100 protein-coding genes, 5 tRNA genes and 30 pseudogenes are annotated in these 112,989 nt (G+C 72.5%); 66 read left to right on the forward strand and 69 right to left on the reverse strand.

Annotated features, from left to right (window positions below):
* Positions 1–42: 42 nt before the first annotated feature.
* The 3 genes and pseudogenes from DEJ15_RS10060 to dxs all read left to right on the forward strand — a co-directional run.
* Positions 43–621, forward strand: a pseudogene (locus DEJ15_RS10060) (DUF3159 domain-containing protein); the annotation flags it as partial.
* A gap of 129 nt (positions 622–750) precedes the next feature.
* The gene (locus DEJ15_RS10065; protein ID WP_110825455.1) at positions 751–3,588 is read left to right on the forward strand and encodes an aconitate hydratase; all 2,838 of its coding nucleotides are present in this window, start codon (positions 751–753) and stop codon (positions 3,586–3,588) included.
* Positions 3,589–3,716: 128 nt separating this feature from the next.
* A pseudogene (dxs, locus tag DEJ15_RS10070) lies at positions 3,717–5,652 on the forward strand (1-deoxy-D-xylulose-5-phosphate synthase).
* A 150-nt stretch (positions 5,653–5,802) separates the two neighbouring features.
* Here the strand turns inward: dxs and DEJ15_RS19525 are convergent.
* The 6 genes and pseudogenes from DEJ15_RS19525 to DEJ15_RS10090 form a co-directional block, all read right to left on the reverse strand.
* On the reverse strand, positions 5,803–6,264 hold the full coding sequence (locus tag DEJ15_RS19525; protein ID WP_502866090.1) for a hypothetical protein: 462 nt from the start codon (positions 6,262–6,264) through the stop codon (positions 5,803–5,805).
* The gene (locus DEJ15_RS19530) at positions 6,156–6,899 is read right to left on the reverse strand and encodes a hypothetical protein (RefSeq protein WP_502866091.1); all 744 of its coding nucleotides are present in this window, start codon (positions 6,897–6,899) and stop codon (positions 6,156–6,158) included. Before DEJ15_RS19530 ends, DEJ15_RS19525 begins: the two co-directional genes overlap by 109 nt.
* Complete coding sequence (locus DEJ15_RS19535) at positions 6,790–7,944, reverse strand: enoyl-CoA hydratase/isomerase family protein (RefSeq protein WP_502866092.1); 1,155 nt, start codon at positions 7,942–7,944, stop codon at positions 6,790–6,792. Before DEJ15_RS19535 ends, DEJ15_RS19530 begins: the two co-directional genes overlap by 110 nt.
* Positions 7,945–7,946: 2 nt before the next feature.
* Positions 7,947–9,159 (reverse strand): annotated as a pseudogene (locus DEJ15_RS10080) (thiolase family protein).
* Positions 9,160–9,432: 273 nt separating this feature from the next.
* Positions 9,433–10,597, reverse strand: a pseudogene (locus DEJ15_RS10085) (HRDC domain-containing protein); the annotation flags it as partial.
* 40 nt (positions 10,598–10,637) lie between these two features.
* Complete coding sequence (locus DEJ15_RS10090; protein ID WP_110825460.1) at positions 10,638–11,234, reverse strand: DUF3000 domain-containing protein; 597 nt, start codon at positions 11,232–11,234, stop codon at positions 10,638–10,640.
* A gap of 98 nt (positions 11,235–11,332) precedes the next feature.
* Between DEJ15_RS10090 and DEJ15_RS19540 the strand changes: the two are divergent.
* From DEJ15_RS19540 to DEJ15_RS10100, 3 genes and pseudogenes are all read left to right on the forward strand, one after another.
* Positions 11,333–11,731: pseudogene (locus DEJ15_RS19540) on the forward strand (DUF8805 domain-containing protein); the annotation flags it as partial.
* Between the two features lie 167 nt (positions 11,732–11,898).
* Entirely contained in the window at positions 11,899–12,579 is a 681-nt protein-coding gene (locus tag DEJ15_RS10095) for an alpha/beta hydrolase family protein (protein WP_284174932.1), read from the forward strand.
* Between the two features lie 296 nt (positions 12,580–12,875).
* Positions 12,876–13,265, forward strand: a complete 390-nt coding sequence (locus DEJ15_RS10100; protein ID WP_284174934.1) for a hypothetical protein — start codon at positions 12,876–12,878, stop codon at positions 13,263–13,265.
* 252 nt (positions 13,266–13,517) lie between these two features.
* Here the strand turns inward: DEJ15_RS10100 and DEJ15_RS10105 are convergent, their stop codons facing one another.
* From DEJ15_RS10105 to DEJ15_RS10145, 9 genes are all read right to left on the reverse strand, one after another.
* On the reverse strand, positions 13,518–13,913 hold the full coding sequence (locus tag DEJ15_RS10105; protein WP_110825463.1) for a DUF6188 family protein: 396 nt from the start codon (positions 13,911–13,913) through the stop codon (positions 13,518–13,520).
* On the reverse strand, positions 13,910–14,284 hold the full coding sequence (locus tag DEJ15_RS10110; protein ID WP_110825464.1) for a hypothetical protein: 375 nt from the start codon (positions 14,282–14,284) through the stop codon (positions 13,910–13,912). The genes DEJ15_RS10105 and DEJ15_RS10110 overlap by 4 nt, the downstream gene beginning before the upstream one ends.
* Positions 14,281–15,468: a DUF6188 family protein gene (locus DEJ15_RS10115; protein ID WP_284174937.1), complete on the reverse strand. Its 1,188-nt coding sequence runs from the start codon at positions 15,466–15,468 to the stop codon at positions 14,281–14,283. The genes DEJ15_RS10110 and DEJ15_RS10115 overlap by 4 nt, the downstream gene beginning before the upstream one ends.
* A gap of 213 nt (positions 15,469–15,681) precedes the next feature.
* Entirely contained in the window at positions 15,682–16,050 is a 369-nt protein-coding gene (locus DEJ15_RS10120) for a hypothetical protein (RefSeq protein ID WP_110825467.1), read from the reverse strand.
* 1 nt (position 16,051) lies between these two features.
* Positions 16,052–16,342 carry a hypothetical protein gene (locus DEJ15_RS10125; RefSeq protein ID WP_146232874.1) on the reverse strand — a complete coding sequence of 97 codons (291 nt, stop codon included), beginning with the start codon at positions 16,340–16,342 and terminating at the stop codon, positions 16,052–16,054.
* A 132-nt stretch (positions 16,343–16,474) separates the two neighbouring features.
* On the reverse strand, positions 16,475–16,783 hold the full coding sequence (locus DEJ15_RS10130; RefSeq protein ID WP_110825469.1) for a hypothetical protein: 309 nt from the start codon (positions 16,781–16,783) through the stop codon (positions 16,475–16,477).
* On the reverse strand, positions 16,780–17,454 hold the full coding sequence (locus DEJ15_RS10135; protein ID WP_110825470.1) for an EndoU domain-containing protein: 675 nt from the start codon (positions 17,452–17,454) through the stop codon (positions 16,780–16,782). The genes DEJ15_RS10130 and DEJ15_RS10135 overlap by 4 nt, the downstream gene beginning before the upstream one ends.
* Before the next feature lie 268 nt (positions 17,455–17,722).
* Complete coding sequence (locus tag DEJ15_RS10140) at positions 17,723–18,136, reverse strand: SufE family protein (protein ID WP_284176191.1); 414 nt, start codon at positions 18,134–18,136, stop codon at positions 17,723–17,725.
* A gap of 33 nt (positions 18,137–18,169) precedes the next feature.
* The gene (locus DEJ15_RS10145; protein WP_110825472.1) at positions 18,170–19,081 is read right to left on the reverse strand and encodes a sulfurtransferase; all 912 of its coding nucleotides are present in this window, start codon (positions 19,079–19,081) and stop codon (positions 18,170–18,172) included.
* Between the two features lie 136 nt (positions 19,082–19,217).
* On the opposite strand from DEJ15_RS10145, the gene zapE reads away from it, so the two are divergent.
* Positions 19,218–20,288, forward strand: a complete 1,071-nt coding sequence (gene zapE / locus DEJ15_RS10150; protein WP_258365956.1) for a cell division protein ZapE — start codon at positions 19,218–19,220, stop codon at positions 20,286–20,288.
* Between the two features lie 176 nt (positions 20,289–20,464).
* A complete protein-coding gene (locus tag DEJ15_RS10155) occupies positions 20,465–21,739 on the forward strand; it encodes an ammonium transporter (RefSeq protein WP_110825473.1) in 1,275 nt (424 codons plus the stop codon).
* 70 nt (positions 21,740–21,809) lie between these two features.
* Here the strand turns inward: DEJ15_RS10155 and DEJ15_RS10160 are convergent, their stop codons facing one another.
* Positions 21,810–22,133 (reverse strand): hypothetical protein, encoded by a 324-nt coding sequence (locus DEJ15_RS10160; protein WP_146232873.1) that lies wholly within the window; start codon positions 22,131–22,133, stop codon positions 21,810–21,812.
* Positions 22,134–22,201: 68 nt separating this feature from the next.
* Positions 22,202–23,173 (reverse strand): aldo/keto reductase, encoded by a 972-nt coding sequence (locus DEJ15_RS10165; protein ID WP_110825475.1) that lies wholly within the window; start codon positions 23,171–23,173, stop codon positions 22,202–22,204.
* An 89-nt stretch (positions 23,174–23,262) separates the two neighbouring features.
* On the opposite strand from DEJ15_RS10165, the gene DEJ15_RS10170 reads away from it, so the two are divergent.
* The 3 genes and pseudogenes from DEJ15_RS10170 to DEJ15_RS18375 form a co-directional block, all read left to right on the forward strand.
* Positions 23,263–23,652: a ChaB family protein gene (locus DEJ15_RS10170; RefSeq protein ID WP_110825476.1), complete on the forward strand. Its 390-nt coding sequence runs from the start codon at positions 23,263–23,265 to the stop codon at positions 23,650–23,652.
* 241 nt (positions 23,653–23,893) lie between these two features.
* Positions 23,894–24,217: pseudogene (locus tag DEJ15_RS18370) on the forward strand (thiolase family protein); the annotation flags it as partial.
* Positions 24,218–24,434: 217 nt separating this feature from the next.
* Positions 24,435–24,575: pseudogene (locus DEJ15_RS18375) on the forward strand (3-oxoacyl-[acyl-carrier-protein] synthase III C-terminal domain-containing protein); the annotation flags it as partial.
* Between the two features lie 191 nt (positions 24,576–24,766).
* Here DEJ15_RS18375 and DEJ15_RS10180 read toward each other — a convergent pair.
* Genes DEJ15_RS10180 through DEJ15_RS10205 form a run of 6 tightly spaced genes read right to left on the reverse strand, consistent with a single transcriptional unit; the run spans position 24,767 to position 28,866 of the window.
* Complete coding sequence (locus DEJ15_RS10180) at positions 24,767–25,603, reverse strand: hypothetical protein (RefSeq protein WP_181419577.1); 837 nt, start codon at positions 25,601–25,603, stop codon at positions 24,767–24,769.
* A gap of 60 nt (positions 25,604–25,663) precedes the next feature.
* Positions 25,664–26,056: a flagellar assembly protein FliW gene (fliW, locus tag DEJ15_RS10185; RefSeq protein ID WP_110825478.1), complete on the reverse strand. Its 393-nt coding sequence runs from the start codon at positions 26,054–26,056 to the stop codon at positions 25,664–25,666.
* The gene (locus DEJ15_RS10190; RefSeq protein WP_502866093.1) at positions 26,053–26,253 is read right to left on the reverse strand and encodes a hypothetical protein; all 201 of its coding nucleotides are present in this window, start codon (positions 26,251–26,253) and stop codon (positions 26,053–26,055) included. Before DEJ15_RS10190 ends, fliW begins: the two co-directional genes overlap by 4 nt.
* 53 nt (positions 26,254–26,306) lie before the next feature.
* Positions 26,307–26,939, reverse strand: a complete 633-nt coding sequence (locus tag DEJ15_RS10195; protein WP_284174945.1) for a flagellin N-terminal helical domain-containing protein — start codon at positions 26,937–26,939, stop codon at positions 26,307–26,309.
* Between the two features lie 2 nt (positions 26,940–26,941).
* Positions 26,942–28,378: a flagellar hook-associated protein FlgK gene (gene flgK / locus DEJ15_RS10200; protein ID WP_181419576.1), complete on the reverse strand. Its 1,437-nt coding sequence runs from the start codon at positions 28,376–28,378 to the stop codon at positions 26,942–26,944.
* A 2-nt stretch (positions 28,379–28,380) separates the two neighbouring features.
* Positions 28,381–28,866: a flagellar protein FlgN gene (locus tag DEJ15_RS10205; RefSeq protein ID WP_110825480.1), complete on the reverse strand. Its 486-nt coding sequence runs from the start codon at positions 28,864–28,866 to the stop codon at positions 28,381–28,383.
* Between the two features lie 375 nt (positions 28,867–29,241).
* On the opposite strand from DEJ15_RS10205, the gene DEJ15_RS10210 reads away from it, so the two are divergent.
* The 18 genes and pseudogenes from DEJ15_RS10210 to DEJ15_RS10285 all read left to right on the forward strand — a co-directional run bounded on the left by DEJ15_RS10210 (position 29,242) and on the right by DEJ15_RS10285 (position 44,003).
* Positions 29,242–30,060, forward strand: a complete 819-nt coding sequence (locus tag DEJ15_RS10210; RefSeq protein WP_110825534.1) for a sigma-70 family RNA polymerase sigma factor — start codon at positions 29,242–29,244, stop codon at positions 30,058–30,060.
* Positions 30,061–30,192: 132 nt separating this feature from the next.
* Positions 30,193–31,353: a flagellin N-terminal helical domain-containing protein gene (locus DEJ15_RS10215; protein ID WP_110825481.1), complete on the forward strand. Its 1,161-nt coding sequence runs from the start codon at positions 30,193–30,195 to the stop codon at positions 31,351–31,353.
* A gap of 123 nt (positions 31,354–31,476) precedes the next feature.
* Positions 31,477–32,145, forward strand: a complete 669-nt coding sequence (locus DEJ15_RS10220) for a flagellar cap protein FliD N-terminal domain-containing protein (RefSeq protein WP_284174947.1) — start codon at positions 31,477–31,479, stop codon at positions 32,143–32,145.
* Entirely contained in the window at positions 32,115–32,882 is a 768-nt protein-coding gene (gene fliD, locus DEJ15_RS10225; RefSeq protein WP_284174948.1) for a flagellar filament capping protein FliD, read from the forward strand. Before DEJ15_RS10220 ends, fliD begins: the two co-directional genes overlap by 31 nt.
* Before the next feature lie 17 nt (positions 32,883–32,899).
* Positions 32,900–33,268, forward strand: coding sequence for a flagellar export chaperone FliS (locus tag DEJ15_RS10230; protein ID WP_349814687.1), 369 nt, complete (start codon positions 32,900–32,902; stop codon positions 33,266–33,268).
* Complete coding sequence (locus DEJ15_RS18380) at positions 33,171–33,383, forward strand: flagellar export chaperone FliS (protein ID WP_349814688.1); 213 nt, start codon at positions 33,171–33,173, stop codon at positions 33,381–33,383. The genes DEJ15_RS10230 and DEJ15_RS18380 overlap by 98 nt, the downstream gene beginning before the upstream one ends.
* A complete protein-coding gene (locus DEJ15_RS10235; protein WP_110825484.1) occupies positions 33,373–33,699 on the forward strand; it encodes a P-loop NTPase family protein in 327 nt (108 codons plus the stop codon). Before DEJ15_RS18380 ends, DEJ15_RS10235 begins: the two co-directional genes overlap by 11 nt.
* A 160-nt stretch (positions 33,700–33,859) precedes the next feature.
* Positions 33,860–34,204: a flagellar basal body rod protein FlgB gene (locus tag DEJ15_RS10240; protein WP_110825485.1), complete on the forward strand. Its 345-nt coding sequence runs from the start codon at positions 33,860–33,862 to the stop codon at positions 34,202–34,204.
* On the forward strand, positions 34,201–34,596 hold the full coding sequence (locus tag DEJ15_RS10245; RefSeq protein ID WP_258365955.1) for a flagellar basal body rod protein FlgC: 396 nt from the start codon (positions 34,201–34,203) through the stop codon (positions 34,594–34,596). The genes DEJ15_RS10240 and DEJ15_RS10245 overlap by 4 nt, the downstream gene beginning before the upstream one ends.
* The gene (fliE, locus tag DEJ15_RS10250) at positions 34,596–34,901 is read left to right on the forward strand and encodes a flagellar hook-basal body complex protein FliE (protein WP_110825486.1); all 306 of its coding nucleotides are present in this window, start codon (positions 34,596–34,598) and stop codon (positions 34,899–34,901) included. Before DEJ15_RS10245 ends, fliE begins: the two co-directional genes overlap by 1 nt.
* Positions 34,901–36,565, forward strand: coding sequence for a flagellar basal-body MS-ring/collar protein FliF (gene fliF, locus DEJ15_RS10255; RefSeq protein WP_110825487.1), 1,665 nt, complete (start codon positions 34,901–34,903; stop codon positions 36,563–36,565). Before fliE ends, fliF begins: the two co-directional genes overlap by 1 nt.
* Complete coding sequence (fliG, locus tag DEJ15_RS10260; RefSeq protein WP_110825488.1) at positions 36,562–37,599, forward strand: flagellar motor switch protein FliG; 1,038 nt, start codon at positions 36,562–36,564, stop codon at positions 37,597–37,599. Before fliF ends, fliG begins: the two co-directional genes overlap by 4 nt.
* A complete protein-coding gene (locus DEJ15_RS10265; RefSeq protein ID WP_110825489.1) occupies positions 37,592–38,221 on the forward strand; it encodes a FliH/SctL family protein in 630 nt (209 codons plus the stop codon). The genes fliG and DEJ15_RS10265 overlap by 8 nt, the downstream gene beginning before the upstream one ends.
* Positions 38,218–39,539 (forward strand): annotated as a pseudogene (locus DEJ15_RS10270) (FliI/YscN family ATPase); the annotation flags it as partial. The gene DEJ15_RS10265 and the pseudogene DEJ15_RS10270, both read left to right, overlap by 4 nt.
* Before the next feature lie 779 nt (positions 39,540–40,318).
* Entirely contained in the window at positions 40,319–40,720 is a 402-nt protein-coding gene (locus tag DEJ15_RS19545) for a C40 family peptidase (protein ID WP_502866094.1), read from the forward strand.
* Between the two features lie 1,189 nt (positions 40,721–41,909).
* Positions 41,910–42,083: pseudogene (locus tag DEJ15_RS18385) on the forward strand (flagellar hook-length control protein FliK); the annotation flags it as partial.
* Positions 42,084–42,144: 61 nt separating this feature from the next.
* Positions 42,145–42,780 carry a flagellar hook assembly protein FlgD gene (locus DEJ15_RS10280; RefSeq protein ID WP_284174950.1) on the forward strand — a complete coding sequence of 212 codons (636 nt, stop codon included), beginning with the start codon at positions 42,145–42,147 and terminating at the stop codon, positions 42,778–42,780.
* Between the two features lie 46 nt (positions 42,781–42,826).
* Positions 42,827–44,003: pseudogene (locus tag DEJ15_RS10285) on the forward strand (flagellar hook protein FlgE).
* A 79-nt stretch (positions 44,004–44,082) separates the two neighbouring features.
* Here the strand turns inward: DEJ15_RS10285 and DEJ15_RS10290 are convergent.
* From DEJ15_RS10290 to DEJ15_RS18395, 6 genes and pseudogenes are all read right to left on the reverse strand, one after another.
* The gene (locus DEJ15_RS10290) at positions 44,083–45,300 is read right to left on the reverse strand and encodes an MFS transporter (RefSeq protein ID WP_110825496.1); all 1,218 of its coding nucleotides are present in this window, start codon (positions 45,298–45,300) and stop codon (positions 44,083–44,085) included.
* Positions 45,301–45,364: 64 nt separating this feature from the next.
* Positions 45,365–45,679: a carboxymuconolactone decarboxylase family protein gene (locus DEJ15_RS10295; RefSeq protein ID WP_258365954.1), complete on the reverse strand. Its 315-nt coding sequence runs from the start codon at positions 45,677–45,679 to the stop codon at positions 45,365–45,367.
* Positions 45,676–45,924: a cupin domain-containing protein gene (locus DEJ15_RS10300; protein WP_284174951.1), complete on the reverse strand. Its 249-nt coding sequence runs from the start codon at positions 45,922–45,924 to the stop codon at positions 45,676–45,678. The genes DEJ15_RS10295 and DEJ15_RS10300 overlap by 4 nt, the downstream gene beginning before the upstream one ends.
* Positions 45,925–46,128: 204 nt before the next feature.
* Positions 46,129–47,148 carry a zinc-dependent alcohol dehydrogenase family protein gene (locus DEJ15_RS10305; RefSeq protein ID WP_110825498.1) on the reverse strand — a complete coding sequence of 340 codons (1,020 nt, stop codon included), beginning with the start codon at positions 47,146–47,148 and terminating at the stop codon, positions 46,129–46,131.
* Positions 47,149–47,296: 148 nt separating this feature from the next.
* Entirely contained in the window at positions 47,297–47,800 is a 504-nt protein-coding gene (locus tag DEJ15_RS18390; protein WP_349814879.1) for an MmyB family transcriptional regulator, read from the reverse strand.
* A pseudogene (locus DEJ15_RS18395) lies at positions 47,754–48,581 on the reverse strand (helix-turn-helix domain-containing protein); the annotation flags it as partial. The pseudogene DEJ15_RS18395 and the gene DEJ15_RS18390, both read right to left, overlap by 47 nt.
* Between DEJ15_RS18395 and DEJ15_RS10315 the strand changes: the two are divergent.
* The 5 genes and pseudogenes from DEJ15_RS10315 (at position 48,466) to DEJ15_RS10335 (ending at position 51,853) form a co-directional block, all read left to right on the forward strand.
* A complete protein-coding gene (locus DEJ15_RS10315) occupies positions 48,466–49,245 on the forward strand; it encodes an MFS transporter (RefSeq protein WP_284174952.1) in 780 nt (259 codons plus the stop codon). The pseudogene DEJ15_RS18395 and the gene DEJ15_RS10315 sit on opposite strands and share 116 nt — an antisense overlap.
* A gap of 432 nt (positions 49,246–49,677) precedes the next feature.
* Complete coding sequence (locus tag DEJ15_RS10320) at positions 49,678–50,088, forward strand: hypothetical protein (protein WP_284174953.1); 411 nt, start codon at positions 49,678–49,680, stop codon at positions 50,086–50,088.
* Entirely contained in the window at positions 50,081–50,629 is a 549-nt protein-coding gene (locus DEJ15_RS10325) for an alpha/beta hydrolase family protein (RefSeq protein ID WP_284174954.1), read from the forward strand. The genes DEJ15_RS10320 and DEJ15_RS10325 overlap by 8 nt, the downstream gene beginning before the upstream one ends.
* A pseudogene (locus tag DEJ15_RS10330) lies at positions 50,526–51,062 on the forward strand (alpha/beta hydrolase fold domain-containing protein); the annotation flags it as partial. The gene DEJ15_RS10325 and the pseudogene DEJ15_RS10330, both read left to right, overlap by 104 nt.
* A gap of 281 nt (positions 51,063–51,343) precedes the next feature.
* Positions 51,344–51,853, forward strand: coding sequence for a hypothetical protein (locus DEJ15_RS10335; RefSeq protein ID WP_110824869.1), 510 nt, complete (start codon positions 51,344–51,346; stop codon positions 51,851–51,853).
* A gap of 29 nt (positions 51,854–51,882) precedes the next feature.
* Here the strand turns inward: DEJ15_RS10335 and DEJ15_RS10340 are convergent, their stop codons facing one another.
* The 10 genes and pseudogenes from DEJ15_RS10340 to DEJ15_RS18410 form a co-directional block, all read right to left on the reverse strand.
* Complete coding sequence (locus DEJ15_RS10340; RefSeq protein WP_284174955.1) at positions 51,883–52,311, reverse strand: hypothetical protein; 429 nt, start codon at positions 52,309–52,311, stop codon at positions 51,883–51,885.
* A 79-nt stretch (positions 52,312–52,390) separates the two neighbouring features.
* Positions 52,391–52,765 (reverse strand): annotated as a pseudogene (locus DEJ15_RS18400) (hypothetical protein); the annotation flags it as partial.
* 51 nt (positions 52,766–52,816) lie between these two features.
* Positions 52,817–54,010, reverse strand: coding sequence for a cytochrome P450 (locus tag DEJ15_RS10350; protein WP_110824871.1), 1,194 nt, complete (start codon positions 54,008–54,010; stop codon positions 52,817–52,819).
* A complete protein-coding gene (locus DEJ15_RS10355; protein WP_110824872.1) occupies positions 54,007–54,816 on the reverse strand; it encodes a glycosyltransferase family A protein in 810 nt (269 codons plus the stop codon). Before DEJ15_RS10355 ends, DEJ15_RS10350 begins: the two co-directional genes overlap by 4 nt.
* 70 nt (positions 54,817–54,886) lie before the next feature.
* Entirely contained in the window at positions 54,887–55,123 is a 237-nt protein-coding gene (locus DEJ15_RS10360; RefSeq protein ID WP_110824873.1) for a hypothetical protein, read from the reverse strand.
* A 145-nt stretch (positions 55,124–55,268) separates the two neighbouring features.
* Positions 55,269–55,583 carry an SMP-30/gluconolactonase/LRE family protein gene (locus DEJ15_RS10365; protein ID WP_284174957.1) on the reverse strand — a complete coding sequence of 105 codons (315 nt, stop codon included), beginning with the start codon at positions 55,581–55,583 and terminating at the stop codon, positions 55,269–55,271.
* Positions 55,583–56,062 (reverse strand): annotated as a pseudogene (locus tag DEJ15_RS18405) (SMP-30/gluconolactonase/LRE family protein); the annotation flags it as partial. The gene DEJ15_RS10365 and the pseudogene DEJ15_RS18405, both read right to left, overlap by 1 nt.
* Before the next feature lie 160 nt (positions 56,063–56,222).
* Positions 56,223–56,771 (reverse strand): alternate-type signal peptide domain-containing protein, encoded by a 549-nt coding sequence (locus DEJ15_RS10370; RefSeq protein ID WP_110824875.1) that lies wholly within the window; start codon positions 56,769–56,771, stop codon positions 56,223–56,225.
* A gap of 117 nt (positions 56,772–56,888) precedes the next feature.
* A complete protein-coding gene (locus tag DEJ15_RS10375) occupies positions 56,889–58,124 on the reverse strand; it encodes a GTP-binding protein (protein ID WP_349814689.1) in 1,236 nt (411 codons plus the stop codon).
* A gap of 121 nt (positions 58,125–58,245) precedes the next feature.
* Positions 58,246–58,632 (reverse strand): annotated as a pseudogene (locus DEJ15_RS18410) (GTP-binding protein); the annotation flags it as partial.
* On the opposite strand from DEJ15_RS18410, the gene DEJ15_RS10385 reads away from it, so the two are divergent.
* The 5 genes and pseudogenes from DEJ15_RS10385 to DEJ15_RS10405 all read left to right on the forward strand — a co-directional run bounded on the left by DEJ15_RS10385 (position 58,601) and on the right by DEJ15_RS10405 (position 61,937).
* Positions 58,601–59,011, forward strand: a complete 411-nt coding sequence (locus DEJ15_RS10385; RefSeq protein WP_110824877.1) for a type II toxin-antitoxin system PemK/MazF family toxin — start codon at positions 58,601–58,603, stop codon at positions 59,009–59,011. The pseudogene DEJ15_RS18410 and the gene DEJ15_RS10385 sit on opposite strands and share 32 nt — an antisense overlap.
* A gap of 49 nt (positions 59,012–59,060) precedes the next feature.
* Entirely contained in the window at positions 59,061–59,759 is a 699-nt protein-coding gene (locus DEJ15_RS10390; RefSeq protein WP_110825192.1) for an SDR family oxidoreductase, read from the forward strand.
* A gap of 514 nt (positions 59,760–60,273) precedes the next feature.
* Positions 60,274–60,771, forward strand: a pseudogene (locus DEJ15_RS10395) (cation:proton antiporter domain-containing protein); the annotation flags it as partial.
* 40 nt (positions 60,772–60,811) lie between these two features.
* Positions 60,812–61,306 (forward strand): annotated as a pseudogene (locus tag DEJ15_RS10400) (cation:proton antiporter domain-containing protein); the annotation flags it as partial.
* A 64-nt stretch (positions 61,307–61,370) separates the two neighbouring features.
* Positions 61,371–61,937: a cation:proton antiporter family protein gene (locus tag DEJ15_RS10405; protein ID WP_284174959.1), complete on the forward strand. Its 567-nt coding sequence runs from the start codon at positions 61,371–61,373 to the stop codon at positions 61,935–61,937.
* Here the strand turns inward: DEJ15_RS10405 and DEJ15_RS10410 are convergent.
* Together DEJ15_RS10410 and DEJ15_RS18415 are read right to left on the reverse strand one after the other, a co-directional pair.
* Positions 61,930–62,301: an ABC transporter ATP-binding protein gene (locus DEJ15_RS10410; protein WP_284174960.1), complete on the reverse strand. Its 372-nt coding sequence runs from the start codon at positions 62,299–62,301 to the stop codon at positions 61,930–61,932. The genes DEJ15_RS10405 and DEJ15_RS10410 overlap by 8 nt on opposite strands.
* Positions 62,302–62,431: 130 nt before the next feature.
* Positions 62,432–62,560: pseudogene (locus DEJ15_RS18415) on the reverse strand (ABC transporter ATP-binding protein); the annotation flags it as partial.
* A gap of 166 nt (positions 62,561–62,726) precedes the next feature.
* Here DEJ15_RS18415 and aztB point away from each other — a divergent pair.
* The 17 genes and pseudogenes from aztB (at position 62,727) to csrA (ending at position 77,776) form a co-directional block, all read left to right on the forward strand.
* Entirely contained in the window at positions 62,727–63,527 is an 801-nt protein-coding gene (gene aztB / locus DEJ15_RS10415; protein WP_349814690.1) for a zinc ABC transporter permease AztB, read from the forward strand.
* Entirely contained in the window at positions 63,452–64,675 is a 1,224-nt protein-coding gene (locus DEJ15_RS10420; protein WP_284174961.1) for a hypothetical protein, read from the forward strand. The genes aztB and DEJ15_RS10420 overlap by 76 nt, the downstream gene beginning before the upstream one ends.
* Positions 64,676–64,812: 137 nt before the next feature.
* Positions 64,813–64,953 (forward strand): annotated as a pseudogene (locus DEJ15_RS18420) (metal ABC transporter solute-binding protein, Zn/Mn family); the annotation flags it as partial.
* 70 nt (positions 64,954–65,023) lie between these two features.
* Positions 65,024–65,596: a metal ABC transporter solute-binding protein, Zn/Mn family gene (locus DEJ15_RS10425; protein ID WP_349814691.1), complete on the forward strand. Its 573-nt coding sequence runs from the start codon at positions 65,024–65,026 to the stop codon at positions 65,594–65,596.
* A 26-nt stretch (positions 65,597–65,622) separates the two neighbouring features.
* Positions 65,623–66,834, forward strand: coding sequence for a hypothetical protein (locus DEJ15_RS10430; RefSeq protein ID WP_110824881.1), 1,212 nt, complete (start codon positions 65,623–65,625; stop codon positions 66,832–66,834).
* A gap of 215 nt (positions 66,835–67,049) precedes the next feature.
* A pseudogene (locus tag DEJ15_RS10435) lies at positions 67,050–67,163 on the forward strand (flagellar FlbD family protein); the annotation flags it as partial.
* Between the two features lie 176 nt (positions 67,164–67,339).
* Complete coding sequence (locus tag DEJ15_RS18425; RefSeq protein ID WP_349814692.1) at positions 67,340–69,217, forward strand: MotA/TolQ/ExbB proton channel family protein; 1,878 nt, start codon at positions 67,340–67,342, stop codon at positions 69,215–69,217.
* On the forward strand, positions 69,153–70,034 hold the full coding sequence (locus DEJ15_RS10450) for a flagellar motor switch protein FliM (RefSeq protein ID WP_110825195.1): 882 nt from the start codon (positions 69,153–69,155) through the stop codon (positions 70,032–70,034). The genes DEJ15_RS18425 and DEJ15_RS10450 overlap by 65 nt, the downstream gene beginning before the upstream one ends.
* Positions 70,031–70,744, forward strand: a complete 714-nt coding sequence (gene fliN / locus DEJ15_RS10455; protein WP_110824885.1) for a flagellar motor switch protein FliN — start codon at positions 70,031–70,033, stop codon at positions 70,742–70,744. The genes DEJ15_RS10450 and fliN overlap by 4 nt, the downstream gene beginning before the upstream one ends.
* A gap of 5 nt (positions 70,745–70,749) precedes the next feature.
* Positions 70,750–71,319 (forward strand): FliO/MopB family protein, encoded by a 570-nt coding sequence (locus DEJ15_RS10460; RefSeq protein ID WP_110824886.1) that lies wholly within the window; start codon positions 70,750–70,752, stop codon positions 71,317–71,319.
* Entirely contained in the window at positions 71,316–72,143 is an 828-nt protein-coding gene (gene fliP, locus DEJ15_RS10465) for a flagellar type III secretion system pore protein FliP (RefSeq protein ID WP_110824887.1), read from the forward strand. The genes DEJ15_RS10460 and fliP overlap by 4 nt, the downstream gene beginning before the upstream one ends.
* Positions 72,144–72,167: 24 nt before the next feature.
* A pseudogene (locus DEJ15_RS10470) lies at positions 72,168–72,444 on the forward strand (flagellar biosynthetic protein FliQ).
* Positions 72,444–73,207, forward strand: a pseudogene (locus tag DEJ15_RS10475) (flagellar biosynthetic protein FliR). The pseudogenes DEJ15_RS10470 and DEJ15_RS10475 overlap by 1 nt, the downstream one beginning before the upstream one ends.
* A 79-nt stretch (positions 73,208–73,286) precedes the next feature.
* Positions 73,287–74,171, forward strand: a pseudogene (locus DEJ15_RS10480) (EscU/YscU/HrcU family type III secretion system export apparatus switch protein); the annotation flags it as partial.
* A gap of 237 nt (positions 74,172–74,408) precedes the next feature.
* Positions 74,409–76,464, forward strand: a pseudogene (locus tag DEJ15_RS10485) (flagellar biosynthesis protein FlhA).
* An 89-nt stretch (positions 76,465–76,553) separates the two neighbouring features.
* Positions 76,554–77,447, forward strand: coding sequence for a hypothetical protein (locus DEJ15_RS10490; protein ID WP_284174962.1), 894 nt, complete (start codon positions 76,554–76,556; stop codon positions 77,445–77,447).
* Positions 77,448–77,527: 80 nt separating this feature from the next.
* Positions 77,528–77,776 carry a carbon storage regulator CsrA gene (csrA, locus tag DEJ15_RS10495; protein ID WP_110824893.1) on the forward strand — a complete coding sequence of 83 codons (249 nt, stop codon included), beginning with the start codon at positions 77,528–77,530 and terminating at the stop codon, positions 77,774–77,776.
* A 104-nt stretch (positions 77,777–77,880) separates the two neighbouring features.
* On the opposite strand, the pseudogene DEJ15_RS10500 reads toward csrA, so the two are convergent.
* The 7 genes and pseudogenes from DEJ15_RS10500 to DEJ15_RS10530 form a co-directional block, all read right to left on the reverse strand.
* Positions 77,881–80,021: pseudogene (locus tag DEJ15_RS10500) on the reverse strand (acyl-CoA dehydrogenase family protein).
* 345 nt (positions 80,022–80,366) lie between these two features.
* Positions 80,367–80,705, reverse strand: a complete 339-nt coding sequence (locus DEJ15_RS10505) for a hypothetical protein (RefSeq protein WP_146232858.1) — start codon at positions 80,703–80,705, stop codon at positions 80,367–80,369.
* A gap of 68 nt (positions 80,706–80,773) precedes the next feature.
* On the reverse strand, positions 80,774–81,268 hold the full coding sequence (locus DEJ15_RS10510; protein ID WP_284174963.1) for an SbcC/MukB-like Walker B domain-containing protein: 495 nt from the start codon (positions 81,266–81,268) through the stop codon (positions 80,774–80,776).
* Positions 81,213–82,946, reverse strand: a complete 1,734-nt coding sequence (locus tag DEJ15_RS10515) for a hypothetical protein (protein WP_284174964.1) — start codon at positions 82,944–82,946, stop codon at positions 81,213–81,215. Before DEJ15_RS10515 ends, DEJ15_RS10510 begins: the two co-directional genes overlap by 56 nt.
* The gene (locus DEJ15_RS10520; protein ID WP_284174965.1) at positions 82,834–84,954 is read right to left on the reverse strand and encodes a DUF4194 domain-containing protein; all 2,121 of its coding nucleotides are present in this window, start codon (positions 84,952–84,954) and stop codon (positions 82,834–82,836) included. The genes DEJ15_RS10515 and DEJ15_RS10520 overlap by 113 nt, the downstream gene beginning before the upstream one ends.
* Positions 84,951–86,237 (reverse strand): DUF3375 family protein, encoded by a 1,287-nt coding sequence (locus DEJ15_RS10525; RefSeq protein WP_284174966.1) that lies wholly within the window; start codon positions 86,235–86,237, stop codon positions 84,951–84,953. Before DEJ15_RS10525 ends, DEJ15_RS10520 begins: the two co-directional genes overlap by 4 nt.
* A gap of 348 nt (positions 86,238–86,585) precedes the next feature.
* Positions 86,586–86,658: transfer RNA gene (locus DEJ15_RS10530), tRNA-Val, on the reverse strand.
* 250 nt (positions 86,659–86,908) lie between these two features.
* Between DEJ15_RS10530 and DEJ15_RS10535 the strand changes: the two genes are divergently transcribed.
* The 3 genes from DEJ15_RS10535 to DEJ15_RS10545 all read left to right on the forward strand — a co-directional run bounded on the left by DEJ15_RS10535 (position 86,909) and on the right by DEJ15_RS10545 (position 87,238).
* Positions 86,909–86,980: transfer RNA gene (locus DEJ15_RS10535), tRNA-Gly, on the forward strand.
* Between the two features lie 86 nt (positions 86,981–87,066).
* Positions 87,067–87,140 (forward strand) — tRNA-Cys (locus tag DEJ15_RS10540).
* A 23-nt stretch (positions 87,141–87,163) separates the two neighbouring features.
* Positions 87,164–87,238: transfer RNA gene (locus DEJ15_RS10545), tRNA-Val, on the forward strand.
* Between the two features lie 185 nt (positions 87,239–87,423).
* On the opposite strand, the gene DEJ15_RS10550 is transcribed toward DEJ15_RS10545, so the two are convergent.
* From DEJ15_RS10550 to DEJ15_RS10560, 3 genes and pseudogenes are all read right to left on the reverse strand, one after another.
* Complete coding sequence (locus tag DEJ15_RS10550) at positions 87,424–88,275, reverse strand: hypothetical protein (protein ID WP_284174967.1); 852 nt, start codon at positions 88,273–88,275, stop codon at positions 87,424–87,426.
* Positions 88,276–88,379: 104 nt separating this feature from the next.
* On the reverse strand, positions 88,380–88,679 hold the full coding sequence (locus DEJ15_RS10555) for a hypothetical protein (protein WP_284174968.1): 300 nt from the start codon (positions 88,677–88,679) through the stop codon (positions 88,380–88,382).
* Between the two features lie 954 nt (positions 88,680–89,633).
* A pseudogene (locus DEJ15_RS10560) lies at positions 89,634–90,672 on the reverse strand (LLM class flavin-dependent oxidoreductase).
* A gap of 148 nt (positions 90,673–90,820) precedes the next feature.
* On the opposite strand from DEJ15_RS10560, the gene DEJ15_RS10565 reads away from it, so the two are divergent.
* Positions 90,821–91,513, forward strand: coding sequence for an SGNH/GDSL hydrolase family protein (locus DEJ15_RS10565; RefSeq protein WP_181419541.1), 693 nt, complete (start codon positions 90,821–90,823; stop codon positions 91,511–91,513).
* Positions 91,514–91,535: 22 nt separating this feature from the next.
* Here the strand turns inward: DEJ15_RS10565 and DEJ15_RS10570 are convergent, their stop codons facing one another.
* Together DEJ15_RS10570 and DEJ15_RS10575 are read right to left on the reverse strand one after the other, a co-directional pair.
* Positions 91,536–92,975 (reverse strand): phytoene desaturase family protein, encoded by a 1,440-nt coding sequence (locus DEJ15_RS10570; protein ID WP_284174969.1) that lies wholly within the window; start codon positions 92,973–92,975, stop codon positions 91,536–91,538.
* Positions 92,972–93,856, reverse strand: coding sequence for a UbiA family prenyltransferase (locus DEJ15_RS10575; protein ID WP_349814693.1), 885 nt, complete (start codon positions 93,854–93,856; stop codon positions 92,972–92,974). Before DEJ15_RS10575 ends, DEJ15_RS10570 begins: the two co-directional genes overlap by 4 nt.
* A gap of 879 nt (positions 93,857–94,735) precedes the next feature.
* Between DEJ15_RS10575 and DEJ15_RS10580 the strand changes: the two genes are divergently transcribed.
* From DEJ15_RS10580 to DEJ15_RS10590, 3 genes are all read left to right on the forward strand, one after another.
* Positions 94,736–95,131: a glycosyltransferase gene (locus DEJ15_RS10580; protein WP_284174970.1), complete on the forward strand. Its 396-nt coding sequence runs from the start codon at positions 94,736–94,738 to the stop codon at positions 95,129–95,131.
* 123 nt (positions 95,132–95,254) lie between these two features.
* Positions 95,255–96,289, forward strand: a complete 1,035-nt coding sequence (locus DEJ15_RS10585; protein ID WP_284174971.1) for a cellulose binding domain-containing protein — start codon at positions 95,255–95,257, stop codon at positions 96,287–96,289.
* A gap of 563 nt (positions 96,290–96,852) precedes the next feature.
* Positions 96,853–97,209: a glycoside hydrolase family 18 protein gene (locus DEJ15_RS10590; RefSeq protein ID WP_284174972.1), complete on the forward strand. Its 357-nt coding sequence runs from the start codon at positions 96,853–96,855 to the stop codon at positions 97,207–97,209.
* 568 nt (positions 97,210–97,777) lie between these two features.
* Here the strand turns inward: DEJ15_RS10590 and DEJ15_RS18430 are convergent.
* Complete coding sequence (locus tag DEJ15_RS18430) at positions 97,778–98,428, reverse strand: serine hydrolase domain-containing protein (protein WP_349814694.1); 651 nt, start codon at positions 98,426–98,428, stop codon at positions 97,778–97,780.
* Between the two features lie 301 nt (positions 98,429–98,729).
* Here DEJ15_RS18430 and DEJ15_RS10600 point away from each other — a divergent pair.
* Positions 98,730–98,801 (forward strand) — tRNA-Gly (locus DEJ15_RS10600).
* Between the two features lie 46 nt (positions 98,802–98,847).
* On the opposite strand, the gene DEJ15_RS10605 is transcribed toward DEJ15_RS10600, so the two are convergent.
* From DEJ15_RS10605 to DEJ15_RS10635, 7 genes and pseudogenes are all read right to left on the reverse strand, one after another.
* Complete coding sequence (locus DEJ15_RS10605; RefSeq protein WP_110824908.1) at positions 98,848–99,099, reverse strand: DUF6510 family protein; 252 nt, start codon at positions 99,097–99,099, stop codon at positions 98,848–98,850.
* A complete protein-coding gene (locus DEJ15_RS10610) occupies positions 99,099–99,770 on the reverse strand; it encodes an FAD-binding oxidoreductase (protein ID WP_284174973.1) in 672 nt (223 codons plus the stop codon). Before DEJ15_RS10610 ends, DEJ15_RS10605 begins: the two co-directional genes overlap by 1 nt.
* 142 nt (positions 99,771–99,912) lie before the next feature.
* A pseudogene (locus DEJ15_RS10615) lies at positions 99,913–100,508 on the reverse strand (molybdopterin-dependent oxidoreductase).
* Between the two features lie 116 nt (positions 100,509–100,624).
* Positions 100,625–101,485 carry a glycosyltransferase family 2 protein gene (locus DEJ15_RS10620; protein WP_258365890.1) on the reverse strand — a complete coding sequence of 287 codons (861 nt, stop codon included), beginning with the start codon at positions 101,483–101,485 and terminating at the stop codon, positions 100,625–100,627.
* A gap of 150 nt (positions 101,486–101,635) precedes the next feature.
* On the reverse strand, positions 101,636–102,787 hold the full coding sequence (locus tag DEJ15_RS10625; protein WP_284174974.1) for a PfkB family carbohydrate kinase: 1,152 nt from the start codon (positions 102,785–102,787) through the stop codon (positions 101,636–101,638).
* A 10-nt stretch (positions 102,788–102,797) separates the two neighbouring features.
* Positions 102,798–103,151 (reverse strand): annotated as a pseudogene (locus DEJ15_RS10630) (PfkB family carbohydrate kinase); the annotation flags it as partial.
* Complete coding sequence (locus DEJ15_RS10635) at positions 103,148–104,647, reverse strand: aldehyde dehydrogenase family protein (protein ID WP_284174975.1); 1,500 nt, start codon at positions 104,645–104,647, stop codon at positions 103,148–103,150. The gene DEJ15_RS10635 and the pseudogene DEJ15_RS10630, both read right to left, overlap by 4 nt.
* 227 nt (positions 104,648–104,874) lie before the next feature.
* Here DEJ15_RS10635 and DEJ15_RS10640 point away from each other — a divergent pair, with 227 nt between their 5' ends.
* A complete protein-coding gene (locus DEJ15_RS10640; protein WP_284174976.1) occupies positions 104,875–105,978 on the forward strand; it encodes a glycosyltransferase family 9 protein in 1,104 nt (367 codons plus the stop codon).
* A gap of 91 nt (positions 105,979–106,069) precedes the next feature.
* Here DEJ15_RS10640 and DEJ15_RS10645 read toward each other — a convergent pair whose 3' ends face one another.
* The 5 genes and pseudogenes from DEJ15_RS10645 to DEJ15_RS18435 form a co-directional block, all read right to left on the reverse strand.
* A complete protein-coding gene (locus DEJ15_RS10645; RefSeq protein WP_110824913.1) occupies positions 106,070–106,774 on the reverse strand; it encodes an SDR family oxidoreductase in 705 nt (234 codons plus the stop codon).
* Between the two features lie 49 nt (positions 106,775–106,823).
* Positions 106,824–108,218: pseudogene (locus DEJ15_RS10650) on the reverse strand (PfkB family carbohydrate kinase).
* Positions 108,215–108,856, reverse strand: coding sequence for a D-sedoheptulose-7-phosphate isomerase (locus DEJ15_RS10655; RefSeq protein WP_110824915.1), 642 nt, complete (start codon positions 108,854–108,856; stop codon positions 108,215–108,217). Before DEJ15_RS10655 ends, DEJ15_RS10650 begins: the two are co-directional and overlap by 4 nt.
* Complete coding sequence (locus DEJ15_RS10660) at positions 108,853–110,121, reverse strand: glycosyltransferase (protein ID WP_110824916.1); 1,269 nt, start codon at positions 110,119–110,121, stop codon at positions 108,853–108,855. Before DEJ15_RS10660 ends, DEJ15_RS10655 begins: the two co-directional genes overlap by 4 nt.
* Entirely contained in the window at positions 110,122–110,610 is a 489-nt protein-coding gene (locus DEJ15_RS18435; protein ID WP_349814695.1) for a glycosyltransferase, read from the reverse strand. It lies immediately after the preceding gene.
* On the opposite strand from DEJ15_RS18435, the gene DEJ15_RS18440 reads away from it, so the two are divergent.
* Complete coding sequence (locus tag DEJ15_RS18440; RefSeq protein ID WP_349814696.1) at positions 110,609–111,091, forward strand: hypothetical protein; 483 nt, start codon at positions 110,609–110,611, stop codon at positions 111,089–111,091. The two genes, DEJ15_RS18435 and DEJ15_RS18440, sit on opposite strands and share 2 nt — an antisense overlap.
* A gap of 143 nt (positions 111,092–111,234) precedes the next feature.
* Here DEJ15_RS18440 and DEJ15_RS10670 read toward each other — a convergent pair whose 3' ends face one another.
* The 3 genes and pseudogenes from DEJ15_RS10670 to DEJ15_RS10680 all read right to left on the reverse strand — a co-directional run bounded on the left by DEJ15_RS10670 (position 111,235) and on the right by DEJ15_RS10680 (position 112,924).
* On the reverse strand, positions 111,235–111,450 hold the full coding sequence (locus DEJ15_RS10670; protein WP_284174977.1) for a hypothetical protein: 216 nt from the start codon (positions 111,448–111,450) through the stop codon (positions 111,235–111,237).
* A gap of 61 nt (positions 111,451–111,511) precedes the next feature.
* Positions 111,512–111,970 (reverse strand): annotated as a pseudogene (locus DEJ15_RS18445) (glycosyltransferase family 9 protein); the annotation flags it as partial.
* 405 nt (positions 111,971–112,375) lie between these two features.
* The gene (locus DEJ15_RS10680) at positions 112,376–112,924 is read right to left on the reverse strand and encodes an HAD-IIIA family hydrolase (RefSeq protein ID WP_110824918.1); all 549 of its coding nucleotides are present in this window, start codon (positions 112,922–112,924) and stop codon (positions 112,376–112,378) included.
* Between the last annotated feature and the right edge of the window lie 65 nt (positions 112,925–112,989).

The raw sequence follows: 112,989 nt of genomic DNA on the forward strand, positions 1-112,989 counted from the left end.
GCGCCGTCGGGCAGGGCCCTGCTGACCGCGGTCGGCGGGGTGCGCGGGCTCGCCGAGTCGGTGCTGCCCGGCTTCGCGTTCCTCATCGTCTACGCGGTGACGAAGGAGGTCGTGCCGAGCGTCGTCGTCCCGGTCGCGATCGGGCTCGTCTTCGTGGTGCTCCGTCTGGTGCAGCGGCAGTCGATCATGATGTCCTTCGCGGGCATCTTCGGTGTCGCGATCTCGGCGGGCCTCGCGCTGCTGACCGGCCGGGCGGAGAGCAACTTCATCCCGGGCATCGTCATCAACGCGGTGTTCCTCGCGGTGATCCTCGTGACCCTGGCGATCCGGCGACCGCTCATCGGCCTGGTCGTCGGTCTCCTCGTCCCGGGCGACGAGGACGGGCACGACTGGCGGGACGACCCGGCGAAGCGTCGGGTGCTCACGGTCGCGACGTGGATGTGGGCCGGACTGTTCGCCTTCCGCCTCGCCTTCGAGATCCCGCTCTGGCTGACCGCGCAGGTCGAGTTGCTCGCGGGCATCAAGCTCATCGCCGGCGTGCCCTTGTACGCCGCGCTGCTCTGGGTGACGTGGCTGCTCGTCCGGACCGTCTTCGTCCGGGACGAACCGGCCGCGGTGTAGAGTTGTCTCGACGTCAAGACACTTCCGCCCGGGCACGACGGCGTCCTCGGGTTTAGGTTCACCTTGCTGGTGGGACGTCCCGCGGCCCGCGAGGATGAGGGCACACCGATCAACTCAGGAGGCGGCACAGTGGCTGCAGTCAACAGCTTCGGATCGAAGGACACGCTCTCGGTTGGGGGTGTCGACTACGCGATCCACCGGATCGACCGGGTGCCCGGGCACGAGAAGCTGCCCTACAGCCTGAAGGTGCTGCTCGAGAACCTGCTCCGCACCGAGGACGGCGCGAACGTCACCGAGGGCCAGATCCGCGCGCTGGGCTCCTGGCGCCCCGAGGCCGAACCGGACACCGAGATCCAGTTCTCCCCGGCCCGCGTGGTCATGCAGGACTTCACCGGCGTCCCGTGCATCGTCGACCTCGCCACCATGCGCGAGGCGATGGCCGAGATCGGCGGCGACCCGAACAAGATCAACCCGCTCTCGCCGGCCGAGATGGTCATCGACCACTCCGTCATCGCGGACCTGTTCGGCAGCACCGACGCCCTCCAGCGCAACACCGACCTGGAGTACGAGCGCAACGGGGAGCGCTACCAGTTCCTCCGCTGGGGTCAGACGGCGTTCGAGGACTTCAAGGTCGTCCCGCCGGGCACCGGCATCGTCCACCAGGTGAACATCGAGTACCTGGCGAAGGTCACCTACACGCGCGACTTCGACGGCGAGACCTACGCCTACCCGGACACCCTCGTCGGCACCGACTCGCACACCACGATGGTCAACGGCCTCGGCGTGCTCGGCTGGGGCGTCGGCGGCATCGAGGCCGAGGCGGCGATGCTCGGCCAGCCCGTGTCGATGCTCATCCCGAAGGTCGTCGGCTTCAAGCTGTCCGGCGAGATCCCCGCCGGTGTGACCGCGACGGACGTGGTGCTCACGATCACCGAGCAGCTCCGGAAGCACGGCGTGGTCGGCAAGTTCGTCGAGTTCTACGGCGAGGGCGTCGGTGCGGTCCCGCTCGCGAACCGCGCGACCATCGGCAACATGAGCCCCGAGTTCGGTTCCACGGCGGCGATCTTCCCGGTCGACGACGTCACGCTCGACTACCTGCGCCTGACCGGTCGTGACGAGGCGCAGATCGCCCTCGTCGAGGCGTACTCGAAGACGCAGGGCCTCTGGCACGACCCCTCGGTCGAGCCCGTCTACTCCGAGTACATGGAGCTGGACCTCTCCACGGTCGTCCCGTCGATCTCCGGGCCGAAGCGCCCGCAGGACCGGATCGTCCTCACCGAGGCGAAGGACCAGTTCGAGGTCGACCTCGCCAACTACGCGAGCATCGACCACACCGAAGAGGACAAGGCCGTCGCGGACACGTTCCCGGCGTCCGACCCGGTCGCCGCGGCCCCGGGTGACGAGCACGCCGTCGACGACCTGCAGGACGCCCCGGCGTCCGAGGTGCCGGTGCACGCCTCCAGCGCTCCCGGCTCGGTCTCGAAGCCGACGTCCGTCGCGATCGCCGATGGCGACCCGTTCACGATCGACCACGGCGCCGTCGCCATCGCCGCGATCACGTCCTGCACGAACACGTCGAACCCGTCGGTGATGATGGCCGCGGGCATCCTCGCGCGCAACGCATCTCGGAAGGGCCTCAAGGCCAAGCCGTGGGTCAAGACGACCCTCGCGCCCGGCTCCAAGGTCGTCACCGACTACTACGAGAAGGCCGGCCTCACGACCTACCTCGAGGACCTCGGCTTCTACACGGTCGGCTACGGCTGCACCACCTGCATCGGCAACTCGGGCCCGCTTCCCGAGGAGATCTCGCAGGCCGTGCAGGACAACGACCTGGCCGTCACCGCCGTGCTCTCCGGCAACCGCAACTTCGAGGGGCGCATCAACCCCGACGTGAAGATGAACTACCTGGCTTCCCCGCCGCTGGTCATCGCGTACGCCCTCGCCGGGTCGATGCACTTCGACTTCGACACCGACGCGCTCGGTACCGACACCGAGGGCAACGACGTCTTCCTCAAGGACATCTGGCCCGACACGGCCGAGGTCCAGCAGGTCATCGACGCGTCGATCGACACCGACATGTTCACGCACGAGTACGGCTCCGTGTTCGAGGGCGACGACCGGTGGAAGAACCTGCCGACCCCGACGGGCGACACCTTCGAGTGGGACAGCGAGTCGACCTACGTGCGGAAGCCCCCGTACTTCGACGGCATGACGATGCAGCCGGACCCGGTCTCCGACATCTCGGGCGCCCGCGTGCTCGCGAAGCTCGGCGACTCCGTCACGACCGACCACATCTCGCCGGCCGGCTCCATCAAGGCCGACAGCCCGGCGGGGCGGTACCTCGCCGAGCACGACGTCGACCGCAAGGACTTCAACTCCTACGGCTCGCGTCGCGGCAACCACGAGGTGATGATCCGCGGCACCTTCGCGAACATCCGCCTCCGCAACCAGCTCCTCGACGGCGTGGAGGGCGGCTACACCCGCGACTTCACCACGCCCGACGGCGCGCAGTCGTTCATCTACGACGCGTCCGAGCACTACCAGGCGCAGGGCATCCCGCTCGTCGTCCTCGGTGGCAAGGAGTACGGCTCCGGGTCGTCCCGCGACTGGGCGGCGAAGGGGACGAGCCTCCTCGGCGTCAAGGCGGTCATCACCGAGAGCTTCGAGCGCATCCACCGCTCGAACCTCATCGGCATGGGCGTCGTCCCGCTGCAGTTCCCCGCTGGTGAGTCGATCGAGTCCCTCGGGCTCGACGGCACCGAGGTCATCTCGATCTCGGGGCTCACCGCGCTGAACGAGGGCACCACGCCGAAGACGGTGCACGTCACCGCCGAGCCGAGCGAGCACTCGCCCGCCGGCAAGCAGACGGTCGAGTTCGACGCGGTCGTCCGCATCGACACCCCGGGCGAGGCCGACTACTACCGCAACGGCGGCATCCTGCAGTACGTCCTCCGGTCGCTCGTCTGACATCCCGACGCGGTCGTCGACGCGAGCACGACACCTCCGGGAGGCCCGTCACCAGCTGGTGGCGGGCCGCCCGTCTGCTGTCGGGTCACGCGCATAGAGTGGGCCGACACCGCACGAAAGGATCGCCCGTGAGCCTGCTCGCCAGCATCACGTCGCCGCGCGACCTGAAGCGTCTCTCCGACGCGCAGATGACCGGCCTCGCAGCGGAGATCCGCAGCTTCCTGGTCGCCGAGGTCGCGAAGACCGGCGGGCACCTCGGGCCGAACCTCGGCGTCGTCGAGCTCACGCTCGCGATGCACCGCGTGTTCGACTCGCCGCACGACCCGATCGTGTTCGACACCGGGCACCAGTCCTACGTGCACAAGCTCGTCACCGGACGGCAGGACTTCTCGCACCTCCGCGAGCGTGGCGGGATCGCCGGGTACCCGCAGCGGAGCGAGTCGGAGCACGACATCGTGGAGTCCTCGCATGCGTCGTCGTCGCTGTCCTGGGCGGACGGGATCTCCCGCGCGTTCCAGCAGACGGGGCAGAGCGACCGCACGGTCGTCGCCGTCGTCGGCGACGGTGCCCTCACCGGCGGGATGACCTGGGAGGCGCTCAACAACATCTCCGACCAGAACGACCGTCGACTGGTCATCGTCGTCAACGACAACGGCCGGTCCTACGCGCCGACGATCGGCGGCATGGCCCGCTTCCTCAGCTCGGTGCGGACCCGTCGTGAGTACCGCACGCTGTACGAGAAGAGCCGTGCGGCGGCCGACCTCTTCGGGGCGCCCGGCCGAGCGGTGTACCGGGGACTCCGGGGTGGCCTGCACGGGTTCCTGTCCCGGTTCACGAACAACGAGGCGTTGTACTCGAACCTCGACATCAAGTACGTCGGCCCCGTCGACGGGCACGACCAGCAGGCGATGGAGGCGGCGCTCCGGCAGGCGAAGGGCTACGGGTCCCCGGTCATCGTGCACGCCATCACGGAGAAGGGCCACGGCTTCGCGCCGGCGCTCCGCGACCAGGCGGACCAGTTCCACGCCGTCGGGCACATCGACCCCGAGACCGGGGAGTCGCTCGACGTGTCGTCGGGTCCGTCGTGGACCTCGGTCTTCGCGACCACCCTCGCCGAGGTCGGGCACGAGGACCCCCCGCATCGTCGCGATCACGGCCGCGATGCTCCGGCCGACCGGCCTGCACCTCTTCGAGCAGGCGCACCCCGACCGTGTCTACGACGTCGGCATCGCCGAGCAGCACGCCGTGACGACCGCTGCAGGGCTCGCCTACGGCGGTCTGCACCCCGTCGTCGCCCTCTACGCGACGTTCCTCAACCGCGCGTTCGACCAGGTGCTCATGGACGTCGCCCTGCACCGGGCCGGCGTCACGTTCGTGCTCGACCGCGCGGGCATCACCGGCCCCGACGGTCCGTCGCACCACGGCATGTGGGACCTCGCGCTCCTGCAGGTCGTGCCCGGCATCCGGATCGCCGCCCCGCGCGACGCTGCGACCCTCCGCGAGGAGTTCCGGGAGGCCGTGGCCGTCGACGACGCCCCGACCGTGCTCCGGTGGTCGAAGGGCCAGGTCGGACCGGACATCCCCGCGGTCGAACGGCTGGCGGACGGGGTGGACGTGCTCCGGAGGCCCGCCGACGACCAGGAACCGGACGTCCTCGTCGTGGCCGTCGGGTCGATGGTGCCGACCGCGATCGAGGCGGCGGCGCTCCTCGAGGCGCAGGGCATCGGCGTGACCGTCGTCGACCCGCGTTGGGTCGTCCCGATCCCGGTGTCGCTCATCGACCTGTCCCGCGACCACCGACTCGTCATCACCATCGAGGACGGCGTCCGGGTCGGCGGTGTGGGCACCCGGCTGCGGCAGGACCTCCGCGCTGCCGGGGTCGACACCGGTGTGAACGAGCTCGGACTCCCGGACGAGTTCATCGACCACGCCAGCCGGACCCAGATCCTCGCTGACGCCGGGCTGACGGCGCAGGCCATCGCCCGCGACGTCATCGACCAGGTCGTCGGCACGAAGGTGCCCCAGGCGAAGCCGGCCCGCTCGCGGGAGTCCGCCGAGCGCTGAACGCCGGGCGCTGCCCGGGCGGACCCCGCCGACCCGCGCCCGCAGCCGCAGCCGTGGCGCACTTCGGCCGCGCACAACAGGAACCGCCTCGAACCACGGACGTCCGTGGTTCGAGGCGGTTCCTGTTGTGCGGGTCCGGCTGGCGCCGGGCTAGCGGCTCGCGGGGCCGACGATCCGCGGCTCGTGGAACGTGCCGCCGAAGACGCGCTCCGAGGCTCCGCTGCGGTCGAGGTACGGGCTGATGCCGCCGGCCTGGAACGGGTAGCCCGCGCCGAGGATGAGCCCGAGGTCGATCTCCTCGACGTGCTCGACCACGTGGTCCTCGAGCATGCGGTGCACCTCGTCGGCCAGGGCGTCCTCGAACCGGCGCTGCATCTCGGCAGCGTCGACCGGCTTCGCGTCCTTCTTCGACGGCGCGACGAGCTTCACGGCGGCGGGGTCGTACCCGGTCGCGTTGCCCTTCTTGTCGCGGGTCAGGATCGTGCCGTGCTCGGCGATCCGCTTCAGTCCGTCGCCCGGGTAGAAGCGCTCCGGCCACGCAGCGTGGTGCGAGTCGAGCACGTGCGCGCCCACGGGCAGGCCGACGAGCTCGAGCAGCTCGAACGGCGACATCGGCAGGCCCAGGGGAGCGGCCCCCCTCGGCGACGGTCTCGAAGGAGGTGCCCTCCTCGACGCCGCGCATGGCCTCGCCGAGCACCCGGGCGAGCACCCGGTTGACGACGAAGCCCGGCTGGTCGGCGGTGACGATCGCCGTCTTCTTCAGGGCCTTCGCGACCGCGAGCGCGGTGGCGAGTGCCTCGTCGGAGGTCTTCGCCGCCCGCACCACCTCGAGCAGCGGCATCACCGCGACCGGGTTGAAGAAGTGGAAGCCGACCAGACGCTCGGGGTTCGTCAGGACCGAGGCCATCTCGTCGACGGACAGCGACGACGTGTTCGTCGCGAGGATCGCGTCCGGCGCGATGACCTGCTCGATCTTGCGGAACACCTCCTGCTTGACGCTCATCTCCTCGAAGACCGCCTCGATGACCCAATCGGCGTCGGCGAACGCGTCGTAGGACACCGACCCGGAGACGAGCCCGGTGATGCGGTTCGCGTCGTCGGGGGGAGATGCGGCCCTTCTCGAGGAGCTTCGCGACCTCACCGGCGATCCGCGCCACGCCCGCGTCGACCCGCTCCTGCGACACGTCGGTGATGACGACGGGCACACCGAGACGGCGGGCGAAGAGCAGGGCGAACTGCGACGCCATGAGCCCGGCACCGAGGACGCCGACCTTCGTGGTCTTCTTCGCGTCGACGCCCTCGGGGGCACCGACGGGACGCTTGGCCCGCTTCTGCACGAGGTCGAACGCGTACATCGACGCGGCGAACTGGTCGCCGGCCAGGAGGTCGGCGAGGGCGTCGTCCTCGCCCGCGAACCGCTCGTCGAGCGATCCCGACTTCGCCGCTGCGACGAGGTCGAGCGCACGGAACGGGGACTTCGGGACCGTGCCGATCTTCGACGCGACCTGGCTGCGTGCGACCTTGACGACCGTGCCCCAGGCTGCCTTCTCGAGCATCCCGGGTTCGTTCTTCCGCGTGACCTTGGTCCGGCCCGCCACGACGCCGTCGGCCCAGGCGACCGCGGACGGCAGGAACGTCACCGACGGGATGAGCGCGTCGCCGATGCCGAGCTCGACCGCGGCCTTGCCGTCCATCAGGCGGTTGTTCTTCAGCGGGTTCTCCACGATGACCCGGAGGGCCTTCTCGGGACCGATGAGCCGGGGGGAGCAGCGTCGCGCCGCCCCAGCCGGGGATGATGCCGAGGAACACCTCGGGCAGCCCGATGCCCTGCGCGGCGGACGAGAACACGCGGTACGTGCAGTGCAGCGCGACCTCGAGCCCGCCGCCGAGCGCGATGCCGTTGACGAACGCGAACGACGGGACCCCGAGCTCGCTGAACTTGCGGAGGGTGGCGTGCCCGAGGACGCCGAGCTCGTGCGCGACCTCGCGCGAGGGCAGTGCGGCAGCCTGCGAGAGGTCGGCGCCCGCGGCGAAGCAGTACTCCTTGCCGGTGACGGCGACGGCCTGGATGTCGCCCGCCGCCGCCGAAGCGCGGAGCCCGTCGAGCACGTCGGACAGCTCACGCATCGTGCGCGGCCCGAGCGTCGAGGGTCGCTTGTAGTCCTTGCCGTTGTCGAGCGTGATGAGCGCGAGGGTGCCGCCGGAGGGCAGCGCGACGTGCTTGACGTACGAGTGGGTGACGACCTCGTCCTCGCTCAGGGCCGTCAACTGGTCGGTCGGTGCGATGGTCATGGTCAGGCCGCCTTCCGTGCCGCGCTCTTGCTGAAGTTCGGGTTCTCCCAGATGACCGTGCCGCCCTGGCCGAGCCCGATGCACATCGTCGTGATGCCGTACTTGACGTCCGGGCGCTCGGCGAACTGCGCTGCGAGCTGGGTCATCAGGCGGACGCCACTCGACGCGAGGGGGTGCCCGACGGCGATGGCGCCGCCCCAGGCGTTCACGTTCGGGGGAGTCCTGTGGGATGCCGTAGTTGTCGAGGAACGCGAGCACCTGCACGGCGAACGCCTCGTTGATCTCGAACAGACCGATGTCGTCGATCGACAGCCCGGCCTTCCGCAGCGCCTTGTCGGTCGCGGGCACTGGACCGACGCCCATGACCTCGGGCTCGACGCCGGCGAAGGCGAAGGACACCATGCGCATCTTGGTCGGCAGGCCGTGCTGCTTCGCGCCGTCCTCGGACGCGAGCAGGCTCATCGTCGCGCCGTCGTTCAGGCCCGCGGCGTTGCCGGCGGTGACCCGTCCATGCGGGCGGAACGGCGTCTTCAACGCAGCCAGGGCCTCCAGGGTGGTGCCCGGACGGGGCGGCTCGTCCTTCGAGACGATGTCCCAGCCCTGGCCGGTGTTCACCTCGACGGGGACGACGTCGGGCTGCAGCTTGCCGGCGCCCCAGGCGGCGGCGTAGCGCTGCTGGGACTGCACGGCGAAGGCGTCGGTGCGGTCCTTCGTGATCGCGGGGAAGCGGTCGTGCAGGCGCTCGGCGGTGTTGCCCATCACGAGCGCGTCCGGGGCGACCATGCGCTCCGCGACGAAGCGGGGGTTGGGGTCGGCGTTGAAGCCCATCGGGTGGCGGCCCATGTGCTCGACGCCGCCCGCGATGGCGACGTCGGCGGCGCCGAACGCGATCGCGCCGGCCAGGGTCGTGACGCTCGTCATCGCGCCGGCGCACATCCGGTCGATGGCGTAGCCGGGGACGGACTTCGGCAGACCGGCCAGCATGCCGACGGTGCGCCCGAGGGTCAGACCCTGGTCGCCCTGCTGGGTCGTCGCGGCGACCGCGACGTCGTCCACGGCGGCACCGTCCAGCGAGCTGTTCCGGTCGAGCAGGCCGCGCATCGCGTGCACCGCCAGGTCGTCGGCACGGGTGCGCCAGAAGACGCCCTTCTCACCGGCGCGGCCGAACGGTGTGCGGACACCGTCCACGAACACGACGTCTGATGTCTTCGGCAATGCGAGCCTCCAGATCCACAACGATCGGGCCGGGGGTCCTGTCGCCCCGACCTGGCCGGGCCTCGCCCGGCGACGCTCCGACGCTAGTACCCCCGGCTGAGCGGCGGCACGTCGGTTGGGCGGTTCCTACGAGCCGGTCGTCCCGGTGGCGGCGTCGGGCTGTCCGTCTGCGACAAGAGCGGCGTCACCCTGCTGAGCGGCGTCGAGCGCCGCGTCGTCCGGCTCGCCGTCCGGCCGGGAAACCGTGGTCGCGGTGACCACTGCCGCCGGGTCCGCGACGGACCGGTCCGCTGCCACCTCGAACGCGTGTGCGATGACCGACGCGGTCTCCTCGACCTGCCACGGCCGGGCGTCGTGCGACGCGAGCGTGGCACCGACGGTCTCCGTCGCGACGGTCGCCGGCGGGTTCCACGACACGAGACGGAGCGTCTCCGGGGTGAGCAGGTTCTCGACGGGCAGGTCGAGCTCGGCGGCCCGGGCCGTGACGGCGGCCCGCGCGGCGCGGTACCGACGGTCCGCGTCCGGGTTGCGGTCGGCCCAGGCGCGGGGCGGCGGGAGGCTCGGCTCACCCCCGCCACGCAGGCGCGGCAGGTCCTCGGTGGTCCGGCCTTCCTCGACCGCGGCCCACCAACGGTCGAGCTCCGACCGGCTGGCGCGGCCCGTGAAGGTCTTCAGTGCGCCGAGTTCCGCCCGCGAGGACGGAGCGGCGGCGGCAGCGGCGACGATGGCGGAGTCCGGGATGGTCCGGCCCGGCGCGATGTCGGTCTCCTGCGCGTAGGCGTCGCGTGCCTGCCACAGCGACCGTGCGATCGCGAGGGCACGGGCACCGCGGAGCACGTTCATCCCGGAGAGACGCCGCCACGGCTCGGCACGCGGGGGGCTTCGGGGCACGGGCGAGGACGGCGGCGAACTCCTCCTCCGCGATCCGGGTCTTGCCGGCCGCCTCCAGCACCTCGGCGAGGGAGTCGCGCAGGTCCGGGAGCAGTTCGACGTCGAGGGCGGCGTAGACGAGCCAAGCCTGCGGGAGCGGACGGGTCGACCAGTCCGCGGCGGAGTGGGCCTTCGCGAGCGTGATGCCGAGGAGCTGCTCGACGACCGCGCCGAGTCCGACACGCGGGAAGCCGGCGATCCGGGCACCGAGCTCGGTGTCGAAGATGCGGGTCGGGACGAGGCCGACCTCGCGGAGGCACGGCAGGTCCTGCGACGCGGCGTGGAACACCCACTCCTCGTCGACGATCGCGGCCTGCAGGTCGCTGAAGTCACCGATCGCGATGGGGTCGAACAGGAACGAGCCGGAGCCGCGGCGGAACACCTGGATCAGGTAGGCCCGCTGCGAGTAGCGGTAGCCGCTGGCACGCTCGGCGTCGACGGCGACCGGACCGGTGCCGGCGGCGATGCGCGCCACGGCGTCGAGGTACTCCTCGCGGCGCTCGATCACGTGGACGGTGGCGTGCGCGTCTTCGTAGGCGGGGTCGGCATCAGTCACGGGCGAGCCTCCGAGGGGCCAGGAGCGAGACGCCGTCCGAGGCCGGGGGGAGTCCGGCGAGCATCGCCACGATCTCCTCCCAGGCCTGCACGTGCGGCGTCAGGTCGTCGTCGAGGGGCGTCCACGACGCCCGGAGTTCCAGTTGAGCACCGTCGCCCTGGGTCGCGAGCTCGCCGTACCCGCGGGAGATGATCTTCGTCGCCGTGCCGGAGGCGTTGGCGTACCGGGCGCCGTGCGCGTCGAGGGCGTCGACGAGCCAGCTCCACGTCACGTCGGCCACGAACTCGTCGACGCCGATCTCCGGCTCGAGCGGGGCCTGCGCGAAGGTGACGATGCGGTACGCACCGCCCCACCCCTCCGGCTCGTCCGGGTCGTGCAGGGCGATGAAGCGTCCGGTGCCGAGGTCGGAGTCGACGCCGTGCACGACCCCGGACACGTCCGCCGCGAGGGCGATCGAGTACGGCGCGATGCGGCTCGGCGAGGGGATCTCGGTGACCGTGGTCTCGGTGCGGGTCCTGCCCGTCGACACGAACGCACGGAGACGCGCGAACGCCTCCGGTTCGGCGTCGGGGACTCGGGGTTCAGGCACGGATGCAGACTAGGCTCCGGATCGAGCACCGGTGCGGGCGGCACGCCGTCCGTCGCGCAGTCGTGCTGCCCGCAGTCGTCCTCTGCCTGGAGGCCCGCATGCTCCGCCGCCCCGCAGCCGTCCGTCCCACACGTCGGTCGCGGCCGGGCCTCGCTGGACGCACGGCGCGCTCGGCCGGCGTCGTCGCGCTCGGCACCGGTGTGGCCGCCGCCGCCGCCGGCGTGGCGGTCATCGCCGGCTCCGTCGTGGCCGTCGCCCGCGCCGTCGTCACCCCGGACCGCAAGCGCACCGAGCGGGTCCCGATCACCGCGGTCGACCCGGAGGCCCGGACCGTCACCCTGCGCCGCAGTCCCGACACGGAGCTGCAGGGCCGGTACAGCCTGTGGTTCGGCGCCGCCACCGGGCACATGCGGGTCGGCGAGGTCCTGGCCGTGACCGACACCACCGTCACCCGGCGGATCATCGCCGTGGACGCCGGCGACCCGACCGCAGCACGCCGCGGACGCTGGGGCGGCTGGTTCTACCTGACTCCGGGGGGAGCTCGGCGTCCCCGTCGAGGACGTCGACGTGCTCACCCCGAACGGTCCCGCGCCCGCCTGGGTCGTCCGCGCCGAGGACCCGGCCGCGCCCTGGGCGGTCCTCGTCCACGGTCGCGGCGTCACCCGTGCCGAGACGATCCGCGCCGTCCCGGTGTTCCGCGCGGCCGGGTACTCGGTGCTGCTGGTGTCGTGGCGCAACGACGGCGTCGCGCCCCCCGAGTGCGGACGGGCGCTACGGTCTCGGCTCGACCGAGTGGGAGGACGTCGACGCCGCGCTCGACTGGGTCGCGCAGCAGGGCGCCACGAGCGTCGTCCTCATGGGCTGGTCGATGGGCGGCGCCGTGGTCCTGCAGACCCTGGTCCGCTCCGGGCTCGCAGGACTGGTCACCGGCGTCGTCCTGGACTCGGCGGTCGTCGACTGGAACGCCGTCCTCAAGTCGCAGAGCCGCGCGCTCCGGCTGCCCCGGCCGGTCCGCAAGGTGGCGCAGTGGGTCCTCCGCACCGCGGTCGTGCACCGGATCGCCGGGCTCGAGCGGCCGATCGACCTGCGGGAACTCGACATGGTCGCCCGCGCCGACGAACTCCACGTCCCGATCCTGCTGCTGCACAGCGACGACGACGGCTTCGTCCCCTCGTCGGCGGCACGCGCCCTCGCCGCTGCACGACCGGACCTGGTGCAGCTCGAGGTCGCGCACGTCGCCCGGCACACGAAGCTCTGGAACCACGATGCCGACTGGTTCGACGCGCGGATCCTGGCGTGGCTCACCGACGTGGTCGAGCCGCGGCCGGCGGCGGACGTGCGGTGACCAGGGTCGGACGGGAGGCGCGGGACCAGCGGTGACGCGCCTCCCGTCCGACGGGTGGTCACCACCCCACCCGGGGTGGCCGCCCGCGCCCGCTTCAGCGCGCGGGGGAAGAGGTCGACGGAGCGCGGGGTGGAGCGGTAGCGGAGATGCTCGAAGTCCGGGTGCCAGTCGACGAGGCCGACCACGGCGCGGACGGCGATGTCGATGAAGTACGGCGAGACGAGCACGCGGCGGGGGACCGTCGTCGCCTCGATCTCGGTCGCGGGTCGGGAGCGGGACCCGTCGAAGTCCGTGACGTGCACGCCGTCGACGTCGGTGCCCCAGGTGTACGCGGGCAACAGACGGTCGGTGTCCGGGGCGACGGTGCCGACGACCTCCCACATGCCCGGCTGGAACCGTGCCGGCAGGGTGAGCCCGGCCACCACCGGCTGCGTGGCGAGCACGACGAGCGGGTCGGCCGGGCGGGGGAGGTCCTCGGGGCGCTGGAAGACCGCGACGTACACGGCATCGTGCAGCGTCGCGAGGACGTGCCCGAGCAGCACCCTGCCGCCACCGTCCGGGATGAGGAAGACGTCACCGGTCTCGGCCGTGAAGGGCTCGCGGCTGAGCGGGACCAGCTCGTCGGCGGAGGCATCGGCGCGTCCGGACGCGCGGTCTGCTGCTGCTTCCGTGGCCGGCGGACGTGACGCCGTCACACCGGAGCGTCGGAGTCGTTCGACCTGTTCGTCGAGGTCACGGCCGGGTCTGCCGCGGCCGACGATCTCGATGGTGAAGACCTTCTCCGGGTCAGCCCTGGTCTCGGCCAGGAGTTGCGCGAAGAGCTGCTGATCGCCGTCAGCATGGTGGAACTCGGAGCCCGATGGCTGGTCCCTCTTGCGCTTGCCGAACACGTCGTCCGTTCCCCTCGTCCGATGGCGCCCTCATCGTGGCACGGCTGGTCAGTCGGAGGTCGCTGGTGGTCCGAAGACCGCCAGGCCACCACCGGGCAGGGCGACGATCATCCGGCGCTCCGGTCCGCCGCCGTCGTACTGCCACGACTCGTACGAGTCGTCGGGCCAGGCCTCGAGGACCGTTCCGGATGCGAAGTGGAGCCGGAGGTCGGGGCCGTCGAGTGTCGCGTCCGTGACCGTGTCGCCGTGCAGGGCCAGGACGGGTGCGAGCGACGTCGGGTCCGTCGGGTCCACGATCCGGCGTTCCCCGTCCGGACCGGTGATCGCGAACTCGGCCTCGAACTGCATCGTCGTGCCGTTCGAGAACCCCAGGCTCGTCTCGAAGGTGAATCTGAGGACGTCCACCCGGGCGTCGGTGAACTCGAGTCGGTGGTCTTCGGTCACGGTGTCTCCTTCCTCGGCCGGTCGGGCGATCTGGTGATCGCCGATCGGTCGTACGCCGTGGCGGAGAGGAAGACCCGGTCAGCAGCACGGAGGAGGACGGTGACGATCTCCGACCCGGACTCGACCTGGCACACGAGGACGAGTGCGTCCCCGAGCGGCCCGAGTGGTTCGACCAGTGGCAGCAGGTTGGGTTCGTCCTGTGCGTAGCTGCGCCGGACGACCTCGGTGAAGGAGCGTGCCGGCACGTCGTAGGTGAGGACCTCGGCATCGTCGGCGACAGCGGACAACACCTCGTGCACCCGGCCCGGGACGAGCGGGTCGGACGCCGGTAGGCGTCGGCGCAGGTCGTCGACCGACAGGTCGTCCGTCATGACGCCGTTCCTCCCGGCAGTGTTCGAGCGACGACCTCGCCGCCGGTCAGGACGTCGATGTCCAGGCGCGCTCGTCCTGGTTCCGACCAGTGCCACGAGGGCCGGTCGCGGTGGGACCACCCCTCCAGCAACGCACCCGATGCGAAGCGGACGGCGATGCGGGCGCCGGTGACGGTACCGCGTTCCACCACCGTCGTGTGCAGGGCGAGGAGCGGCAGGAGCGAGGGTGGGTCGCCGGGCTCCATGAAGGTGTGCGTGCCGTCCGTCTCGGTGAGCGAGAAGGCGGTCTCGAACCGGAGGGTCGCCCCGCTCGAGAAGCGGACGGTGACGGCGGTGTCGATCGTGACGGCGTCGACCGTGTCGCCAGCGAGGTGCAACTGGATGGGAACCGACGTGGTGTTCGTCACGGTGTCCTCTCGCCGTCGCCGGCGTCTCGCCCTGCGGGGAAGACGAGCTGATCGAGACGCGGCAGTTCGGTCGGCATCGCGTCGGTGCACCACGGGAGCTCGACCATCTGCATCCTGCCGTCGTGCACCCAGATGAGCAACTCGCCCCCGGCTGCCTCGGCGTCGGTCTGGTACCTGGCGGCTTGCGGCAGTGGTCCGTCGGGGGAGGTCGACGCGGGGCGCGTCGTCGCGTTCGAGCGCGAGCGACCACGCGCGCGGCCCGGACGGCGTGACGTCGACCACTGCGTCGAGCTGGGTGAGGAGCGCCGGCGCCTCGTCGATCCGAGCGTTCTGGAGGCACGCCCGGACGAGTGCGCGGATCTGCTGACCGTCCCGTGCCTCCTGTGCGCGGCGCTGCTCGTCCGCGATCTCCTCGTCGCGGCTCCCGATGCCGGACGCGGGAACGCCGGGTCCGAGGAACAGGTCGAACTCCCAGGAGGTCCCGATCACCGAACGATCCAGGGTGACAGTGACCGTCGTGCTGTCGAAGAAGTCGATGCGGACCATGGCCTGCGACGCGTCATCGGCGGTGCTGTCGATCGGAGAGCCGAAGAACTCGCCATCGATCATCTGGTGGTTGTACCGGACGAAGCGCCGCATGTCGTCGTCGGTGATCCACAGTCCGGCGCCGCTGCTGTCGCGAACCTTCTGCTCCCACTCGAGGACGTTGATGTCCGAGTCCGGCAGCACCACCATGTTCAGGTCGGTGACGAGCCAGCGCAGCGGAGGGATGGTCATCCCGTTGACGATGTTGCGGAACGTCAGAACGCCGATCGGTTGCGAGCCGATCAGACAGTGGTAGGTGACGAATTCCGTCTCCGACCGCCGGGTGGCCGGGCGGCCTGATCTCCTGCGGAACGACATGATCTTCACTCACTCACTCGCACGGATCGCTCCTTACCGCCTCGTAGAGCGGTTCGCGAGTCTGCGGGAGCTTGTCAGACAACTCAATCACTTCGTCGAGGAGCGCGGGCGAGCGTTCATCTCGTGGGCGTGCGCGTCGGCCTCGGTCTTGTAGATCTCGCCCCATGCGATGCTCGGAGGCATGGCATGGACAGGCAGATCGACGTCAGGGAGACAGATCTGCACGAAGTGCGGGAAGGCGGGGAAGGTCCAGGGGTCTTCGTCTTCGAAGCGACTCCAGAGCAACAGCTCTCCGATGCCGGGTGGGTGGCCGAGTTCCTGTCCGTTCAGCGGCGGATCGCAGCTGACCATCAGTGCATGGTGACCGTTCGGGAGCTCGATCGGTCGTTCCACTTCGCACCGGAAGACAGACGAGAACCACTTGCTGTCCATGGACGAGAAGAAGACTTCTTGCATGTCACAACTCCGGGTTGATGCCGCTGACGCGATCGAGCTGGATCGCGCATGCTCCGTCCACCACATCAATGACGATGACGGCTTTGTCGAGCTGACCCACATCTGCTTCCTCGAAGCCGATGAACTCGCCCTGGATGAACTGCACCGTCGCTGCGACGAGACGAGTGAACGTGGCGTGGTCGAGCACCGGATCCGGAAGACCCGGCGTGCCGGACACTTGTTCGAGTTCACGAATCTCCAATCCGGAACCAGGGAGGACGTTGACGTCTGAGATCGACTCATTGCCGAGCAAGGTTCTCAGCAGGCATCAGTTCAAGACCCCGTGTCCAGGAGGGGCGGCGACCACAGACGTGAGTCAACGCAGCAGCACATTCCCCTACCTTCGCGGCCACGCTGGTCGCGCGAATCTGAACGGAACCCTCGATCAGGTGCTCGGCCCTTCGGGTGGCACATCGCCGCGGAGGAGAACAAAGCCATGCGTCTCGAAATGTTCGGGAAGCTCAGCCAGTTCCTCTGGCCACGCTTGCAAGAGACGTTTGATGTCCTCGACGATCCACATGGGAACAGTGAGGTTGCGCTCCGCGATGATCCCTGCTGCGATGCTCAGACCGAGAGGGGCTTCGTCGCATTCAACGAGATCGCGCGCATCTTCCAGCGCCTGAATTCCGAGCCGATCCTCGAGTTCGCTGATGATGCGGAGTGCCTGATTTCGGTAATTGCCAAGGTCGTTCATTGTGAGTTCTTCGATGTGTTGGTAAGGAATCCGGAAATGATCTCATCGTTTCTGATGACTACTCGAATCGCGACGCCGACTCGCATGCCATTCGCGATGAAGGTCGTCCCGGCCTCACCCTGCGGCACCCACTCGAGATCTGGGTCAGTCGCGACGTCAGAGATGTCGTGGATGATCCTGCCATCGCTCCAAGACGCAGGGAATTCCGACTTGCACGGGAACCCGGTGCCGTGCCGATGCCGGCCGCTGCCAGGGCTGCCGAGATCGAGGCGTCTAGCAGTGTGGCGGGTCCGGTGCCACCGCCCGCGGCCTCGAACTGCGCTGCGACGGTGACCGCCCAGACGGCGTCCTGCCCGTTCGCGGTCATCCAGTCGTTCACGGCGGTCACGAGCGACTGCGCGCTGAGCGTGCCCCAGCACGGGTTGCAGCCGGACTCGTAGTCGGTCAGCGCGTTGCGGAAGGTCGAGACTGCACCAGCGAGTGACTCGTCGCACGACCGGATACCGGACTGGAACGACCGGAGGTCCGCGGGCACCGCTGACGACGTGCCGCCGCCTCCGCCACCCCCACCGGCCGGGATGGTCCGGCCGCGCACCGTCACGGTATCGGCCTGGCGGTGCGGCTCGGGCTCCGGTTCTGGTGGCTTCGGGTCGTCGTCGGCGCCGAACCACGTCCCGACCTCGTGGGTGGCAGCGACGAAGAGGTTGTCCTCGCGCTCCTTCTTACGCGCCGCCCACGCCTTCGCTTTCGCCTTCGCCCGGCGATCGTCCTCCTGCTTCGCGGCCTCGCGCAGCTGCTCGACGAAGCCGGACAGGCTCTGCAGAGCGTGCCATGCGGACCGGTCGTTCCACCGGGACGTCCTGCGTGCGGATGGCGGGGGGACCACGGACGGGAGGCGCGGCACCAGCTGGCACCGCGCCTCCCGTCTTCCAGAAGCCGCTAGGCGGCGGCCGCCCGCACCTGCCGCTGCACCCGACCGAGCATGCCGACCATGCCGCGGATCCGCAGCGGGCTGACCGCCTCGTTCAGCCCGAGCGTCAGCGGGTAGTCCGCCGGCACGGCGAGCACCTGCTCGACGGTCAGGCCGGAGAGCCCCTGCGCCAGGATCGACGCGAAGCCGCGCGTGGTCGGTGCTTCACGCGGAGCCGTGGCGTGCATGCGGACGACGTCCGGGCCGTCGCCGTCCTCGCCCACAGTGACGGTGATGAAGACCGGCGACTGGCACTCCTCGACTCGTTCGAGTTCGTCCTCGTGGCCCTGCAGGCGGGGCGGGAGCGCCGGCAGTTCGTCGGAGAACTCGAGCAGGAGCTGCAGGCGGTCGTTCTGCGTCAGCGCGAGGAAGTCGTCGCGGATCTCGGCGAGGGGCTGGGGGGAGCGCTGCGTCCGTCATCGAGCAGGCAGCGTACCCGGCTCGGAGCCCACCACGATCGGGACGCGGACGGCGCTGCCCCACTCGGTCCAGGAGCCGTCGTAGTTCTTCACGTCCTCGATGCCGAGCAGGTGCTGCAGGACGAACCACGTGTGGCTCGACCGCTCGCCGATCCGGCAGTACGCGATGACCTCGTCCGCGTCGCCGATGCCGGCGCCCTCGCGGTACACGGCGTCGAGCTCCTCGCGCGACTTGAACGTGCCGTCGGCAGCGGCGGCGGACTTCCAGGGGATGTTGACGGCGGTCGGGATGTGCCCGGCGCGCAGCGCACCCTCCTCCGGGTAGTCCGGCGCGGTCGTGCGGTCGCCCGAGTACTCCGGGGCGCTGCGGACGTCCACGAGCGGCTTGCCCAGGTGTGCGAGGACGTCCTCCTTGAACGCGCGGACGGTGGCGTCGTCGCGCTCGACCGCGGGGTACTCCACCGCGTCGACCGACGTCCGGTCGGTGGTCATCGCCCGACCCTCGGCGATCCACTTCGCCCGGCCGCCGTCGAGCAGGCGGACGTCCTCGTGCCCGAAGAGCGTGAACACCCAGAGTGCGTACGCGGCCCACCAGTTGTCCTTGTCGCCGTGGATGACGACGGTGGTGTCGCGGCCGATGCCCTTGCCGCCGACGAGCCGGGCGAAGGCCTCGCCGTCGATGTAGTCGCGCTGCACCGGGTCGTTGAGGTCGGTGTGCCAGTCGATCTTCACCGAGCCCGGGATGTGCCCGGTCTCGTAGAGCAGGACGTCCTCGTCGGACTCGACCACGACGAGTTCGGGCGACCCCACGCCGGCGTCGAGTTGCTCCTGCAGCCACTCGGTGGACACCAGGCGCTCGGGGTGCGCGTAGGAGCGGAACTTCTCGGACGGGTCGACCGGTGCGGTCATCGGGGGGTACCTCCTGGGGATCGATGGCGCGCGGACTAGGATCGGTCCTTGCGCGTCACCCCCAACGGTACGCGGAAGCACCGTGTCGCAGCCGTGACGTGACACCAGACGACAGGCCGACGGAAGGTCCCGCACCGTGCCAGAACCGCGCCCCGCGCCGGAACACCTCGTCGACCGCGACCCGCAGGTCACCCCGCAGCAGATGGCCGCCGCGCTCGTGCCGCCGCCGCAGTTCGCCGAGGCGTCGTTCGCCTCGTACCGGCCCGACCCGGAGTACGCCTCGCAGGCCGAGGTGCGGGACGCGGTCGAGACCTTCGTCACGACGGTCCCCGAGCCGGCCAGGCGCGGGCTGTTCGGTCGGAAGCGCAAGGAGCCCGAGGTGCCCGCGAAGTCCGGTGTGTACCTGGACGGCGGGTTCGGCGTCGGCAAGACCCACCTGCTCGCCGCGGCCTACCACGCGGCCAGCGGACGGAAGACGTTCGGCACGTTCATCGAGTACACCGCGCTCGTCGGGGCGCTCGGTTTCCAGGGCACGGTCGACCTGCTCCGCGGGACCGCGCTCGTCTGCATCGACGAGTTCGAGCTCGACGACCCGGGCGACACGATGGTGATGACCCGCCTCATCAAGGAGCTCACCGAGACCGGCACGCGCTTCGCCGCGACGTCGAACACCCCGCCCGGGGCGCTCGGTGAGGGGCGCTTCGCCGCGCAGGACTTCCTCCGCGAGATCCAGGCGATGTCCGACCGGTTCGACACCATGCGCATCGACGGCCTGGACTTCCGTCGTCGTGCCGTCGACGAGTCGGCGTCGGTCGTCGACGACGTCCCCGCCGCGCTGGCGGCCCTGACCTCGTCGACGCCGTCCGGGACGGGAGGCCCGGCCCGCGTCACGCAGGACGACTTCCGGTCCGTCGTGGCCCACCTGGCGTCCGTGCACCCGTCCAGGTACGTCGCGCTCGTCGACGGGCTCGACGCCGTCGGGCTGACCGACGTGCAGGCGTTCACGGACCAGACCGACGCGCTCCGGTGGGTGGCGCTCGTCGACCGCCTCTACGACGCGCAGGTCCGGATCGTCGCCTCGGGCATCCCGCTCGACACGGTGTACCCCGACGTGATGCTCGAAGGCGGGTACCGCAAGAAGTACCTGCGTGCCGCGAGCCGCGTCGTCGCGCTGACCCGCGCGGAGGAGTCGCCCCGGGCCTCCTGAACGTCCCGGAACACCCCTGCCGGGTGCCGCTCGGGGCTGCGAAACACAGCGTTCACAGAACGCGCCGTGACGTTACCTCCGCGAAACAGAGCGCGCCTCCCGGTGAAACACGTCGTCGCCAGACTCGGTCGCACCCGAGGCGGACGGAGAGCCGCACAGCGACGAGAGGTGCACACATGCTTGATCAGGGCAACACGACGTTCGTGTTGGTCATGGCGGCGCTGGTGTTGTTCATGACACCCGGCCTGGCCTTCTTCTACGGCGGTCTGGTGAAGGCCAAGTCCGTCATCAGCATGATGATGATGTCCTTCGGGGCCATCGCGCTGGTGAGCGTCCTCTGGGTGCTCTACGGCTACGCGATCGCCTTCGCCAACCACGGGGACAACACGGCCGTGACGGGCATCGTCGGCTTCTTCAGCATCGACTGGAACCTGCTCGGCCTCGGCCAGGCGTTCGAGGAGGCGCAGTCGTCGGACATCCAGGCGGCCTACCCGTCGATGGCCTTCGTCGGCTTCCAGGCCACGTTCGCGATCATCACGGTCGCCCTCATCTCCGGTGCGATCGCCGACCGCGCGAAGTTCGGCGCGTGGATGGTCTTCGCCGGCATCTGGGTCACGGTCGTCTACTTCCCGGTCGCCTCGTGGGTGTTCAACCTGACGTCGGGATGGGCCGCCACGTGGGGCGTCATCGACTTCGCCGGTGGTACCGCGGTGCACATCAACGCCGGTGCCGCGGGCCTGGCCCTGGCGCTCGTGCTCGGCAAGCGCGTCGGCTTCGCCAAGGGTGCGCACAAGCCGCACAACCCGCCCTTCGTCCTGCTCGGTGCCGCGATCCTCTGGTTCGGCTGGTTCGGCTTCAACGCCGGGTCCGAGGGCGCTGCTGACGGCATCGCCGCGATCGCCTGGGTGAACACGCTCGCCGCCCCCGCCGCCGCGATCCTCGGGTGGCTGCTCATCGAGAAGCTCAAGGACGGCAAGGCCACCTCCGTCGGTGCCGCCTCGGGCGCCGTCACCGGCCTCGTCGCGATCACGCCGGCCTGCGCCAACCTGACGCCCGGCTGGGGCATCGTGCTCGGCTTCCTCGCCGGCATCGTCTGCTGCTTCGCGATCGACTGGAAGTACCGCCTGGGCTTCGACGACTCGCTCGACGTGGTCGGCGTGCACCTGGTCGGCGGTGTCTTCGGCACGCTGTTCCTCGGCTTCTTCGCCAACGACACCGGCCTGATCTACTCGGGCTCGTTCGAGCAGCTCGGCAAGCAGGCCGCCGCTGCCCTCGCCGTCGGGCTCTACTCCTTCGTCCTGGCCTTCGTGATCGGCTTCCTCATCGAGAAGACGATGGGCTTCCGCGTGAAGACCGAGGACGAGGTCGCCGGCATCGACACCGCGGTCCACGGCGAAGAGGGCTACGTCCTCTACGACCAGGAGGACAACAGCGCGGTCGGCGTGCGCTGACCGCTCCTGCCGCACACGACGACGGCCCCCGCTCACTCGGAGCGGGGGGCCGTCGTCGTGCGGCCGGCGATCAGTGCGTGTCGGCACCGTCCTCGCGCGAGCCGTCGGGGACCGCTTGGTCGTCGGTCTGGGTCCCGGTGGACGTGTCCCCGAGGTCGTCGCCGCCACCGACGAGGGCGTCACCTCCGCGGGCGTCGTTCCCGAGCGCGGCGAGCGCGGACTGTTCCTGGTCCCCACGGTCCTCCAGGTCGAGTCCGGAACGGTCGTCCTCGGCACGTGGTTGCTCCTCGGCCGACCCGGAGTCGCCGGTGGTGGCGGCTTCGTGCTGCAGCGCTTCGCCGAGCTCGGTGTTGCCGCCGTCCCCGCCGTGGTCGTTGGGCATGGAAGTGGTCATCGCGGTCGTCCTCTCGTCGGTGGTCCGGCTCCAGCGGGAGTCGTCGGTGCCCGGACCGGTGTGCGGTGCTACCAGGCGTAGTCCTCGGGTGCGGTCCGGTGGCCGGGGAACAGCTCGTCGAGGCGGTCGAGTGCGGCCTGGTCGAGGCGGATGTCGACCGCGCGGACGGCGGACTCCCACTGCTCCATGGTGCGCGGGCCGGTGATCGGCGCGGTGACGCCCGGCTGGTGCAGCAGCCACGCGAGGGCGAGTTCGCCCGGAGTGTGCCCGAGCTCCTGCGCGAACGACTCGTACGCGGTGAGCTGGTCGCGGTGGGCGTCGACGTACTCGGCGCTCCGCCCGGACAACCGGCGCGACCCGTTCTCGGTCTTCTCGATCACGCCGCCGAGCAGTCCGCCCTGCAGCGGCGACCACGGGATCACCCCGAGCCCGTAGTGCTGCGCGGCCGGCAGGACCTCGCGCTCGACGTCACGGACGACCAGGTTGTAGATCGACTGCTCGCTGACCAGACCGAGGAAGTTCCGGTGCCGTGCGGCCTCCTGCGCCTGCGCGATGTGCCACCCGGCGAAGTTCGACGACCCGACGTAGAGGACCTTGCCCTGGCCCACCGCGATCTCCATCGCCTGCCAGATCTCGTCCCGGGGTGTCGCCCGGTCGACGTGGTGCATCTGGTAGAGGTCGATGTGGTCGGTCTGCAGCCGCTGGAGCGACGCGTCGATCGACCGGCGGATGTTCAGCGCGCTCAGCTTGCCGCCGTTCGGCCAGTCGGTCATCTCGCCGTACACCTTCGTGGCGAGCACCGTCTTGTCGCGTCGTCCGCCGCCCTTGGCGAACCACCGGCCGATGATCTCCTCCGTGGCGCCCTTGCCCACCGAGCCGCCGTACGCGTTGGCCGTGTCGAAGAAGTTGACGCCGAGCTCGTGCGCCCGGTCCATGATCGCGTGCGAGTCGTCCTCGCTGGTCTCCGGTCCGAAGTTCATCGTGCCGAGCACTGCCCGTGACACCGACAGCCCTGTCCGTCCGAGGTGTGTGTAGTCCATGCACCAGGTCTACGCCCCCGGCTCGACGCGCTGTCAGGACCCGGGAGTACCCGTGGAGGCCTCGACGACCACGCGACGGAGGAACGACCATGCCCGACGACGACATCCCGAGCACGCTGCAGCGGTCCCCGGAGCACGCGCAGGACGTCTACCGCGCCACACTGCGGTCCGCCGAGGCCGAGTACGGCGAGGGGCAGCGCGCCGGCCGGACCGCGTGGGCCGCCGTGAAGCACGAGTACGAGAAGGTCGGCGACCACTGGGAGGAGAAGAACTCCGCCGGTCCATCGGACTCCGGTGCCGCCGGTACACGCGACTCCGGCACGACGCAGGAGGGTGTCGACGCGAACGCCTCGAAGGCGCACCTGCTCGAGGTCGCGAAGCGCCTCGAGGTGAGCGGCCGCTCGAGGATGACGAAGGACGAGCTCGTCGACGCGATCAAGAAGGCGAACCGCCGAGCGACGGCGAAGGCGCGCGACTGACCTGCGCCCACCCCATGCCGTGCCCGGCATGCGGCGTTGGACGACAGGCGTAGCGTTCGGGGGGGTGAACATCCCAGCACTCCGAGGCAGCCGGATCACCGGGTTCGGCCACCACCAGCCCGACCGGATCCTCACCAACGACGAACTGTCGACGATGGTCGACACGAACGACGAGTGGATCACGACACGCACCGGGATCAGGACCCGGCGCATCGCCGGCCCGGACGACAGCGTGACGTCCATGGCGACCGAGGCGGCGCGCAACGCCCTGGCGGACGCGGGCGTCGCGCCGACCGACGTCGACCTGGTCGTGGTCGCATCGACCACCCACCGGGACCGCTCGCCCTACACGGCCGGACGGGTGGCCGCAGCGCTCGGCATGTCGAACGGCCCGGCCCCCATCGACATCAACACCGCGTGCAGCGGCTTCGAGTACGCCATGGCCATCGCCGACCAGGCCATCCGCACCGGGTCCGCCGACACCGCGCTCGTCATCGGCTCCGAGACGCTCTCGCGCATCGCCGACTGGACCGACCGCTCGACCTGCGTGCTCGTGGGCGACGGCGCCGGCGCAGCGGTCCTGCAGGTCTCCGACGAGCCGCAGATCGGACCGGTGTCATGGGGGGAGCGTGCCGCACCTGCAGGACGCCGTCCGCGTCACGCACGACCCGGAGGTGTTCCAGCAGGAGGGCCGCTCCATCTACCGGTGGGCGATCACCGAGGCCGAGGGACACGCGCGCGCGGTCGTCGACCGGGCCGGCCTGACCCTCGACGACATCGGGGTGTTCGCCTTCCACCAGGCGAACCTGCGCATCATCGAGCCACTCGTCACGGCGCTCGGCGGCGAGGGCAAGTACGTCGTGCGCGACGTCGTCGAGTCCGGCAACACCTCCGCAGCGAGCGTGCCGCTCGGTCTGTCGAAGGCGTGGCACCGCGGGGAACTGCCGGAGGGCGTCCCGGCGCTGCTCTTCGGGTTCGGGGGGCGGGTTCGCGCACGCCGGACAGGTGGTCACCACGCCGGTCCGTCGCCGCTGACCGCGAGCGCCGGCCCGCCCGGGCGACGGACGGGAGGCTCCCCACCGGGTGGTGCCGGGCCTCCCGTCCGTCGGGCGCGTCAGCGGTCGAGCTTGCGCTGCTGCCGCTTGCTGAGGGGCTTCGCGGAGTCCGAGCCGACCGGCTCGGCGTCGACCACGACCGCGAAGTGCGCGGGCGGCGGACCGAATGCGCTGCGGGAGGACTGGACGACCTTGCGCCCGAGCGCGTGGTTGCCGAGGCCGCCGACGACGGCACCGATCCCGAACGGGATCGCGCGGCCGAGGACGGACGTGCCCTGGCGGGTCAGGAACCGCTTGACGAAGGTGTTGCGCAGCTTCCCGCCGATGCCGCTCACGGCCTGCTTCGGCAGCGACGACGTGACGAGCTCGCCCCAGAACGCGGTGCGACCCTTGCCGCCGCGGGCCTCGCCCGCGAGCTGCTGGACGAGCTGCGTCCCGGGCGCGCCGAGCATCATCGCCATCACGAGGGCGCGGGCGCGCTCCGGGTCCTCGACCGTGATGCCGTGCACCTCGGTGACGGACTGGGCGAAGAGCGCGCTGGCCTCGAGGAACCCGACCGTCTCGGCTCCGCTCAGGCCGAGGCTCGCGACCATCCCGACGCCGGGGATGACGGCGCTCGCGCCGACGGCGGCGCCGCCGGAGGTCACGGCGGTCAGGTACTGGCGCTCGAGGATCTCGATGACCTCGGCCGGGGAGGCGTCGGGGTGACGACGACGGACACGGGCGACGTGGGCGACGACGACGGGCCGCTGCACCGAGATCGCCCGGTCCAGCCATGCGGTCCAGCCCGAGGTGTCGTCGGACTGGACGCGCTGACCGTCGGCGGACGGGGCGGTCTGGACGGGTGCGGGGGGCATCGGCACGATCGCGTCGTGGCCCTTGGGGGTGCGGGACATGACGTCGACGCTACGCGGGGGGGTGCTCGGAGCGGCCGAGCGCGGTCGCTCTCCGGAGGGTCAGCTGTGGGCGAGCTCGGCCCGGATCGGCAGGTCCTGGTCCTCGAGGATGAACTGCGCGCCGACGGCGGTGCGGGCGTTGACGACGACCGGGGCGAGCAGGTTCACGGTGGTGCCGGCCGCGTCCGGGTTCGCGACGACGAGGAGCATGGCCTCCTCCGCACGCTCGAGCCCGATGCGGTCGGCCTGCTCGTCGGCGAGCACCGGCGCGTAGTCGGGCAGGTGCACGGCGGCGTCGAGCAGGTACAGCCGCGGGTCGGTCACGCCGGAGTCCGTCGTGCCGGTGCCCACCAGGGCGAACAGGCCGTCGGCGCCGTCGACGGGGTCGAGGGTGAACGACCGCAGCGGCTCGAGGCCGAACGGTGCGACGGTGAAGGTCAGGTCGATGCTCATCGGAGGTAGTCCATCAGGGTCGGCTGCAGGACCTTCGCGGTCACGGCGAGGGCTGCCTGGTAGTTGGTGCTCTGGACCTGCAGGTCGAGGACGGCCTGGGCGAGCGCCTTGTCCTCCACGCCGGAGCGGCGACCCTCGAGTGTGGTCGAGAGCGTCTTCAGCGCGTCCTGTGCGGACAGCGCCGCGGAGTGCCGCACACCGACGTCGGCCTGCGCACCGCGGACGGCGGCCTGCGCCGCGTCGATCTCGTTCAGTCGGGGGGTTCACGTTCGTCCCTGCCTGCAGGTCGGCGACGATGTCGTCGAGGAGTGCGAAGACCGACGCGTCGCCGGTCCCGAACACGGCGCTGCCGTCGGTGTCGACGCGGACCTCGTCGCCGGTGCCGACCGTCCGGGAGACGCTGGCGGACGGGGAGCCGGCCCACGTCGTGTCCGGCGCGTACGCGGCCGCGGCGGGGGGAGGACCCGGCGAAGACCGATCGCGTGCCGTACTTCGTGTTCGCCGAGCTGAGCAGGTCGGCCTTGAGGCCCTGGAGCTCGCTGATGAACGCCTGCCGGTCGGTGGTGCCCATCGTCCCGTCGCTCGCGGCCTGCACGGTGAGGTCCCGGACCTTGCCGAGCACCTTCGACACCCCGGCGAGGGCGCTGTCGGTCGTGGCGAGCCACCCGACGGCGTCGTCCGCGTTCCGGGCGTGCTGGGCGGCCTGCGCCTGCTCCTTGCGCACCTGCATGGCGGTCGCGGTGCCGGTCGGGTCGTCCGACGGCTTCCGGATCGCCTTGAGGCTCGTGGCCTGGTCGGTCAGGTCGGCGACCTTCGCGGCACCGGCCTGCAGACGCGACTGCGCGGCGGCCATGGTCATCTGGGTGGTCACACGGGTGATCACGGTCAGCTCCTCCCGACGAGGCCGAGGCGGTTGATGATGGTGTCGAGCATCTCGTCGACGGCGGTCAGGACGCGTGCCGCGCCCTGGTAGGCGTGCTGGTACGCGAGCAGGGACACGTTCTCCTCGTCCATGTCGACGCCGGCGCTCGACTGCTGCTGGGTGCGCGCGTTGGTGAGGGCGAGCCCGGTGAGCGTCGCCTCCGACGTCGCCGTCCGGGAGGCGCTGCCCACGCCCGTCACGAAGGTCGCCCAGGTCGCGTCGGGACCTCCGGCACGGTTGCCGACCGCCGCGATGGCCGTCAGCACCGAGGCGTCGAACTGCCCGGTGGCGCTCCGGGTGGCGAGTCCACTCGCGTCCGTCGGGACGACGGACAGCCCCTGGGCCGCGGGGACACCGGCGGCGAGGGCGAAGAACGGGCTGCCGGTGGCCCCGGACGGCGTGGTGCCGGTGGCGTGCAGGGCGTTCACCGACGTCGCGAGGTCCGTGGCGACGGCGTCGTACGCGGCGGCGGCCTCGGCGAGGGCACCACCCGTCCGTGCGCCGTTCGCGGGCGCGAGCAGGGACAGCCCACCCGCGATCGACCCGCCGTCGAGGGCGACCGGACCCGCGGAGCCGCCGACCCAGGACAGGGCCGGTGCGCCGGAACCGCTGCGGGTGTCGGCCAACGAGCCGGCACCGGCGAGGGCGACGGCGCGGGCGGAGGTGCCCTGCACCAGCGCGTTCCCGCCGATGACGACGTCGACCGTGCCGTCGCCGTTGTCGCGGACGGTGGCTCCGGTCAGCGTCGCGATCGACTCGGTGAGCTGGTCGCGTCGGTCGAGGAGTTCGTTCGCGTTCCCGCCCGACGCCACCGTCGACCGGATCTGCCCGTTGAGGTCGGCGACCTGCGCGGCGGCGTCGTTGAGCCGGGTGACCTGCGTGGCGACGGTGGACCGGGTCGCGGTCCACTGCGCGTCGACGCTCTTCGACCCGGCGGAGAGGGCCGTGGCGACGGTCTTCGCGGCGCCGAGCAGCGCGCTCGCGGCACCCGGGTCGTCGATGTGGGTCGCGAGGTCGCTCCAGGCGGACCAGAGCCCGTCGAGCTTCGCGGAGAGCCCGTCGGCGCCCGGCTCGTGCAGCCCGGTCTCGAGCTGGTCGAGGGCGGTCGCGCGGGTGTCGGCGGAGGCGGCGGCACCGGCGGAGAGCCGGACGCGGGTGTCGAGGGTGGCGGTCGCCAGGCGGGCGATGGCGTCGACCGACACGCCCTGGCCAGCGAGGGCCGCGGTGCCGCGGAGGAAGCCGGTCTGTGCCGGTGCGCCGACCTCGGTCTGCACGAGGCGCTGCCGGGTGTAGCCGGTCGTCCCGGCGTTGGCGATGTTCTGCCCGGTGACGTCGAGGCCGGCACGGGCAGCGGCGAGCCCGGAGTAGGCGGTCTGGAGCGATCCGAAGGTGCTCACCATGGTCAGAGGTTCCCGTCGAACAGGCGGGCGCCGTCCGGGTTCGCGCCCGAGGAGCCGGTCGCGTCGTACGTGTCCGCGTCGGCGACCGTGCCCGCGAGCGTCTCCTGCGTCGCCTGGGCGGCGATGCGGAGGAAGCGGTCGTTCTCGTCGCGCAGGGCGCCGATGCGCGTGGTCAGTTCGAGCATGGCGGCGAGGTGGGAGGCGAGGATCTCGCTCCAGGGTCCGGACGGCGCGGCGGCGACGACCTCGCGCAACGGTGCGTCCGAGGACACGCCCCACTCCTCGGCGACGGCGGCGCTCTGGGCGCTGCGTTCGAGGCCGGTGCTGCGTAGGCGGTCGAGGACCTGCTCGACCTCGCGGCTGGCGTGCGACACCCAGCGGGAGCGTCCGGCGGCGAGGATGAGCTGTTCCTCCTCGAGCTTGAACGTGAGCAGCTCGAGCAGTTCGCGTTCACGCCACAGGACGGCGGACAGGTCGTTCACGCTCATCAGCCCCCCTCCGGGATCGGATCGACCGCCGGGTGCGGTCTCCAGGGGTTATCGACGCCGTCGGTCCCGGCGTAAGCAGCGCGCACCCGGTCCGCCGATCGGGGGGACACGGACGGACCGTGTCCGCAGAAGGGCGGACCGGCGTGTGCGGCGCCCACCCCCCGCACTGGGTACGGACAGGCACTCGTTCAGCCCCTGCACAGCCGATAGGTTCGGAAGCAGCACCGGGGGGACAACCCCCAGGTCGCGCCCAGGGCGCGGGTGCACCGCGAGGACGGATCCGCGCGGTTCTTCGACGTACTCCGGCGGTCCCGACGCCGGTGGTCGTCATGCCCACGGACGGGTCAGCCGAACCAGGACGACCAGGGGAACACCATGGACCGGAACGCACGCAACGCGATGATCGTCGAGCACCTGCCGCTCGTCGGCTACATCGTCGCCGAGACCTGCGCACGCGCCACCCACCTCAGCCGCGACGACCTCGCACAGGTCGGCTCCGTCGCCCTCGTGCAGGCGGCCGACGCGTTCGACCCGACCCTCGGCGTCCCCTTCGGCGCCTACGCCCGGACCCGCATCACCGGCGCGATCGCCGACGACCTGCGCGCCGGCGACTGGGCCAGCCGTGGCACCCGCAAGCGCATCCGCGAGACGCTCGCGACGCAGGAGGCCCTCTCCGCCGGTCTCGGTCGGAGCGTCACGCCGCAGGAGATCGCCGATGCGATGGGCGTCGACCGGCAGACCGCGGTCGACGCGCTCACCGACGCGGCGCGGACGATCACCCCGATCGACGAGACGGTGCACGACACGGTCGCCGCCGACCTCCCGCTGCCGGGTGAGGACCTGCTCGAGGCCGAGAAGCGCCGGTACCTGCGCGCCGCCGTCCTGGCGCTGCCCGACCGCATGCGCCTCATCGTCGAGGCCGTCTACTTCGGCGACCGCACCGTCACGGACGTCGCCACCGAGCTCGGCATCACGCACTCCGCCGTCTCCCAGCAGCGGTCCGAGGCGATGCGGCTGCTCCGCGACGGACTCGCCGCGCACTACGGCGACGACGGAGTCACGCCCGAGCCCGCCTCGCGCACCACGGCCGCCCGCCGGAGCGCGTACCTCGCCCGCGTCGCCACGAACGCCGCCGCCGGGGTCGCCCGCGCGGTGCACGACGCCGCCCCGCTCGGCCGGGTCGCGGCCAGTTGACCGTCCGGCGGTCCGCCGGGGCGGGAAATCGTCCGACGGATCGCCTAACGCCTCCGGCCGATCGGTCGAGAGGAGCACATGTCAGCCCACGGACGGGCTGACGATCGGCCCAGTTTCACGGAGGAACACATCATGGGTATGTCCATCAACACCAACCTCTCGGCACTCAACACGTACCGGAACCTCAACGCGACGCAGAACGACCTGTCGAAGTCCCTCGAGAAGCTCTCGAGCGGCCTCCGCATCAACCGTGCTGCCGACGACGCTGCCGGTCTGTCGATCTCCGAGGGCCTGAAGTCGCAGGTCGGTGGCCTCACGGTCGCCGCCCGCAACGCGCAGGACGGCATCTCCGTCGTGCAGACCGCTGAAGGTGGCCTCACCGAGACCCACTCGATCCTCCAGCGCATGCGCGACCTGGCCGTCCAGGCCGGCAACGACTCGAACAACGACACGTCGCGTGCGGCGATCAAGACCGAGTCCGACCAGCTCCAGAAGGAGCTCGGCCGCATCGCGTCGTCCACCAACTTCAACGGCACCTCGCTGCTCAACAGCAACGCGACGCTGAAGTTCCAGGTCGGCGCGAACGCCGGCACCGACAGCCAGATCGCGGTCGACCTGTCCGGTGCCAACGTCCAGAACATCGTCGACAACCTGAACGGTGGCAGCACCGGTACCGGGACGAAGTTCGTCATCGCCGACGTGGCGGCCCTGGCCGGCGCGGCGACGTTCGAGGTCACGAAGGGCGGCGAGACGACCAGCGTCACCACGGGCAACCTCGGTGCCGCGGGCTCGTTCGACAGCGTGCAGGAGTACGCCGACGCCCTCAAGGCCGACACCGCCTTCGCGGCGAACTTCACCGTCACGGTGGACAAGGACGCGAACGGCGCCGGCACCGGCATCACGGTCACGGCGAACAACGGTGGCGCAGTCGCCGTCGCAGCGCCGGGCACGGGTGTCGCGGCGGGCACCGCTGGTGCGCCCGTCACCGGTGGCGTCGCCTTCGACACCGCCGACAAGGCCCAGGCGTCGATCAAGCTGATCGACGAGCAGATCGCCAAGGTCTCCTCGGCCCGCTCCAACCTCGGTGCGATCCAGAACCGCTTCGACCACGCCATCAACGTGACGAACGTGGCCAAGGAGAACCTCACCGCGGCGAAGTCCCGCATCACCGACGTCGACATGGCGGAGGAGATGGTCAAGTACACGCGCGACAACATCCTCAGCCAGGCCGGCACGTCGATGCTCGCGCAGGCGAACCAGAGCACGCAGGGCGTCCTGTCGCTGCTCCGCTAGTCGCACCGGTCGTCACCACCGAGGAGCCGTTCGGGTGCTCCTCGGTGGTGGCGCCCACCCCCCTCGGACTGACCGCGGTCGGTCCGCCACCACCTCGATCCGACGACCGCCGGGGAGCCCGCGATGTCCACCACGTCCGCGACGAGCACCTCGCTCGCGATCGACGGCCTGGTCTCCGGCCTGAAGACGTCCGAGCTCATCAACTCGCTCATGTCGATCGAGCAGGTCCCGCAGACCCTGCTCAAGGCGAAGGTCACGACGACCAACTCGTTCATCTCGTCCCTGCAGACGATCAACGGGCTCGTGCAGTCGCTCGCGACCAAGGCCTCCGCCGCGGCGAAGGCCGGCTCGCTCGACCTGTACACGGCGACGTCGAGCGCGACGAACGCCACCGTGTCGACGAGTGCGGCGGCCACGCCCGGTTCCGTCTCGTTCACCGTCGGGCAGACCGCCGCCGCGCAGGTGGGCGTCACCGCCGCGATGTCGTCCTGGGGGGGACACCGCGTCGCCGCTGACGTTCACGAAGCCCGACGGCACGACCACGACGGTCACGCCGAAGACGGGCTCGCTCGACGACACCGTGACGGCGATCAACGCCTCCACCGCCGGGGTCACCGCGACGAAGGTCGCCGCCGGCACCGACGCCGCCGGCACGAAGCTCTACCGCCTGCAACTGACGAGCACCGCCACCGGCGCGGCGAACGGCTTCACCCTGCACCGGGGGGACCGCCGCCGACGTCACGGCCGGGACCGCGACGGACGTGTTCGCCGAGACCGGCGCCGCCGTCGTGACCCGGGCCGCCGACGCCTCGGTCACGCTGTGGGCGGGCTCCGCCGCCGCCCAGACCGTGACCAGCGCGACGAACGCGTTCACCGACCTGCTGCCGGGTGTCAACGTCACCGTCTCGAAGACGTCCGCGGACCCCGTGACGATCACGGTGGCCCGCGACACGACGATGGCGCAGGGCGTGGCGTCCGGACTCGTCGACGCGCTGAACGCCGTCACGTCCTACTACGCCTCGAACACCGGCGTGACGAGCACCACCAGCCCGACGAACGGGACGACCACCACCACCGCCGGTGTCCTGCTGGGCGACGCGACCACCCGCTCGGCCGTGCAACGGCTGACGAGCGCGATGTCGACACCGGTGAACGGGAAGTCCCCGTCCTCCATCGGCATCGTCATCTCGAAGGACGGCGACTTCGACTTCGACGCAGCCGCCTTCCAGAAGGCCCTCGCGGCCGACCCCGCCGGGACCCAGGCGATCCTGTCCGGCGTCGCGGAGGCCGTCGCGGACGCCGCCACCACCGCCAGCGACAAGTACTCCGGCTCCATCACCACCGCGATCACGGGCAAGCAGTCCGTGGTCAAGGACCTCACCACGCAGATCGACTCGTGGACCGACCGCCTGACCATGCGTCGGGCGACGCTGCAGACCCAGTACGCCGCGCTCGAGACGAGCCTCAGCAAGCTGCAGTCGCAGTCGAGCTGGCTCGCCGGGCAGCTCGCGTCGATGTCCGCGAACTGAGCCGCAGGAGAACCGACATGAACGCCTACGACCTCAGCGGCGCGGCCGCCTTCCGGCAGGCAGCGACGCCACGTTCGGTGACCGAGCAGCGCCGTGCCCAGTACACGAACGAGGCGGTCCTGTCGGCGACCCCGGCGCAGCTCGTCACGATGCTCTACGACCGACTGCTGCTCGACCTGCACCGCGCCGAGACCGCACAGGTGGCGTCCGACTGGGACGCCGCCCGCGACCAGCTCATGCACGCGCAGGCGATCGTGGGGGGAGCTGTCGTCCACGCTGAAGATCGACATGTGGGACGGCGGCGAGGGACTGCTCGCGGTGTACAACTACGCGTCGACGTCCCTCATCACCGCGAACGTGCACCGGGACGTGCAGGCCACGCGTGACTGCATCCGGATCCTCGAGCCGCTCCGCCAGGCCTGGCACGACGCGGCCGCCTCGCTGCCGGCGACCCCGGCCGCACCGCAGCAGACCGCCGGCGGGGCCCTCGGTGTCGCCTGAGTCGGAGACCGACGCCGCGGGTCCGTTCGACGCGCACGGCGACTCGCGCGCCCGCTGGGAAGCGGTGCTCGACGCCCTCGAGGCGACGCTCGACGGTGGCGCGACCGCCGACGAGCCGTGGACCGAACCGACCGGGCTGGGACCGGTCCCGCGCGACCTGGTGGGCCGCGCCTCCCGGCTGCTCGCCGCGCAGCGCGACCGCATCGTCGCCGTCGAGGACGCCCGCCGCACCGCCCTCGACCACCTCGGCGCACTGCGCGCCGTCGACGCCACGCGGCTGCCGTCCGGCTCCGTGTACCTCGACGCCAGCGCCTGACGCACCCGTCGGCCCCCCCGTTCGGGGCGACGGCTTACACGGCTCGACGGACCCGCCGATAGGCCATCCCGAGCACGGATCGCTCGACGACAGGCCAGGGATCGGCCACCACCGCTTCGGCGACGTCCTCGGTGACGACGCCCGACGAGGGGACCCCTCCGTGTTCGACTCCGTGACGTCGGCTGCGCTGCAGAGCGCGCTCGACGGTCTCTCGATGCGTCAGCGTGTGATCGCCGACAACATCGCGAACATCAACACGACCGGCTACCGGGCGCAGAAGGTCCGGTTCGAGGACGCGCTCGCGAAGAGCATCGTCGACGGGGACGGCCACACCGCGCCGTCCGTCGCGCGGAGCCTCGAGCCGACCAACACGAACGGGAACAACGTCAACCTCGACGAGGAGACGCTCTCGAACGTCGACACCGTGCTCCGCTACCAGTTCGCCACGCAGGCGGTCGGCGGTGAGGCCACGAGCCTCCGCACGGCGATGCGGACCAACTCGTGACGACCTTCGACGCGATCGGCATCGCGAGCACCGGCATGACCGTGCACCGGAAGTGGCTCGACGCGATCTCCGACAACATCGCGAACGTCAACACCGTCCGGTCGATGGACGACTCCGCGTTCCAGGCCCGGTACGTCGAGGTCCAGGAGGGCAACGGCGTGTCCGGCGCGTACGTGAAGGGCGCTGCGTTCGGCAGCGCCGCCGGCCGCGTGACCTACGAGCCGGACAACCCGCTCGCGGACGCCGAGGGGTACGTCCGCATGCCGGACATCGACCTCGGGACGCAGATGGCGGACCTCATCATGGCCCAGCGCGGCTACCAGGCGAACGCCGCCGTGGTCGACCGTGCCAAGACCGCCTACGAGGCGGCACTGCAGATCGGGAAGAACTGATGCCCATCGACGCCGTGAACGGTGTGACCACCAACGCGATGACGAACGCCGCGACCAGCGTGTCCGGCACCACGAGCGACGGCGGCGACGGGTTCGCCGCGAGCCTCGGGTCCGCCGTCGACGGCCTGCAGCAGCTGCAGAGCGACTCGAAGACGCTCGCGCTCAAGGCGGTCACCGGCAACCTCGACGACATCCACGACGCCACCATCGCGTCCACCCGCGCGCAGGTCACCCTCGAACTCGTCGCCGCCGTCCGCAACAAGGGCGTCGACGCGTTCAACGAGATCATGCGGATGCAGGCCTGATGCCCGCGGGGATGCAGGGCGTGCTCGGCCGGCTCGGCGCGTACGTCAAGGGGTTCACCGCCGCGCAGCGGACCATCGCCGTCATCGGCATCGCCGCCCTCGTGCTCGGGGGCATCGCGCTGGCGTCCTGGCTCGGCAAGCCGTCCTACGCGCCGCTCTTCACCGGGCTGGCCGCCGCCGACGCGAGCTCGATCACCGACCAGCTCACCACCGACGGCGTCCCGTACCAGCTCACCGACGGCGGGGCGACGATCCTCGTGCCGCAGGACAAGGTGTACGGGGAGCGACTCGCGGCCGCGTCGAACGGGCTGCCGTCCTCGAACGAGGGCGGCTACTCGCTGCTCGACACGATGGGCGTGACGAGCTCCGAGTTCCAGCAGGACGTCACCTACAAGCGGGCGATCGAGGGCGAGCTCGCCAAGACCATCTCCGCGATGGACGGCGTGCAGACCGCGAGCGTCCAACTCGCCATCCCGGAGAAGTCCGTGTTCGTCGACGAGGAGAAGGACCCGACCGCGTCGGTGTTCATCGCGACGAAGAACGGCGCCGAGCTCGGCTCGGACCAGGTCCAGGCGATCGTGCACCTGACGAGCGCCGCCGTCGAGGGCATGCAGCCGACCGACGTGTCCGTGGTCGACCAGAAGGGGCAGACCCTGTCCGCGGTCGGCACCGGCGCGACCGGCTCGGGCACCGACCAGGCCGCCGACTACGACGCCGCCACGAGCAAGAAGATCCAGGACCTGCTCGACACGACGCTCGGCGCCGGCAACGCGAGCGTCGTCGTCTCCGCGACGATGAGCGACAACTCCGGCACCCGGACGACCGAGTCCTACACGACGCCGACGACCGGCCCCGTCGCGCTCAACGAGTCCTCCACGAAGGAGGAGTACGGCGCGGGCTCCGGTGCCGGCGCGAACGCCACCGGTGTCCTCGGTCCGGACAACATCGCCGTGCCGAACGGCACCGCGGGCGCCGGGACGGACGGCGGCTACCAGAACGAGTCGGCGACGAAGAACAACGCGGTCGACAAGACGACCGAGACCACCCAGATCCCGGCCGGGGCGATGGACCGCCAGACGATCTCGGTCGCGCTCAACTCCGGGGCGACGTCGGTGCAGGGCGTCAACCTGCAGAGCATCAACGACCTGGTCGCGAACGCCGCCGGCATCGACACGGCGCGGGGCGACCGGGTCGAGGTCGCGATGATGGACTTCGACACGAGCGCCGCGGACGACGCGGCGAAAGCGCTCGAGGCGCAGCAGGAGGCGGACGAGCAGGAAGCGCTCTGGTCGGCGATCCGCACAGCGGGCATCGTCGTCGGCGTCGTGCTGGCACTCGTCGCGGTGATGGTGTTCCTCGCCCGCCGCAGCCGGCGTCAGCAGCGTGAGCAGGTCGACATCGGCGAGCTCGACGCGTTCGGCGATGCGTTCCAGCTGCCGCTCGCCGTCGAACCGGCCGACCACCGCACGGGTCTGGACGCCGGGGACGCGCCGACCGTCGCCCTGCAGGCCCTGCCCGTCGAGGACGCCCCGACGGAGGTGCTCACCACCGACGAGATCACGGCCGAGCGTCGGCGCCAGGACATCTCCGCCCTCGCCGAGCGGGACCCGAAGCGCACGGCCGAGCTCCTCCGCGGGCTGCTCGACGACCGGGCGTCGGTGTGAGCGCCGTCGTCCCCGCGCCCGGCACCGACCGGCAGCTGACCGGCGCGCAGAAGGTGGCGCTCATCCTCATGCAGATGGAGACCGAGCGCGCCGCCGAGGTGATGAAGCAGTTCTCCGAACTCGAGGCCGAGGAGATCTCGGCCGAGATCGTGCGGATGCGTCGCGTCGACGACGAGACCGTCGACCGCACGCTCAGCGAGTTCCACCGCCTGACCCGCACCGGGCGCACCGGTCGCCGCGGCGGCAAGGACACCGCGCTCGGGCTGCTCGAGGCGTCCTTCGGGGCCGAGCGCGCCGCCGGCGTGATGGACCGTCTCGCCTCCAACCTGGCCGGTCAGTCGTTCGAGTTCCTCGACGACGCCGAGCCCGGGCAGGTGATCGCCCTGCTCGAGGGCGAGCTGCCGCAGACCATCGCCCTGGTCCTCGCGCACCTCAAGCCGGGGCAGGCCAGCGCCGTGCTCGCCGGCGTGGACGAGCGGGTCCGGACGGACGTCGCGCAGTCGTTCGCCACCATGGGCACCGCCACCCCGGAGTCGGTGGGCATCGTCGCCGGCGTCCTCCGTGCGCGTGCCGGTGCCGTCGTCTCGCCCCGCGAGAGCGTCGAGGTCGTCGGCGGCATCGCGCCGCTCGTCGAGATCATCAACCGTTCCGACGTCGCGACCGAGAAGGCCGTGCTCGACGGCCTGGAGGCCCGTGACCCGGAGCTCGCCGAGGACATCCGTTCCCGCATGCTCACCTTCGAGGACATCGTCAAGCTCGAGTCGCGCGACATCCAGCAGGTCCTGCGCGGCATCGACTCGAAGATCCTCGCCACCGCCATGAAGGGCGCCCCGGTCGCGGTCGTCGAGACGATCCGCGCCAACGTGTCCGAGCGCAACCGCGAGCTCCTGGACGACGAGGTGCAGTCGATGGGCCCGGTCCGGGTGTCGCAGGTCGAGGAGGCCCGCGCCGAGGTGGTCCGGTCCGTCCGCGAGCTCGAGGCCCAGGGCGTCATCACGGTGCACCGTGCCGAGGAGGACGAGCTCGTTGACTGACGCCTTCGCCCCGGTCGCGTTCCCGGTCATCACGGACGCCGCGGTCACCCGCCGCGCCGCGAGCGCCGACGTCCGTGGGCACGCTGCCGGCTACGCAGCCGGTCTCCGGGTCGCCCAGGTCGAGACGGAGGCGCTCCGTGCAGGGCTCGTCGCCGAGCACGAGGCGCGCCTCGCGGCCCTCGACGCCGTCGTCGCCGAACGGGTCGCCGTCCTCGACCGCGCCGCGGCAGCGCTGCAGGCCCGGGTCGCACCGGTGCTGGCGGCCGCCGAGGAGTCCGTCGCCGCCGCGGCCGTCGACCTCGCCGAGGCCGTCGTCGGGTCCGCGATCCGGGCCTCCCGTCCGGACGGCGACGGCAGCGGTCCGACCGGCCGACGCGCCGCCTCGGCCGAGGAGACCGTCCGACGCGCCCTCGCGGCCGCGGACACGCCGGTCGCGACGGCGGTGCGGCTGAGCCCGGCCGACGCGGCCGTGCTCGCCGACGTGACCCTGCCGGTCCCGGTGGTCGCCGACCCCGCGCTGCGGGACGGCGACGCCGTGGTCGACCTGCCGGACGGCGTCCTCGACGCCCGGATCGACGCAGCGCTCGCCCGCGCCCGCGTCGCGCTCGGGGTCCTCCGGTGACGGCGACCCTGCTCCGGCCACGCGGTCTGGACGTGGCCGTCGCCGCGGCCCGCCCGCAGCGCGTCGGGACCGTGACGAGCGCGGTCGGTCTCGGGCTGACGATCGCCGGGCTCGACGCCCGCGTCGGCGAGGTCATCACGGTCGGGGCCGAGGGCGCCGAGCAGACCGCCGTCGAGGTCGTCGCCACCGACGCGTCCGGCGTGCGCTGCATGCCCCTCGGACGGCTCACCGGCATCACCGCGGGCACACCGGCGCGGTCGACCGGGCGACCCGTCCTCGTCCCGACCGGGACCGGCCTGTTCGGGCGGGTGCTCGACGGGCTCGGACGGCCGATCGACGACCGGGGACCGCTGGACACCGACGCGTGGGTCCCGCTCGACCACGACACGCCGAACGCGATGGCGCGCACCCGGATCGACACCCCGCTGCAGCTCGGCGTCCGGGTGCTCGACACACTCACGACGGTCGGGCGGGGGCAGCGCATGGGGCTCTTCGCGGGCTCCGGCGTCGGCAAGTCCTCGTTGCTGTCGATGATCGCGCGGGGGGAGCGACGCCGCCGTCAACGTGATCGCCCTCGTCGGCGAGCGCGGCCGCGAGGTGCGCGAGTTCCTCGAGGACGACCTCGGCGCGGAGGGGCTCGCGCGGTCGATCGTCGTCGTGTCGACGTCCGACGAACCGGCCCTCATGCGGCTGCGCGCGGCCTTCGTCGCCACCCGGATCGCGGAGTCGTTCCGCGACGCCGGCCAGGACGTCGTCCTCATGATGGACTCGCTCACCCGCGTCGCGATGGCCCAGCGCGAGATCGGGCTGTCGGTCGGGGAACCCCCGGCCACCCGGGGCTACCCGCCGTCGACCTTCTCCGTGCTCGCCGGGTTGCTCGAGCGTGCCGGCACCGACCGGGTCGGCAGCGTCACCGGGCTGTACACCGTGCTCGTGGACGGCGACGACCACAACGAGCCGATCGCCGACGCGGCGCGCAGCATCCTGGACGGACACGTCGTGCTCGACCGCAAGCTCGCGGTCACCGGGCACTTCCCGTCCGTCGACGCGCTCGGGTCGATCTCGCGCGTGGCCTCGAAGGTGACGACCCCCCGAGCAGCGGGCGGTCGCGACCACCCTGCGGAAGGTCATGGCAGCGCGACGCAGCGCCCAGGACCTGCTCGACGTCGGTGCCTACCAGCGCGGGACGAACCCGCTCGTGGACGCCGCCGTGGACCACCAGGACGCCATCGACGGGTTCCTGCGGCAGGGCATGGCCGAGCAGGTCACCGCCGCGGGGTCCTGGGAGCGACTGGCCGGTCTCGTCCGCACGCTCGGCGTGTCCGGGGGGCGTGTCCTGATGGCGCGCCGGTTCCCGCTCGCCGGGCTCCTCCGCCTGCGGCACGCCGAACAGGACCGTGCCGCAGCGTCCCTCGCCGACGCGAACGGACGGGTCCGCGACGCCGCCGACGCCCGGATGGCCGCACGCCGCACCCTCGACGACGAGCCGCAGACGGTGACCGACGCAGCGACGCTCAGCGCCGTCGCGTCGGCCCGTGCCGCGACCCGGGGGGATGCTCGAGGAACTCGACGCCGTCGTCCGGTCCCGCCGTGCCGACGCCGAGCGGGCGCAGGAGACCTACAACGCCGCACGCCGGTCCGCCCTCGGGCTGGAGAAGCTCGAGGGGCAGCACACCAGCCGTGTCGCCGCCGAGGACCTGCGTGCCGAACAGACCGCGCTCGACGAGATCGCCGCGCGCCGCCGCACCGAAGGGGGGAAGCCGATGAGCATCGACGCCGTGCTCTCGCGGATCAGTGAGATCCGCAGCCGGATCGAGACGCTGCAGGGCGGTACCACCGTGCCGACGTCCGCCGCGTCCTCGTCCGCCTTCGCCGACGCCCTGGCCACCGCCACGGGTACCGGCACCGGCTCCGCCACGGCGGCGCCCGCCGCTCCGGCGAGCACGGCCGCCGCGTCCGCCGCCCCCCGCGACCTCCGTCGACGCCGGGCACGGCACCATCGCGACCGGCAGCGGCGCGACCGGGGACGACGTCGTCGCCGCCGCGAAGCAGTACCTCGGCGTCCCGTACGTATTCGGCGGCGAGACCCGGGCCGGCATGGACTGCTCCGGTCTCGTGCAGACCGTCTTCAAGGACCTCGGCGTGAGCATGCCCCGCGTCGTGCCGGACCAGGCCGACATGGGCGTCGCGGTGCCGTCGCTCGCGCAGGCGCAACCCGGTGACCTCATCATCCCGAAGGGCGAGGGGCACATCGTCATCTACCTGGGCGACGGCAAGGTCCTGCACGCGCCGCGGCCCGGCAAGGACGTCCGGATCGTCGACAACTGGTACTCGGACGGCGACATCGCCACCATCCGGCGCATCGTCCCCTCCGCCCAGGAGGCAGCAGCCGCTGCCGCCGCGAAGGCCGTCCCGACGGTCGGTGCAGCGGGGACGCCGAGCACGACCGACCTGCAGACCGCGGCACTCAAGTCGCTCCTCGCCGGGAGCGCCGCATGAACGCCGTGACCGCTCCGCCGTCCGGAGTCGCCCCGGGGGGTCGACGCGTCCCGTGGCCGGAGCACCAGCAGGCCGGACGCCGCTGCCGGCTTCGGACTGGCGTTGACGACCGCCGCCGCGCAGCTCGCCTCCGGGCGGTCCGACGAACGCGGTGTGGCCCGGGACGGCAGGACCTCGTCCGCGAGCCGGTCGTCGGCCGACACCGCCGCCCGACCGAGCGCCGACGCCGACGCCACAGCCCCCGCCGGCGACCCGTCGGTCGTCGACGCCGGTGTGGTCCCTCTCGGCGGGACCCTCCCGGTCGTGCCGACGAGTGGGACGGTGGCGTCGGGTACGCAGTCCGGTCCCGTATCCGCTGCGCCGGTCCCGGCGGCGAACGGTGGGACCCCGGGCGCTGCAGACCCGGGCGAGCCGACCACGGCCGGCCCGGAGACCGTCGCGGTGACGACCGGCGGTCCGTCCGCCGCCGTCGCTGCCGCTCCGACCGGCCTCGACACGGCGGGAGCACTCGCTCCCGCGTCCGGACCGTCCACTACCGCCGCCGACCGGTCCTCGACCGGCAGCGAGACCACTCGTGCCGCGGACGTCGTCACGGCCGACGGCGCCGGCGGGCCCTCGGGCCCCTCCGCACCGATCGTCGCCGTGGGATCCCCGGACGCCGGCGCCGCGGTCGCGACGGGCGCGGTCCCGGCCATCGCGGTCCCGGCAGCTGCCGCCACCGGTTCCCCGAGCGGCTCGACAGCGGGCGCGACGGGCAGCGGGGTCGGTACGCCGACACCGGTCGCCACGGCACCGTCGGCCACCGGGCAGTCCGCTCCCGCTCAGGCAGACCCGGCACCGGCCACTCCCGCCCTGTCCACTCCGGCGCTGTCCACCCCGCCGCTGTCCACCCCGCCGCTGGCGACCCCGGCGCTGGCGACCCCGGCCACGGCCGCTCCGACCACGGCCGGCGCGGCAGCCGGTGGCGCGCAGTCGGGCGCCGCTCGACCCGGCCACGCGGCGGGCGCAGCCGCTCCCGACCAGGGCGGGACGGGCCTCCCGGCCGTGACCGGAACAGACGCACCGGTCGTGCTCGCCGCCCCGGCGACCACCGGGTCGACCGCGTCGACCAGCGGCGCAACCGCACCCGCCGCCCCCCACCGGCACCGCAGCGCCGAACCAGCCCCTCACCCAGCAGCTCGCGCGACCGCTGTTCTCGCTCGCGGCCGCCGGTCCCGGTCAGCACGTCGTGACCGTGCAGCTGACGCCCGACGCGCTCGGTCCGGTCACGGTCCGTGCCCACGTCACGGGGCACGGCATGCACGTCGAGCTGTTCGCCGCCTCCGATGCCGGGCGCGATGCCGTCCGCCAGATCCTGCCCGACCTGCGCCGCGAGGCCGCGGGCGGCACGACCCTCGACCTGTCCGCCCAGAACCGGCCGGGCGGTGACCCGGCCGACGCCGGAGCCCGCGACGGCCGCCGGGGAGCAGGTCCGGACACGGTCCGCACCGACCCCCCGCCTGGCCGGCCGGGAGGCCCGCCTCACCGCTGCCTCCGACCGCCCCCTCCGCCTCGACCACCGTCCGCACCGCGGGACTCGACGTCCTCGCCTGACCGGCCACCACGACAAGGAACACGACATGCCACTCGACGGGATCACGGGCTCCGTGGACACCGCCACGCAGGCCGCCGCCCTCGCGGCCGACGCGGCGTCCTCGCGGTCGCAGACGATGGACTCCGAGGTCTTCATGAAGCTCCTCGTGACGCAACTCCGCAACCAGGACCCGTCGTCGCCGATGGACACGAACCAGATGATCAGCCAGCAGACGCAGCTCGCGATGATGGAGCAGATCACCAACCAGACCACGACGGCCAACGAGGGCTTCTCGTTGCAGATGCGCATGGCCGCCGCGAACCTCGTCGGGAAGCAGGTCAGCTACACCGACGCCACCTCGGGCAAGGCCGTCACCGGGACCGCGACCGCGGTGTCCTACGCCGAGAGCGTGCCGACCGTGACCGTGAACGGGAAGGAGGTCGATCTCGACGTGATCTCCGGTATCTCCACCGCCTCCGGCTCCTGACCCTCCCTCCTCCTCCTCCGCTTCCTCGTCCACGAAGGGACGCACCATGCTCCGCTCGCTCTACTCCGGCATCTCCGGCCTCCGCTCGCACCAGCAGATGCTCGACGTCACCGGCAACAACATCGCCAACGTGAACACCGTCGGGTTCAAGACCTCGACCACCGTGTTCCAGGACACCCTCTCCCAGATGACCCAGGGTGCCGGTGGTCCGCAGACCGGCATCGGCGGCACGAACCCCGCGCAGATCGGTCTCGGCGTGCAGGTCGCCGGTGTCTCGACCAACTTCGCCCAGGGCTCGGCGCAGGCCACCGGCAAGGCGACCGACCTGATGATCTCCGGTGATGGCTTCTTCGTCACCCGCCTCGGCAACGACACCGTCTACAGCCGCGCCGGCGCGTTCGACTTCGACGCCGACGGTCGCCTCGTCACCGCCGACGGCAAGATCGTGCAGGGCTACTCCGCCACCAACGGCGTCGTGAACGACGGCGGGCAGCTCACCGACATCACCCTGCCGCTGCAGGCCGCCGCACCCGCCACCGCGACGAGTGCCGCCACCGTGTCCGGCAACCTGCCGTCCGACACCGCGGTGGGGGGAGACCCTGAACCGCGACGCCACCGTCTTCGACCAGTACGGGACGAAGCACACCCTCTCGCTCGCCTACACGAAGACGGCCACCGGCTGGTCCGTCGCGGCCTCGAACGGGCAGGGCACCTCGGCCACCGGGACGATCGCCTTCGGCACCGACGGCAAGATCTCGCGCGGCGCCACCCTGCAGGTCGGTGGCATCGCGGTCGACATGACCCAGCTCACCGGCTTCGCGGCGCTGAACACCGCGTCGATCTCGTCGCAGAACGGCCACGAGGCGGGGTCGCTGCAGAGCTACTCCATCTCGAAGGACGGCACCGTGATGGGGACGTTCTCGAACGGCTCCTCGCTCGCCGTCGGACGGATCGCCCTCGCCACGTTCGCCAACCCGGCCGGCCTCGAGAAGACCGGGGCGTCGGGCTACCGCGCGACGGCGAACTCCGGCCAGGCGGCCGTCGGCGTCCCGGGGTCCGCGGGCGTGGGCTCCCTCGCGGCGGGCACGCTCGAGATGTCGAACGTCGACCTGTCGCAGGAGTTCACGAACCTCATCGTGGCGCAGCGCGGCTTCCAGGCGAACGCGCGCATCATCACCACCTCGGACGAGGTGCTGCAGGAGCTCACGAACCTGAAGCGCTGAGTCCACGGGGGCTCCGCCGGCTCCTGTCCAGGGGTGCTCCCGCAGTCCTGCGGGAGCACCCCTGTCCCCGTGGCGCGGCCTACGCGTCGTCGCTGGCGGGCCAGCGCGCGGGGAAGGCGGTGCGTCGGCCGACGAGCGTGAGCACGAACGCGACCACGCCGAGGACGGTCATCGTGGCGGGGAGCACGAGCCCGTCGAACGCCGTCAGGAGCAGGGCGCCGACGATGCCCGCGGCGAAGATCGCGACGTTGAAGGCGACGGGCAGGAACGCGCTGGCGACGTCCGCGTCATCACCGCCGGCGACGGTGAGGGCGGTCTGCAGTTGCGTCGACGCTCCTCCGAAACCGAGTCCCCAGAGCACCGCGGCGACGACGACCGCCGGAGCCGATGCGTGCACGGTGAGCAGGGTGACGGCGGCTGCGATGAAGACGAGGACGCTCGCGTGGAGGAGGGTCCGAGGGTGGCGGTCGATGACGGCTCCGGTGATCGCGACACCGAGGACGGAGGCGATGCCGTAGAGCAGCAGCAGCACGTCGACCCCGATGCCGTTCCCCGCGACGCGCAGGTACGGCTCGATGTACGTGTAGATGGTGTTGTGGCCGAGCATCCAGGCGGCGATGACGGCGAGCACGACCGCGACGCCGGGCTTGCTGATGACGCGTCGGACGGGAAGGCGCGAGGCGGCTGGTCGTCCCTCGACGTCGGGGACGACGACCACGATCAGCACCAGCACGATCATGCCGATGGCACTCAGGCCGCCGAATGACCACCGCCAGCCGAAGGCGGTGCCGAGTGCGGACCCGAGCGGTGTTCCGAGGGCGAACCCGAGCGGCGCACCCACGGACACGACGGCGAGCGAGAGGCCAGCACGGCTCGGTGGGCTGATCTTCCGGGCGTACGCGGCGAACATGCCCCAGACCACCCCGGAGGCGGCTCCTGCGAGCAGGCGGGATGCGAGCGAGAGCGCCACGACCCCGGACAGCGCGGTGAGGGTGTTCCCCAGCACCAGTACGGTGATCGCGGTGAGGAGCAGGGGCTTCCGGCGGAATCCGCGGGTGAGGGTGATCGCGGGGACCGTGACGACGATCGTGCCGAGGGCGTAGGCGCTGATCATCAGCCCGATGGTGCTCTCGCTGGTGCTGAGGCCGCTGGCCATCGCGGAGAGCAGCCCGGCCGGCATCGTCTCCATGGTGACGAGCACGAACCCCATGGCGGTGAGGAGGAACAGGCTGAGCCATGGCATGCGTTCCGGTGCGGCAGTCCCAGCAGGCGCCGCCGTCATCGCGTCGTTCGTCATGTCGTTCCTCTCGATCGGGGGGAAGAGGCGGCCCGGTGGGAGTGGTCCCGCCGGGCCGCTGGGATCAGCGGTAGTAGCTCGGTCGGCGCAGGGCGTCGTGCCGCTCGAGGGCGTGCACCTCGTCGTCGGTGAGCTCGATGTGCACGGCCGCTGCGGCGTCGGAGAGGTGGTGCTCCTTCGTCGCGCCGACGATGCGCTGTGCGGCGTCGCCACCAGCGATGAGCGCCGCCACGGTGACGAACCTGCGGTCCCTGGCAGCGAGGCCGGGCCGGTTCCAGACGTCGTCGAACAGCACGTCATCGGTGAGGGCGGCGAGCTTCGGGGCGATGTCGCCGATGGCGCGGCGACCACCGCCGACCTGGCGGGGCTGGTTGCTCATCGGGTGGTACCTGCGGACGTGTGCGCGGCCTGGTACTGCTCGTCGGTGACGGGCTCGAGCCAACGCGTGGGGTCGGAGCCGTCCTCGTTCACGTCCAGCAGGGCGAGGTGCGCCATCAGGGTGTCGTCGGCAGCACCGTGCCAGTGTTCTTCCCCAGGCGGGGGCCACACGGTCTCGCCCGCGCGGATCCGGACCACTCGCCCGTCGCGGGTGCCGACGAAGCCGCTGCCCTCGACGCCGTGCAACGTCTGTCCGACGTCGTGGGAGTGCCAGTTGGAGCGAGCTCCGGGCGTGAAGCGCACCAGCGCGGCAGTGAGTCGGGAGGGTGCGGTCGGCCCGGTGATGGGGGGTCACCCACACGTCACCGGTGAAGGTGGCGCCGGGGCCGTGCGCCGTGGGCGTCACTGATCTGTGTTCCATGATGATTCCTTCGGGATGCTGGTGGCCGGTCAGAGGGTGAGGAGCACCTTCGTGGCGCGACGCTCGTCCATGGCCTTGTAGCCCTCGGCGGCCTGGTCGAGCGGGAGGGTGAGGTCGAAGACCTTGCCCGGATCGATCTCCCGGTCCCAGATGAGCTGGATCAGCTCAGGCAGGAAGCGGCGCACCGGCGCGGGGCCACCGTGGATGCTCACACCGCACCCGAACAAGGTGTCGCCCGTGATGGTCAGGTCGTGGGAGACGCCGACGAAGCCGAGGTGCCCACCGGGGCGGGTGGCGCCGATGGCCTGGTCCATGGCGCCCTGCGTGCCGACGGCTTCGACCGTGCTGTGCGCGCCGAGTCCGTCGGTCAGTTCCTTCACCATGGCGATGAAGTCGTCGCCGCGCTCCTCGAGCACGTCGGTGGCGCCGAAGTCGCGGGCCAGCGCCTGCCGGTGCGCGTGACGGCTGGAGACGATGATCCGGTCAGTGCCCAGCTGCTTCGCCGCGATCACCGCGCAGAGTCCGACCGCGCCGTCGCCGACGATCGCGACGGTCTTGCCGGGGCCGACCTCGGCGGCGACGGCGGCGAACCAACCGGTGCCGAGCACGTCCGACGCAGCCATCAGCGACGGGATCAGGTCAGCGTCGGGCAGCCCGGGCGTCTTCACCAGGGTGCCGTCGGCGAGCGGAATGCGTGCCTTCGTGGACTGCGTGCCGATCGTACCCATCAGGACCCGGTGCGTGCAGAAGGACTGGTACCGGGCCTGACAGATCTCGCACGTGTTGTCGGAGGCCCAGAACGACCCGACGACGAAGTCGCCGGGCTGCACGGTCGTGATGTCGGCACCGATCTCCTCGACCACGCCGACGTATTCGTGGCCCATCGGCCAGTGGTCCACTGGCTCAGCGCCTCGGTACGGCCACAGGTCGGAACCACAGATGCACGTCGCTGCCAGCCGGATGACGGCGTCGGTGGGCTCGACGATCGTCGGGTCTTCGCGCTCTTCGACGGTGACGTCGCCGGGCGCGTTCATGACCACTCCACGCATGGGACTGCTCCTTGTTCGGGGACACGGCACCGGGCGGGGTGCCATGTCCTCCACTCAAGCGGTGGCTGCGCAGAAGAGGGAGTTCCTGGTGTGGGGTGTACGGAGAGAGGACCCCACACCGCCGAGGACGGATCGGGGACGGGAAGGATCAATCGGTGCGCGTCGCCGAGGCCGCGGTCCACGACGCGAGCAGCTCGAGGGCGTGCGCGGTCGGGGACCCGGGTTCGGCTGCGTAGATGGTCATCGACAGGCCGGGATCGGAGAGCATGTCGACGCTCTCGTACGCGAGGTCGAGGTCCCCGACGACGGCGTGGTGGAACAGCTTGCTGCCCGCGCCGTGGAGGCGTACGTCTTGGCGGCCCCACCGCTGCCGGAAATCGGCACTCCGCGTGGAGAGCTCCCCGACGAGGTCCTGCAACGCCTTGTCGTGCGGGTCGCGACCGGCCTCCGTCCGCAGGATCGCGACGGCGGTGTCCGCGGCGACGTCCCAGTTCGGGTAGAAGCCATGGCTGTCGTCGTGCAGGAAGGTGTAGCGGACGAAGTTCGGCGTCTCCCCCCGGGTAGGCGTCGTAGAGGGCGGCGTGCATGGCCTGACCCAAGTGGTTCGCTGCGAGCAAGTCCATGCGACCGTTCCGGATGATGGCCGGGGCAGTGATGCTGTCGAGCACCCACTGCAGCGCCGGGCGTGGCTTCCACTGCTTCGCGGGACGCCGCCGAGGCCGCATGGCGGCGGCGGTGCCGTCGGCGGCCTGAGCGAGGTGGAACAGGTGCGCACGCTCGGCGTCGTCCAACTGCAACGCACGAGCCAGGGCGTCGAGCACCGACGCGGAGACGCCGGCGAGTGCACCGCGCTCGAGTTTGGCGTAGTACTCAGGGCTGACCCCGGCGATGGTCGCGACCTCACCGCGTCGGAGACCCTGGACGCGACGCACACCGGACACCTGGATGCCGGCCTGCTCCGGGCTGATGCGGGCCCGGCGCGAGGAGAGGAACTGTGCAGCGTCAGCGTGGTCGTCCATGTCGAAGCACGATAGGCGATCGGCAACCGGGCAGGCACACCCTGCCGGTACACGTCGCGGCCCCTGTACGGGACCATGCCAGTGCCATCGCAGGGCACGCCGCCGTCCATCCGCCACCAGACCCGGCGCTCTGCGCTGCACTCGTCGCGGGCGGCAACGTGGATCATCTCCGGCTGGCGCTCCGACGTTCCGTCCGTGTAGGGTCACGATCACTGAGGTAAAAGGCGCTGCTCTGTGTGGCGCACCAGCACGCGGCATCGAACGAGTCGCCACTTCTTCTCGCGAAGGAGTGTGCCCCGTGTCGCCCAGCCCCTCTCGTCTCTCCGATGCCTGGGTTGCCCTGGCGGGTCTCTCGTCGGTGTTCCTGTTCGAGATGCTCGACAACTCCGTGCTCAACGTCGCCCTGCCGAGCATCGGCCGCGACCTGAGGTCGTCGACGACGGGCTTGCAGTGGGTGTCGGGCGCCTACTCGGTGGCGTTCGGCGGGCTCATGCTGCTCTTCGGCGCCGTGGCCGACCGTGTCGGCCGTCGCCGGGTGATGCTGTCCGGCCTCGTCCTGCTCGCGGTGGCGAGCTTCGCCACCGCAGCGGTCACGACGACCGGGCAGCTCATCGCCGTGCGGGTCGTGATGGGCATCGCCGCGGCGATGACCACCCCCGGGTCGATGGCGTTGGCGTTCCGGCTCTTCGACGACGAGGGGCTCCGCGTGCGGGCGCTCACCGTCATCTCGACCGCGGGGCTCGTCGGACTGGCCGTCGGCCCGACGGTGGGCGGGTTCGTCCTCGCCGTCGCCCCGTGGCAGGTGCTGCTGCTGGCCGACGTGCCGATCGCGCTGCTCGCCCTCGTCGGCATCCGACTCGGGGTCGCCCGTGACGAAGCGTCAGCCCTCCGGCGCGACCCGGTCGACGTCATCGGCGGGCTGCTGGGTACCGCCACCGTGACGGCAGCGCTCGTGACGCCCACCCTCCTCGTCCACCCGGGGGAGCACCTCCCCGTGGGGGGTGGACCACCCTCGCCCTGGCCGCGGTGGCAGCGGCGGGCTTCGTCGTCCGCGAACGGACGGCGCCGCACCCGCTGATCGACCTGCACCTGCTCGCCCGACCGCTGGTGTCCAGCGGTCTCGCGTTCAAGGCCGCGTCAGGACTCGCCGTGGCCGGGTTGTCGTACCTCGTGACGCTGCAGCTGCAGTTCGCCTGGGGGTGGCCGCCGGCACTGGCTGCGCTGGGGACCCTGCCGCAGGTCGTCGTCCTGCTGGCCGGCGGCAGGTTCGTCGGGCCGATCGTCCACCGGGTCGGCCTCGGCCGGGCTGCGTGGACGAGCGCAGCCGCGGTCGTGTCGGGCCTCGCCGTCTTCGGCGCCCTGAGCCGCCTCGGCTACGTGTGGGTGCTCATCGCGCTCGTGCTCGTCGCCGCCGGTATGCGGGTCGTCGGCGTCGTCGCCGGCGCTTCGGTGCTCTCGGGTCTGCCTGCGGACCGCACCTCGGTCGGTGCCGCTCTCGTCGACACCTCGAGTGAACTCGCCGGGGGGCGCCGCGGTCGCCGTGGCGGGGACCGTCGTCGCCGCCTTCGTCACCGGGAGCATCACCACGTCCGGGTGGACGGCCGTACGCTCGGGCGCGTTCCAGGACGGCCTCGCCGTCGCAGGGCTCGGGCTCGCCGCCGTCGCCGCCCTGCTCGTCGTCGTCGGGATGCTCCGGACACGGATCGGCGACCGACCGGAGGACGCCGGCGGCGTGGACACTCCAGACGACGGCACCGCCCCGTCCGCCCAGACCGCCCCGTCCGCCCAGACCGCCCCGTCCGCCCAGACCGCCCCGTCCGCCCAGACCGCCCCGACCGCCCCGTCCGCCCCGTCCGCCCAGACCGCCCCGACCGCCCCGACCCGTTCGACCACCCAGACCGAGGAGACCACCCGTGCCTGAGACCACCGCCCTGCCCCGCCCGCCGTTCGACCCCGAGTTCGTCCCGTTCCTGACGGCCATGGACGAACGCGGCCGGTTCCACCTCACCACCGCGATGCTGCCGCAGATGCGACAGCTCGACATGACGGAGGCGCAGCTCGACGAGGGACTGCGCGCCCGCGGCCTCGAACGGCGCAGCATCACGGTCCCCGGACACCTCGGCGAGCCGATCGCCCTCGCCGTCGTCCAACGGATCGGCCGGACCGGACCAGCCGCGTGCGCCTACGCGATCCACGGCGGCGGCATGGTGTTCGGCCACCACCTCGGCAACCTCGACTCCTACAACGAATGGCTGCTCGTGCACGACGTCGTCCTCGTCAGCCCCGACTACCGTCTCGCCCCCCGAGCACCCCGACCCCTACCCGGTCGAGGACTGCTACGCCGGCCTCGTCTGGACCGCCGAGCACGCCGACGACCTCGGCATCGACGCGGAGCGCATCGTCCTCGTCGGACAGAGCGCCGGCGCCGGGCTCGCCGCCGGCACCGCGATCCTCGCTCGTGACCGGCAGGGGCCGGGCGTGATCGGGCAGGTGCTCGTCAGTCCGATGCTCGACGACCGGGACGCCACCGTGTCGGCACACCAGTTCGACGGCGTGGGTGTCGCCGACCGGGAGATGACCGGGTTCGGCTGGGACGCGTACCTCGGCGACCGACGCGGTGGCGACGACGTGTCCGTCTCCGCCGCCCCCGGCCGCGCGACCGACCTCACCGGGCTGCCGCCGGCGTACGTCGACTGCGGCAGCGCCGAGGTGTTCCGGGACGAGACCGTGGCCTACGCGAGCACACTCTGGGCGGCGGGCGTACCGGCGGAGTTGCACGTGTGGCCGGGAGCGTTCCACGGGTCGACGAGCATGGTGCCGGAGGCGGTCCTGTCGCAGCGAGCCGTCCGTGCCCTGCGGGAGTGGACCGGACGCCTCCTGGGGACCACCGCCTGACGGGACCCGGGCGGGCGCGCCCCCCCTCGTCGGGGGGAGGACGGTCCCGGGCCGTCTCCGCCCGGGACCCGTAGGCTCGGTGGTGGATCCGCCGGTGCACGGGGCGCACGGCGGGAGGCAAGGGGGGAACCACATGTCCGTCACGTCCAGGATCACCACCGCAGCAGCGGCCGCCGTGCTCGTCGCCGTCGCACTGTCCGGCTGTGCCGGGAACGGGGGGCACAGCGCCGCGGGCCGAGCGGTCCGCCCCGACGACTCCGGCGTCGACGACACCGACACCGGTGTCGCCGACGCGCACACCGACGGCGGAGGCGGCACCGCCCACCGACCTGACCTTCGAGGACGGCGCCGGCCTCTCCGCCAGCACCCTGCCCGCGTTCAGCCTCGAGGTCTCGGGACTCGACGGGTGGGAGCAGACCGGCGAGGACCCGACCGCCGGGTCGCGGGAGTACACGAACGCGGACGGTTCGGTCGCCACGATCACGCAGCAGCGCATCACCGACCTCGACCCGGCCATGGGCGACCGGGCGGCCACGGTGCAGATGTTCACCGCGGCGGGCCTGCCGGCCGAGCAGCTCGAGGAACAGCTCCTGCCGACGATGACCGGTGGCACGGCTCAGTTCCTGTCGATCGCGGGGCAGGGCAGCGACGGGTCGTGGTCCGCGACGGTGGCGCGCGCGTTCGCGAAGCCCGGAGCGGCGCTCATCGTGAAGGTGCGGACGTCCTCGCAGGAGGCGCTCCGCCCGGACCTGCACGACGTCCTCGTGCACGCGCAGGTCGCCCTGACCTGACCTGATCGTCGTGCGCTCGACCGGGCCGGTCAGCACGACGTGGCCCGCCCGGACCTGCTCAGCTCGGGCGCAGGGCCGCGAGCCGTGCGAGGGTCCCGGGCTCGGGCGCCCACCCGAGGAGTTCCTCCGTCCCGCCCACGTCGTAGGTGCGCTCGAGACCGAGCTGCCGGACCGAGTACGGGGGAGATGCCCGACCGGCCCCGGGCGACCGCGGCGACGTGCCGAGCGGTGCGCATCGGCACGTGCACGACCCGCAGCGGCCGGCCGACGACGGCCCGGAACGCGTCCCCGATGGGGACCGGGTCGTCGTCCGTCACGTTCACCGCGTGCGTGCCGTCGACGTCGGCACGCAGTGCGGCGAGGACGGCGGCGGCGAGGTTGTCGACCCAGGTGAGCGCGTGGGGCGCGCGTCCGCCGAGCGGGAGCGGCAGCACCCCGTACCGCGACGCACGCAGCACGCGGGGGGAGCAGCGTGGCGTCGCCGGAACCGTAGACGGCGTGCGGGCGGAGGATGACCGCCGACGCGCGGCGGGCCGCCACGAGCTGCCCTTCGTTCGCGAACTTCGACTCACCGTAGGTGCCGTACCAGCGGTAGCGGCCCGTCGCCTCGGCCGGCTGGGCGCGGACGGACGGGCGAGCGAGGTTGTACACCGAGGACGAGCTGACGTGGACGACCCCGCCCGTCGTGAGGGCGAGCGCGGATTCCATGATCCGGGAGTTCCGGTCGAACATGCCCCGGTCGAACCCGTCCCGGACCTCCGCTGCGCAGTGGACGAGCGGCACGTCCCCGAGCCGCGGCACCCGGGCGCGACCGGCGGCGAGGTCGACGTGGACGTGCTCGTCGGCGCCGCCCCGACCGGGACGGCGCCCGAGGTCGATGACGTGGTGCCCCTCCCGCTTCAGGGCCGAGATGACCCGGCCCCCCGACGAACCCGCTCCCGCCGGTGACGGCGACGGTGCTCGTCACGGCGTGCGCTCCGCACGGACGACGAGCCGGCTGTAGGAGGCGGCCATCGTGCGCTGCTTCCGCACCCGTGACCGGACCCGGAGCGGACCGACCGCCGCGGCCGCACGGGCGAGCGCCGCCGCGAACACCTCCGCCTCGAGCGCGGCGAGCGGCATCCCGATGCAGAAGTGCGCTCCGGCGCCGAACCACAGCTGCCGCATCTCCTTCGGCACGGGGCGGGAGGGGTCGAAGTCGCCGGCCCGGGCACAGGCGAAGATGTTCGCGAGGATGATCCGCTCCCCGGCACGGACACGGACGCCGTCGACGCGGTGGTCGCGGAGCACGCTGCGGATCATGACGGGTGAGGGCACGGTGACGCGCATCGCCTCCGCGACGGCCGCGGGGACGTCCTCGGGGTGTCGGGCCAGGTGGTCGAGGTGGCCGGACTCGATGAGCAGGTTCGTGAAGCGCGGGACGAAGCTGACGATCGTCTCGGTCCCGGCCACGATCATCGCGGTGACGACCGACACGGTGTCCTCCTCGGTGATCCCCTCGGCGCGCATGAGCGCGGGGACCGTCCCGGGAGCGGCCGCTCGGTAGGCGGCGCGGGTGCTCGCGTTGAGGACGGCGAGCTTCTCGTGGACCACCGCGAGTTGCGCGTCCGAGAACTCCTTCGTCGTCAGGGTGACGAAGCCGAGGATCTCCCGGGCCCGGGCGAGCTGCGCCGCGGCGTCGTCCTCCGGGTACCCGGTCAAGCGACAGATGATGAGCGCGGCCGCGCGTTCGATGACGGCCACGACGTCGACGTCCTCGCGTCGGCCCATCGCGTCCTCGAACCGGTCCATCTCCGGGGTGAGCACCTCGTCGACGATGCTGCGGAGGAACCGCTGCGAGAACAGGGGGGTGAGCTTCCGGCGCAGGTGCGCGTGCTCCTCCCCGTCCATGTTGAGCAGGCCCCTCGGACCGATGATGGGCGTCCAGAGCCGGTCCGAGCCTCCCGGCCCGACCTTCGAGTAGGTGACCGGGTCGAGGAGGATCTGTCGCATCCGCGCCGCGTCGCTCACGACGACCCCGAGACCGGGGACCCGCACGACCCGGCCGAGCCGGGTGATCCCGCGGAGCGCCAGGTAGCCGGCACGGTGGGCGTGCAGGACGACGCGGCGGTCCTCCCGCGTGGCTCGTCGCGCGGCACGCGCGTCGATGCCGGTCACGGTCGGACGTCCACCGTGCTCGTGGACCGCGGGCGGTACCGGTGGCCGGCGTACCAGGCGAGCGACCGGACGATGCCCCACACGGCGATCCGGCGGACGGACATCGTGACGACCATCTCGCGGTGCAGGCCGTACCGGTCCGTCACCCGCCGGACGGCGTTGGTGAGGTCACGGTCCTCGTGCGTGTCCTCGATGGCGGTCCGCGGGAACCCGCCGACGCGCTCGTACAGCTCGCTGGTGATGGCGAGGTTGTTCCCGGCGACCATCACGTAGGGGCCCTGGTACTGCCTGCCGCGGTTCTCCGGCAGGAGGCGCCCACACCAGATCGCGACCTCGTTGACGACGCACAGGAACCGGTAGCGGAGCGGCCCGACCGGGAGGTCGTCGCGCCGTGGCAGCGTCAGGCCGCCGAAGAACAGGTGGTCCGTCTCGGCGAACAGGCGCTTGACGGTGGCGGTCCAGTCCGGTGCCGGGAGGCAGTCCGCATCCGTCCGGACGAGGTGCGTGCACCCGGCGGCGATCGCGACGCGGGCGGCGGTGTCCGATGCGGCACCGGTGCCCTTCTGCCGCTCGACGACGACCTGCCAGGACAGGTCGTGCCGACGGACGTGGTCGGCGACGATCCGCTCCGTGCCGTCGGTCGACCCGTTGTCGCAGACGACGACGGTGAAGTCCGGGTCGACCTGGTCGCGGAGCGCGTCGAGCAGACCGGGGACGAGGCGCGCCTCGTTCCAGGCGGGGACGATGACACCGAGACGGATGCCGGCGCTCGTCTCGGGTGTGTCGGACGGGACGGGACGGGACATGGTCGCTCTCCGGACTGACGGAACTCGTGCGCGCGGTGCCGCCGAGGCGGGGTCGTGCGCGGACGGCTCGTCAGGCGACGGAGGACATCCCTGCGGCACCGGAGGTCCCGGGGTGCGCTGCCCTCGAGATGCCCTCGGCGGTCGACCGTGCTGCGTCCATGTCGGCGACCGCGCGGTCCCCGATGGCCCGGTCCGGACGTCCCAGGTGCCCGAGGGCCCGACGTCGGCGGCGGTCCTGCAGCTCGAGGACGACGAGTGCGGACACGATGAGCACGGCCACGGCGGTGAGTGTCAGGACGACGATCACGGTGTTCCCCCCCTTCCCGGACGATGTCCGGTAGGGACAACCTAGCGGCCCGGGGACCGCTGCTGGGAACGGTCTCCTGGGAGTGTGTCGGATCGTCCCGGGGGGACTGCCGTCCCGGGGACTGCCGTCCCGGGGGGACTGCCGGTCAGGCGCCGTCCGGCGCGACGGTCGGCGGCCCGGGGACGGCGACCTGCACGGCACTGATCCGACCCGCGCGTGTCTGCGCGGTGGTGGCCGGGTCGTAGCTGTCCGCGGTGGCGAGGTACAGCGTCCGGCCCTCGGGTCCGCCGAGCGCGCAGTCGATCGCGCAGAGGCCGGGGGCGTCGATGCGGTCCGTGACCTCGCCGCCCTCGACGACGCGCAGGAACTCGCCCGTGTCGACCGAGCAGACCCAGATCGCCCCCCCTCGCTGTCCACCGTGCTCCCGTCCGGTGTGACTCCCTCCGGCAACGCCGCCCACTCGCGTCGTCCCGTCAGGCTGCCGTCCAGCTCGATGTCGAACGCGGTCAGACGGCCGCCCCAGGTCTCGCTGACCACCAGGGTCCGCGTCCCGGGCAGCACGTTCGCACTGTTCGGGAACACCAGTCCGTCCGCGGCGAGCCGGGAGGAGCCGTTCCGGTCGATCACGTACAGCGGGCCGGGGCGCAGCTCCTCGCCGCCGTACAGGTCGTACCCGAACGCGCCGATGTACGTGCGGCCGCTCTCCGGGTCGACGACCAGGTCGTTCAGGAGCGACGGCTCGGTGGCGGACAGGTCCGCGAAGACGCTCGTCGTCCCCACGGCGTCCACCGCCACGACCGTGCGGGACTCCATCGCGCTGACGACGAGCCGTCCGTCGGGCAACCACCCGAGCCCGGACGACTGGCCGTCCACGGTGGTCTCCAGACGCGGCCCGTCCTCCGTGCCGGGGTCGATCGAGAAGACCTCGCCCGTGTGCATGTCGGAGTACCAGAGCCGCCCGCGGTACCAGCGGTTCCCCTCGGGGAAGCGGATACCGGTGACGACGTCGGTCGCGGACTGCAGGGTGGTGTGCACACCGCCAGCCTGCCACCCAGCCCGGCGTCCGCGCACGGGGAAGACGTGTGCCGGACGACCGGGCTCAGGGCCCGATCGGCTTCTGGGTGAGCGTGAACGCGATGCCACTGAGGTCGATGGACTGCCCCTTGCCCGTCGTGACGTCCGACGACAGCCCGATCGTGAAGGTGACGTCGAGGACCGAGGTGCCGTCCGTCGGTGTCACGGTCCATGAGGTGCGGCCCGCGGGCGCGAGGCTCGAGCTGGTGGAGGCGAGCGACAGGGACTGCGTCGACGCGGCGATGAGTTCCGCGTCGCCCGTGATGCTCTGCGGCACCCAGGTCAGGTCCGCCGTCAGGTCGTCGCCGGTCGCCGTCACGTCCAGCGTCTGGTGGAACTGGTACGCGTTGCCGGGGACCATCCGCACCGTCGTGATGTCGACCACGTCCGACCGACCGTTCGTGATGTCCGTCCACACGCCGTCCGGGTTCGCGGACAGCGCGAGCGTGCCCGAGGAGACCGTCGCCGGACGGGTGGAGGCCTCGGCGTTCCAGAGCGCGAAGGTGCCCGCGCCGCCGAGGAGGAGAGTGAGGCCGCTGGCGCTGGCGACGACACCGGTGACGATCTTGTGCATGGGAGCCCGTTCGGGTCGGGTCGGTGGATGCCCCGACCGTACCGGTCCCCAGAAGTGCGGACACGGGACGCCCTCCGCTTCGTGCGGCCCCAGATCGAGGGGCACGCGCACCGCTGGTCAGACGGGAGCCGGCAGCTCCAGACCCGACAGCTCGCGCATCACCGAGTTGAGGTGCCACTGGTCGCGGAACAGCCCGTACCGGTCGCGGTCGGTGGTGACGATCTCGAGGTCGCGCCGCTTCTCGAGGATCGCGAAGTCCGCGTCCGTGACGGTGCGGACCATCGTCCACGGCAGTGGCTCGACCCGGACGGCGGTGCCGAACTCGGCCATCAGGCGTGAGGTGAGGACCTCGAGCTGCAGGGACCCGATGACACCGACCATCGGCGCCTGCGCGGTCCGGCGCTCGGAGTGCAGCAGCTGGACCACGCCCTCCCCGGCGAGCTGCTGCATGCCCTTCCGGAACTTCTTCGCCGTGCTCGGGTCGGTAGGGGCGACCGTCGCGAACATCTCGGGTGCGAAGCGGGGGAGCGGCTCGAACTCGACCGGTTCCTCGCTGAAGAGCGTGTCCCCGGGGTGCAGCATCGTCGCGTTGACCAGGCCGACGACGTCGCCGGGCCAGGCGAGGTCGACGGTGTCGCGCTCGCGTCCGAACACGCTCAGCGCGTGCTTCGTGTTGAACCGCCGACCGGACTGGGCGTGCGTCAGCATCATGCCGCGGTCGAACCGCCCGGAGCAGATCCGGACGAAGGCGACCTGGTCGTGGTGGGCGGGGTCCATGTTCGCCTGCACCTTGAACACCTGCGCGGCGAACGGTTCGGTCACCGGGCGGGCGGCACCGTCCGAGGTCCGGCGGGGCAGGGCGGCGGGTGCGGCGTCGCGGAGGAAGCGCAGCAGGTCGACGGTGCCGACGTGCTTGGTGGCGACGCCGAAGAACACCGGCATGCTCATCCGGTCGTGGAAGTCGCCCTGGTCGGGCAGGCCGCGGACCTCACGGGTGAGCTCGACCTCCTCGACGGCGGTCCGCCAGGCGGCACCGAGCAGCTCGGCCGCCTCGTCCGCCGACCGCTCGGTCGTGACCGGCAGATGCCCGCCGCCGCTCGACTCGAAGGTCGTCAGCGTCCCCGTCGCGGTGTCGACGAGGCCCTGCAGGTGCCCGGCCTCGCCGACGGGCCAGGTCACGGGCGTCGGGGTCCGACCGGTGCGCTCCTCGAGTTCGTCGAGCAGGTCGAGCGCCTCGCGTCCGGGCCGGTCCCACTTGTTGACGACCGCGATGACCGGGATGTCCCGCGTGCGGCAGACCTCGAACAGGCGGATCGTCTGCGCTTCCATGCCCTTGGCGGCGTCGATGAGCATGACGGCACAGTCGACGGCGGCCAGTGCGCGGTAGGTGTCCTCGGAGAAGTCGGCGTGACCGGGGGGTGTCGACGACGTTGATGAGCGTGCCGCCCGCGTCGAGCTGCACGACGGCGGAGCTGATGGAGATCCCGCGACTGCGCTCGATCTCCATCCAGTCGGAGACGGTCGCTCGGCGGGTCGCCTTCCCCTTGACCGCACCGGCTTCGTCGATGGCGTCAGCGGCGAGGGTCAGCGACTCGGTCAGGGTCGACTTGCCGGCGTCCGGGTGGGCGATGACGGCGACCGTGCGGCGGCGCTCCGCTTCCCGCTCGATGACCGTGGCCTCCGCCGTCATGCCGAGACCCGGCCGTGGCGTCGTCCGACGGTGTCCTCTGGGTGTTCCGGCATCTGCACCCGACGACGATACCGACTGCACCCGACACCAGACGAACGACGGGGGGTAGCCGTCGCCGGACGGGCGCCGGTATGACCGGTTGCAGCAGGACTGGCTCCTGGCGAGCGACATCGCGACCGTCCTCGTGGTGCCGCTCACGTCCGACACCGCCCTGGAGGCGTTCCGCGGCAACGTGTTCGTCCCACGTGAGACGTCCGGGTCGGAGAAGGACTCGGTGGCGGTCGTGTCCCAGATCGGTCCGGTGAGCCGCGAGTACCTCGACCCGTACCCGGCGGGCCGTCTGCCGACCTACCTGCTCCGCGAGGTCGGTGCAGGGGCCCGGCTCGTCACCGGGATCTGCAGCAGCACGCCGTCACCGGTCGAGCCGGACCACCGGCCCGGCGGCGGACTGCCCACCGGCAGCGGAACGCCCGTCAGGCCGCCGCCGCACCGACCGTCGACGGCTCCGTCCGGAGCGCCGGACAGTGCTCGGGTGTCGGGTGCTCGCTGATGTCGATGACCTCGTCGAGGCGGTCCCGCGCCGCCGTCAGCTCGGCGAGCTGGGCCGTGATCCGGTCGCGCTCGTCACCGGCTCGAACCGCGGCATCGGACGCCGCTTCGTCGAGCAGCTCATGGAGCGCGGCGCCACGAAGGTCTACGCGACCGCACGCCGTCCCGAACTCGTGGACGTCCCCGGCGTGACGGTCCTGCCCCTCGACATCACCGACCCCGCGTCGGTCGCGGCGGCAGCAGTCGCAGCGCCCGACGTCACGCTGCTGGTGAACAACGCGGGCATCTCCTCCTCCGGATCGCTCCTCACCGACGACCTCGCCGACGCCCGCCGCGCGGTGGACACGCACCTGTGGGGCACCCTCGAGGTGGTGCGTGCGTTCGCCCCCGTGATCGAGCGGAACGGCGGCGGTGCGATCGTCAACGTCCTGTCGGCGCTGTCCTGGTTCGCCGCCCCCGGCGCGGGCGGCTACTCCGTCGCGAAGGCCGCCGAGTGGAACATGACGAACGCCGTCCGCCTGGAGCTCGCGAGTCGCGGCGTGACGGTGCAGGGCCTCCACCTCGGCGCCGCGGACACCGACATGATGGCCGGCTACGACGGCCACATGACCGATCCGGCCGACGTCGCCCGCGCGTCGCTGGACGGTGTGCAGGCCGGCTCGGCCGAGGTCCTCGTCGACGACTGGAGCCGCATGGTCAAGGCGTCCCTCGCGGCCGACCCGACGCTGCTGACCGACCAGCTCGGCTGACCGGCCGCGGGCGGCACCGCCCGGGGCCGGACGCGGCCCGGGCCGGACGTGGCCCGAGGTGGACGGGAGGCCCGGCGCACGACGTGTGCAGCGCCTCCCGTCCGTCGATGCGGGAGGATGGGGACGTGGACGGACAGGGACAGCAGCCGCGCTGGCGGACGACGTGGTCGATGGTGCAGGTCGGGGTCCTCACCGCTGCGGTGGTCGGGTGCATCGTGCTGCTCCTGACCGGCGACGGGAGGCTCGACCGGGTCTACGCGGTCGCGCTCGTGTTCTTCGGGATCGCCCTGCTCGGCCACGTGACGTTCCTGGTCCTCACGAAGCGGGCCGAGCGGGGGGCGCTGAGCCGCTCCGGACGCGCTGTGGCCGCGCCGCTGCTCCGCGCCGTTGCTCCGCGCCGCTGCTCCGCGCCGCTGCTCCGCGCCGTTGCTCCGCGCCGCTGCTCTGGGGCGCGGTTCGCTGCGTGGACCAGGCGTGAGCGCGCACACCACCGCCCTGGCAAGCTGTGCTCCTCATGGAACTCATCGCACCCGAACTCGTCGTCGTGCTCGTGGTCGCGATCGCCGTCGCCACCGCCGTCTCGAACCGCCTGCGTGTCGCGCCCCCGGTCCTGCTGCTCGCCTTCGGTGCGGGGATCGCGTTCATCCCGGTGTTCCGCGAGGTCGAGCTGCCCGCGGACGCCGTGCTGCTGCTGTTCCTGCCGGCACTGCTGTACTGGGAGAGTCTGACGATCTCGCTCCGGGAGATCCGTGCGAACCTGCGCGGCATCGTCCTGATGGGGACCCTCCTCGTCGTGCTGACGGCCGGCGGGGTCGCGACGCTCCTGCACCTGCTCGGCATGCCGTGGGGTCCGGCCTGGGTGCTCGGTGCCGCGGTCGCCCCGACCGACGCGACCGCCGTCGGTGCGCTCACGCGGTCCCTGCCGCGGCGGAACACGACGGTCCTCCGGGCCGAGTCGCTCGTCAACGACGGCACCACGCTCGTGATCTACGGCATCGCGGTCGCGGTGACGGCGGGGGGAGCAGGAGCTCACCTTCTGGAACGTGTCCGGGATGCTCCTGCTGTCCTACGTCGGCGGGATCGCCGCGGGGCTGCTGACCTCGTGGCTCGGGATGCTCGTCCTCCGTCGGGTGCACGCGGTCGTGCTCGAGAACCTGCTGACGCTGCTCGTGCCGTTCGCCGCGTTCCTGGTCGCCGAGGCGGTGCACGCGTCCGGTGTGCTGGCGGTCGTCGTGGCGGGCCTGGTCGTCAGTCAGGTCGCTCCGAAGCTCGACCGGGCGGAGACCCGGCAGCAGGTGCGGTCGTTCTGGTCGTTCGCCACGTTCCTGCTGAACGGCGCGCTCTTCGTGCTCGTCGGCATCGAGGCGACGATCTCGGTCCGGGCCCTGACGGGCGGCGAGATCGCGGTCGGCCTCGGGCTGATCGGCGCCGTGTCGGTGGCCGTCGTCGTGCTCCGCTTCGCGTTCCTCAACCTCACCTGGGGCACGGTGCGGCTCGTGACGCTCCGAACGGGAGGCTCGCCCCGCGAAGGACACCGCGACCGGTTGGTGAGCGGGCTGACCGGGTTCCGCGGCGCGGTCTCGCTCGCGGCTGCGGTCGCCGTCCCCCCGGATGGTGGAGAGCGGCGCCGCGTTCCCGGACCGGGACCTCATCGTCTTCGTCACCGCCGGCGTCGTCGTGGTGACGATCGTCGGCCAGTCGCTCGTGCTGCCGGCGGTCGTCCGCTGGGCGGCGTTCGACGGCAGCAACGAGGTGGTCGAGGAGCGTCGGTCCGCGGAGCGCGTCGCGATCGAGGCGGCGCTCGACGCCCTGCCGAAGCTGGCGCGCCGCGTCGGCGCCGACGCCGAGATCGTCGACAGGATCCGCGAAGACTACGAGGGCCACCTCGCGCTCGTGAAGGCCGAGGAGAGCGACGACGACGACCACCCGTTGCTGCAGCAGCGCGGGACGGCGGTGGAGCTCGAACTGGCGCTCGTGCGACTCAAGGCGGCCACGGTGCTGCGGCTACGGGACGAGGGGGGAGATCGACGACCTCGTGCTCCGACAGGTCCGTGCCGAGTACGACGCCGAGGAGACCCGGCTGCTCCGCCTGGACCAGCGCGGCTGACCGGCTCGACCAGCGCGACCGACCGGCCACGCGGACTGTCCGGTGACTGCGCGGTCGCTCGCATCAGGTGAGGGTGCCGCGCTCGAGGGTGAGCACCCGGTCGGCTGCGGTGAGCGCCTCGGGGTCGTGGGCCGCGTGCACGACGACCGCACCCCGGCCGGCTTCGGCGGCGAGGGCGTCGAGGACCAGCCGGAGCGAGCGCGCGTCGACGCCGGCGGTCGGTTCGTCGACGAGCAGCACCGCGGCCTGCTGCGCGAGTCCCATCGCGACGAGTGCGCGCTGGCGCTGCCCACCGGACAGTGTGTCGAGCGGGCGGTCGGCCAGCCCGACGAGGTCGAGGCGCGCCAGTTGCTCGTCGACGACCGCGCGGTCGCGGGGCCGCAGGGGGGCGCCACCACGGCACGGATGCCCACCGGCCCATCGCCACGGCGGCACGCACGGTGAGCGGCGGGCCCGGGGTCGACACCGACTGCGCGACGTGCGCGACCGAGCGCGGCGACACGCCGCTGACGGTGCCCTCGGCCGTGGGGAGCACCCCGGCGACCGTCTCGAGCAGGGTGGACTTGCCGGAGCCGTTCGCGCCCGCGACGACCGTCACGGCGCCGGGCTCGAAGACCGCGTCGGCTCGGTGCAGGACCGCCCGCTCACCTCGTCGGACGGTCACGGAACGGAGCTGAACGGATCGGGGCGACACCTGAGCAGATTAGCAGTAAGGAGAATCATTCCCATGTAGCGTGGTCGCCCGTGACCTGGCTGACCGACCCGTTCTCCGTCGACTTCATGCTCCGTGCCCTCGTCGCCGGAGCCACGGCCGCGGTGCTCTGTGCCGTCGTCGGGACCTGGGTGCTCGTCCGGGGGGGATGGCGTTCCTCGGCGAGGCGCTCGCGCACGGCATGCTGCCCGGCGTCGCGGTCGCCACCCTGACCGGCGTCCCGGCCGTGCTCGGCGCCGCCGTGAGTGCCGGCGTGATGGTCGTCGGCGTGCAGGCGCTCCGTCGCCGTGGCGGCCTGTCGTACGACACGGCGATCGGCCTGCTCTTCGTCGGCATGCTCGCGCTCGGGGTCATCATCGTGTCCGGGTCCCGGTCCTTCGCCACCGACGTCACCGCGATCCTGTTCGGCGACGTGCTCGCGGTCACCACCGCCGACCTCGGCACGCTCGCGGTCGCAGCCGGTGCCGCCCTCGCCGTCGCCGCGGTGTTCCACCGACCCTTCACGGCCGCGGCGTTCGACCCGCGCAAGGCCGCGACGCTCGGCTTGCGGCCGCGCCTGGCCGAGGTCGTCCTCGTGGCGCTCGTGACCCTCGCCGTCGTCGCCTCCTACCGGGCCGTCGGGACGCTGCTGGTCGTCGGGCTGCTCCTGGCCCCCGCCGCGGCCGCCCGTGCGTGGACCCGCGGCACCGGCCCGACCATGGCGCTCGGCGCGGTGCTCGGGGTGGCCGCGGTCGCGACCGGCCTGCTCGTCTCCTGGCACGCCGGCACCGCCGCCGGCGCGAGCATCGCCCTCGTCGCGATCGTCGCCGTCGTCGTCTCGCACGGTCTCCGCCGTGCGACCCGTCTCCTCGTCCACCGTCCCCGGAAGGAACCATGCACCACCTCCGCACCCGACCAGCCCCGATCGCCGTCCCGGCAGCGCTCGGCGTCGCTGCCGCGCTCCTCCTGAGCTCCTGCTCCGCACCGGACACCGACCCGCCCGGCGCCTCCGGTGGACCGTCGTCCACCTCGGCGAAGCCGCACGGGTTCGTCGAGGGCGCGTCCGAGGCGTCCGAGCCCCAGCTCCGGCTGCTGCTCGCCGACGCCGACGGGAGCGTCGCCGTCCACGACCTGCTCGCCGCCGAGACCGAGTCGCTCGACGACGTCCCGGCTCCGGAGCACGCGGCGACCGACGGCCGGTTCCTCGCCACGAGCGACGGGGAGCGGACGACGATCGTCGACGGCGGCGCCTGGACCGTCGACCACGGCGACCACACGCACTACTACGACGCCGCGGCCCGGGTCGTCGGCAGCCTCGACGGCGCAGGGTCGGTCACGATCGCCTCCTCGGAGTCGACCACGACCCTCGCCTGGTCGGCGTCCGGCCGGGCGGTCGCCCTCGACCGCGACGCCCTCGGCCAGGGCGAGGTGCGGGAGACCGCGAGGGTCGACGACGCCGGCGTCCTCCTGCCGCTCGGCACGCTCCTCGTCTCCGGTGACGCCGCTGGCGACCGCGTCCGGGTGCTCGACGCCGCGGGGGGAGCCGACCGGCGTCGACGCCGCATGCGGCGACCCGGCCGGCGGCATCGTCACCCGTGTCGGCGCGGTCATCGGGTGCGCGGACGGCGCGGTGCTCGTCACCGAGGACCCGGACGGCGGCGACCCGGTCGTCGAGACGGTCGGCGTCCCTGCCGGATCGACGCTGCCGCGCGCGACCGACTTCGCGAACCGCACCGGTCGGCCGACCGTGGCCGCCCTCGCCGGGGACACCGGCTACTGGTTGCTCGACACCCGGGAGCGCTCCTGGCAGCACGTCCCGACCGACCGCCCCCCTGCGCCAGGTCGTCGCGGTCGACGACACCGACGAGCACGTGGTCGCGCTCGATGCGGACGGACGGGTCCTCGTGTGGTCCGAGGGGGGACTCCGCTCCCGTGACGACCGAGCCCCTCGTGTCGTCCGCTGCCGGTGCGACCCTGCAGCTCGACGCGCAGCGCGCCTACCTCTCCGACCCGGAGGAGTCCGTCGTGCACGAGGTCGACTTCGCCGACGACGCCCGGGTCGCCCGCTCCATCGACGTGCCGGTCCGGCCCGACGTGCTCGCCGAGGTCGGCCGGTGACCGGCGTCCGGCGGCTCGCGGTCGTGGCTGCCGTCGCGGTCGTGGCGCTCGGCACGACCGGCTGCTCCGCGGCGGAGCGTGACGACCGACCACTCGTCGCGGTCACGACGAACATCCTCGGCGACGTCGTCGAGCGTGTGGTCGGGGACAGTGCCGACGTCATGGTGCTCATGCCACGCGGTTCCGACCCGCACTCGTTCGAGGTCTCGGCGCAGGAGGCCGCCCGGCTGCGGACCGCGGACCTGGTCGTGGAGAACGGCCTCGGGCTCGAGGAGGGCGTCGCACGCCACGTCGCGGCAGCCGCGTCCGACGGGGTCCGGGTGTTCACGGCGGGGGGAGGCGGTCGACGTGCTCGAGTGGACGAGCGAGGACGCCAGCGGCCCCGATCCGCACTTCTGGACCGACCCGGCCCGCATGACCGCCGTCGTGGACGCGCTCGGCGAGGAGCTCCACGAGGTCCCCGGGCTGGACGACGGCGCGCTCGACAGGGCACTCGAGGGCTACCGGGACGACCTCGAGGCGCTCGACGGGGACATGACCGCCGCGTTCGCCGCGCTGCCGGAGGACCGCCGTGCCCTCGTGACGAACCACCACGTGTTCGGGTACCTCGCCGACCGGTTCGGCTTCCGCGTGGTCGGGGCCGTGATCCCGAGCGGCACCACCCTCGCCTCGCCGAGCGCCGCGGATCTCCGCGACCTCGCCGCGGCGATCGAGGACGCCGACGTGCCGACGATCTTCGTCGACGCGTCCCAGCCCGCCCGTCTCGCCGAGGTGCTCGCGGACGAGGTGGACGTGCACGTCGCGATCCGGTCCCTCGCCACCGAGTCCCTCACCGCCGAGGGTGAGGGCGCGGCGTCGTACCTGGAGATGATGCGCTCGAACACCGACGCCATCGTCGACGGCCTGTCGGTTGGCGGATGAGAATGAGAATCAATACAGTGTTGGTCATGACGAAGAAGACCCTCCTCGCCCCGGCCGTGCTGCTCGGCGCGTCCGCCCTCCTCCTGACCGGGTGCGCCGGCTCCGGGACCCCCGCCGCCAGCGACAGCGCGTCGCCCGGTCCGGACGCAGCGGGCGCCGACACCGGCCACCGCATCGCCCTCACCTACGACGGCGGCCTGCTCGTCCTCGACCGCGACCTGCAGGTCGTCGGTGACCACACCGTCGACGGCTTCACCCGCGTCAACCCGGCCGGCGACGACCGCCACGTGATGGTGACCGTCCCCGACGGCTTCCGCGTGCTCGACACCGCGGCCGGCACCAGCGCGGACTCCGCCCTGACCGACGTCACGTTCCCCGCCGACACCGGTGGGCACGTCGTCGTCCACGGCGACCGCACCGCGCTCTTCGCGGACGGTTCCGGCGACGTCACGACGTTCGACACCGCCGACCTGGCGAGCGCCGTCGAGGGCGGCGGACTGCCGGAGGTCGACACGACCGAGTCGGAGGCCGCACACCACGGCGTCGCGATCGAGCTCGAGGACGGCACCCTCCTCACCACCATCGGCACCGAGGAGTCGCGCTCCGGCGTCCGTGCCCTCGACGCCGACGGTCAGGAGACCGCCCGCTCCGAGGAGTGCCCCGACGTGCACGGCGAGGGCACGGTGGCCGACGAGGTCGCCGTCTTCGGTTGCTCGGACGGCGCGCTCGTGTACCGGGACGGCGTGTTCGAGAAGGTCGACGCCCCGACCGAGTACGGCCGCAGCGGGAACCTGTTCACGACCGAGTCGTCGAGCATCGCGGTCGGCGACTTCAACGACGACCCCGACTCCGAGGGCTACCTCCTCGACCAGATCGCCCTGATCGACGCCGCGACGGGCGACTACCGTGTCGCCGACATGCCGGACGGCGTCGGCTTCACCTTCCGTGACCTGGCCCGCGGGCCGGAGGACTCCGCGGTGGCGCTCGGCAGCGACGGCGCCCTGCACGTGTTCGACGAGGAGACCGGCGAGGAGCTCGACAGCTTCCCCGTCATCGACGAGTGGGAGGGCCCCGCCGAGTGGCAGGACGCCCACCCGGCGCTGAAGGTCGTCGACGACGTCGCGTACGTCACCGACCCGGCCGAGCGCACCGTCACGGCGGTCGACCTCACCAGCGGTGACGTCATCGCCACCAGCGACCGCCTGCCGGGCGTCCCGAACGAGATCGCGGTCGTCTGACCGGTCCGCCGCGACCCGACGGACGGGAGGCTCGCCACCAGCCGGTGACGAGCCTCCCGTCCGTCGTCCGGTCGCCCCGGGCGAACGCGCCTCGGCTTCGTCCGCACTTACGGGGACGCGCCGGGAGCCGATAGTGCGCACTGACCACCCACGGACGGGCGGTCGAACACCTGCCCCACGGACGGCGGCGGGTCGATCGAGAACCAGGACGGGCCATGATCGTCGTCACACGACTCAACGGCAGCGGATTCGCTGTCAACCCCGATCTCGTGGAGCGCATCCAGGAGACGCCGGACACGACGCTCATCATGGTCGACGGGGCGAAGTACATCGTCCGCGAGTCCCTGGCCGAGGTCATCGAGCGGATCGCCGCGTACCGCGCCCGGATCGTCAGCATGGCCTACGGGACGGACCTGCCGTCGGCGCGGGACCTGACCACCACCGGGCCGCAGCCCACGCTCGCCCCCGTGGCGACCCTCCGCTCGCAGGACGGGGGGGCGCTGAGATGGACATCGCGACCATCATCGGGATCCTCCTGGCCTTCGGCGCCCTGTTTGGCATGGCGCAGATGGAGCACGTCGAGATGGCGGGGCTCTTCCTGCCCGCACCGATGCTCCTCGTGTTCGTCGCCACCATCGGCTGCGGCGTCGCGAGCACGACCCTCAAGGACGCCCTCGCCGCCTTCAAGACCGTGCCCAAGGCGTTCACGGGCAAGGTGACGCCGCCGCAGACCGTCATCGACGACGTCGTCGGGCTCGCCGAGACGGCCCGCGCGAACGGCCTGCTCGCCCTCGAGCAGGAGGCCGACAAGCACGACGACCCGTTCATGAAGAAGGCCCTGCAGAACATCGCCGACGGCACGGACGGCGACGAGCTCCGGATCCTGCTCGAGGACGAGATCGAGTCGAACGCGGCGCCGATGCGGAGCGCGAGCGCGTTCTTCATGGGCCTCGGCGGCTTCGCCCCGACGGTCGGCATCATCGGCACCGTCGTCTCGCTCACCCACGTCCTCGCGAACCTCGGCAAGCCGGACGAGCTCGGGCCGCTCATCGCGAGTGCGTTCGTCGCCACGCTCTGGGGCCTGCTCACCGCGAACTTCCTCTGGCTGCCCTTCGGCGGCAAGCTCCGCAAGCTCGCGCAGCTCGAGTCCGACCGGCAGACGCTCCTCATGGAGGGCCTCCTCGCCGTGCAGGCCGGCAGCCAGCCTCGGCTCCTCGGGGGAGCGCCTCACCGCGATGGTGCCGCCGAGCGCCCGTGGCGCATCGGGCAAGGGCGGGAAGAACAAGTCCGACGCCGACGACCAGCAGCTGGCGGCCTGACCGTGAGCGCGAACCCCCGCGGTCGCGGACGCGGCCGGAAGAAGGGCGGCCACGACGAAGCCGAGCACCCCGACGAGCGCTGGATGGCCTCGTACATGGACATGATCACGGTGCTCATGTGCATGTTCCTCGTGCTGTTCGCGATGTCCTCCGTGGACCAGGACAAGTACATGGCCCTCAAGGAGTCGCTCGCCACCGGGTTCGGCGAGGTCGAGTCGCAGAAGATCGACACCGCCTCGGGGACCATCGTCACGAAGGACGAGGTCGAGGACGGCACGGGCTACTCGGTGGACAAAGCACAGGCCGACCACTCCACGGCGGCGTCCGGTGCCGAGGACACGAACGCCGACCCAGCGGCCGCCGTCGTGCCGGCATCGGCGACGAAGGCCGACCTCGCGGCGGCGAAGGAGGAGCTCGACGACCTGCAGGCCATCGAGCGGGCCATCTCGGGGAACCTCGAGAAGGCCGGGCAGGACGCCAACGTCCAGTTCCGCCTCGACTCCCGCGGCCTCACCGTCCGGCTCGTCGGCAGCGACACGTACTTCGGCACGAACAGCGCCGACCTCTCCGACCAGGCGAAGCAGATCATGGACGCCATCGCGCCGGTGTTGCGCGGTGCGGACCACGACGTCAGCGTCGAGGGGCACGCCGACAGCCGGAACTCCACCGCCCCGTACGCCACGAACTGGGAGCTCAGCTCGGCCCGCGCGACCGGGGTGCTGCGGGACCTCGTCGAACGCGGTCAGATGCCGGCCGAGCGCATCCAATCCGTCGGCTTCGGGTCGAGCCGCCCCCCTGGCCAAGGGGACCCGGGAGCAGGACCTCGCCCTGAACCGCCGCGTCGACATCGTCGTCCTGTCGAACGCCGACCAGGACGTCAGCGCCCTCATGCCGGCCCTCGCCTCCGCGCAGGACGGGGCCCGCACCGGGTAGCGCCACGTCGCCCCAGAAGAGGGGCCAGAGCTGACGGCCGCCCGCCGGTGGCCGAGAGTGCGCTTCGTGACCGAGACCCTGACCGCGCCCGAGGTGTACGACTTCGCGCGCCCGTCGACGCTCGCGCGTGAGCACGCCCGGGTCCTCGAGCTCGCCTTCGAGACCTTCGCCCGCCAGTGGGGCACGCAGCTGACCGCGAAGGTGCGCGTCCTCAGCCAGGTCACGTGCGAGCAGGTCGCGATGATGACCTACGACGAGTACGCTGCGTCGCTCCCCGCGCTCACCGGCATGGTGCTGCTGCCGATCGAGGACGTCGCCGCGAAGGGCGTCCTGCAGGTGCCGCTCGACGCCGCCCTGACCTGGGTGTCGCACTCGCTCGGTGCCTCGAAGCCGCTGCCGACGCCGGAACGCACCTTCACACCGATCGAACAGGCCCTCGTCCGCCGCCTCGTCGAGGACGCGCTGGACGACCTCCGCTACTCGCTCGGCGGGCTGCTCGAGCGCCCGGTGTCCGCCGGTGCCTTCCAGTTCAACAGCCAGTTCGCCCAGGCCGCGCAGAAGTCCGACCTGATGATCGTCGCGTCCTTCGAGATCCGTGTCGGCGACCGCATCGCCGACGGCACCCTCGCCCTCCCGGCCGAGGCCGTCCTCCCGCAGCTCGTCGACCGGCCCGCCGACGTCTCGACGGCCGACGCGAAGGCCCTCATCGACGCCCAGCTCGCCGCCGTGCCGGTGGGCGTCGCCCTGCGCTTCGCCCCCGCGACCGTGCTGCCGGCCCAGGTGCTCGGCCTCGCCGTCGGCGACGTCCTGCCCCTGCCGCACCCGCAGCACCGCCCGCTCACCATCTCCGTCGACGGTGAACCCGTCGGCACCGCCGCCGTCGGCGCGAACGGCTCGCGGCTCGCGGGCGTCGTCGTCACCACCACCGCATCGGAGCCGTCCGCATGACCGTCGTCACCTCCACGCTGCACACGACCGCCGCCGAGGCGCTCGCGAGCGCGTTGCCCACCCCCGTCCCGCTCGTCGCGACCGTCCAGCCGGGAGGCCCCACCCCCGACCTGCAGGCGCGCGCGGTCGACGCCGTGGTCGCCTCGTTCGTCGGCGGCGTGTCCGCGGACCTCGCGGTGGTCCTGCTCGACCTGGGCGGCATCACCGCCGCCGGTGGCGTCGACTCCGGGCTCGTCTCGGTGGCCGACGTGCTCCGCCCGTCGCTCGAGGCCGCGGTCGCACCGCTCGGCGCCGGCGTGCTCAGCGAGGGCCGCCGCGAGTCCGCCGCCGCGCTCGTCGCCGACCCGGAGACCGTCGTCTTCGCCCTCAGCGGTGCCGGGGCGCCGGCCGGCTGGATCGCCGTCCGGATCCGCGAGAACGGCACCGTCGCCGAGACCGTCAGCGCGGCGCCGACCCTGCCCGCCGGCAATCTCGGCCGCATCAACAGCGTCGAGATGACCCTGACCGTCGAGATCGGTCGCACCCGGATGTCCGTCCGCGACGTGCTCGGCATGGAGCCCGGCGCGGTCGTCGAACTCGACCGCTCGGCCGGGGCGCCCGCCGACGTCCTGCTCAACGGCCGCCTCATCGCCCACGGCGAGGTCGTCGTCGTCGACCAGGACTACGCGGTCCGCATCACCAAGATCCTCGACGTCGCCGAGACGGTCTGAGCCCGGTGGACACGCTCGTCATCGCGCTCCGCGTCGCGCTCTCCCTCGGCGTCGTGCTCGCCCTCATGTGGGTGCTGCACCGACGCATGCAGAAGGGGCAGTTCGGCGCCGCCCGCGCGCGCGGGCGTCGATCGGCCTCGGTCGAGGTCGTCGGCCGTCAGGCGATCGGCGGCAAGGCGAGCGTCGTCGTGGTCGACGTCGACGGTGAGCGGCTCGTCCTCGGCGTCGCCGAGCAGGGCGTGACGCTCCTCACGAGCGGGCAGGCGCCCGCACCGGAGCTGACGATCGTGACGGGTCCGGTCGCGCTGCCGACGGCCGACGCGTTCGGCGCGGAACTCGACCGGCAGGACCAGGCCGCACCGGGCCTCCCGGCCGTCGCGACCGCCCCGGCCGACGCCGAGGGACGCGTCACCGACCCACTGCCGCTCCGGCCGCGCGGCCGCCGTGCCCTCCGGACGGTCCGTGCGGCGGACACGCGGGTCGTCCCGACCGCGGCCCAGCTGCAGGGGTCGATCCTCTCGGCGGACACCTGGCGCCAGGCGGCGTCGGTCCTCCGCTCGCGGCGGACCGGGTGAGCGCCGCCCGCACGGGCAGGCTCCTGCTGTTCGTCCTCCTCGGGCTGACGGTGGTCGCCGGCTTCCTCATGCTCACGACCACCGGAGCGCACGCCGCCGGCGTCGTCGAGCCCTCCGCCCCCGCGGCGCCGTCCGCGCCCGCGACCCCGTCGACGGGTGGCTTCAGCGTCGACGTGAACGGGCCGGACGGCACCCCGTCGTCCGCCGTCGTCACGCTCATCGGGATCACGTTGCTCAGCGTCGCCCCGGCGCTGCTGCTCATGATGACGTCGTTCACGAAGATCTTCGTCGTCCTCGCGATGACCCGGAACGCCCTCGGCCTGCAGTCGATCCCGCCGAACCAGGTGATCGCCGGACTCGCGCTGTTCCTGTCCCTCTTCGTGATGGCACCGGTGATCGGCCACGTGAACGACGACGCCCTGCAGCCCTACCTCGCCGGGAAGATCGACTTCCAGCAGGCCGTCGACGCCGGGACCGCACCGCTGCGCACCTTCATGCTGCACCAGACCCGGGACGAGGACGTCGCCCTCATCACCCGCGCGGCCGGTCGGGACAACCCCGCGCGGATGGCCGACGTGCCGATGACCACGGTCATCCCGGCGTTCGTCATCTCCGAGCTGCGCAGCGCGTTCATCATCGGGTTCGTCATCTTCATCCCGTTCCTCGTCATCGACCTCGTCGTCTCCGCGGCCCTCATGTCGATGGGCATGATGATGCTCCCGCCGGTGATGATCTCGCTGCCGTTCAAGATCCTGCTGTTCGTCCTCGTCGACGGGTGGGGTCTCATCATCACGTCGCTCATCGAGAGCTACCACGTTGTCTAGCGCGGTCCGGCCCGGGAGGCACCCGTGAACCAGCAGGCGGTCATCGACCTCACCCTCCAGGCGCTCCTCGTCGCGGGGGAAGCTCGCCGCGCCCGTCCTCGTCACCTCGCTCGTGGTCGGGTTCGCGATCTCGCTGTTCCAGTCCGTGACGCAGATCCAGGAGGTCACGCTCTCGTTCGTGCCGAAGGCCCTCGCCGTCGCCGTCGCGCTCGTCGTCTGCGGCAACTGGATGATCTCCGAGATGGTCGCGTTCACGCACGTGGCGTTCGACATGATCCCGAAGCTGCTCGGGAGCGGCTGATGGAGCTGCTGTTCGACGCGGCCCGGCTCGAGGGCACGATGCTCGCCGGCGTCCGGCTCGTCGCGTTCTTCGTCGTGGCCCCGCCGTTCTCCTACCGCGCGTTCCCCGGCGTGGTGAAGGTCATCCTCGGCCTGGGGCTCGCGATCGGCGTCGCACCGAAGGTGACCGCCGGTTACGAGCAACTCGACACCGCGACCTTCCTCGTCGCGCTCGTGACGCAGCTGCTCGTCGGCCTCGTCCTCGGCTTCATGGTGTACCTCGTCTTCGCCGCGGTGCAGTCCGCCGGAGCCCTCATCGACCTGTTCGGCGGCTTCACGCTGGCGCAGGCGTTCGACCCGCAGTCGCAGGTGAACGGCGCGCAGTTCACCCGACTGTTCCAGATGGCGTCCCTCGCGCTGCTGTTCGCCTCCGGCGGGTACCAGCTCATCATCGGGGGGACTCGTCCGCTCGTTCGACGGGGTCCCGCTCGTGGACGGACGGTTCCCGATCGACGGCGTCGCCCCGATGCTCGTCGCGGCCTTCGGGCAGATGTTCCTCGCCGCGCTGCAGATCGCCGGGCCGCTCGTGGTCGTGCTCTTCCTGGCCGACGTCGGCCTCGGGCTGCTCACGCGTGTCGCCCCCCGCCCTCAACGCGTTCCAGATGGGCTTCCCGATCAAGATCGGGCTCACCGTCCTGTTCGCCGGCGCACTGTTCATGGCGCTGCCGAGTGTCGTGTCGTCCCTCACCGGCGACGCCGTGCAGGCCATCACGGGCAGGGGGTGACGGCATGTCGGACAGCGGAGAACGCTCCGAACAAGCGACCGCGAAGCGGATGCGCGAGGTGCGCCGGAAGGGGCAGCTCGGCCGGTCGCAGGACCTCAGCGCCTGGATCGGCATCGCCGCCGCCGCGCTGATGTTCCCCTCGCTCATCGGGCACGCGTCGGCCGCCGGACAGCAGCAGATGCGCGCCGTCGCGCTCGTCATCGCCGACCCCACCGTCGGCACCATGCGGCACGTGTTCGACGAGGCCCTCGGCTCGATCGGCGCGACGCTCGGTCCGATGCTCGGGGTCGTCGCGGTCGCCGTGCTCGCCACCTCGGTCGCGCAGGGCGGGGTGCACGTCAAGAAGCTCACGCCGGAGCCCGACCACTTCGACCCCGTCGCCGGCCTCAAGCGGGTGTTCGGGACGCAGGCGCTGTGGAACGGCGTCAAGGCACTGCTGAAGACCGCGGTGGTCGGCCTCGTGCTCTGGTTCGCGGTGCAGGGACTCGTGCCCGTCCTCATGTCGAGCGGGTCCCTGCCGCTGACCAGTGTCCTCGAGGCGGCCGGTGCCGGCGCGGGCACCCTCCTGCAGGCCGCCGTCGCCGCCGGACTCGTGCTCGCCGCCCTCGACGTGTTCGTCGTCATCCGCCGGAACCGCAAGCGCACGATGATGACGAAGCGCGAGGTCAAGGACGAGAACAAGCAGGCCGAGGGCGACCCGCTCGTGAAGTCGCAGCGCCGGTCCCGACAGCTCGCCGCCAGCCGCAACCGGATGATCGCGGCCATCGGCACCGCCGACGTCGTGATGACGAACCCCACGCACTACGCCGTGGCGATCAAGTACGAGGCCGGCAAGTCGGCACCCAAGGTCGTCGCGAAGGGGGCCGGCCCGGTCGCCGACGCCATCCGGCAGAAGGCCGAGGAGGAGCGCGTGCCGATGGTGCGGGACGTCCCACTCACCCGTGCGCTGCACGCGGCGTGCGAGCTCGGCCAGGAGATCCCGGTCGACCTCTACACCCCGGTCGCCCGCGTCCTGTCCTTCGTCATGACGCTCGCCGCGCACGGCGCCGCGAGCGGCACGCACACCCCGCCCCGCCCCACCACCCCGGAGGAGGTCGCCACCGTGCTCGACCCGACCACGCTCAGCGGCGACGTCCGCCCCCCGCAAGCTCCGGACACCGCGTCCCGCCACCGACCACGCTCCCGGAGAGGCCCTCCCCGCATGAAGCGCGCCGACCTGCCGAAGTTCGCCGTCCCGGTGCTCATCGTCGGCATCATCCTGCTGCTGATCCTGCCGGTGCCGCCGTTCCTGCTGGACGTCCTCATCATCTGCAACATCCTGCTGGCGCTGGTGATCCTGCTCACGACGCTCTTCGTGAAGAAGCCGCTCGACTTCTCGGTGTTCCCGTCGCTGCTGCTCGTCGCGACGCTGTTCCGGCTCGGGCTCAACGTCGCCTCGACCCGCCTCGTGCTCGCCCAGGGGTTCGCGGGCGACGTCATCCAGGCCTTCGGGCACGTCGCCGTCGCCGGCTCGGTCATCATCGGCGCGGTGATCTTCCTCATCCTCGTGGTGATCCAGTTCGTCGTCGTCACGAAGGGCGCCGAGCGCGTCGCCGAGGTCGGCGCCCGCTTCACCCTCGACGCCATGCCGGGCAAGCAGATGGCGATCGACGCGGACCTCAACGCCGGGCTCATCACGGACGTCCAGGCGAAGGAGCGCCGCGCGGCGGTGTCCGCCGAGGCCGACTTCTACGGCGCGATGGACGGTGCGTCGAAGTTCGTCAAGGGCGACGCGATCGCCGGCATCCTGATCCTCGTCATCAACCTGGTCGGCGGGATCGCCATCGGCATGCTGCAGAACGGCATGTCGATCACCGACGCGCTGTCGCACTACGGCATCCTCACCATCGGCGACGGCCTCGTGTCCCAGATCCCGGCGCTCCTCATGGCCGTGTCGACCGGCATGATCGTCACCCGCTCGGGCGCCGAGTCCGACATCGGCACGTCGGCGTCCGACCAGCTCTCGCAGTCCCGCACCGCGCTGATGATCGCCGGTGCGGCGGCGATCGCGATGGGGTTCATCCCCGGCATGCCGATCCTGCCCTTCCTGCTGATCGGCGCGGCTCTCCTCTTCACCGGGTGGCGGATCGGCCAGAACGCCAAGCGTGCCGCAGCGACGGCTGCCGAGCAGCAGGCCATCGCGGCCGCAGCACCCCCGAGCGACACCCCCCGAGGACCTGCTCGAGCAAATGCGCGTGCACGCGCTGGAGATCCTCCTGGCGCCGGACCTCGTCGACATGGTCTCCGGCGCGTCCGACGACCTGCTCGGCCGGGTCCGGGCCCTCCGCCGGAAGATCGCCGTCGACATGGGCATCGTCGTGCCGCCGGTCCGCACCCGGGACAGCATCGACCTGCCGCCGTCGACCTACGCGATCCGCATCGCCGGCGTCGAGGCCGGCCGTGGCACCGCCCCCGCGCGGAGCGTGCTGGCCCTCGGCGAGCAGCTCGACGGCCTGCCGGGCGACCCCACCGTCGAGCCGGTGTTCGGACTGGCCGGCAAGTGGGTGCCCGCGGAACTCCGGCACGCCGCCGAGATGACCGGCGCGACCGTGATCGACCGGGTCTCCGTGCTCGTCACGCACCTGCAGGCCGTGATCGGCGACAACGCCGCTCGTCTGCTCACCCGCGAGGACGTCAAGGTGCTCGCGGAGGGCGTCAAACAGGTGAACCCCGCTGCGGTCGAGGAACTCGTCCCCGGCATGCTCTCGATGGCCGAACTCCAGCGCGTGCTGCAGGGCCTGCTCGCCGAGCGCGTGCCGATCAACGACCTCGGGCGCATCTGCGAGGCGCTGACCCTCCGTGCGAAGGTCTCCACCGACCCGGAGGGTCTCGTCGAGTCCGCGCGGGCCGCGCTCGGTCCGGCCCTCGCCGCCCGCCACCTGGACGGCGCCGTGCTCCGTGTGATCATGATCGACCCGGTGCTCGAACAGGCGATGCTCGAGGGGCTCCGTCCCTCCGAGCAGGGGACCCAGATCCTCCTCGACGCGCACCGGATCGAGCAGGTGCTCGGTTCCGTGCGGGACTCGGTCCGCGCCGTCGAGGAGCAGGGGCTCTCCGCCGTCCTGGTCTGTGCCCCGCAACTCCGCCCGGCCGTGCACCGCATGGTGTCCGCGCAGGCCAACGGCCTGCCCGTGCTCTCGTACCAGGAGGCCACGGCAGCGGGGTCCACCATCGAGACCGTGGGAGTGGTCCGTGCCGCCGATCCGATCGCAGCGTAGCGGCGCCACGCTCGACGAGGTCCGTGCCGCGGTCCTCGCCGAGTTCGGACCCGCGGCCCGCATCGTCGCCGCCGAGCGGGTGACGACCGGTGGGGTCGCCGGACTGTTCCGCCGGGCGCACGTCGAGGCGACGGTCGAGTTCCCGGACCCCCCTCGACCCGCCGACGGCCCGCGTCACGATCGCCGCGTCACCCGCCAGGCGGATCGGCATCGCAGCGCTCCTCGCCGACGCCGAGGCGGCCGAGGCCCGGATCGCGGACACCGACGGGACCTCCACCACCCGGGCCGACGCCTTCGCCTCGGTGCTCGACGGCTTCACGGCCGACGGACTGGCCCCGCCGCGCCGGGCCGTCGCCGGTCCCGTGCCGGCCGAGCCGAGCCTCCAGGACGTCCCGTCCGGGGCGGCGTCCGCCGCGCCCGGTGCGTCGACCACATCGGTCGCGTCCGCCGTGACGGGAGGCCCGGACGCGGACCCGAGGGCCCCCGACCCGTGGGTCGCAGACCCGTCGGCCGCGGACCCGTGGGCCGACCTGCGTCCCGAGCTGCCCGCGGCCGCGGCTCCCGCGCCCGTCCGGACCCCCGCACCCGCGGTCTGCTCGGCCGACGGCGACCTCGTGCTCCTCGTCGGTCGGGCGGCCGACGTCGACGCCGCCGCCGGGGTCTTCGCCAGTCGGCACGGTCTGCGGGCGACACCGGCGTCCGACCGACGCAGCGGGATCCTCGCGCGCGCCGACGCGGTGCGGGACGGCGTGGCGCTGCTCGCGGTCGCGGCGTGGACCGACGTGGCGACGACCACCTCGCTCGCACCCGACCAGGTCTGGGTCGTGGTCGACGCCGGGCGCAAGCACGAGGACGCCCTCGCGATGCTCGCCGCGGTGGCGGACGCTCCGGTGCCGCTCGCCGGTGTGCTCGCGATCGGCACCGAGGAGACCGCGACGCCGGACAGCGTGTACCTGCTCGGTCTGCCCGTCCGGACGCTCTGACCGCCCGTCCTCGGGCCGCCGATGGCACCGGGCCGTGTCCCGGACGGGGGGCGGCGACGCGGAGTCGCTAGGCTTGCCGGGTGCTGGTACTCACGCGCAAGGTCGGCGAGCGGATCCTCATCGGTGACGACATCGTCATCACGGTGCTCGACTCCCGGGGCGACGGCGTCCGCATCGGCATCGACGCGCCCCGCGGTGTGAAGATCCAGCGCGAAGAGGTCGTCCGTGCCGTGGCCGAGGCGAACGTCGCCGCCGCTGCCGGAGCCGACGACGACGCCGAGGCGCGGCTGCGCGCAGCGCTCGGCGCCCCCCGTCCGCCCGTCGGCTGACGGGCGACGGCGTCGGTCAGACCCTCCGGATCAAGCCCAGCGGCTCGACCTGCTCGGCATCGAGCCGAGCGGCTTGATCGGCGACCTCCGGCCGGGTCCGGCGATCAGGGGCGGGGCTTCTTCTCCTGCTCCGGCAGCCGTCCGGCGGCGCGCTCGGCCTCGTACCACGCGCGGGCTTCGTCCTGTCGTGCCTGCTCCGCACCGCTCGCGATGGGGGGAGCGCACGTGCGACGGCTCGTACCCGAAGGACGCGATGAGCTGCGGCACCACCGGACGGAGTCGAGCGACCAGCCGGTCCACGTACGCCGACACGGCCCGGGCCCGCTGCGCCGAGATCCGCCCGTGCAGCAGGTGCCAGTCCAGGTGCTGCTCGACGAGCCCGAGCGCGAACAGGTCGCGGAGCCAGACGAGAACCGTGCGGGTGTCGCCCGGGGGGGACGTCGTCGATCGCCTCGGTGAACGCCTCCCACTGCATGAGTTCCGCGTGCGCCTTCGACGCCTCGATCAACTCGTGCTGCGAGCGGTTCAGCAGCACGGCGGCGCGGGCGCGGTCCTTACCGGCGGTGCGGAGGCGCATGCCGATCTCGGTGACCATCGTCTCGACCCGACCGACGAGCAGGGCGCGCTGCGTCTCCGGGTCCTGCAGGTCCGCGACCGAAGCCGCGAGGGACCCTCGGTCGGACACCGTCTGCCCGAGTCGGCGCAGACCGGTCGCGTCCGCCAGCTTCGACCCGACCTGCGCGGCGACGAACTTCGCCGTCGACGCCGCGTCGCGCGGCGCGGCCTTGCGGAAGTCCGTGAGCAGACGCTTGCCGACGAGCTGGAGGAGCACCGTGTTGTCGCCCTCGAACGTCACGTAGACGTCGAGGTCGGCACGGAGGCCCGTGATCCGGTTCTCGGCGAGGAAGCCCGCACCGCCGGTCGCCTCCCGGCACTCCTGCAGCGTGTCGAGGGCTGACCAGGTCGACATGGCCTTGAAGGCCGCAGCCTGCGTCTCGAGGTCCTCCCGGCGCTCCGGGGTGTCCTGCCGGCCGCTGAAGACGTCGTCGAACGTCTGCAGCAGCTTCTCGTGGGCGAACGACTGGGCGAACACCGTCGCCAGGCGGGGGGATGAGCCGGCGCTGGTGGCGGCCGTAGTCGAGCAGGACCCCCCTCCTGGCCGTCGCCGGTCGGGAACTGACGGCGCTCCATGGCGTAGGTCAGGGCGATCTGCAGCCCGATCTTCTGCGCCACGACCGCGGCGCCGTCGAGGGAGACCCGTCCCTGCACCAGGGTGCCGAGCATCGTGAAGAAGCGGCGCCCGGGAGAGTCGATCGGGGAGGAGTACGTGCCGTCCTCGGCGACGTCGCCGTAGCGGTTGAGCAGGTTCGTGCGCGGGACCCGGACGCGGTCGAACCAGAGCCGGCCGTTGTCGATCCCGTTCAGGCCGCCCTTGACGCCGTCGTCCTCGCCGCCGACGCCGGGCAGGAAGGCACCCTCGTCGTCGCGCAGGGGGGACGTAGAAGGCGTGCACGCCGTGGTCGACGCCCCGGGTGACGAGCTTGGCGAACACGACGGCGGCCTTGCCGTGCAGGGCGGCGTTGCCGATGTAGTCCTTCCACGCACCGCGGAACGGCGTGTGCACGACGAACTCCTGCGTCTCCGGGTCGTAGGTCGCGCTCGTGGCGATGTTCTGGACGTCCGAACCGTGGCCGGTCTCGGTCATCGCGAAGCACCCGGGCACGTCGAACTCGATGATGCCGGGCAGGAACTCGCGGTGGTTGCGCTCGGTGCCGAGGTGGTGCACCGCGGAGCCGAACAGACCCCACTGCACCCCGGCCTTGATCTGCAGCGACGGGTCCGCGACGGTGAGCTCCTCGAACGCCGCCAGGTTCCCGCCGTGGTTGTCCTGGCCGCCGAACTCCGGCGGGTACGGACGCTGGATCGCGCCGGCGTCGACGAGGATCCGCAGCTGCTCGAGCGTGCGCGCACGGTGCTCGGCGAGGGGCTGCCCCTCGATCTTGTGCAGCGCGGGGTCGCGGACGAGACGGCGGGAGATGCGGCGGTCCTCGGCCCAGCGGCCCAGCAGGTGCTCGGCGAGCAGGTCGACGTCGATGCGGACGTCGGTGTCGGTGCCGCCCGCGGGCGTCCCGGCTGCGGTGTCCCCGGTCGCGTCGGCCTTCGGCGCGCTGACCCCACCGGTGCTGGTGCGGATCGTGCTGCCGGCGCTGGTGCTGCTGGTGCGGCTCGGTGCGGTGTCGACCATCGGGTGCCTCCTGGACTGCGCGGTTCCGGACCGCGCCACTGCCACGGCGGTCCGACCTCACCAGCGTAAGCACCCGTGTTGCGCATGACATGACCGCCGTGCCGCCCCACAAACACCACCCGGCGTCGCCTCGTCCCGATGGTGGGAACCCTCCAACGCCCGGCGTCCGGCGTCCGGTAGCCTTGACGCAGCCACACCGGCCCCGGACCACGAGGAGTCACCCCATGCTCGAGCTCATCGCAGGCATCATCATCGGCATCGGCGTCATCGGTGGTGTGGGCACCTGCATGGCGGCCGCCGCGATGATGAAGGCCGGCTCCGAGGAGTACTGATCCTGCTGACCGGTCAGGACGCTCCGGCGTCCACCGGCTCGGTCACCGGGTCCATCGGGACCGGGACCAACTGACGACTCTGGACGGTCGCGCGCTCGAAGGGGCCGCGGCCGTCCGTCGTGTACGCGGGCTCGTCGAACTCGACGACCCACGCCACCCGGACCCCTGCGCCCGCGTACCCGGCGAGCTGGGCGCCGCCCGGCGCGACGATGAGCCCGATCGGCTCGTCCGCCCACTGCTCGCCCCGGTCCGACGGCACGACCCGCACGACGGCTCCGATGCCGAGCACGGGCAGGTCCGGCACGCCGGACGCGTCAGGGGCAGCGGGGCGGGGTTCACGACGTCCGAACACGCGACGACCCTACCGCCGCGTGCCCCGGAGGAGCCCGCCGGACCTGCGCCGACCCCGCCGGACCTCGGTCAGGCCCGCCGGATCTCGGTCACGGACGAGTACCCGGTGTCCGGGTGCTTCCGCATCGAGAGCAGGCGCTCCATGGACGGCTCGAGCGCCGTGACCTTGTCGAGCGGCGCGCTGACGACGAGCTGGAAGCCGAGCCGGAGCCATGCCGTCACCGCACGACCGGCGAACTCCGAGTCCGCCTTGATGAACGCCTCGTCGAGGAACACCGGGGCGAACCGGGGCCGGGGCCGGGTCTCGTCACCGAGCTGGTACCGCAGGGCCGCGCCCACGATGAACGCGACGAGCTCCTGCGTCTCACCGCCGGACTTGTCGCCGAGGGACGAGTACACGCCCAGGTCGTTGCCCTCGACGTCGTAGCGCACCGCGGTGATCTCCATGTGCCGCCGGACGTCGAGCACGGCGTCGCGCTGCGTCGTCCGGCCTCGGGGTGCTTCCGGGTCACGCCGGATGACGCCCATGAACCGCCGCAGTCGCCGGAAGCGGGTCTCGAGCACGTCGTCGGTCAGTTCGGCGTCGACCGAGGCCGACAGCGCGCGGAGCTCCTTGCGGAACTGCGTCACGTCCTCGCGGGTGACGCGGCGGATGACGATCTTCAGCCGGTCGCGGTTCGCCCCGAACGGCAGGTCGCGGAGGATCTCGTTCACGGGTTCGAGCCGCTCCTCGATCTCCACGACGGCGCGGTCGAACGCGCCGGAGAGCGGGACGAGGTCCTCGCCGCTCCACTGTGACAGCCGACGGCGCCACTCGCTCCGCCGGGCGTGGAGGCCCGTGGCGACGATCTGGTCGAGGATCGCGCGGTAGTCCGGGTACGAGGCCACCCCGGTCCCCAGGTTCGGGTCCGGCCAGGCGTCCTGGTACCGCTCGAACGTCGTGGTGAGCGCCACCGACGCCGTCGCGGCGCCGTCGAGCGCCTGTGCGAGTCGCTCCTCGAGGCGACGGCGGAGACGTCTGGTCGCGTCGTCGAACCCGTCCACCCCGTCGGGGGGCGCCGACCTCGTCGAACGCCTCGGCGAGCAGGCGTTCCTGCTGTTCGTCCGGCAGCCGGTCCGGTGCGTCGGCGAACCGTTCGAGGATCTCGGCGGCCGCGTCCTGGCCGTCCACGAGCACGGCGTGCCGTTCCTCCAGGCGCTTCACGCCGAGCCGCGCGGCGGACCGTCGGTCGGCGGCCTCGTCGAGCGCGGCGCGCAGGCGGGCGACGGACTCGCGGAGCGTCCGCAGGCCGTCGTCGGCGGCGAGCAGCGCGTGGCGCTCCTCCTCGAGGCGGGCGAGGGCGGCGTCGGCACCGGCGACGTCGACGGCGTCCCACGTGACGTCGACGCGGTGCTGGTGCGCTGCCCGGAGCACGTCGAGTGCGGCGAGGTCCTGCGCGACGTCGGTGCGCCGGGCCTCCAGGGCCGTCAGGTCCGCCGCGATCTCGGCGAGCTCGGTCTCCACGGCACGGACCCGCGACTCGTTCGTGAACCCGATGACGTTCGCCTGGCGTCGGTCGCCGTGTGCACCGCGACGGCCGTCGCGGAGCTGGCCGGACACGGTCACCCGACGGCCGCCGCCGCCGAGCTCGGCGGCGTCGGCGACGCAGCGGGCGTCGATCCGGTCGGACTCGATGCGCTCCCGCACCCACGTGCTGAACGGCGAGGCCTTGATCGCGAGCTTCCCGGACACCATGGCGCGGTCGCCGGGCAGGTCCAGGTGCGGGCCGAGCGGCACGCCCTCGAACTGCACACGCACGGGCAGACGGAGGCCGTCGATGGCGGCGCTGAAGTCGTCCAGCCGGTCCTCGTCGACGAGCAGGGTCCGGGCGACCGGGGCGAGCACGGACTCGATCGCGGTGCGCCACTGCTCCTCGGCCGGCAGCACGTCGAGGAGCTCGGCGACGAACGGCACGTCCGCCGGGTCGAGTCCGGCGGCCCGGGCCATCGCGACCCGAGCCTCGTGCATCGGCAGCGGCATGGCGCCCTGGCGGTGCTCGAGCGACCGGCGCTCCTGGCGCAGGGTCCGTTCGCGGTCGAGGAGCGGGTACTCCTCACGGGTCAGGGCGTCACGCCGGGCGTCGAGCTCGTCACGTCGTGCGGCGTAGGTGCCGAGGAACTCGTGGCTCGCCCGCTGCGCCTCGGTGAACGCCGACTCGGTGGTGACCGGTTCGTCGAGGGGTGCGGTGCGCTCGTCGAACACCTCGCGGGAGCGGGCGACGGCGGCACGCTCGCGGGTCCCGCGGTCGATGCGGTCCTCGAGCTGTGCGAGTGCGTTGCCGCCGGAGTCCCGGAGCCGCGCCTCGGCGTCGCGGAGCTCGACCTCCACGGCGGCGTGCCGGGCGGACGCCGCCTCGACCTCGGCGCGTGTGGCGGTCCGCTCGCGGGCGTTCCGCTCGACCTCGAGGTCGAGCAGTTCGCGCTTCCGCGACGCCGTCCAGTGCGCGAACGGCGAGACGTCGGCGCCGGTGGCGATGCCGTCGAGCGCTGCGGCCGCGGCCCGGGACCGCTCGATCTCGTCGTGCAGGTCGGTGATGGGGGGAGAGGATGCGGACCTTGCGTTCCTCGGTGTCCATCGCCTCGTAGGCCTCGTCGAGCGCCGCGAAGTGGGCGAGGGCACGGTCGGCTGCCTCGTAGGTGCCGGGCGTCTCGAGCACCAGGGACTTGTAGAGCGCGTCGACGGTCGGCATGTGCTGCCCGGCCTGGATCCGGGCGAGGAGACGCATCGCCCGGTTGCCGCCACCGGAGTCACCGATGCCCAGGCGCGTCTGCAGCGTGTACGCGAGCTCCTGGTACGTGTCGCGGATGACGAGCCCCGGGATCCGCCCGGTGAGTTCCAGGTGCGCGAACCGGGAGGGCACGAAGTCCTCGAGCCGCCGCAGGTCGAACACGTCGTCGACCGTCGCCATGGTCATCTGGATGTCGGCGACGCCCCGGGCACGACGCGGCACGATGTACGCGCGCAGGACCGTGAAGCGGCGCTCGTCGTCGTTCCGGAACGTGACCGCGACCGCGCCCCACGTGGTCTGCTCCTCGCCGCGCAGGGTGACGTCCTGCAGCGCACCCGTCTCCGGGTCGCGGCGGGTGTCGACCTTCCCGCGCAGGTACGTCAGCAGGTTGCGCTGGTCGGCGCTGCGGGCGCGTCCCGTCGTCGCGTCGTTCGAGGCACCGTTGAACGGCACGTCGGACGGCATCATCACCGCCAGGTACGCGTCCATGAGCGTCGACTTGCCGGTCCCGGACGCGCCGGAGATGAGCGTCGCCGTGCCGGACAGTTCGACGTGACGGTGGCCCTGGAAGCCGCCCCAGTTGACGACCTGCATGGACTCGGCCCGCCACTGGGCGACGGTGTCGAACAGCGCGGGGATCCCGGTGGTGTCGACGTCGACGGTGCTCACGCGCGGTCCTCCTCGTTGTCGTCGGCGTCCGTGCCGGCGTCGGTCTCGACGTCGCCGTCGCCGCTGACGTCCGCCCCCCGTCGGACCGGCCGGGAGGCTCGTCCCGGCCCCGTCGGTCGGCTCACCGCCGCCGGTGGCCGCGGTCCGCAGCCAGGTTTCGAGCTCGACGAGACGCTCCAGCGGGAGCAACACCTCGACGACGCTCGCGACCCGGAAGCGGTCCGGGTCGGTGGTCTTCAACAACACCCGAGCCGTGACCAGGCGCTCGATGGCCTTGGCGACGCGGGCCTCGTCACGGGTGCGGTCGGTCGCGGTCGCGGGGCGGAAGCCGGACACGTGCCCGAGGATCTCGGACCGGTCGACGACGACCTGGTCGGGCCCAGGACGGGCGTCGGCGCGCAGACGCATCCGCAGGTAGACGAGGACGATCGTCTCCTCGCGCGTGTACGGCGCGTCGCGGAGCAGGGTCGGGAAGCCACGACGGGTGCTCTCCGATCGGGCCTGCCGCTTGAAGGCCACCTCGCGGTCGCGGTCGACGTGGAGTTCGAGGAACAGGTCGTTGAGGCGGGAGCGGAGCTGGTGCTCCGCGTCGAGGACCGCACGCCACTCGTCGACGTGCGTCCGGGCGCTCACGTACGGGTGCCGGAGCAGCGCGACCAGGGCCCGACGCTGCGGTTCGTCGAGTCGGCCCTCGTCACCCTCGAAGAGGGCGAACGTGCTCTCGTCGCGCTCGGCGAGCTCGTCGACGAACACGCCGGAGGCGTCCTCGAACGCGACCTCGTCGTCGACGGGTGCTGGTGTCGTGTCGGTCACCGTGCCTCCTGGCCGGGTTCGTCGTCGGGGTGTGCCGTCCGGCCCCGGTGGGGCAGTGCGGCGGTCGGCATGTGGAAGGTGACTGGTCCGCCGTCCGGCCGCACCGTGCGGTGCGGTGCGGTCTCGGTGCCGGCCTCGAAGTCGTCGTGTCCGGTGAGCAGGTGCGCGAGCCCGAAGAGCTCGACGGGACGACGCTGGTCGGGTGGCAGCTCGTGGAACGCCCCGACGCTCGATCCGGCGGTGGAGGCGTCGAGGACCGACCGGAGCTCGGCGAGGAGCGGGCCGCCGTGGCGGCGCAGCGACTCGACGTCGATCTCCTCGAAGACGTCGTCGTCCGGCTCCTCGATCGGCGGCGGCACCGACTCGGCGTCCGGGTCGTAGAACTTCTCACGCAGCGTGCCGACGGCGGCGGACGGGGGCAGCAGGCCGAGCGGGACGCGGTCCCGGGCGGAACTGACGTCCATCCACGCCGCCAGGCCGCGGTTCACCGAGCGGAGCACCGCGTCGAGCTCGCGGTCCCGCACCACGTCGTGGGCGACGATCTGGTCACGGAGCGTCGCGGTGAGCATCCGACGCTGGGCGAGGACGTCCTCGATGCCCTGCCGGAGGATGCCGACCGTGCCGCGGAAGGTCCGGCGCTCGGTCGGACTGAGCGAGGCGGCGAACGGGTGCTCGAGGATCGTGGTGATGTCGTCGCGGAGCCGCAGGAGCAGGGCGTCGTCGCGGAGGAGCTCGAACGCGCCCTGGAACGCCCGGCCCTCCGGCGTCGACTCCATCAGGTTGTCCGTGCGCGCGAGGTAGTCGTCGAGGATCTCGCCGATCGGGCGGACCTCCTGCCGGAAGTCCTCGACGATCTCGCGGTGCATGGTCGCCACCGCCTCCTCGACCCGCTTGAAGTCGCTCGGCAGCTGCCGGATGAGGTCGGTGATGTTCGCGTAGCCGTCACGCATCCGGTCCTCGTCGACCGTGACCACCTCGTCGCCGCGGGCGAGACGGTCGCGCTCGGCCTGGAGTTCGGCGATCTGCGCGTCCAGGCGTCGCACCTGGGCGTCCCGGTCCGGTTCGGCCCGGTCCGCCCAGCGGTGCACGGCGTCGACGATCATCGCGAGACGGCTCTCGCTGATGAGGGCCCGCTCGGCGGACAGGGCGTCGATCAGGCTGAGCGCCTCGAGGGCGTGGCTCGTCAGGCTGTACTGCTCGTCGCCGTCCGAGGAGTTCGAGCGCACCAGCCACTGTGCGGCCACCCACTCGCGGCAGAGGGACCGACCGTTGGGCCGGGACACCTCGCCCTCGGGGGGAGTCGCTCGCCGGCACCCGCGCACCGGTCGCCTGCAGGCGGGCGACGTGCTCCTCGACCTGCAGGTGCATCCGCTCGGCAGGGACGTACTGCACGTCACGGTCGAACACCGTGCGGAAGACCGAGACCACGGCCGCGCTCGTCGGACGCGACATCAGTCGGAGCGTCGGCCGGTCGAGCACCTGCCTGACCCTGGCGAACTCGAGGTCGACGTCGGTCATGGTGCCCCTGGTGGTCGGACGGGTCGCGGGATGCGAAGAGGTCGTGGGATGCGAAGAGCCCGACGCGGTTGCGTCGGGCTCTTCGGGGTGTTCTTCCGGCCCTGGAGGGCACGTGGGCGATACCAGACTCGAACTGATGACCTCTTCGGTGTGAACGAAGCGCGCTACCAACTGCGCCAATCGCCCCCCTGCACTTGCGTGCGGATCGATAGTAGCGGATGTCGGGCCGTGCTCCGAACACTCGTCGCCGGTCGCGCGCGTCGCTCACGGCCAGACCGGCCGGGAGGCCCGTGGAGGCCCCGCCGATCCGCACCGCTCCGGGGGGACACGCCCGGTGGACGGAACCGGTTTTGGAGAAACAGCGTGATCTGGGTACAGTTTACGAGTCGCCGCGAGAGCGGGTCGGACAACACCGGTGTGACTCAGGTCAGACCATGCGGATGTGGCGCAGTGGTAGCGCATCACCTTGCCAAGGTGAGGGTCGCGAGTTCGAATCTCGTCATCCGCTCGAGGTGCCTGTCTTCTCCGGAAGACAGCAACTCTCCAGAAGAGGTATCCCACCGATCGGGTACTACGCCAGACGTGGACCTTGATGGTGGGGTGGCCGAGAGGCGAGGCAGCGGCCTGCAAAGCCGTCCACGCGGGTTCGAATCCCGTCCCCACCTCCAGTCCGCTCCGGCAGAACTCATCTGGGCGATTGGCGCAGCGGTAGCGCGCTTCCCTGACACGGAAGAGGTCACTGGTTCGATCCCAGTATCGCCCACCAGGACGAAAGCCCCCCGGGAGACCGGGGGCTTTCGTCGTTCTCGACAGCCGGCGCATGCTCGGTGCTCGGCACGGAGCACGCACGGGGCTGGTGATGATGGCCCGCCATCCGCTCCTGCGGACGTCGTCCGAGCCGGCTTCGGAGCAGGTGCAGGTGCAGGTGCAGGACGGTCACGCTCCCCGAACTCAGCCGACCCCGTCGACGCTGTAGATCGTCGGTGCCGGCACGAAGCGGAGCCACGGGGTGTGCGTTCGGAACCAGAACGAGCCGCCGCCGACCGTGAAGACGTGCGGGCCCTCCGTCCGGTTCAGCGTGCGGGCGACGGCGTCCTGATTCTCGGAGTCGACGCCGCGGGACAGTGTCAGCGGACCGCATTCGGACGTGTCGATTGCGACAGCCGGGTGGGACGAGCCGATGCCTCTCGTCGAGCGGTTCGACACCGTCACGGCTTCAGCCGCGGTGATGGTGCACGTCACCTGCTGTTTGTGTGCGTCGTCGTAGGCGACAGCGACCCACAAGCCGGGGAACATCAGCAGCGAGACGATGAAGAAGCCGACGATGAGCACCATCGTGAACAGGTGGTACACCGGCCGAGGTCGTGTCTGGACGGTGAGCTTGCTGAAGAAGTCGGAGAACTCCGCCCACGGCTCGGCCGCGTTCTGTTCCAACCATCCGACGAGCACGTCGTGGTGACGGTGGTAGCGGTCCGTCGTGAATCCGCGCCCGCGAGCGGTCACACCACTGATGACGGTGTTGCCCTTCCCCGAGGCGCGGAAGTGGACGAGCTCACCGGGCCTGATGACCTGCGTCCGGAAGATCCCACGGGTCACCTCGAGCCGGTCCGGGAACACCCGCACCCCGGCGAACAGCGCGCTGACAGACAACACGAGCGCCAACGTGCCGACGAGGAGCAGCATCCCGCTCGTCCACACATGGGTGAACACAGCTGCCCCGAACACGTCGCGGCTCCACGCCAGCCAGAGCCCCATCGCGAACACGCCTGCAGAGAGGGCCGTCCACGCGATCGGCGTGATCATGCTCCCGCGGACCGTCACCGGGCGCTCACCACGCACCACACTCGCTGCTTCCCCCCGTCACGAGTCGACCGTACCGAAGCGCACCGACCGCCGAGCGCCATCGGTCAGCCCTCCGGCAGTGTGCGGACCCAGTGTTCGAACGTCACGATGTCCTCGTCGACGATCACTGCGGCCGGGCGGGAATCGTCCTTCTCGTCGATGAGCACGAGGGTGTCGTCTGGCAGACCAGCTGTCGCCTCGCCGATGACGGAATCGGGCGCTGCGACGCCGACCCGGGTGAGGAACGTCAGCCGCTCTCCCGGGATGGACTCCACCGTGTCCGTCTCCTTGTCGAAGAACCCTGCGAGTTCGGAGACACGGAAGCGGGTGGCGCCGTCCCGGGTGGTGATGGTGACTGCGGGCACGGTGCGGCGTCCGAACGTGTGGGTGGTTGGCTCTGCGGTGACATCGGACCCTGACCACGGCTTCGCTGCCGCCAGCGGCACCTTGTCCACCTTCGACGGCTTGGTCTTCCGGGGGGAACGCAGCCGTCACCGCGAGGCCGCCGGCAATGACGGCCAAGAACCACGCCGGGCCGGAGACGACCTTCGTCCAGAGCAGGACCCAGAAGACGACGAGCCATCCGGCCCAGGTCAGGTTCGACAGCCACTTGGAGTCTCGCCGCGCGCCGAGGAACCACAACCCGGATCCGTACGCGAGCCCGGCCGCCGTCGGCAACCAGAACGCCACTGGATCGCTGCTCAGCACCGGCCGGTGCAGGACGGCCGAGGTGATGACCGCGACGACGGCGATGGTCCCGAGGAGGTACCGGTTGGCGCGGCGGTCTCGTTCCCGGGTGGTGAGTGTGGCCATCGGTGGTCCCCCCTGTGCTTCGTGGCGTGCTCGTCGGGCGGCAGATGCGGCACGACGTCCGGAATCCCGCTCGATGCTGCCCAGTCAAGCAGAACCCTGGAGTTCGATTCCGGCCTGCTCGCCCCGCCGGGATGACGTCGAGGCGTACTGTGAGTGGGACGTCGGCTCCGAACATGACTCCGGACGGAAACGACGTGCCGAGCATGGACAACGAGATCGGCTGATGATGCTGCGACGGCTGCTCACGGTGGGAGTGGTTTCCGCTGCTGCTGTCTTGCTTAGCGGGTGCGGCAACGGCACGTCCGCTGGTGACAGTGGAGGACAGACGGTGACTCCGGCGCCGCTGACGTCTGTTGGGCCGACTGGTGACCCGTCGTCGTCGTACTGGACAGATGAGCGGGTGGAATCCGTCGAACCGGAACGCATGCCGACCGTGGGCTGACGTCAGGGAAAGCACTGGTCGAGGCCGTCAACGAGTCCCCGGGAAACGGGACTCTTCGTCGTTCTCAGGACTGGCTGGACTCGCTGTCGTGCGGCGCCCACCCGAGTTCCGGCCCGAGTCGCTCGGCGATGTCCGAGACGATCTGCGCGTACTCGTCGGGCTCGAAGGAGAACGGCAGTGCGAACGCGACCTCGGTGGCGACCTGGTACCCCGCGTCGGCGCGGAGCCGGTCCGCGATCTCGACCGACGAGCCGACGAGGTCCGCGGCGAACAACAGTCCCGCCGGACCCGTCGGGACACCGACACGGCCGGCGCGGCGTTCGGCGTAGGCCCGGTACCGCGCCTCCTGCTCCCGTGTGGCGGTGTCCGTCGGGATCACCACGAGGCCCTGGGAGACGCGCGCGGTGCTCGGGTCGGGGTGTGCGTCGAGGTAGGCGTCGACCTGGGCGCGCTGGTTCGCGGCGAAGTCGGTCCCGATCTCGCTCCGCGTGACGCTCGAGGTGAGCAGGTGGAACCCGTTGCGGGCCGCCCAGACCGCGGACGCCGTGCTGCCCGTGCCGTACCAGAGCCGGTCGACGAGCCCCGGACTGTGCGGCTGGACTCCGGTGGCGAACTCCTCGAACCCGCGCCGCTCGGCGACGGGGACGACCGCGTCGCCGCGCACGAGGTCCCGGAAGCGCAGGAGCCGGGCGTTGCCGAGGTCCTCGTGCTCGGCGGTGTCCGGGTAGATCGCCTCGCGGTAGAGGTCGAAGTTCATCGGGGTCCCGACGGAGAAGCCCGGGTTGAGTCGTCCGTCGAGGAGCACGTCCACGGTGGCGAGGTCCTCGGCGAGACGGAACGGGTTCTCCGCGCCGATCGGGGTGACGGCCGTCCCGAGCGCGATGCGGCTGGTGCGCTGCGACGCGGCCGCCATCACCGCGACGGGGGGAGGAGACGCCGTGCTGCAGGTGCCGGTGCCGGAGCCACGCGCTGTCGAGGCCGAGCGCCTCGGCGCGTTCGATGACGCGGAGCGTGTCCTCGTGACCGGCAGCGGGGCGGGCCGGGTCGAAGGTCCCGATGGTCAGGAAGCCGAGGCGTGCGAGGGGTCGTCCGTCAGTGGGCATGCTCTGATCGTCCCAGACGGGTGCCACCACGGGGCAGGCCGACGGGATGACCGCGGCGCCCCAGCAGACCCGACGTGGTCCGCGCCAGGGTGAGGCGACCGCGGGCTGACGCGACCGCGGGGTGCCGGCATCCGCTAGGTTCTCCACCGTGCCCCGATCGGTTCCGCCCCGTCTCCTCGGGCTCCTCTCCGCCGTCCTCGTCAGCGCCACGGTCGCGACGGTGGCGGTCCTCCCGAACGGGACCGCACCCGACGCCACGCCGGCGGCCGCCCGTGCCACCGCTCCGGTGTCGTTCACGTTCGCCGGCGACAGCGTCACACAGGCGTCGAACACCTGGTCGTGGACGAAGTACGTGTCGACGAGCCGCGCGACGTCCGTCGGCGGCGTCGGGCGGGGCGGCGACACCTCGGCGACGGTGGCGGACCGGGTCACGCGGCAGGACGCCGACGTCCTCGTCGTCATGGTCGGCGTCGGTGACGTCCGGACCAGGGTCGGTCCGTCGACCGTGCGGAAGAACATCAGCACGATCGTCGGGAAGGTGCGCGCACGGCACGTGGTCGTCGCGGCGATCCCGCCGTGCGACGTCACGGACCAGGCGGGCAACCACGTCGACCGACGCGCGCAGGGCTTCGTCCTGAACCGGTCCCTGCAGGAGTACGCGTCCTCGCGTGGATGGGGATGGGTGGACCCGTTCTCGTCCGTGCGCCGCATCGACAACGGCTGGGTCGCCGGCACCGGGAAGGGCGACGGCGTGCACCCGAGCGTCGCGACGGCGAAGCGGTACCTCGGACCGCGCATGACGGTCGCGATCACGCAGGCGGTCGTCGGCGCGAAGCCGTAGGGCCCGTCTGACGCCCCCCGTGTCAGACCGGGGTCGACTTCAGCAGCCGGTTCACCGCGATCATCGCGCCGCCCACCACGGCGGGGACACCGCCGCCAGGGTGCACCGACGCGCCGACGCGCCACAGCCACGGCCGCCAGGGGTCGTTGTACGAGGGACGGTGGAACGGCCCGCTGAGCCACGGCGGACGCGCCGCGCCGTACAGCGCGCCGTGTGGTTCGCCGCCGCCGCCGTAGTACTGCGGATCGAGCACCGTCTGCTCGTCGATGAGGTCGGTGATCGGCCGGTCGAGCCCCATCGCGCGTGAGACGCGGTCGACCTCGCGCCGCACGAACGGGTGCTCGGCCGTGTAGTGACCGCCGTCGGCGGGGGGCGGTGAGCAGGATGCCGACGGTGCTGCGCGGGTTCGGGTAGACCTCGCCCGCGCGGTACTGGTTGACGAACACCATGGTCTCCGCCGGCTCGTCGCCCGCCTCGAGGCTGCGGTGGAGCGCGGCGGGCTTCGTCGGCAGCACCACGCTGTGCGTGGCGAGGTCCGCCGGCAGTTCCTCCCGCAGCACGCCGTACAGGGCGATGGCCGAGCAGGAGAGGGCGCGGGGGGCGCAGACGGGGGGAGCGTGGGGACCCGCGACGGACCCATCAGCGTGGTGAGCCGATCGGCGTCCAGGGCGCTGACGACGAGGTCGGCGGGGTGACGACCCACATCGGTCGTGACCGATCCACGCTCGATGCGGGTGACGGCCTCGCCGGTGCGGACGTCGACCCCGGCCGCCTCGGCCAGCCGACCCAGCGCGAGCACGATCTCGTAGACGCCACCGCGCGGCACCCATGCCCCGGTCTCCGCCATGATCGCCGGCATGCTCGCGTAGAGGGCCGGCGTGCGTGCGGGCGACACGCCAGCGTTGAGGGTGTGGATCGCGATCACCTCGCGCAGCCCGTCGGGCAGCCAGGGGAGGCCGTCGAGGTACGCGCGCGTGGTGAGGCGGGAGCCGTAGACGGCCAACAGTCTCCGGAGAGCGGGGGAGGGCGGCTCGGTCGAGGGGGGTCGGCGAGCAGCAACTCGGTCACGTCGTCCGCGAGGGGTGCGTGCAGGTCGGAGAACCGTCGCCAGGCGGCGTACCAGGGGTGACCGGGGGGCCACCGGCAGGGAGGTCTCGTCGTCGTTGAAGAAGTAGCGGCCCACCTCCGGCATCCGCACCAGGTCGAGGTGCCCGGCGTCGCGGGCGCGGTCGGCGGCGGGCCCGCCGTTGCCGAGCCGTCGAAGCAGCTCGTCCCACACCGCCGGGAACGTCATCAACGACGGCCCGGTGTCGATGCGGTCCTCGCCCAGCTGGATGCGTCGGCTCTTGCCGCCGAGCTCGGTGGAGGCCTCGAGCAGGGTGACGCGGTGGCCGGCGTGCGCGAGCAGCGCGGCGGCGGTGAGGCCGCCGATCCCGCCGCCGACGACGACTATGCGGCTCACGAGGCACCTCCCAGCACGATCCAGACCATGAGCAGTACGCCGGCGAACGACCCGGCGATGTACGGGAAGGCGACCGACAGACGGTAGAGGCGGTGCCCGGTCTCCGGCGTCGGGTCCCGGAACAGGCGCACCACGAGGATGCCGGCGATCAGGAGGTTGACGGCGGCCACCGGCACGCTCACCACGGCGAACAGCGCCGTCGAGACGATCCACCAGGCCCCGCTCCAGAGAGCCGTGCCGCGCGCGCCGAGCCGCACTGCGGTGGTGGCGATGCCCGCGTCACGGTCCTCGACGATGTCCTGGACCGCATCGAAGGCGTGCTTCGCCACGCTCCAGGCCATCAGACCGATGGCCGCGGGCCAGACCGGCGTCACCGCGAGGGCCGCGGGCACGATGACGAGTGGCAGTGCGTAGGCGGCGTTGCTCAGCGAGTCGAGGAACGGCCGCGCCTTGAAGCGCAGCGGCGGCGCCGAGTAGAAGACGAACACGCCGACGTAGAGCAGGATCGCCGCGTTCGCGAGGAGCGGCAGCGTCAGGAGGAAGCCGACGAGGAACGGGACGTTGACGACCGCGACCGCCCAGGCGATGAGTCGCACCTCGGACTGTCGGATCCTGGCACCCTCGATGGAGCCCTTGCGGGGGGTTGGCCGCGTCCGTGTCCTGGTCGTAGATGTCGTTGACGCCGTAGATGAGCAGGTTGAACGGCAGGGTGAGCCACAGGATGACCGGCAGTGCCCGCACGTCGAACAGCGCGCCGGTGAGCCACACGGCGACGAGCCCGGAGCCGATGGTGTTGATCCAGAGCACGGGGCGCGAGATGTGGACCAGTCGGCGCACGGCCGCGCCGATCTCCGACGGTGCTGTGCGCGACACCCGCTCACTGCCGTCAGTCACGCGACCGAGCGTACCCGGCCCGCCTCGACCTCGGTCAGCGGCGTCCCGGCCAGACTGGGGGGGATGCGCATGATGCTGCTGACCGCCGGCACCCGGGGCGACGTGGAGCCGTTCGCAGCCCTGGCGCGACTCGCCGCGTCCCGCGGTCACGAGGTCCGGCTCGCCCTGCCCGACGACGCGCCCGCGCCCGAGGGGGGTGGAGACCGTGGCCCTCGGTCTGGACGTGCAGCGGGTGCTCCGCCCGGCTGGTCGGACGCCCTGGGCTCTCGCGCACCACCTGCGTGCGGAGGTGCGGCCCGCGATGCGTCGGATGTTCGCGGCCGCGGTGCGGGAGACGGTCGCGTTCGGCCCCGACGTGGTGGTGCACCACCCGCTCGTCCTCAGCGCGCCGATGGTGGCGGACTCGCTCGCCGTGCCCCGCGTGCTGGTGGAGTTCGCGCCGGTGGCCACCCCGAGTGAGCGCTTCCCCGCCGCCGGTGGCCCGACGGCCACGCGCGACCTCGGCGCTCACAACCGGTCCACCTACGCCGTACCGCGCACCGTTGCACGGTTCTTCGACGCCGACGTGGCGCACGCCGCTGCCGGGCTGCCGGACGGTCGTCGTCCCGCCCGACGGTCGCCGTCACGTGCGACCCTCATGGCCGTGAGCCCGGAGTTGCTGCCGCGGCCCGACGACTGGCCGGAACGGGTGCACCAGACGGGGGCCTGGTACGACGAGGCCGGGACCGCGAGCCCGGACCGCGTCGTCAGCGCCTTCCTGACGGGCGGCCCCTACGTCGTCGCCTCGTTCGGCTCGATGGCGAGGGGGGGACGCAGCTGCTCGGGGAGGCGCGGTCGTCTCGGCGGCCCGCGCCCACGGGCTGCGGGTGCTGCTCGTCACCGGGTGGGGTGGACTGGCGCTGCCTCCCGAGTGCCACGGCCCGGATGTGCTGGCGGTGCGGTCGGCACCGTTCGACGCCGTGCTGCCGGGCGCGTCGCTCGCCGTGCACCACGGCGGAGCGGGCACCTCACACGCCGTCGCCCGAGCTGGCGTCCCCGCCGTCGTCGTCCCCGTCACCGCCGACCAGCCGTTCTGGGCTGCCCAGCTGCATCGACAGGGGATGGCCGCCGCTCCGATCCCACTGCGCCGCCTGTCCGCGAGCACCCTCGTGCCGGCGATGCTCGACGCCTCGTCCCGCCGGGAGCGTGCGACCGACGTGGGCCGGATCATGCGGCGGGAGCACGGGGTGCAGCGGGCGCTCGACGTGCTCGAGTCGCTCTGACACCCCGGTTCCGGTGGAGGACCGTCCCCGACACTGACGAGCCGCGACGAGCCGCCGATACCCCCCGGGTGAAGACGTCGGCCCGCAGGGGGGACCGACACGCTCCGACGGGAGGCGACCGCGATGCGTCTGCGCTCAGGGTTCCGGAAGGTGCTGCCCGCAGCGCTCCTCCTCGCGGTGGTGAGCACTGCGGTCGTCGCCGTGCCCGGCGTGACGTCGGCTGCCGCCGGTACCGCCGCCCGGGTGGACGTCACGTGGGAGAACACGTCGAGCTGGCGCACCGGCTTCCGCTCCACGGTCACGGTCGCGAACGGCGGCTCCGCGAAGCTGCGCGGGTGGCGTGTCCTGCTGTCGTACGAGTCGAAGGCCGTGGTGATCCGCGACGCCCGCAAGGTCGCGAGCACGAGCCGGTCGTTCACCGTCGCCGGTCCCACCCGACGCGTCGACCTCGCCGCGGGTGGTCGGGCGACGTTCCGGGTCGACTCGCGCAAGGTGTCCGGCGCGAAGCGCGTCCCCACGGCGTGCACCGTCGTCGGGGCGTCGGTGCCCTGCTCGGTGAACGGCGGTCCCGCGACACCCGGCACGGGAGGCCCGACCCCGGTGCCGACGGCGGCACCGGTCCCGACGCCCTCGACGACTCCGACGCCGACCGCGGGACCGCCCGTCGCGCACAAGGACGGCTCCGTCGTCGTCGGCTGGCGCACCGTCGACGCGTGGCCGTCCGGCTCCCAGTCCTCGGTGACCGTCACGAACCGGTCGTCCGTCCGCCTCGACCCCTGGCAGGTGCGGTTCGTGTACGCCGCGCGCGTCGCCGAGATCTGGGACGCCACCGCGACGACCACGAGCGACGGCTTCACCGCGACCGCTCCGTCCTGGGCCAGGGGCCTCGACCCGAGCGCCGCGACGTCCTTCGGGTTGACCTCGATCTCGACCCCCGGCGGGGGCCGGGTGCCGACGGGCTGCAGCATCGTGGGACTCCCCCGCGGGCCGGGACGTCGCCTGCACGGTCGCGAGCGAGTCCGACCCGACGGCAGGGCCCGGGTCCGCGCCGACCCCGACACCCAGCCCGACCGTACCGGCACCGGCACCGGTACCGACCCAGGTCCCGACCCCGGCCGCGCCGGCTCCGATGCCGCTCCCCGCGCCGCACGTCGGTGACACGCTGGTCGCACCGTACGTCGACATGGGCCTCTGGCCGACCGCCGATCTCCGGAGCTCCGCGGCCGCGACCGGCGTCCGCGCATTCACGCTCGCCTTCATCGTCTCGGACAACGGCGGCAGCCCCTGCACGCCCGCATGGGCCGGCTTCGACGCCTACCGGATCGGCGGCCCGCAGGACTTCGCGGGGAACATCGCCGCGTTCCAGCAGACCGGCGGTCGGGTGGTCGTGTCGTTCGGCGGCGCGGTCAACGACGAGCTCGCGCTGCGGTGCACGGACCCGGCGGAGCTGCAGGCGGCCTACCAGCAGGTGGTCGACCGGTTCGGCGTCGACCGCATCGACCTGGACATCGAGGGCGCTGCGCTGTCCGACACGGCTGCGAACGAGCGTCGCGCCGTGGCGGTCGCCGGGGTCGTCCGGGCCCAGGCGGCGAAGGGCCGCAGTCTCGAGGTGTCGCTGACCCTCCCCGTGATGCCGACCGGACTCACCCGCGAGGGCCTCGCCGCGGTCGCCGGGCTGGCGGCTGCGGGGGGTCCGGATCGCGGCGGTGAACGTCATGGCGATGGACTACGGCACCGGTCCGCAGCGCATGGCGACGGCGGCGCAGGACGCTGCGACGTCGACCGCCGCGCAGCTCGCCTCGGTGCCCGCGTACGCCGGGTGGACGGCCCAGGAGCGGCTGTCGGCGATCGGCATCACCCCGATGATCGGCCGCAACGACACCGGGGAGGTGTTCACACGGACGGACGCCGAGGACCTCGCCCGCTGGTCCGTCGCGCACGGGATCGAGGTGCTCGCATGGTGGGAGGTCACTCGCGACCAGCCGTGCACCCCGTCGATCCCCACGTACATGTGCTCGGGCGTGACCGACGCACCGTGGACCTTCGCCCGTGCCTTCGTCCGCGGGGCGACGGGTTAGTCGGGGAGCCGGTCAGTCCGGCCGACGCAGCGTCGCGACGCCGTCGTGCAACGGCTGTGTCTCCCACGCAGCCGTGACGGCCCCGTCGGCCAGGTCGACGCGGACGTGCAGCAGGTGCGGTGTCTCGACGAACCGCACGTCCACCGACACGACGTCCCCGGAGCGTGCCCCGCTCGTGGCGGTCGCACCCGCGACCAGCCACTCGCCGTCGCCGACAGGAGCCGTCACCTCGCCGGACGGGTCGACCAGGGTGAGCACCCAGTGGCCGGACGGGTCCTGGGACAGGTGCACGGCCTCCAGTCCGGAGTCGCCGTCCACCGGTGCCGGCGAGGACGGCGGGGTGGCGGGCAGGGTGCCGAGCGGCTCGCCGACGAGCGGCGGCAGCGCGAGCCCGGCGAGTCGGGCGCGCAGGCGGTCTTCCGAGTCCACTGCACCCGCGCGGTCGACCGCGGGCAGCAGGTGCTCCCACACCGCGTCCAGGACGGCCTGCATGTCGGTGCTCTGACCGGTCATCGCGACGACCACGTCCGACTCGGGGAGCACGACGCAGAACTGGCCGTAGGCACCGTCACCGCGGAAGCCGTGCCGGGCCATCCAGAACTGGAAGCCGTACCCCTGCGACCAGTCCGGGTCCGCCTCGTCCGGGTTCACCACCTGCACGCTCGTGGCCTGCTCGATCCAGTCCTCGTCGAGGACGCGTTCGCCGTCCCACACGCCGCGCTGCAGGTACAGCTGACCGAGTGCGGCGATCGCGTCCGTCGTCGTGTAGCCGCCGCTGTACCCGAGTTCCGCGCCGGTGTCGTCGCGGCGCCACGAGAAGTCGTCGATGCCGAGGGGGGGCGAAGAGCCGCGGCCGCAGGTACTCGAGCAGGGACGTCCCACTGGCCCGCCGAACGATCTCGGCGAGCGTGTACGTGCACGGCTGGTTGTAGGCGAAGACGCTGCCGGGTTCCTCGTCGAGAGGCAGGAGCAGGAACCCACGGACGGTGTTCGTCGGGTCGATCGCCTCGGCGTGGTCGATCGTCTCGCTCCGGTGGCCGCTCGCCATCGCGAGCAGGTGCCGCACGCGCATCCGCCGGGTCCGTTCGTCGGTGACCTCGGCGTCGAGTTCCGGGAAGTGACCGACCACGGGCGCGTCGAGGTCGACCAGTCCGGCGCGGACGGCGATCCCGACGGCGGCCGCGGTGAAGCTCTTGCTGAGCGAGTACAGCAGGTGCACCCGGTCCGGCGCGAAGGGGGGCCCACCACCCTCCGGCGGCGAGCTCGCCGTGCCGCAGGACCATCAGGCTGTGCGGCTCCACGCCGGGCGCGGCCTCGAGCGCGGAGACGAGCTGGTCGATGCCCGCGGCGTCGATGCCGAGGGCGGACGGGGAACTGCGTCGGAACGTCGTCGTCACCCGTCCGACCCTAGCCCGACCGGCCGTTCCGAGGTCCGGCACGCCCGACACGCGGACGGGAGGCCCGGATCACCCCGCCGGTCGGGTACAGTTGTCGACGTTGGCCACCCCGGTGGGCAGCGTGCGGATGTGGCGCAGTGGTAGCGCATCACCTTGCCAAGGTGAGGGTCGCGAGTTCGAATCTCGTCATCCGCTCGGAACAGCAGGACACGTGAACCCCTCGGCCGGGCGGCCGGGGGGTTCAGTCGTTCGCGACGGCTCGCGCGCCGGGGAGGGCGACCCAGTGCTGCGCCCCTGCGTCGACCACCGTCACGAGCACCGTGTCGCAGCCGCGGCAGCGGGCGACGCTGCCCATCGCGGTCCGGTACACCCGGGTCACCGCCAGACGGCCGGTCGTGTCGCAGCCCGAGCAGCGGAGCCGGGCCGAGGTGGCATCGACCCCGAGCACCTCGCCGAGGTCCCCGGCCAGGGCGTTGCCGTCGACGATCGTCATCAGGAGCCTCCGAACCGTTCCGCACGCACCCCGGTGGTGTCGTGTCCGAGTTCCCCGAGCCAGCGCAGGACCTGTTCGACGAACGGCGTCGATCCGCAGACGTAGACCTGTGCGTCGGCGTCCGGCGGCAGGACGGCGGCCGCGAGCCGGTCGCGCGTGAGTCGTCCGACCGGGGCCGTCGACCCCTCGGGAGCGCGTCGGCTGTACACGACGTCGAGGTCGAAGGGCGCGCGGTCTGCGGTGCGCAGGGCTGCGTCGAGCTCCGCGCGGAAGAAGACGTCCTCCGGGGTGCGGACGGCGTAGAGCAGCCGGAAGGGCGTCGGGTCCTCGGCGTCGGCGTGCGCGGCGACCATCGGCAGGAGCGGCACGACGCCGGACCCGCCGGCGATGAGCTGCACCGGGCGGGACGCCGGGTCGGCGCCCGGACGCCAGACGAACCAGCCGCCGAGGGGACCGTGCACCTCGAGCGCGTCACCGACCTCGACGGCGTCGACGAGGAACGGGGACACCTCGCCGTCCTCGACCCGGTCCACGGCGAGCGTCACGCGCGTGCCGTCCCCGGAGGACGCGATGGAGTAGGACCGCGTGGCCTGGTAGCCGTCCTCGGCCGTCAGCCGCAGGTCAAGGTGCTGCCCGGGGTCGTTGCCGGGCCATGACGGCACGTCGAGCACCAGCCGTCGGGCGTTCGGGGTCTCGGGGGGAGACCGCGGCGACGGTCGCCGGGTGCCACGCCGGGCGGCGGAGCGGACGGCCCGGCGTGACGGGACCGGTGCGTGCCTCCAGGCCGGGGGGCGCCGTCGGTGCTGGACAGGGTCACCAGTACCGCTCTTCCTTCCACGGGTCGCCGTGCATGTTGTAGCCGGCGTTCTCCCAGAAGCCGGGCTCGTCCTCGGCGTGCATCGTGATGCCCCGCACCCACTTCGCGCTCTTCCAGAAGTACAGGTGCGGCACGAGCAGCCGGGCCGGACCGCCGTGCTCCGGGCTGAGGGGCTCGCCGTCGGCCTCGAACGCGATCCACGCCTGACCCTCGAGGAGTTCGTCGAGGGGGGACGTTCGTCGTGTAGCCGCCGAAGCTGTGCACCATGCAGAAGTCGAGCGAGGTCTCGATGTCCGCGAAGAGCTTGTCGAGGGGGGACCCCGCGCCAGGCCATGCCGAGCTTCGTCCAGTGCGTGACGCAGTGGATGTCGACCGTGACGTCCTCGAGCCCGAGCGCCCGGACCTCGTCCCACGTCCAGGTGTGCAGGCCGGACTCGGTGCGGATCGAGAAGCTCCACTCGGAGGGCTCGATCTCGGGTGTGGCACCCGCCGAGAGCACCGGCCAGTCCTGCACCAGCGTCTGCCCGGGCGGGATGCGGCTGTCGTCGGCGTCCCGGCGGCGTCCGCCGAACCCGCGTGTGAAGGTGGCCATCGCGTCCTCGTTCCCATGGTCGTCGCCGGCCACGTCCGTGCCGCTGCGTCGATCCTGCCGCACGGCCGACCGCTTGTCAGCAGCCGCGCGGCGCTGGGCGTGGCGTGCCCGATCGGTCAGGTGCCCGGGTGCTGATCCGCGTGCTGCTGGTGCGCTTCGTGCGCGAAGACCACGTCCGGCGCGTCGACGGAGCGGTCCGTCACCGTGGTCGGGGCCTCGAGGTGCACGGCCCCGGACGGCACGATGCCGGCGCCGCCGAAGCGCTCCATCACCCGCCACTGGACGACCACGTCCTCGCCCGCGTGTCCGATCGGCAGGGTCTCCCAGAACCCGAAGCCGCCGACCGCCTCGAGCGCGGCCCGGTCGTACATTGCGCAGGCGCCGACCCACGCGACGCGGTACGGCAACCAGCCGCCCGGCTCGACGTCGAGCTCGGCCGCGACGTGGACCAGGTTCGCGGCGTTGTGCAGGGACCAGCGGTCGAACCCGGGCGTGCCGCGGCGCACCACCTCGGGGACGACCGGGCCGTCCCACAGCGCGAACGGTGCCGTCTCGTGCGGACGGCGGTCCTCGAGGTACGACAGCCCCTGGACCGCGCTCCCGACGAAGCCGGTGCCGAGCGAGCGCAGGGCGTCGAGCATCCGGTGCACGGACCCGGGTTCCAGCCAGACGTCGTCGTCGAGGAACAGGACGGCGTCCGCGGTGGCGTGCGCGAGCAGGAAGTGCCGGTGCTCGGCGAGTCCGCGCCGCTCCGGGTGGGTGAGCAGCGTGACGGGCCGGCCCTGGGCCTCCAGGACGCGGACCATGGCGGCGATCGCCGGCTGCGCGGCGGCGTCACCCGTCGCGGACTGGTCGCTGAGCACGAGACGGAAGGCGACGTCGGTCTGGGCCGCCAGGCCGGCGAGGGTCGCGGCGAGCTCCGCCGTGCGCCCGACGGTCGGGACGAGGACGTCGACGTCGACCGGGGTGCTCTCCACCGCCGGGTCCGCGGTCGGGCGACCCCACTCGCCGGACCACCGTGCCCCGCGCGTCATGCGTCCCCGGACACGGCGGTCGCTTCTCCCGTCGGCGCGCCGGTGCCGGCGGCGGTGCCGGTTCCGGCGGCGGTGCCGGTTCCGGCGGCGGTCTCACGGATGCGACGGACGACGGCGCTCGTCGAGTGCTCGGCGACGTAGTCGACCATGACGACCTCGCCGCCGTGGGCCCGCACGACCTCGGTCTCGCTGAGCATCTCGGGGGGAGTAGTCGCCGCCCTTGACGTAGACGTCCGGCCGGATGCGCTCGATGAGCGGGATCGGGGTGTCGGTCGCGAACACCGTCACCAGGTCGACGCAGGCCAGCGCGGCGAGGACGCCGGCGCGGTCCTCGGCGGTGTTGATCGGCCGCTCCGGACCCTTCAGTCGACGGACCGAGTCGTCGTCGTTCAGTGCGACGACGAGCAGGTCGCCGAGCTCGCTCGCCTGGCGGAGGTACGTGGTGTGCCCGCGGTGGACGACGTCGAAGCAGCCGTTCGTGAACACGATGCGGCGCCCGGTGCGACGGGCCTCCTCGACGGCGGCGGCGAGTTCGTCGTGGTCGACGACGGTCTCGGCCGGTGCGGACACCGAGGCCACGAGCGCATCGGCCGTGCAGACCGAGGTCCCGGCCTCGCGCACCACGACGTCGGCAGCCGCCTGGGCGAAGGAGACGGCCTCGCGGACCGGGGTCCCGACGGCGAGGGCGACCGAGGCCGCGGCGCAGAACGTGTCGCCGGCGCCGGACGCCTGCTGCTCGGACGCCGGCGTGGCACGCGTGCGGTGCACGTCCGACAGCGTGCTGTCCGCGCCGGCGGCCTCGAGCAGCACCGTCCCGTTGCGGTCGAGCGTGACGACCGCGTTGCGCGCGCCGGTGACGGCGAGGACCTCGTCGCGTGCGGCGACCACGGTCGTGGCCCGGTCGGCGCCCTGCCCGAGGTCGCGGCCGAGCAGCGCGGCGGCCTCGCCGGCGTTCGGCGTGACGAGGTCCGGACGAAGGGTCTGCCAGCGGCTGAGGTCGTGGGCGTCCACGACGACGGTCATGGGGCGGTCCTGTCCGAGGACCGGCACGATGGCGGTGGCGTCGACGCCGAGGTCGTAGTCGCAGACGACGACCGTGTCCGCACGGGCGTCGGTCGCCGTCCCGGGGGGCGTCCCCGGACGCGGTGCCGCGCACGGCTGCCGCCGTCGCCTCGGCGAGGAGGGCCGTGTCCGCCGCACTCGGCGGTCCGGCCAGGTCGTCGACCCGGACGACGACACGGTCACCCCCGACGATGCGGTCCTTGCAGGTGGTCGTCGCACCCGGGACCGCGACGAGCCAGCGCGTGTCCACCCCGGCGGCCTCGAGCCGGTCACGCAGGACCCGCCCGGTCTCGTCGTCGCCGATCAGGGCGACCATGCGGACGCGCGCACCCAGGGCGCGGGCGTTGACCGCGGTGTTCGCCGCGCCTCCCGGGACGGCGATGGTCTCGGTGACCCGGACGACGGGCGCGGGGGCCTCGCGCGAGACCCGTTCGGCGGCACCGACCGTCCAGCGGTCGAGGATGACGTCCCCGACCACCACGACGACGGGCTCCTGCGCCGCGACCGCGTCGACGACGCGACGGACCGAACGGACGTCGGCGCTCATCGGACGTCCTCGGCGGTGGCGGTGTCGGTGTCGTGGCTGCCCGCGGTCGCCGGGTCGACGGCGTCGGCGGTGCCGGCGGTGCCGCTCGTCCGACGCGGGGCGGCCTCGAGGTGCACGACCGTGGTGGTCGTCATCTCGTCGAGCAGGTGCGGGCCGTAGCCGAAGCCGGAGCCGGAGGCGCCGCGGGGCTCGGCGCTGCCGCCCGGTGCGCCGCCGAACACGGCGTTGATCTTCACGGTGCCGACGGGCAGCTCCGCGGCGGCACGGAGCGCGGTCGCGGTGTCGCCGGTCAGGACGGTCGCGGCCAGGCCGTACCGGTCCTCGGCGGCCAGGCGGAGCCCCTCGGCCATGTCGTCCACGACGCGGAGCGGGGCGATCGGACCGAAGGTCTCCTCGGTGAGCACGAGCATGTCGTCGGTGCAGTCGGTGAGGACGGTCGCGGGGTAGAACGTGCCGGCGCCCTCCGGCACCGAGCCGCCCGTCAGCACCCGTGCGCCGGCATCGACGGCCTGGTCGACGTGCTCCTGGACGGTCGTGCGCAGACGCTCGTCGACGAGGGGACCGAAGTCGGCGGCAGCCGAGGCGGTCTTCCGCTCCGCGGCGCGCACCAGGGCGGCGGTGAACTCATCGGCGATGTCGCGGTGCACGTAGACGCGCTCCACGCTCGTGCAGATCTGTCCGGTGTTCGCGAAGGCACCGAGGGCGACCTGTTCCGCCGCCCACACCGGGTCGACGTCGGCGTCCACGACCGCGGCGTCGTTGCCACCGTTCTCGCGGATCACGTGCGCGCGGGTGCGGAGCGCGGCCTCGGCCAGGCGGTCGCCCGTCGCCGTCGAGCCGACGTGCGCGTACACCGCGATGCCGTCCTCGGCGAGGAGCTGCTCACCGGTCGTCGCGTCGCCGTCGACGCCCACGAGCACGCCCTCGGGGAGCTCGGCGGCGAGCAGGCGGTTCAGGAGCGCGATCGTGCCCGGGCTCCGCTCGCTGCCCTTGTGCACGACCGTGTTGCCGGCGACGATCGCCGCTCCGAGGATCCCGCACGCGACGGCGACCGGGTCGTTCCACGGCGTCAGCGCGAGCACGACGCCGCGCGGGTGCGGGACGGCGAAGTCGGCGGCGCCGTGGTTCCCGCGGAGCGCCTCGCCCCGGTGCAGCGGGCCGAGCTCGGCGTACTGGATGAGCGTGTCGATGCCGGCCTCGACGCCGCCGAGGGCGTCGCCCGGGACCTTGCCGGTCTCGCGGGTGTTCATCGCGGCGAGCTCGTCGGCGTGCTCGCGGAGCCGCTCGGCCGCGGCGCGGAGGACCGCGCCGCGCTCACCGGGAGCGGTCCGGGCCCATCCCGTCGCCGCCGCCCGCGCACGCGCGACCGCGTCGCGCACCTCGTCCGCCGTGCTCCGGCGGGTCTCCGAGGCCACCTCGCCGGTCACGGGGTCGAGCACCGTGATCGTGTCCGCGGACGGGTCGTCCGTCGACGGGGCGGTGGTGGTGGGGGGCATCGAGCGTCATGTGCGTCCTCTCGTGGTGGTCCGGCGTCGTGGCACCGGCCCCTCCACGCTGCTCCTTCTCCGCTGGACACGCCCGGGGGGATGCGTGGGTGTGTCCACGGGACGCAGCGCCGAGCGCCGCTGCAGGGCTGCTGCACACCGGCCCGACCGCGGCCGGGTAGGAACGAAGGGATGCGGTCGGACGACCCGCCGCGTCGGACACGAGGAGGACGACGGGCGTGGTGCAGATCGGACGTGGCGGCGAACGGTTCGAGGGGGGGTCCGCGAGATCGCGGTGCTCCGCGGTGGGGGGACTCGGCGACCTGATGTTCGCGATGCCCGCGATCGAGGCCCTCGCGGCCGCGTACCCGGAGGCCCGCCTGACGCTGCTCGGGACCCCGATGGCGGCGGCGCTCCTGCCGGGGCGCACGGACGCCGTGCACGCCGTCGAGGAACTGCCCGTCTCGCCCGGTGTGCGTGACGGCGGTGACGGGGCACCGGACCTCGAGGACTTCTTCGCCCGGCTCACCGGCCGGTTCGACCTCGCCGTCCAACTACACGGCGGCGGGCGCAACTCGAACCCGTTCCTGCTCCGCCTCGGCGCCGCGCACTCGGTCGGCACCGCCACCGAGGACGCCACCCCGACCGAGCGCTGGGTGCGCTACGTCTACTACCAGCACGAGGTGCTGCGCGCGCTCGAGGTCGTCGGGCTGGCCGGTGCCGAACCGGTCACCCTGGACCCGAGGATCGTCGTCGGTGCCGACGAGCGCGCCGCGGTCCGGGACCGACTCGGGGTACGGGGCCGCCTGGTCGCGATGCACCCGGGCGCGACCGACCCGCGCCGCCGGTGGAGCCCCGAGCGCTTCGCCGCGGTGGCGATCGCCCGGCTCGAGGCAGGCGACGACGTCGTGCTCGTGGGCGACGACTCCGACCGACCGGCCGCGACGAGCATCCGGGCGTCCGTGTCCGAGGCGGTCGGGCCGGAGGTCGCCGCACGGCTGCACGACCTGACCGCCGCGCTGCCCCTGCGGGAGCTCCCCGCAGTGCTCGCCGCGGCCGACGTCATGGTCGGTGACGACTCCGGTCCCCGGCACCTCGCGGTCGCCGTCGGCACGCCGACCGTGGGCGTCTTCTGGTTCGGCAACGTCATCAACGCCGGTCCGCTCGACCGCGGCCGGCACCGCGTGCTCATGAGCTTCGTCACCCGTTGCCCGGTGTGCGACGTCGACGTCACCCAGGTGGGGTGGAGCGCCGAGCGCTGCGAGCACGACCCGTCCTTCGTCGACGAGGTCACGCCGGACCGAGTGCTGGCCGACGTCGAGGACCTGCTGGCCACGACCTGAGCGGTCGCGCCCGCGCGGCGCCACCGCAGACGGACGGGAGGCCCGGTACCAGCTGGTACCGGGCCTCCCGTCCGTCAGGCGCGTGCGACGGTCAGGGCCAGCTGGGCTCGGTCGCCGGCATGATCGACAGCTCGCGGATCTCGCAACCGGCCGGCTGGGAGAGGGCGAAGATGATCGAGTTCGCGACGTACTCCGGCTCGATGAGCTGCGCGTCCGGACCCGGCTTGTACTGCTCGGTGCGGTCGGCGAAGAAGTTCGTGCGCATGCCCGCCGGGATCACGTTCGTGACACCGATGCGGCCCGCGGTCTCGGCGGCGAGGGCCTGCGAGAACCCGCGGACGCCGAACTTCGACGCGGAGTAGGCGGTGCCGTGGCCGACGCCGCGCAGGGCGAGCGACGACGAGATCGTCACGACGCGGCCGTGCGAGGCCTCGAGCGCGGGCAGGGCGGCACGGACGGTCGACGCGGTGCCGATCAGGTTGACGCCGACGATCTTCTCCCAGTTGCCGGAGGAGATCGCGTCGATCGGGGCCGGGGTGTCGATGCCCGCGGCGGTCACGACGGCGTCGAGGCCCCCGTGGCGCTCGACCGCTTCCGTGACGGCGCGTTCGACGGCGTCGGTGTCCGAGACGTCCACGGCGACGGCGTCGACGCCCTCGGGGACCGCGTCGATCCGGAGGTCGAGGACGATCGGGGTACCGCCGGCCTCGGTGACGGCGGCGACGACGGCCGCGCCGAGTCCGGAGGCGCCGCCGGTGACGAGGACGCGGCCGATGGGGGTGGTGGGGACGGGCATGGATGTCCTTCGGTTCTGGTGCTGCGGTCGTGAGGTGGAGAGCGGGGGCTCAGCCGACGCGTTCGATCGCGGCGGCCAGGCGGGTGGTGGAGCGGCCCGGGTGGAACGGGACGGTGACGACCCGGCCGCCCCACTCGGCGAGGGTGACCGACTCGGGGGAGTTCGTCGGCCGTGTAGTCGCCGCCCTTCGCCCAGACGTCCGGCTTGAAGCGACGGAGAGCCTCGTCGGGGGGTCGACTCGTCGAACACGACGACGGCGTCGACGCAGTCGAGCGCGAGGAGGAGCTCCACGCGGTCGTCCTGCCCCATGATCGGGCGGTCCGGACCCTTCAGTCCGCGGACCGACTCGTCGGAGTTCAGGCAGACGACCAGGCAGTCACCGAGGGCGCGGGCAGCGGACAGGGTGCGGGCGTGCCCGGCGTGCAGCAGGTCGAAGCAACCGCCGGTCGCGACGACGACGCCGCCCGCGGCCCGGACGTCGTGCACGACCCGGAGGGCGTCCCGGTCGGCGCCCGGCACCGCGATCGGTGCGGGTGGTGCGCCCGCGACGAGCGAGGCGACGCCGCCGGCCGCGAGGTACGTGGAGGCGTCGGCGACCCCGGCGGTGACCGCGTCAGCGATCTCCGCGCCCGAGGCGAGCGCGACGGCGACGCCGGCGGCGAGACGGTCACCGGCACCGCAGGGGTCGCCGGCGGTGACGGAGGGTGCCGGGACGAACCGGGAGTCGAGGCCGCGCTCGGTGCGACGGCCGACGAGCGCGCCGCGTTCGCCCATGGTCACGGCGACGGCGTGCGCCGCCCACCGGGCGACGAGGTCGGCGGCGGCGTCGGTGGCGAACGCGACCCCGGTGCCGCCGAGCCCGGTGAAGCGCTGCGCCTCGCTCGCGTTCGGGGTGACCACGGTGACGCCGACCACGGGCGCCTCGCCCTTGGGGTGCGGGTCCCAGACCACCGGGGTGCGCTCGGCGACGGCGGTGAGCGCCGACCGCATGTCCTCGGCGGCGGTCAGCCCGCGACCGTAGTCGGCGACGACGACGGCGTCGGCGTCCTCCAGCGCGGCACGCATCTCAGCGGTGACCGCGGGGACGGGCGGGGTGTCGCACCCCTCGTCGATGCGGACGAGGGCGTGGTCCCCGACGCGCACCCGGGTCTTCACCGGGGTCGGTGCGCCGGAGGGGCCCTCGACGATCGTGACGCCCGGCAGGAGCGACCGCAGCCGCTCCGCGGGGGGCGTCGTCGCCCAGCACGGTCACGAGACGGACGTCGTGGCCGTCCTTCGCGAGCATGGTGGCGACGAGTCCGGCACCACCGGCCCGGCGCTGTTCCGAGCGGACGTCGAGCACGGGCACCGGGGCGTCAGGACTGAGCCGTTCGCTCGTGCCGCTGACGTCCACGTCGAGCAGGGTGTCGCCGACGACGACGATGCGGAGCTGACGGTCGGTCATCGGGTGCCTCCTCGGCGGAGCGCGGGCTCCATGGCGCGGCAGAGGGCGTGCACGAGGACGAGCTGCGCCTCCTGCACGTTGGCGGACGGGCCGTCGATGGCGATGACGTCGTCGACCGCGCTCGCGAGCGGGTTCGGGACGGGACCGGTCATGGCGACGGACCGGGCGCCGACGTCGCGAGCGGCGGCCGCGGCGGCGAGCAGGTTCGGGCTCTTGCCGCTCGTGCTGAGGAGGACGACGACGTCGCCGGCCCGGGCGTGCGCGCGCACCTGCCGGGCGAACACCTGCTCGAAGCCGTAGTCGTTCCCGATGGCGGTCACGGCGGAGGTCTCGGCGTGCAGCGCGATCGCGGAGTACGCCGGGCGGTCGCCGTCGAACCGGCCGGTGAGCTCCGAAGTCAGGTGCTGCGCCTCGGCCGCGGACCCGCCGTTGCCCGCCGCGAGGAGCCGACGTCCGGCGACCAGGCGGGCGGCGATGTCGTCCGCCCAGGCCGCGATGTGGTCGCCGTGGTCGACGAGCGACGCGATGACGGGCACCGACGCGGCGATGTGGTCGAGCACGACGCGCGTGCTCGTGCCCTCGGCGGGGCCGGCTGTGCCGGACTCGGTCGTGCCGATCCCGGTCTGCTCGATGGTCATCGGGCGTTCCTCTCGGTGATGGGTGCGGTGGCTCCGACGCGGCCGCCGGCGACCAGGCGCTCGTACACGCGCTGGGTGTCGGCGGCGACCTTCTGCCAGGTGTACTTGGCCTCGGCGCGGCGGCGACCGGCGTGCCCGTAGGCGGTCCGGCGCTCCGGGTCGTCCAGCAGCCCGCCGAGCGCGACCGCGAGGCCGTCCTCGTCGCGCGGCTCGACGTGCAGGCCGGTGGCGTCCTCGACGACGGTGTCGATGAGGCCGCCGACGCGGGAGGCGACGACGGGTACGCCGCACGCCATGGCCTCGAGCGGGACGATGCCGAACGGCTCGTACCAGGGCGCGCAGACGACGACGTCGGCGCTGCGGTACACGGCCCCCATCTCCTCCTGCGCGAGCTGCCCGCGGAAGGACACGTGGTCGCGGATCCCGAGGTCGCGGGCCAGGGAGTCGAGTCGCTGGTACTCGGGGTCGTCGGGCAGGTCGGCCCCGGCGACACCGGCACCGCCGACGACGACGAGCTCGACGTCGCGACCCTCGGCGACCAGGCGGGCGACGGCGGCGATGGTCGTGCCGACGCCCTTGCGCTGCACGAGCCGGGAGGCGGTCAGGACGCGGTGGGTCCGGCCGCGCTCCTCCACGGGGCCGTCCGGGCGGAACAGCTCGACGTCGACGCCGCAGGGCACGACCGAGATGGAGCGGAGGGGGACGCCGAGTGTCTTCAGCTCGAACGCCTCGTCCGAGCACGTCGCGACGACCTGGTCGGCACCGCGGCCGACGGCCGGTTCGAGCCACTCACGCTCGGGCGGGCTGGTGTCCGCCGAACCCTGGTGCCGACGCTTGACGACACCGAGGGCGTGGAAGGTCTGGACGACGGGGATGCGCGGCTCACCGGTGCGCAGCTGCACCTGGGTGACGGCCTCGAGGGCCGCGTGCCCGGACATCCAGAAGTGCCCGTGCACCACGTCGGGGCGCTCGGACAGCCACTCGGACGCCAGGACCTGGGCGAACGTGCCCATGTAGGGCAGCAGGTCGTCCTTCGGCACGTGCTCGGCGGGACCGGCGTCGACGTGCACGACGTCCACGCCGGGGCGGAGGGTGACACGGACGGGCAGGGCCGCGTCGTCGCGGCGTGTGTAGACCGTGACCGTGTGGCCGCGGTCGGCCAGGGCCGCGGAGAGGGCGGCGACGTGGACGTTCTGGCCGCCGGCGTCGACGCCGCCGAGCGTCGCGAGCGGGCTCGCGTGCTCGGAGACCATGGCGATCTGCATCTAGCTGCTCCTCCCACCGGCCGGCAGCGCTGCGGCTCCGGCGGTCTCCGTCTCCCGCTCCGGACGCGGCGTGCGCATCCGGGCGTGGTGCTCAGTGTGCACGTCGTCGAGCAGGGCGTCCCAGTCCGCGGTGAAGCGGGACAGCGCGTGTCGCGCGAGCACGGCCTCCCGGGCGACGAGACCGCGTCGGCGCGCCTCGTCCGGGTCCTCGAGGAGCGTCCGGGAGGCCCGGACGAGCTCGTCGACGTCCGTCGCGATCGCACCGGCCTCGGCGGGCACCGTGCGGGACGCGTCCGTGGTGGCGAGGACGAGCACCGGCATCGCCATGTGCATCGACTCGATGAGCGACAGCCCGAGCGAGGTCCAGCGGTTCGCGTGGACGTACGCGCGGCGCTGCGCGAGGGCCGCGTGCATCGGGTCGGGCTTCACGTCCCCGAGCCCGACGAGCAGGTCGCCGTGGCCGAGTCCGGCGAGCTTCTCGGTGCCCATGCCGAAGACGTCGACCGGGGCGACCGCACCGAAGCGGGGGGAGCAGGTCGGTGCCGACGACCCGGTTGCGGCGGACCGGCTCGTTGATGACGGCGCCGAAGCGCTCGAGCTCGCCGGTGTACAGAGCACCGGGGTCGACGACGCCGTGTTCGACGACGGTGGTCCGGGTCGAGCCGCAGTCCCACATCAGGGCGTTCCAGTGCGTCACGTGCGCGATCGTCACGTCGTCCCGGTCCCGGAACGGGTGCAGGCTGTCGGGTACGTCGACGCGTGGAGCGTTGTGCTCGACGAAGACGGTCGGGAAGTCCGTCCGCCCGAGGAGCCGCTGCGCGACCGCGAGTTCCTCCGGTCGCTGCAGGACCACCAGGTCCACGCCGGCGTCGGCGACGTCTTCGGGTGCGATCTCGACGGCGTTCGTCCCCCCAGTCCCGGCCACCACGGCCGAGGCCCCAACCGTCACGCTCCGGGGTGGTCGGGATGAGGTACTCGTGCGGGCCGCGGACGAAGGCGTCCATCCAGCCGCCGTGCACGTGCCACACGAGGATCCGCATGCACTGCCTTTCGGTCGCTGTCGATCAGGAGGAGGAGGAGAAGGAGGAGGAGGAGGAGCAGCAGTGCCGCACGCTACCGATCGGCGTCTGGCGGCGTTCGCAGGGACCCCTGGTTCGTCCGGAGAGCGCACCCGACGAGCCGTTCGTGGGCCGCGAGGACGTCGTCGACGCCGACACCGGCCAGACACGGGTGGCCGGGCACGGGGCAGTCGCGTGCCCGGCTGAGACGGCACGGCGCGCCCTGGTCGCCGAGCAGTTCCACGTGCGCCGCGTACGGCGCCCACTTCACGGCGGGGACCACGGGGGGAGAACAGACTCACGATCCGGGCCCCGACCGCTGCGGCGAGGTGGGCCGGCCCGGTGTTCCCGACGACGACGACCTCGGCGCCGGCGAGGACGGCGGCCAGCTCGGCCGGGCTGGTCCGACCGCCGAGGTCGATGCCGGTGCTGCCGGCGACCGCGGCGGTCAGCTCCCGCTCGCCCGGCGAGCCGGTGACGACCACCGGGACGCCGAGCCGGGCGTACTCCGCCACGAGCGCCCGGTGGGAGGACGGCGGCCAGGACCGCGCCTCCACACTGGCGCCGGGGTGGACGACGACGTACCGCTCCAGCGCGGCCACCACCGGGGGGCACCGCGACGTCCTCGCCGACGCGGACCCGGAGCAGTCCGTCGTCGCCCTCGGGCAGGGTGAAGCCCGCGGCCGCGGCGATGCGGAGCGCTCGTTCGGGTTCGGGGACGTCCTCGGGCAGGTCCTCCCCGGGTCGGAGCCGGACGTCGAGCAGCGAGCCCGGGTGGTCGACGGACGCACCGGAGACCCGCGGCACCCCGGCGAGCCGGAGCAGCATCGCGAGCGGCAGCGGGGACTGGTGGAAGGACGTCAGCACCACGGCCTCGTCCGGGCGTTCCGCGTCGACGAGGGCGCGGAACTCGGCCAGGACGCCGTCGTCGAGCGGTCGGGCGGTCTCCGTGACCCACGGCGCCGCCCACACCCGGAGCGTGTCCACCCCGGGCAGCAGCGCGCCGGCCGGGGCACCCTGCGGGCCGCACAGCAGCGTCACGTGGTCGGCGCCGGCCGCGACGGCACGGACCGCCGGCCCGGCGACCAGGACGTCGCCGAAGGAGTCGAGTCTGGCGACGAGCACCCGCCGACCGCCGGTGTCCCGGTCGCTCTCGGTGTCCACGGTGTCCGCGGCACGCACGGTGTCCGCGGCGCTCACGGTGTCACCGGTGCCGCCTGGGCGACGACGAGTGCGACCGCCTCCTCGATCGTCCGGGCGACGGTGGTCGCGCCGTCGACCTCGGCCGGCAGGGTGCGTGCGGTGGGCACGAGGACGCCTTGCCCGCCCGCTGCGGCCGCGGCACCGACGTCCGCGCCGATGTCCCCGATGACGACGAGGTCGGCCGGGTCGAGGCCGAGCCGTGCGGCCGCGGCGAGCACCATGCCGGGGCGGGGCTTGCGGCAGGCACAGTCGTCGGCGCGGTCGTGCGGGCAGACCTCCCACACGTCGAACGGCCCGACCAGCTCGTCCACCCGGGCGTTCGTCGCGTCGACCTGTTCGCGGGTCGCCATGCCCTTCGCGATGACCGACTGGTTCGTGACGACGCCCACCGCGAGTCCCGCTGCCCGGGCCGCGGCGACGGCGCGCGCGGCACCGGGGACCGGGACGACGAGGGCCGGGTCCGCGTTGTAGGGGACGTCGACCACCAGGGTGTCGTCACGGTCGAAGAGCACGCCGCGCAGCGGTCGGTCGGAGAGGGCCACACCCCTCTCTACCGGGCGGACGCCGGGCTCGCCCAACCGGGCGCTGTCCGGTGGCGCGCCGCGGA

Source organism: Curtobacterium sp. MCJR17_043 (assembly GCF_003224315.2).
Lineage (GTDB): Bacteria > Actinomycetota > Actinomycetes > Actinomycetales > Microbacteriaceae > Curtobacterium.

What these genes read in the sequence shown, in the direction of transcription:
- DEJ15_RS10655 (WP_110824915.1), bottom strand. Translation starts at nt 108,856, where the DNA reads ATGACCATCGAGCAGACCGGGATCGGCACGACCGAGTCCGGCACAGCC.
- DEJ15_RS10585 (WP_284174971.1), top strand. Translation starts at nt 95,255, where the DNA reads ATGCGTCTGCGCTCAGGGTTCCGGAAGGTGCTGCCCGCAGCGCTCCTC.
- DEJ15_RS18440 (WP_349814696.1), top strand. Translation starts at nt 110,609, where the DNA reads ATGCCGAAGACGTCGACCGGGGCGACCGCACCGAAGCGGGGGGAGCAG.
- DEJ15_RS10110 (WP_110825464.1), bottom strand. Translation starts at nt 14,284, where the DNA reads ATGACGGACGACCTGTCGGTCGACGACCTGCGCCGACGCCTACCGGCG.
- DEJ15_RS18435 (WP_349814695.1), bottom strand. Translation starts at nt 110,610, where the DNA reads ATGGGCACCGAGAAGCTCGCCGGACTCGGCCACGGCGACCTGCTCGTC.
- DEJ15_RS10170 (WP_110825476.1), top strand. Translation starts at nt 23,263, where the DNA reads ATGCCCGACGACGACATCCCGAGCACGCTGCAGCGGTCCCCGGAGCAC.
- DEJ15_RS10420 (WP_284174961.1), top strand. Translation starts at nt 63,452, where the DNA reads ATGCACCACCTCCGCACCCGACCAGCCCCGATCGCCGTCCCGGCAGCG.
- DEJ15_RS10155 (WP_110825473.1), top strand. Translation starts at nt 20,465, where the DNA reads ATGCTTGATCAGGGCAACACGACGTTCGTGTTGGTCATGGCGGCGCTG.
- DEJ15_RS19535 (WP_502866092.1), bottom strand. Translation starts at nt 7,944, where the DNA reads ATGACCATCGCACCGACCGACCAGTTGACGGCCCTGAGCGAGGACGAG.
- DEJ15_RS10230 (WP_349814687.1), top strand. Translation starts at nt 32,900, where the DNA reads ATGAACGCCTACGACCTCAGCGGCGCGGCCGCCTTCCGGCAGGCAGCG.
- DEJ15_RS10220 (WP_284174947.1), top strand. Translation starts at nt 31,477, where the DNA reads ATGTCCACCACGTCCGCGACGAGCACCTCGCTCGCGATCGACGGCCTG.
- DEJ15_RS10370 (WP_110824875.1), bottom strand. Translation starts at nt 56,771, where the DNA reads ATGCACAAGATCGTCACCGGTGTCGTCGCCAGCGCCAGCGGCCTCACT.
- DEJ15_RS10605 (WP_110824908.1), bottom strand. Translation starts at nt 99,099, where the DNA reads ATGACGATCGTCGACGGCAACGCCCTGGCCGGGGACCTCGGCGAGGTG.
- DEJ15_RS10405 (WP_284174959.1), top strand. Translation starts at nt 61,371, where the DNA reads ATGGTGGAGAGCGGCGCCGCGTTCCCGGACCGGGACCTCATCGTCTTC.
- DEJ15_RS10295 (WP_258365954.1), bottom strand. Translation starts at nt 45,679, where the DNA reads ATGAGCAACCAGCCCCGCCAGGTCGGCGGTGGTCGCCGCGCCATCGGC.
- DEJ15_RS19545 (WP_502866094.1), top strand. Translation starts at nt 40,319, where the DNA reads ATGGACTGCTCCGGTCTCGTGCAGACCGTCTTCAAGGACCTCGGCGTG.
- DEJ15_RS10145 (WP_110825472.1), bottom strand. Translation starts at nt 19,081, where the DNA reads ATGACCGCACCGGTCGACCCGTCCGAGAAGTTCCGCTCCTACGCGCAC.
- DEJ15_RS10160 (WP_146232873.1), bottom strand. Translation starts at nt 22,133, where the DNA reads ATGACCACTTCCATGCCCAACGACCACGGCGGGGACGGCGGCAACACC.
- DEJ15_RS10430 (WP_110824881.1), top strand. Translation starts at nt 65,623, where the DNA reads ATGACGAAGAAGACCCTCCTCGCCCCGGCCGTGCTGCTCGGCGCGTCC.
- DEJ15_RS10205 (WP_110825480.1), bottom strand. Translation starts at nt 28,866, where the DNA reads ATGAGCGTGAACGACCTGTCCGCCGTCCTGTGGCGTGAACGCGAACTG.
- DEJ15_RS10355 (WP_110824872.1), bottom strand. Translation starts at nt 54,816, where the DNA reads ATGTCCCGTCCCGTCCCGTCCGACACACCCGAGACGAGCGCCGGCATC.
- DEJ15_RS10165 (WP_110825475.1), bottom strand. Translation starts at nt 23,173, where the DNA reads ATGGACTACACACACCTCGGACGGACAGGGCTGTCGGTGTCACGGGCA.
- DEJ15_RS18380 (WP_349814688.1), top strand. Translation starts at nt 33,171, where the DNA reads ATGTGGGACGGCGGCGAGGGACTGCTCGCGGTGTACAACTACGCGTCG.
- DEJ15_RS19530 (WP_502866091.1), bottom strand. Translation starts at nt 6,899, where the DNA reads ATGGCGTCGCAGTTCGCCCTGCTCTTCGCCCGCCGTCTCGGTGTGCCC.
- DEJ15_RS10305 (WP_110825498.1), bottom strand. Translation starts at nt 47,148, where the DNA reads ATGCGTGGAGTGGTCATGAACGCGCCCGGCGACGTCACCGTCGAAGAG.
- DEJ15_RS10590 (WP_284174972.1), top strand. Translation starts at nt 96,853, where the DNA reads ATGGACTACGGCACCGGTCCGCAGCGCATGGCGACGGCGGCGCAGGAC.
- DEJ15_RS19525 (WP_502866090.1), bottom strand. Translation starts at nt 6,264, where the DNA reads ATGTCGCCGTTCGAGCTGCTCGAGCTCGTCGGCCTGCCCGTGGGCGCG.
- DEJ15_RS18425 (WP_349814692.1), top strand. Translation starts at nt 67,340, where the DNA reads ATGGACATCGCGACCATCATCGGGATCCTCCTGGCCTTCGGCGCCCTG.
- DEJ15_RS10635 (WP_284174975.1), bottom strand. Translation starts at nt 104,647, where the DNA reads ATGCCCCCCACCACCACCGCCCCGTCGACGGACGACCCGTCCGCGGAC.
- fliW (WP_110825478.1), bottom strand. Translation starts at nt 26,056, where the DNA reads ATGAGCATCGACCTGACCTTCACCGTCGCACCGTTCGGCCTCGAGCCG.
- DEJ15_RS10180 (WP_181419577.1), bottom strand. Translation starts at nt 25,603, where the DNA reads ATGTCCCGCACCCCCAAGGGCCACGACGCGATCGTGCCGATGCCCCCC.
- DEJ15_RS10645 (WP_110824913.1), bottom strand. Translation starts at nt 106,774, where the DNA reads ATGCCCGTCCCCACCACCCCCATCGGCCGCGTCCTCGTCACCGGCGGC.
- DEJ15_RS10120 (WP_110825467.1), bottom strand. Translation starts at nt 16,050, where the DNA reads ATGCAAGAAGTCTTCTTCTCGTCCATGGACAGCAAGTGGTTCTCGTCT.
- DEJ15_RS10210 (WP_110825534.1), top strand. Translation starts at nt 29,242, where the DNA reads ATGGACCGGAACGCACGCAACGCGATGATCGTCGAGCACCTGCCGCTC.
- DEJ15_RS10660 (WP_110824916.1), bottom strand. Translation starts at nt 110,121, where the DNA reads ATGCAGATCGCCATGGTCTCCGAGCACGCGAGCCCGCTCGCGACGCTC.
- DEJ15_RS10550 (WP_284174967.1), bottom strand. Translation starts at nt 88,275, where the DNA reads ATGATCACGCCGATCGCGTGGACGGCCCTCTCTGCAGGCGTGTTCGCG.
- fliF (WP_110825487.1), top strand. Translation starts at nt 34,901, where the DNA reads ATGCCCGCGGGGATGCAGGGCGTGCTCGGCCGGCTCGGCGCGTACGTC.
- aztB (WP_349814690.1), top strand. Translation starts at nt 62,727, where the DNA reads ATGGCGTTCCTCGGCGAGGCGCTCGCGCACGGCATGCTGCCCGGCGTC.
- flgK (WP_181419576.1), bottom strand. Translation starts at nt 28,378, where the DNA reads ATGGTGAGCACCTTCGGATCGCTCCAGACCGCCTACTCCGGGCTCGCC.
- fliN (WP_110824885.1), top strand. Translation starts at nt 70,031, where the DNA reads ATGACCGTCGTCACCTCCACGCTGCACACGACCGCCGCCGAGGCGCTC.
- DEJ15_RS10215 (WP_110825481.1), top strand. Translation starts at nt 30,193, where the DNA reads ATGGGTATGTCCATCAACACCAACCTCTCGGCACTCAACACGTACCGG.
- DEJ15_RS10375 (WP_349814689.1), bottom strand. Translation starts at nt 58,124, where the DNA reads ATGCTCATCGACGCCGCCAAGGGCATGGAAGCGCAGACGATCCGCCTG.
- DEJ15_RS10290 (WP_110825496.1), bottom strand. Translation starts at nt 45,300, where the DNA reads ATGACGAACGACGCGATGACGGCGGCGCCTGCTGGGACTGCCGCACCG.
- DEJ15_RS10115 (WP_284174937.1), bottom strand. Translation starts at nt 15,468, where the DNA reads ATGACCATCCCTCCGCTGCGCTGGCTCGTCACCGACCTGAACATGGTG.
- fliE (WP_110825486.1), top strand. Translation starts at nt 34,596, where the DNA reads ATGCCCATCGACGCCGTGAACGGTGTGACCACCAACGCGATGACGAAC.
- DEJ15_RS10130 (WP_110825469.1), bottom strand. Translation starts at nt 16,783, where the DNA reads ATGAACGACCTTGGCAATTACCGAAATCAGGCACTCCGCATCATCAGC.